Annotated in this window: 117 protein-coding genes, 1 tRNA gene and 1 pseudogene (2 of these 119 cut by a window edge); 88 read left to right on the top strand and 31 right to left on the bottom strand. The window is 59.8% G+C overall.

What is annotated here, in order from left to right:
- The 4 genes from KUA11_RS07070 to KUA11_RS07055 all read left to right on the top strand — a co-directional run.
- Window positions 1-380 carry the 3' portion of a Fur family transcriptional regulator gene (locus KUA11_RS07070; protein WP_217409739.1) on the top strand. 61 nt of this gene lie to the left of the window's left edge, so only the last 380 of its 441 coding nucleotides appear in the window; the start codon falls outside the window, past its left edge; the stop codon is at window positions 378-380.
- Window positions 377-1,225 carry a GNAT family N-acetyltransferase gene (locus KUA11_RS07065; protein WP_166313111.1) on the top strand — a complete coding sequence of 283 codons (849 nt, stop codon included), beginning with the start codon at window positions 377-379 and terminating at the stop codon, window positions 1,223-1,225. Before KUA11_RS07070 ends, KUA11_RS07065 begins: the two co-directional genes overlap by 4 nt.
- A 70-nt stretch (window positions 1,226-1,295) precedes the next feature.
- Complete coding sequence (lnt, locus tag KUA11_RS07060) at window positions 1,296-2,753, top strand: apolipoprotein N-acyltransferase (protein ID WP_368040963.1); 1,458 nt, start codon at window positions 1,296-1,298, stop codon at window positions 2,751-2,753.
- 89 nt (window positions 2,754-2,842) lie between these two features.
- Entirely contained in the window at window positions 2,843-4,306 is a 1,464-nt protein-coding gene (locus tag KUA11_RS07055; protein WP_217409626.1) for a glycosyltransferase family 2 protein, read from the top strand.
- 74 nt (window positions 4,307-4,380) lie between these two features.
- On the opposite strand, the pseudogene KUA11_RS17480 reads toward KUA11_RS07055, so the two are convergent.
- From KUA11_RS17480 to trxB, 4 genes and pseudogenes are all read right to left on the bottom strand, one after another.
- Window positions 4,381-4,660 (bottom strand): annotated as a pseudogene (locus tag KUA11_RS17480) (transposase); the annotation flags it as partial.
- Window positions 4,661-5,048: 388 nt separating this feature from the next.
- Window positions 5,049-6,272, bottom strand: coding sequence for a glycosyltransferase family 2 protein (locus KUA11_RS07045; RefSeq protein ID WP_217409625.1), 1,224 nt, complete (start codon window positions 6,270-6,272; stop codon window positions 5,049-5,051).
- A 91-nt stretch (window positions 6,273-6,363) separates the two neighbouring features.
- Window positions 6,364-7,248, bottom strand: a complete 885-nt coding sequence (locus KUA11_RS07040) for a LysR family transcriptional regulator (RefSeq protein WP_217409624.1) — start codon at window positions 7,246-7,248, stop codon at window positions 6,364-6,366.
- A gap of 105 nt (window positions 7,249-7,353) precedes the next feature.
- A complete protein-coding gene (gene trxB, locus KUA11_RS07035) occupies window positions 7,354-8,304 on the bottom strand; it encodes a thioredoxin-disulfide reductase (protein WP_217409623.1) in 951 nt (316 codons plus the stop codon).
- 172 nt (window positions 8,305-8,476) lie between these two features.
- Between trxB and KUA11_RS07030 the strand changes: the two genes are divergently transcribed.
- The 11 genes from KUA11_RS07030 (at window position 8,477) to KUA11_RS06980 (ending at window position 19,050) form a co-directional block, all read left to right on the top strand.
- Complete coding sequence (locus tag KUA11_RS07030) at window positions 8,477-8,962, top strand: Lrp/AsnC family transcriptional regulator (protein ID WP_264806554.1); 486 nt, start codon at window positions 8,477-8,479, stop codon at window positions 8,960-8,962.
- Complete coding sequence (locus KUA11_RS07025; RefSeq protein ID WP_217409622.1) at window positions 8,959-10,107, top strand: glycosyltransferase; 1,149 nt, start codon at window positions 8,959-8,961, stop codon at window positions 10,105-10,107. The genes KUA11_RS07030 and KUA11_RS07025 overlap by 4 nt, the downstream gene beginning before the upstream one ends.
- Window positions 10,108-10,126: 19 nt before the next feature.
- Window positions 10,127-11,617: a glycosyltransferase family 39 protein gene (locus tag KUA11_RS07020; RefSeq protein WP_217409621.1), complete on the top strand. Its 1,491-nt coding sequence runs from the start codon at window positions 10,127-10,129 to the stop codon at window positions 11,615-11,617.
- Window positions 11,618-11,696: 79 nt separating this feature from the next.
- Window positions 11,697-12,905, top strand: coding sequence for a flagellar motor protein MotB (locus tag KUA11_RS07015; protein WP_217409620.1), 1,209 nt, complete (start codon window positions 11,697-11,699; stop codon window positions 12,903-12,905).
- A complete protein-coding gene (gene motA / locus KUA11_RS07010) occupies window positions 12,906-13,772 on the top strand; it encodes a flagellar motor stator protein MotA (protein ID WP_217409619.1) in 867 nt (288 codons plus the stop codon).
- Window positions 13,773-13,798: 26 nt separating this feature from the next.
- Window positions 13,799-14,308: a transcription elongation factor GreB gene (gene greB, locus KUA11_RS07005; protein ID WP_217409618.1), complete on the top strand. Its 510-nt coding sequence runs from the start codon at window positions 13,799-13,801 to the stop codon at window positions 14,306-14,308.
- 66 nt (window positions 14,309-14,374) lie between these two features.
- Window positions 14,375-15,358: a glutathione synthase gene (gene gshB / locus KUA11_RS07000; RefSeq protein WP_217409617.1), complete on the top strand. Its 984-nt coding sequence runs from the start codon at window positions 14,375-14,377 to the stop codon at window positions 15,356-15,358.
- Between the two features lie 425 nt (window positions 15,359-15,783).
- Window positions 15,784-16,515, top strand: a complete 732-nt coding sequence (locus KUA11_RS06995; RefSeq protein ID WP_166313210.1) for a class I SAM-dependent methyltransferase — start codon at window positions 15,784-15,786, stop codon at window positions 16,513-16,515.
- A gap of 185 nt (window positions 16,516-16,700) precedes the next feature.
- Complete coding sequence (locus KUA11_RS06990) at window positions 16,701-17,960, top strand: cbb3-type cytochrome c oxidase subunit I (protein WP_217409616.1); 1,260 nt, start codon at window positions 16,701-16,703, stop codon at window positions 17,958-17,960.
- Complete coding sequence (locus tag KUA11_RS06985; protein ID WP_217409615.1) at window positions 17,957-18,913, top strand: heme o synthase; 957 nt, start codon at window positions 17,957-17,959, stop codon at window positions 18,911-18,913. The genes KUA11_RS06990 and KUA11_RS06985 overlap by 4 nt, the downstream gene beginning before the upstream one ends.
- Window positions 18,910-19,050, top strand: a complete 141-nt coding sequence (locus KUA11_RS06980) for a hypothetical protein (protein ID WP_217409751.1) — start codon at window positions 18,910-18,912, stop codon at window positions 19,048-19,050. Before KUA11_RS06985 ends, KUA11_RS06980 begins: the two co-directional genes overlap by 4 nt.
- A gap of 26 nt (window positions 19,051-19,076) precedes the next feature.
- On the opposite strand, the gene rlmB is transcribed toward KUA11_RS06980, so the two are convergent.
- A complete protein-coding gene (gene rlmB / locus KUA11_RS06975; protein WP_217409614.1) occupies window positions 19,077-19,877 on the bottom strand; it encodes a 23S rRNA (guanosine(2251)-2'-O)-methyltransferase RlmB in 801 nt (266 codons plus the stop codon).
- A gap of 110 nt (window positions 19,878-19,987) precedes the next feature.
- Here rlmB and KUA11_RS06970 point away from each other — a divergent pair.
- Window positions 19,988-20,073 (top strand) — tRNA-Tyr (locus KUA11_RS06970).
- 283 nt (window positions 20,074-20,356) lie between these two features.
- On the opposite strand, the gene KUA11_RS06965 is transcribed toward KUA11_RS06970, so the two are convergent.
- The gene (locus tag KUA11_RS06965) at window positions 20,357-20,890 is read right to left on the bottom strand and encodes a hypothetical protein (protein WP_166313127.1); all 534 of its coding nucleotides are present in this window, start codon (window positions 20,888-20,890) and stop codon (window positions 20,357-20,359) included.
- Between the two features lie 88 nt (window positions 20,891-20,978).
- Here KUA11_RS06965 and KUA11_RS06960 point away from each other — a divergent pair, with 88 nt between their 5' ends.
- Genes KUA11_RS06960 through KUA11_RS06950 form a run of 3 tightly spaced genes read left to right on the top strand, consistent with a single transcriptional unit; the run spans window position 20,979 to window position 22,714 of the window.
- Window positions 20,979-21,308: a cupredoxin domain-containing protein gene (locus KUA11_RS06960; protein WP_217409613.1), complete on the top strand. Its 330-nt coding sequence runs from the start codon at window positions 20,979-20,981 to the stop codon at window positions 21,306-21,308.
- Between the two features lie 3 nt (window positions 21,309-21,311).
- Window positions 21,312-22,154: an FTR1 family iron permease gene (locus tag KUA11_RS06955; protein WP_166313129.1), complete on the top strand. Its 843-nt coding sequence runs from the start codon at window positions 21,312-21,314 to the stop codon at window positions 22,152-22,154.
- Window positions 22,155-22,192: 38 nt separating this feature from the next.
- On the top strand, window positions 22,193-22,714 hold the full coding sequence (locus tag KUA11_RS06950) for an iron transporter (RefSeq protein ID WP_217409612.1): 522 nt from the start codon (window positions 22,193-22,195) through the stop codon (window positions 22,712-22,714).
- 63 nt (window positions 22,715-22,777) lie between these two features.
- On the opposite strand, the gene KUA11_RS06945 is transcribed toward KUA11_RS06950, so the two are convergent.
- On the bottom strand, window positions 22,778-23,476 hold the full coding sequence (locus KUA11_RS06945) for an NUDIX domain-containing protein (protein ID WP_217409611.1): 699 nt from the start codon (window positions 23,474-23,476) through the stop codon (window positions 22,778-22,780).
- 33 nt (window positions 23,477-23,509) lie between these two features.
- Here KUA11_RS06945 and KUA11_RS06940 point away from each other — a divergent pair, with 33 nt between their 5' ends.
- The 4 genes from KUA11_RS06940 (at window position 23,510) to KUA11_RS06925 (ending at window position 27,506) form a co-directional block, all read left to right on the top strand.
- On the top strand, window positions 23,510-23,680 hold the full coding sequence (locus KUA11_RS06940) for a hypothetical protein (RefSeq protein WP_217409610.1): 171 nt from the start codon (window positions 23,510-23,512) through the stop codon (window positions 23,678-23,680).
- Window positions 23,681-23,784: 104 nt separating this feature from the next.
- Entirely contained in the window at window positions 23,785-25,137 is a 1,353-nt protein-coding gene (locus tag KUA11_RS06935) for a PQQ-dependent sugar dehydrogenase (protein WP_408744164.1), read from the top strand.
- Between the two features lie 60 nt (window positions 25,138-25,197).
- Entirely contained in the window at window positions 25,198-26,631 is a 1,434-nt protein-coding gene (locus KUA11_RS06930) for a cryptochrome/photolyase family protein (RefSeq protein WP_217409609.1), read from the top strand.
- Between the two features lie 65 nt (window positions 26,632-26,696).
- Window positions 26,697-27,506 (top strand): creatininase family protein, encoded by an 810-nt coding sequence (locus KUA11_RS06925; protein ID WP_217409608.1) that lies wholly within the window; start codon window positions 26,697-26,699, stop codon window positions 27,504-27,506.
- Between the two features lie 13 nt (window positions 27,507-27,519).
- Here the strand turns inward: KUA11_RS06925 and KUA11_RS06920 are convergent, their stop codons facing one another.
- Window positions 27,520-29,688: an FUSC family protein gene (locus KUA11_RS06920; protein WP_408744168.1), complete on the bottom strand. Its 2,169-nt coding sequence runs from the start codon at window positions 29,686-29,688 to the stop codon at window positions 27,520-27,522.
- A gap of 293 nt (window positions 29,689-29,981) precedes the next feature.
- On the opposite strand from KUA11_RS06920, the gene KUA11_RS06915 reads away from it, so the two are divergent.
- Together KUA11_RS06915 and KUA11_RS06910 are read left to right on the top strand one after the other, a co-directional pair.
- Entirely contained in the window at window positions 29,982-30,281 is a 300-nt protein-coding gene (locus KUA11_RS06915) for a YidB family protein (RefSeq protein WP_217409735.1), read from the top strand.
- 12 nt (window positions 30,282-30,293) lie between these two features.
- On the top strand, window positions 30,294-30,806 hold the full coding sequence (locus KUA11_RS06910; RefSeq protein ID WP_217409606.1) for a hypothetical protein: 513 nt from the start codon (window positions 30,294-30,296) through the stop codon (window positions 30,804-30,806).
- An 18-nt stretch (window positions 30,807-30,824) separates the two neighbouring features.
- On the opposite strand, the gene KUA11_RS06905 is transcribed toward KUA11_RS06910, so the two are convergent.
- The 7 genes from KUA11_RS06905 to KUA11_RS06875 form a co-directional block, all read right to left on the bottom strand.
- On the bottom strand, window positions 30,825-31,766 hold the full coding sequence (locus KUA11_RS06905; RefSeq protein WP_217409605.1) for a bifunctional riboflavin kinase/FAD synthetase: 942 nt from the start codon (window positions 31,764-31,766) through the stop codon (window positions 30,825-30,827).
- Window positions 31,763-32,479 carry an acireductone synthase gene (gene mtnC, locus KUA11_RS06900; RefSeq protein ID WP_217409604.1) on the bottom strand — a complete coding sequence of 239 codons (717 nt, stop codon included), beginning with the start codon at window positions 32,477-32,479 and terminating at the stop codon, window positions 31,763-31,765. Before mtnC ends, KUA11_RS06905 begins: the two co-directional genes overlap by 4 nt.
- A complete protein-coding gene (locus tag KUA11_RS06895; RefSeq protein WP_217409603.1) occupies window positions 32,476-33,021 on the bottom strand; it encodes a 1,2-dihydroxy-3-keto-5-methylthiopentene dioxygenase in 546 nt (181 codons plus the stop codon). Before KUA11_RS06895 ends, mtnC begins: the two co-directional genes overlap by 4 nt.
- Window positions 33,018-33,686 (bottom strand): methylthioribulose 1-phosphate dehydratase, encoded by a 669-nt coding sequence (locus KUA11_RS06890; protein WP_217409602.1) that lies wholly within the window; start codon window positions 33,684-33,686, stop codon window positions 33,018-33,020. The genes KUA11_RS06895 and KUA11_RS06890 overlap by 4 nt, the downstream gene beginning before the upstream one ends.
- Window positions 33,687-33,715: 29 nt before the next feature.
- Window positions 33,716-33,976, bottom strand: coding sequence for a twin-arginine translocase TatA/TatE family subunit (locus KUA11_RS06885; RefSeq protein ID WP_217409601.1), 261 nt, complete (start codon window positions 33,974-33,976; stop codon window positions 33,716-33,718).
- A gap of 169 nt (window positions 33,977-34,145) precedes the next feature.
- On the bottom strand, window positions 34,146-34,628 hold the full coding sequence (locus tag KUA11_RS06880; protein WP_217409600.1) for a CHAP domain-containing protein: 483 nt from the start codon (window positions 34,626-34,628) through the stop codon (window positions 34,146-34,148).
- Between the two features lie 6 nt (window positions 34,629-34,634).
- Window positions 34,635-35,261 (bottom strand): regulatory protein RecX, encoded by a 627-nt coding sequence (locus tag KUA11_RS06875; protein WP_217409599.1) that lies wholly within the window; start codon window positions 35,259-35,261, stop codon window positions 34,635-34,637.
- A 202-nt stretch (window positions 35,262-35,463) separates the two neighbouring features.
- Between KUA11_RS06875 and rplK the strand changes: the two genes are divergently transcribed.
- The 44 genes from rplK to KUA11_RS06660 all read left to right on the top strand — a co-directional run bounded on the left by rplK (window position 35,464) and on the right by KUA11_RS06660 (window position 69,850).
- Window positions 35,464-35,898: a 50S ribosomal protein L11 gene (rplK, locus tag KUA11_RS06870; RefSeq protein WP_166313143.1), complete on the top strand. Its 435-nt coding sequence runs from the start codon at window positions 35,464-35,466 to the stop codon at window positions 35,896-35,898.
- Window positions 35,899-35,902: 4 nt separating this feature from the next.
- Window positions 35,903-36,595: a 50S ribosomal protein L1 gene (gene rplA, locus KUA11_RS06865; RefSeq protein ID WP_217409598.1), complete on the top strand. Its 693-nt coding sequence runs from the start codon at window positions 35,903-35,905 to the stop codon at window positions 36,593-36,595.
- Between the two features lie 283 nt (window positions 36,596-36,878).
- Window positions 36,879-37,403, top strand: coding sequence for a 50S ribosomal protein L10 (rplJ, locus tag KUA11_RS06860; RefSeq protein WP_166313145.1), 525 nt, complete (start codon window positions 36,879-36,881; stop codon window positions 37,401-37,403).
- Between the two features lie 108 nt (window positions 37,404-37,511).
- A complete protein-coding gene (gene rplL, locus KUA11_RS06855; RefSeq protein WP_166313146.1) occupies window positions 37,512-37,889 on the top strand; it encodes a 50S ribosomal protein L7/L12 in 378 nt (125 codons plus the stop codon).
- A gap of 262 nt (window positions 37,890-38,151) precedes the next feature.
- Window positions 38,152-42,324 carry a DNA-directed RNA polymerase subunit beta gene (rpoB, locus tag KUA11_RS06850; RefSeq protein ID WP_217409597.1) on the top strand — a complete coding sequence of 1,391 codons (4,173 nt, stop codon included), beginning with the start codon at window positions 38,152-38,154 and terminating at the stop codon, window positions 42,322-42,324.
- 135 nt (window positions 42,325-42,459) lie between these two features.
- A complete protein-coding gene (gene rpoC, locus KUA11_RS06845) occupies window positions 42,460-46,641 on the top strand; it encodes a DNA-directed RNA polymerase subunit beta' (protein ID WP_217409596.1) in 4,182 nt (1,393 codons plus the stop codon).
- Between the two features lie 430 nt (window positions 46,642-47,071).
- Entirely contained in the window at window positions 47,072-47,443 is a 372-nt protein-coding gene (gene rpsL / locus KUA11_RS06840) for a 30S ribosomal protein S12 (RefSeq protein WP_003621118.1), read from the top strand.
- A 12-nt stretch (window positions 47,444-47,455) separates the two neighbouring features.
- Window positions 47,456-47,935, top strand: a complete 480-nt coding sequence (rpsG, locus tag KUA11_RS06835; RefSeq protein ID WP_217409595.1) for a 30S ribosomal protein S7 — start codon at window positions 47,456-47,458, stop codon at window positions 47,933-47,935.
- 99 nt (window positions 47,936-48,034) lie between these two features.
- Entirely contained in the window at window positions 48,035-49,225 is a 1,191-nt protein-coding gene (gene tuf / locus KUA11_RS06830) for an elongation factor Tu (protein ID WP_166313150.1), read from the top strand.
- A 132-nt stretch (window positions 49,226-49,357) separates the two neighbouring features.
- Entirely contained in the window at window positions 49,358-49,666 is a 309-nt protein-coding gene (gene rpsJ, locus KUA11_RS06825) for a 30S ribosomal protein S10 (RefSeq protein WP_007282720.1), read from the top strand.
- Window positions 49,667-49,676: 10 nt separating this feature from the next.
- Window positions 49,677-50,360, top strand: a complete 684-nt coding sequence (rplC, locus tag KUA11_RS06820) for a 50S ribosomal protein L3 (protein WP_166313151.1) — start codon at window positions 49,677-49,679, stop codon at window positions 50,358-50,360.
- Window positions 50,361-50,365: 5 nt separating this feature from the next.
- Window positions 50,366-50,980 carry a 50S ribosomal protein L4 gene (gene rplD / locus KUA11_RS06815; RefSeq protein ID WP_217409594.1) on the top strand — a complete coding sequence of 205 codons (615 nt, stop codon included), beginning with the start codon at window positions 50,366-50,368 and terminating at the stop codon, window positions 50,978-50,980.
- The gene (locus KUA11_RS06810) at window positions 50,977-51,312 is read left to right on the top strand and encodes a 50S ribosomal protein L23 (RefSeq protein ID WP_166313153.1); all 336 of its coding nucleotides are present in this window, start codon (window positions 50,977-50,979) and stop codon (window positions 51,310-51,312) included. Before rplD ends, KUA11_RS06810 begins: the two co-directional genes overlap by 4 nt.
- Before the next feature lie 16 nt (window positions 51,313-51,328).
- Window positions 51,329-52,159 (top strand): 50S ribosomal protein L2, encoded by an 831-nt coding sequence (gene rplB, locus KUA11_RS06805; RefSeq protein WP_166313154.1) that lies wholly within the window; start codon window positions 51,329-51,331, stop codon window positions 52,157-52,159.
- A 12-nt stretch (window positions 52,160-52,171) separates the two neighbouring features.
- Window positions 52,172-52,450: a 30S ribosomal protein S19 gene (rpsS, locus tag KUA11_RS06800; protein WP_025860199.1), complete on the top strand. Its 279-nt coding sequence runs from the start codon at window positions 52,172-52,174 to the stop codon at window positions 52,448-52,450.
- 1 nt (window position 52,451) lies between these two features.
- Window positions 52,452-52,859: a 50S ribosomal protein L22 gene (gene rplV, locus KUA11_RS06795; protein WP_166313155.1), complete on the top strand. Its 408-nt coding sequence runs from the start codon at window positions 52,452-52,454 to the stop codon at window positions 52,857-52,859.
- Window position 52,860: 1 nt separating this feature from the next.
- Entirely contained in the window at window positions 52,861-53,538 is a 678-nt protein-coding gene (gene rpsC / locus KUA11_RS06790; RefSeq protein ID WP_166313156.1) for a 30S ribosomal protein S3, read from the top strand.
- Window positions 53,539-53,551: 13 nt separating this feature from the next.
- The gene (rplP, locus tag KUA11_RS06785) at window positions 53,552-53,968 is read left to right on the top strand and encodes a 50S ribosomal protein L16 (RefSeq protein ID WP_166313157.1); all 417 of its coding nucleotides are present in this window, start codon (window positions 53,552-53,554) and stop codon (window positions 53,966-53,968) included.
- A 1-nt stretch (window position 53,969) separates the two neighbouring features.
- Window positions 53,970-54,203: a 50S ribosomal protein L29 gene (gene rpmC, locus KUA11_RS06780; protein ID WP_166313158.1), complete on the top strand. Its 234-nt coding sequence runs from the start codon at window positions 53,970-53,972 to the stop codon at window positions 54,201-54,203.
- A gap of 13 nt (window positions 54,204-54,216) precedes the next feature.
- Window positions 54,217-54,489: a 30S ribosomal protein S17 gene (gene rpsQ, locus KUA11_RS06775; RefSeq protein ID WP_217409593.1), complete on the top strand. Its 273-nt coding sequence runs from the start codon at window positions 54,217-54,219 to the stop codon at window positions 54,487-54,489.
- Between the two features lie 16 nt (window positions 54,490-54,505).
- The gene (rplN, locus tag KUA11_RS06770) at window positions 54,506-54,874 is read left to right on the top strand and encodes a 50S ribosomal protein L14 (RefSeq protein ID WP_010666045.1); all 369 of its coding nucleotides are present in this window, start codon (window positions 54,506-54,508) and stop codon (window positions 54,872-54,874) included.
- Window positions 54,874-55,194, top strand: a complete 321-nt coding sequence (rplX, locus tag KUA11_RS06765) for a 50S ribosomal protein L24 (protein WP_166313160.1) — start codon at window positions 54,874-54,876, stop codon at window positions 55,192-55,194. Before rplN ends, rplX begins: the two co-directional genes overlap by 1 nt.
- Before the next feature lie 11 nt (window positions 55,195-55,205).
- Window positions 55,206-55,772 (top strand): 50S ribosomal protein L5, encoded by a 567-nt coding sequence (rplE, locus tag KUA11_RS06760; RefSeq protein ID WP_217409592.1) that lies wholly within the window; start codon window positions 55,206-55,208, stop codon window positions 55,770-55,772.
- A gap of 139 nt (window positions 55,773-55,911) precedes the next feature.
- Complete coding sequence (gene rpsN, locus KUA11_RS06755; RefSeq protein ID WP_166313162.1) at window positions 55,912-56,217, top strand: 30S ribosomal protein S14; 306 nt, start codon at window positions 55,912-55,914, stop codon at window positions 56,215-56,217.
- 10 nt (window positions 56,218-56,227) lie between these two features.
- Window positions 56,228-56,626: a 30S ribosomal protein S8 gene (gene rpsH, locus KUA11_RS06750; protein WP_166313163.1), complete on the top strand. Its 399-nt coding sequence runs from the start codon at window positions 56,228-56,230 to the stop codon at window positions 56,624-56,626.
- Window positions 56,627-56,636: 10 nt separating this feature from the next.
- Complete coding sequence (rplF, locus tag KUA11_RS06745; protein WP_166313164.1) at window positions 56,637-57,170, top strand: 50S ribosomal protein L6; 534 nt, start codon at window positions 56,637-56,639, stop codon at window positions 57,168-57,170.
- A complete protein-coding gene (gene rplR, locus KUA11_RS06740) occupies window positions 57,170-57,532 on the top strand; it encodes a 50S ribosomal protein L18 (RefSeq protein ID WP_166313165.1) in 363 nt (120 codons plus the stop codon). The genes rplF and rplR overlap by 1 nt, the downstream gene beginning before the upstream one ends.
- A gap of 14 nt (window positions 57,533-57,546) precedes the next feature.
- Window positions 57,547-58,125 (top strand): 30S ribosomal protein S5, encoded by a 579-nt coding sequence (gene rpsE, locus KUA11_RS06735; RefSeq protein WP_217409591.1) that lies wholly within the window; start codon window positions 57,547-57,549, stop codon window positions 58,123-58,125.
- Complete coding sequence (rpmD, locus tag KUA11_RS06730; RefSeq protein WP_217409590.1) at window positions 58,118-58,303, top strand: 50S ribosomal protein L30; 186 nt, start codon at window positions 58,118-58,120, stop codon at window positions 58,301-58,303. The genes rpsE and rpmD overlap by 8 nt, the downstream gene beginning before the upstream one ends.
- 1 nt (window position 58,304) lies before the next feature.
- Window positions 58,305-58,796, top strand: coding sequence for a 50S ribosomal protein L15 (rplO, locus tag KUA11_RS06725; protein WP_217409589.1), 492 nt, complete (start codon window positions 58,305-58,307; stop codon window positions 58,794-58,796).
- Window positions 58,797-58,925: 129 nt separating this feature from the next.
- On the top strand, window positions 58,926-60,287 hold the full coding sequence (gene secY / locus KUA11_RS06720; RefSeq protein ID WP_217409588.1) for a preprotein translocase subunit SecY: 1,362 nt from the start codon (window positions 58,926-58,928) through the stop codon (window positions 60,285-60,287).
- The gene (locus KUA11_RS06715) at window positions 60,284-60,952 is read left to right on the top strand and encodes an adenylate kinase (RefSeq protein ID WP_166313170.1); all 669 of its coding nucleotides are present in this window, start codon (window positions 60,284-60,286) and stop codon (window positions 60,950-60,952) included. Before secY ends, KUA11_RS06715 begins: the two co-directional genes overlap by 4 nt.
- Window positions 60,953-61,093: 141 nt before the next feature.
- Window positions 61,094-61,471 carry a 30S ribosomal protein S13 gene (rpsM, locus tag KUA11_RS06710; RefSeq protein ID WP_166313213.1) on the top strand — a complete coding sequence of 126 codons (378 nt, stop codon included), beginning with the start codon at window positions 61,094-61,096 and terminating at the stop codon, window positions 61,469-61,471.
- A gap of 110 nt (window positions 61,472-61,581) precedes the next feature.
- Window positions 61,582-61,974, top strand: coding sequence for a 30S ribosomal protein S11 (gene rpsK / locus KUA11_RS06705; RefSeq protein WP_010666031.1), 393 nt, complete (start codon window positions 61,582-61,584; stop codon window positions 61,972-61,974).
- Between the two features lie 119 nt (window positions 61,975-62,093).
- Window positions 62,094-63,113, top strand: coding sequence for a DNA-directed RNA polymerase subunit alpha (locus tag KUA11_RS06700; protein WP_166313171.1), 1,020 nt, complete (start codon window positions 62,094-62,096; stop codon window positions 63,111-63,113).
- A 24-nt stretch (window positions 63,114-63,137) separates the two neighbouring features.
- Window positions 63,138-63,563 (top strand): 50S ribosomal protein L17, encoded by a 426-nt coding sequence (gene rplQ, locus KUA11_RS06695; RefSeq protein WP_217409587.1) that lies wholly within the window; start codon window positions 63,138-63,140, stop codon window positions 63,561-63,563.
- A 207-nt stretch (window positions 63,564-63,770) separates the two neighbouring features.
- Window positions 63,771-64,817, top strand: a complete 1,047-nt coding sequence (locus tag KUA11_RS06690; protein WP_217409586.1) for an ABC transporter substrate-binding protein — start codon at window positions 63,771-63,773, stop codon at window positions 64,815-64,817.
- 20 nt (window positions 64,818-64,837) lie between these two features.
- The gene (locus tag KUA11_RS06685) at window positions 64,838-65,605 is read left to right on the top strand and encodes an ABC transporter permease (RefSeq protein ID WP_217409585.1); all 768 of its coding nucleotides are present in this window, start codon (window positions 64,838-64,840) and stop codon (window positions 65,603-65,605) included.
- A 5-nt stretch (window positions 65,606-65,610) separates the two neighbouring features.
- Window positions 65,611-66,390, top strand: coding sequence for an ABC transporter ATP-binding protein (locus KUA11_RS06680; protein WP_217409584.1), 780 nt, complete (start codon window positions 65,611-65,613; stop codon window positions 66,388-66,390).
- A 78-nt stretch (window positions 66,391-66,468) separates the two neighbouring features.
- Window positions 66,469-66,687 carry a hypothetical protein gene (locus KUA11_RS06675; RefSeq protein WP_217409583.1) on the top strand — a complete coding sequence of 73 codons (219 nt, stop codon included), beginning with the start codon at window positions 66,469-66,471 and terminating at the stop codon, window positions 66,685-66,687.
- 114 nt (window positions 66,688-66,801) lie between these two features.
- Entirely contained in the window at window positions 66,802-66,978 is a 177-nt protein-coding gene (locus tag KUA11_RS06670) for a DUF1328 domain-containing protein (RefSeq protein ID WP_166313177.1), read from the top strand.
- 393 nt (window positions 66,979-67,371) lie between these two features.
- A complete protein-coding gene (locus KUA11_RS06665; protein WP_217409582.1) occupies window positions 67,372-68,055 on the top strand; it encodes a ferric reductase-like transmembrane domain-containing protein in 684 nt (227 codons plus the stop codon).
- Window positions 68,052-68,441, top strand: a complete 390-nt coding sequence (locus tag KUA11_RS17840) for a cytochrome c3 family protein (protein WP_368040962.1) — start codon at window positions 68,052-68,054, stop codon at window positions 68,439-68,441. Before KUA11_RS06665 ends, KUA11_RS17840 begins: the two co-directional genes overlap by 4 nt.
- Before the next feature lie 149 nt (window positions 68,442-68,590).
- Window positions 68,591-69,850, top strand: a complete 1,260-nt coding sequence (locus KUA11_RS06660) for a polysaccharide polymerase (RefSeq protein WP_217409581.1) — start codon at window positions 68,591-68,593, stop codon at window positions 69,848-69,850.
- Between the two features lie 9 nt (window positions 69,851-69,859).
- Here the strand turns inward: KUA11_RS06660 and trpA are convergent, their stop codons facing one another.
- Entirely contained in the window at window positions 69,860-70,678 is an 819-nt protein-coding gene (gene trpA / locus KUA11_RS06655) for a tryptophan synthase subunit alpha (RefSeq protein WP_217409580.1), read from the bottom strand.
- A complete protein-coding gene (gene trpB, locus KUA11_RS06650; protein ID WP_217409734.1) occupies window positions 70,675-71,898 on the bottom strand; it encodes a tryptophan synthase subunit beta in 1,224 nt (407 codons plus the stop codon). The genes trpA and trpB overlap by 4 nt, the downstream gene beginning before the upstream one ends.
- A 176-nt stretch (window positions 71,899-72,074) precedes the next feature.
- Between trpB and cls the strand changes: the two genes are divergently transcribed.
- The 6 genes from cls (at window position 72,075) to KUA11_RS06620 (ending at window position 77,230) form a co-directional block, all read left to right on the top strand.
- On the top strand, window positions 72,075-73,646 hold the full coding sequence (gene cls / locus KUA11_RS06645) for a cardiolipin synthase (RefSeq protein WP_368040951.1): 1,572 nt from the start codon (window positions 72,075-72,077) through the stop codon (window positions 73,644-73,646).
- Window positions 73,647-73,762: 116 nt separating this feature from the next.
- The gene (locus tag KUA11_RS06640; protein ID WP_217409579.1) at window positions 73,763-74,011 is read left to right on the top strand and encodes a hypothetical protein; all 249 of its coding nucleotides are present in this window, start codon (window positions 73,763-73,765) and stop codon (window positions 74,009-74,011) included.
- A 24-nt stretch (window positions 74,012-74,035) separates the two neighbouring features.
- Complete coding sequence (locus tag KUA11_RS06635; RefSeq protein WP_166313182.1) at window positions 74,036-74,560, top strand: DUF1269 domain-containing protein; 525 nt, start codon at window positions 74,036-74,038, stop codon at window positions 74,558-74,560.
- 96 nt (window positions 74,561-74,656) lie between these two features.
- Window positions 74,657-74,845 carry a YqaE/Pmp3 family membrane protein gene (locus KUA11_RS06630; RefSeq protein ID WP_166313183.1) on the top strand — a complete coding sequence of 63 codons (189 nt, stop codon included), beginning with the start codon at window positions 74,657-74,659 and terminating at the stop codon, window positions 74,843-74,845.
- 81 nt (window positions 74,846-74,926) lie between these two features.
- Window positions 74,927-76,189 (top strand): lactonase family protein, encoded by a 1,263-nt coding sequence (locus KUA11_RS06625; RefSeq protein WP_217409732.1) that lies wholly within the window; start codon window positions 74,927-74,929, stop codon window positions 76,187-76,189.
- 81 nt (window positions 76,190-76,270) lie between these two features.
- Window positions 76,271-77,230: a phosphatase PAP2 family protein gene (locus tag KUA11_RS06620; RefSeq protein WP_217409578.1), complete on the top strand. Its 960-nt coding sequence runs from the start codon at window positions 76,271-76,273 to the stop codon at window positions 77,228-77,230.
- A 451-nt stretch (window positions 77,231-77,681) separates the two neighbouring features.
- Here the strand turns inward: KUA11_RS06620 and KUA11_RS06615 are convergent, their stop codons facing one another.
- The 3 genes from KUA11_RS06615 to gmk form a co-directional block, all read right to left on the bottom strand.
- On the bottom strand, window positions 77,682-78,497 hold the full coding sequence (locus KUA11_RS06615; protein WP_217409577.1) for a glycosyltransferase family 25 protein: 816 nt from the start codon (window positions 78,495-78,497) through the stop codon (window positions 77,682-77,684).
- 149 nt (window positions 78,498-78,646) lie between these two features.
- Window positions 78,647-80,080, bottom strand: coding sequence for a D-glycero-beta-D-manno-heptose-7-phosphate kinase (gene rfaE1 / locus KUA11_RS06610; protein ID WP_217409731.1), 1,434 nt, complete (start codon window positions 80,078-80,080; stop codon window positions 78,647-78,649).
- 7 nt (window positions 80,081-80,087) lie between these two features.
- Window positions 80,088-80,738 (bottom strand): guanylate kinase, encoded by a 651-nt coding sequence (gene gmk / locus KUA11_RS06605; protein WP_217409576.1) that lies wholly within the window; start codon window positions 80,736-80,738, stop codon window positions 80,088-80,090.
- Window positions 80,739-80,847: 109 nt separating this feature from the next.
- Between gmk and KUA11_RS06600 the strand changes: the two genes are divergently transcribed.
- The 4 genes from KUA11_RS06600 to KUA11_RS06585 all read left to right on the top strand — a co-directional run bounded on the left by KUA11_RS06600 (window position 80,848) and on the right by KUA11_RS06585 (window position 86,279).
- On the top strand, window positions 80,848-81,660 hold the full coding sequence (locus KUA11_RS06600) for an SDR family NAD(P)-dependent oxidoreductase (RefSeq protein WP_217409575.1): 813 nt from the start codon (window positions 80,848-80,850) through the stop codon (window positions 81,658-81,660).
- Between the two features lie 20 nt (window positions 81,661-81,680).
- Window positions 81,681-83,003, top strand: coding sequence for a purine-cytosine permease family protein (locus KUA11_RS06595; protein WP_217409730.1), 1,323 nt, complete (start codon window positions 81,681-81,683; stop codon window positions 83,001-83,003).
- Window positions 83,004-83,007: 4 nt separating this feature from the next.
- Window positions 83,008-84,168 carry an MFS transporter gene (locus KUA11_RS06590; protein WP_217409574.1) on the top strand — a complete coding sequence of 387 codons (1,161 nt, stop codon included), beginning with the start codon at window positions 83,008-83,010 and terminating at the stop codon, window positions 84,166-84,168.
- Between the two features lie 77 nt (window positions 84,169-84,245).
- The gene (locus tag KUA11_RS06585) at window positions 84,246-86,279 is read left to right on the top strand and encodes an FUSC family protein (protein WP_254454736.1); all 2,034 of its coding nucleotides are present in this window, start codon (window positions 84,246-84,248) and stop codon (window positions 86,277-86,279) included.
- A gap of 141 nt (window positions 86,280-86,420) precedes the next feature.
- On the opposite strand, the gene KUA11_RS06580 is transcribed toward KUA11_RS06585, so the two are convergent.
- Window positions 86,421-87,611 (bottom strand): SMP-30/gluconolactonase/LRE family protein, encoded by a 1,191-nt coding sequence (locus KUA11_RS06580; RefSeq protein WP_217409573.1) that lies wholly within the window; start codon window positions 87,609-87,611, stop codon window positions 86,421-86,423.
- 187 nt (window positions 87,612-87,798) lie between these two features.
- Here KUA11_RS06580 and KUA11_RS06575 point away from each other — a divergent pair, with 187 nt between their 5' ends.
- From KUA11_RS06575 to KUA11_RS06560, 4 genes are all read left to right on the top strand, one after another.
- On the top strand, window positions 87,799-89,211 hold the full coding sequence (locus KUA11_RS06575; protein ID WP_217409572.1) for an NAD(P)/FAD-dependent oxidoreductase: 1,413 nt from the start codon (window positions 87,799-87,801) through the stop codon (window positions 89,209-89,211).
- Entirely contained in the window at window positions 89,201-90,403 is a 1,203-nt protein-coding gene (locus KUA11_RS06570) for an NAD(P)/FAD-dependent oxidoreductase (RefSeq protein ID WP_254454735.1), read from the top strand. Before KUA11_RS06575 ends, KUA11_RS06570 begins: the two co-directional genes overlap by 11 nt.
- Window positions 90,403-91,842 (top strand): FGGY family carbohydrate kinase, encoded by a 1,440-nt coding sequence (locus KUA11_RS06565; protein WP_217409571.1) that lies wholly within the window; start codon window positions 90,403-90,405, stop codon window positions 91,840-91,842. Before KUA11_RS06570 ends, KUA11_RS06565 begins: the two co-directional genes overlap by 1 nt.
- A gap of 101 nt (window positions 91,843-91,943) precedes the next feature.
- Window positions 91,944-93,479 carry an amino acid permease gene (locus KUA11_RS06560; protein ID WP_217409570.1) on the top strand — a complete coding sequence of 512 codons (1,536 nt, stop codon included), beginning with the start codon at window positions 91,944-91,946 and terminating at the stop codon, window positions 93,477-93,479.
- Window positions 93,480-93,570: 91 nt separating this feature from the next.
- Here the strand turns inward: KUA11_RS06560 and KUA11_RS06555 are convergent, their stop codons facing one another.
- The 6 genes from KUA11_RS06555 to tpiA all read right to left on the bottom strand — a co-directional run bounded on the left by KUA11_RS06555 (window position 93,571) and on the right by tpiA (window position 99,384).
- Window positions 93,571-94,203, bottom strand: coding sequence for a hypothetical protein (locus tag KUA11_RS06555; RefSeq protein WP_217409569.1), 633 nt, complete (start codon window positions 94,201-94,203; stop codon window positions 93,571-93,573).
- A gap of 106 nt (window positions 94,204-94,309) precedes the next feature.
- Window positions 94,310-95,572 carry an AGE family epimerase/isomerase gene (locus tag KUA11_RS06550; RefSeq protein ID WP_217409568.1) on the bottom strand — a complete coding sequence of 421 codons (1,263 nt, stop codon included), beginning with the start codon at window positions 95,570-95,572 and terminating at the stop codon, window positions 94,310-94,312.
- Window positions 95,573-95,661: 89 nt separating this feature from the next.
- Window positions 95,662-96,498 (bottom strand): 3-deoxy-8-phosphooctulonate synthase, encoded by an 837-nt coding sequence (kdsA, locus tag KUA11_RS06545; RefSeq protein WP_217409567.1) that lies wholly within the window; start codon window positions 96,496-96,498, stop codon window positions 95,662-95,664.
- Window positions 96,488-98,125: a CTP synthase gene (locus KUA11_RS06540; RefSeq protein ID WP_217409566.1), complete on the bottom strand. Its 1,638-nt coding sequence runs from the start codon at window positions 98,123-98,125 to the stop codon at window positions 96,488-96,490. Before KUA11_RS06540 ends, kdsA begins: the two co-directional genes overlap by 11 nt.
- A 126-nt stretch (window positions 98,126-98,251) precedes the next feature.
- Window positions 98,252-98,584: a preprotein translocase subunit SecG gene (gene secG, locus KUA11_RS06535; protein ID WP_217409565.1), complete on the bottom strand. Its 333-nt coding sequence runs from the start codon at window positions 98,582-98,584 to the stop codon at window positions 98,252-98,254.
- Window positions 98,585-98,634: 50 nt separating this feature from the next.
- A complete protein-coding gene (gene tpiA, locus KUA11_RS06530) occupies window positions 98,635-99,384 on the bottom strand; it encodes a triose-phosphate isomerase (protein WP_217409564.1) in 750 nt (249 codons plus the stop codon).
- 226 nt (window positions 99,385-99,610) lie between these two features.
- On the opposite strand from tpiA, the gene KUA11_RS06525 reads away from it, so the two are divergent.
- From KUA11_RS06525 to ppk2, 5 genes are all read left to right on the top strand, one after another.
- Window positions 99,611-101,554 (top strand): peptidylprolyl isomerase, encoded by a 1,944-nt coding sequence (locus KUA11_RS06525; RefSeq protein WP_217409563.1) that lies wholly within the window; start codon window positions 99,611-99,613, stop codon window positions 101,552-101,554.
- Window positions 101,554-103,086 (top strand): anthranilate synthase component I, encoded by a 1,533-nt coding sequence (gene trpE / locus KUA11_RS06520; RefSeq protein ID WP_217409727.1) that lies wholly within the window; start codon window positions 101,554-101,556, stop codon window positions 103,084-103,086. Before KUA11_RS06525 ends, trpE begins: the two co-directional genes overlap by 1 nt.
- Window positions 103,087-103,111: 25 nt before the next feature.
- Window positions 103,112-104,059, top strand: coding sequence for a glycosyltransferase family 32 protein (locus tag KUA11_RS06515; RefSeq protein ID WP_217409562.1), 948 nt, complete (start codon window positions 103,112-103,114; stop codon window positions 104,057-104,059).
- A gap of 125 nt (window positions 104,060-104,184) precedes the next feature.
- The gene (locus KUA11_RS06510; RefSeq protein WP_217409561.1) at window positions 104,185-105,798 is read left to right on the top strand and encodes an inorganic phosphate transporter; all 1,614 of its coding nucleotides are present in this window, start codon (window positions 104,185-104,187) and stop codon (window positions 105,796-105,798) included.
- Between the two features lie 329 nt (window positions 105,799-106,127).
- The gene (gene ppk2 / locus KUA11_RS06505; protein WP_217409726.1) at window positions 106,128-107,003 is read left to right on the top strand and encodes a polyphosphate kinase 2; all 876 of its coding nucleotides are present in this window, start codon (window positions 106,128-106,130) and stop codon (window positions 107,001-107,003) included.
- A gap of 99 nt (window positions 107,004-107,102) precedes the next feature.
- On the opposite strand, the gene KUA11_RS06500 is transcribed toward ppk2, so the two are convergent.
- The 4 genes from KUA11_RS06500 to KUA11_RS06485 form a co-directional block, all read right to left on the bottom strand.
- A complete protein-coding gene (locus KUA11_RS06500) occupies window positions 107,103-108,755 on the bottom strand; it encodes a carbohydrate porin (RefSeq protein WP_217409560.1) in 1,653 nt (550 codons plus the stop codon).
- 191 nt (window positions 108,756-108,946) lie between these two features.
- Entirely contained in the window at window positions 108,947-109,420 is a 474-nt protein-coding gene (gene ybaK / locus KUA11_RS06495) for a Cys-tRNA(Pro) deacylase (RefSeq protein WP_217409559.1), read from the bottom strand.
- A gap of 69 nt (window positions 109,421-109,489) precedes the next feature.
- Window positions 109,490-112,015, bottom strand: coding sequence for an excinuclease ABC subunit UvrA (locus KUA11_RS06490; RefSeq protein ID WP_217409558.1), 2,526 nt, complete (start codon window positions 112,013-112,015; stop codon window positions 109,490-109,492).
- A gap of 21 nt (window positions 112,016-112,036) precedes the next feature.
- A protein-coding gene (locus KUA11_RS06485; protein WP_217409557.1) for a deaminated glutathione amidase crosses the window boundary here: on the bottom strand, window positions 112,037-112,394 show its 3' end. The gene runs 431 nt beyond the window's last position; only the last 358 of its 789 coding nucleotides appear in the window; its start codon lies beyond the right edge, outside the window; it ends in the stop codon at window positions 112,037-112,039.

The following is a 112,394-nucleotide window of genomic DNA, read 5'->3' as shown; positions in this document are numbered from 1 at the left end:
CGGATGCGGAAGATCACCCCGATGTGGAAGAGCTGTATCGGCGGGCGTCCGCGCTCGATCCCAAGATTTCCGTGGCGACGGTCTATCGGACTGTCCGTCTGCTGGAGGAGAAGGGCATTCTCGAGCGGCGGGACTTTGGGGGTGGCCGCGCCCGTTACGAAGCGACCGAGCATGGCCGACATTATCATCTGATCGATGTGGACAGTGGCAAGGTCATCGAGTTCGAGGATGAGGAGCACGAGGCGCTGATGCATCGCCTTGCCAAGCGTCTTGGCTTTGAACTGGTTTCGCTCCGACTGGAACTGTTTGGACGGCGTCTGCCGGAGGCGGGAACACCTGCCAAAAAAGGTAAAACCACGCGCAAGGATGAGACGCCATGAGCGTCGAGACACAGCGAAACGGTGGTCTGTCCACACTTGAACTCGAACGCAACGGGTTCAGGGAGTTGCGTGGTGGTAATCTCGGCGTGCGGATTGCTTCTACGCCTGAAGAGATCGACGCCGCGCAGGCGCTTCGCTATCGCGTGTTCGTCGAGGAAATGGGCGCGCAGCCGAGCGAAGAAGCGTTCCGTCTCAAGCGGGACGTGGATGAGTTCGACGCCTATGCCGATCATCTGCTGGTGATTGACCATGCCATTTCATCCGGGCCGGAAGGCGTGGTGGGCACGTATCGTCTGATGCAGGATGACGCCGCTGCGCGTCTGGGCCGGTTTTACAGTGAGAGTGAATTTGATCTCGCTCTGCTGCACAAGTTTTCCGGCAAGCTGCTTGAGGTCGGTCGTTCCTGCGTGGACGCGCGTTACCGTGGACGTGCCGCCATGCAGTTGTTGTGGCGCGGCATCGCATCCTACATCTTTCTGCATCGTATCGATGTGCTGTTTGGCTGTGCCAGTCTGGCCGGGACCAATCCGGACGAACTGTCGGAAGAACTGACCTATCTCTATCATAATCATCTCGCGCCTCCGGCCCTGCGGGTAAAGGCTCTGCCGGAGCGGCGTGTGGAGATGCTGCGCTGCGATCCGCTGACGATCGACCGACGCCGTGCGCTCGCGCGTCTGCCTCCTCTCGTCAAGGGCTATCTGCGACTTGGTGGTTATGTCGGTGACGGGGCTGTGGTGGATCATCAGTTCAACACCACCGATGTGGCGGTTCTGGTGAAGAGCGAGCTTATGGCCGACAAATATTACAGGCATTACGAGCGCCGTCTGCGCGACGCGCTCGACTGAGAGCGTGTTTCGGGGAGACGAGGCCCTTTTGGGCGGCGCACCGGATGGTGGCGCTCCGTCCCGCAAGGGCGTGTTACGTCGGACCGCACGTGGTTTGCGCCGGTTGCTCCGACCTTTGGTGGCCGGAGGAGTGGCGGCATTCGCTTTTCCTCCGCTGCATCTGGTGTTTCTTCTCCCCTTTGCGTTCGCTGTGCTCATGCGCGGCGTCGACCGTGCATCCGATTGGCGTCGTGCGGCGGCGCAAGGTTTCGCTTTTGGTTTCGGGCTGCATGCGGTCGGGCTGTACTGGCTGATTAACGCCATTCTGATTCGCGCGAGCGACTTCTGGTGGTTCGTGCCGTTTCCCTCTCTCGGTTGTGCTCTCATTCTTGCACCGTTTGCTGCCGTGCCCGCGGGCGTGTGTCGTCTGGCTCCCGCAGGCTGGCGGCGTGGCGTGCTGTTCGCGGTTCTGTGGACCGTCTGCGATATGGGACGGCTGTTTCTTTTCAGCGGTTTCACATGGAATCCAATCGGCAGCGACTGGGCGTTCCATGGTTTGGCGGGGGATGTGATGATTCAGCCCGCCGCGTGGATCGGTGTGGACGGATTAACGTTGTTGACCGTGCTTCTGGCTGTTCTTATGCCGCTTGGGCGACGATTCATCGTTGCTGGCGGGATGGTCCTGCTCGTATGGGCCGGGTTGGGGGCGTGGCGGTTCTACGCCTTGGCTGAAGCGGCGGCTCCCACGGCGTCTTCACCGGTTGTGGTGCTGGTGCAGGGGAATGTGCCGGAACAGGAGAAAATCACTCGTTCCGATGTTCGGGCTATTTTCGAGCGTTACCTGCGATTGACGCATGAAGGCGTGGCACAAGGGCTGGAAATGGCCGGGCAAACACAGGGAGCGGTGCGTCCGGTGGTTTATGTCTGGCCCGAGACGGCGTTTCCGGGGGAACTGGAAGAGGACGATGTTGCGCGGTCGATGATCGCACAGGCCGCTGAAGGGGCCGCTGCGGGTGTTATCGGAACCCTGCGGGTCGGACCTGATGAGCACTGGCGCAATTCCATCGTGGCCCTCAATGAAGCGGGACGTGTGGAGGGCGTGTACGATAAGGCGCGTCTGGTGCCGTTTGGTGAGTATCAGCCACGTTTTATTCCGCTGCAGGTTGTGCCGGGTGGTGGAATGACACCGGGGCCGGGACCGCTAAGCTGGCATCTGCCCGATCTTCCGCCTGTGGGGCCGTTGGTTTGCTACGAGGTGATCTTTTCGGGGCATGTGGTGGATCGGCACGATCGTCCGCAGTGGTTGGTAAACGTCACTAACGATGCTTGGTATGGCAACAGCGCTGGGCCGCGCCAGCATCTGGCTGCGGTGCGGTTGCGTGCTGTGGAAGAAGGGCTGCCTGTGGTGCGGGCTGCCAATACTGGCGTGTCGATTGTCTATGACGCACGTGGGCACGATATGGGGCGATTGGAGTGGGGTAAGGAAGGCGTGCTGGTGCGGGCGTTGCCGTCGGCGTTGCCGCCGACGGTATTTGGGGGGTGGAGATGATTGGTTGCAGTTTATAAACGAGATTGGGTTTGTTGTTACTGTTTTAATTTTTCTTGAATACTATGCCGGTATAAAAGAAAGGGTATGATGTGTCCGATTTTCCTTATGCACCAAAGGATCAGCCGTTAACATATTGCTTGGATTTGGAAAGCTATCGTTTCCAGCCGTTAGCGGTAGCGAAAAATAACGGAATATGGCCAAAGCCGAAGTATAGAAAATCTCTTGTTGCATGTGCAAGGTGGGAAAGTCAGTATATAATTGAATGGATTCTCTATCATCAATCTATAGGTTTTGATCATATATATCTTTATTGTAATGATGATGATCCTTCGGATTTATATGAAAATATTTTGCCTTTTGTGATTGGTGAAAATCCATTTGTGACTTTCCATCATTATAATTTTTTAGGTCTTCAGTTGCAGATGTATTTCCATTTTATGAGAAATTACATGCACGAAACAGAATGGATGATGTTTCTCGATATTGATGAGTTTGTATGTATTCGAGGATTAAATGATATAAATTTATTTATTTCATCATTTCCTGAAGATATGGATGCAATGTATTTTAATTGGTGTTCTTTTGGTAATAATGGACATAAAACACGTCCTAATGGTAGTGTTTTGTTGAATTATATACGAAGGGAAGATGGGGTAACGCCATTTACAAAAGTTTTAATAAAAAGCATTGTTGTCCCTTATGCGGGTATATTCGATAATCCTCTTGCTCCAATTGTTCATGATTATACAGGCACAAAGAAAGGCCTGAATGTTCGTAATGTATTAGGAGATAATATTTCAGATTATTACAGTAATTTTCCTCACTCTGCAGGGGAGTATTTGGGGAAAGAAGATCGTCGTCAACGTATTATTCAAAAGTCTTTTGTTGCTCATTATAATATTAAATCGGATGAAGATTTTGATATACGTGTTCGACGTAGTTTAGTTGGAACTTATGCTGGAGAAAAGATGTGGGGAGAAAAAACCAAGGAAGAAAGAGAAGTACACCATCAAGAAACCAACGCAGTTGTTGATACTTACTTGCATGATTATTGGAAGACTGTAATGTGTGGGGGGTGGAGAAAAGCAATTTTTCCCGTTTCAAATTGGCCAATAATTTCTCGCAATAAAGATTCTAGACAAAGCTCAACGGCACATGCTCGTAGTGTGTTTGAGGATGCTAAATCTCTGGTCTCGGGTGAAATATTTGGAAAGCCCCAAAGTCAAACGAATATAGAGGATAACCCTTGGTGGGAGATTGATTTGGGAGATATTTTCTTTGTTCATGAAATGAGGTTGTTTAACTCATTGGAGGGTGATTTTGGTGATGTTGCTTGGTTCGAATTGTCTAGTTCTACAGATGGTATTTGTTGGATAAATAGATTTAATAAAACGGATGGGAAGATATATGGTGGTGCTGATGGATACCCATTTATTTGGCAAGATGCCCAAGGGATTGAAGCCAGATATTTGCGAATAACTATTCCAGGAAAAGCACGAAGATTGCAATTTGATCAAATTGAGTTTTATGGAAAAACGTTAGGAGGTTGTTAGCCCTTGATTGAGGCTGCGATGTGAACGATAGTGATTATATTATTGCGGTTTCTCATATCTAGAGTGTTTTCTTCTCAATCTGGTTCATACCCAGCAGCGGTGAAGAAGTTTACATATTCTATGGGTGTGACCTGATCGATTAAAATAGGTCGATTCTGTCCTCACAGGACATCGCGTGTTCGTTCTGTGGCTTTGCGGAGATGGGCCTTGAGTTTGGAGAAGGCTGTTTCGATTGGATTGAAGTCAGGGCTGTGGGGTGGGAGATATCGCACAGTGGGGTGCCTGCCGCTTCATCGCGGCATGGACGTCCGGACCCTTGTGCGATCCGAGATTGTCCATGATGACGATGTCGCCGAGTGCCGGGTCGATTCTGCTCCCCCACATGAGCGGTCTTTTTTCCATGTGATCCGATGGCGTGCGAAGAAATGCCACAGCGTACCGATTGTGAAGTGATGCCCGTCATCAATCAGTTGGGCGCGAATTTTGGCCACGCGGCTGGCGCAGGCTGCCGCAAGAGCGCACCAGCGAACGGCACTCGCCGGGAGACTGACACCAAACCGTTCAGCTGCTTGACAGCGCGACAGATCATTCGAAATCGCAGCAATAACACGGACACGAGGATCCAAAGACAATGTGCGTGATGACATCTTGGATCGGCTTCCAATCCCGGTTGTCATCATGAATCAGATCATGCCGCTATTGGGATTCTTCACGATTCATTCAGCGCAGAAAACGCTCCAACTCAGAACTCAGAAATAACAAGATCTTTAAAAAGAAAGGTTTCCCAATCATTTAGTTCTGTTCTACAAAATGATATTATATTTTTATTTGTTAAGTCTTGGCACAAATAAAGTCCTCTGTATTTAAGTCCGAATCCATTTTCTTTCGCGTATGCAATGGAAAAATAACTCGCATTACATATATCATTGGTTGATGTAAAATGAATACCGTTTTCTGTTTTTAGAAAAAATCGTTCATTCTCTTTGATGAAGTAAATATAAAAGTATCCATCTTTAGTTCCAAGGAATACCTTAATTCCATGTGCCTCTTCTGTATTGGAAAATATATATGCTGTTTCTGGATTAAAAAATATATCCATATGATTGTATGTAGATATATTCCAAAAAAATTCAACGCATTTTGTGGTCATACTTGATGTGAAATTATTATTTTTAACGCATAACATTTCATATCGAAGGAAAGCTTCTTCTTCGTCCCCGCGCCATGCATGACGATAAACTTCTTCTTTTGTTAATTGGCTATAAATAGGAGAATTGATAGCAATGCCTGCATGATCCGGACCTTTATCAAGTCCTCTAACTTCCATATCTGAAGTTATCAGATATGGAAAAAATCGATGTTCTCCACCTTTTTCTCTTACACCTCCATATCCAGCTTTTATAAAACGATTAGTATGTTCAACATGCTCAAAACCGTATCGGCGAAAGCGTGTATCCATAAATCCTACGTCAGTAAAGGCGTTAAAACTGAAAGCTGAACATTGCCCAGTTAAATAGACTGATATAAAAGGATCCTCAACCGTACCATGTCCACCAAGATAATCATTTACCCAATGTGATGGTGCCAGATTTACGTGTCCATATAAATAAGCAGCTTTGACCCAGTCTTCTTCCCAGCCATGTGCTGTTGGCCGTGTGTCATCTTCCAGTAGAATAACAATATCACATCGATATTTCATAAATAAATAATACAAAATGCGATTTTTATTCCAAGCTATACCGCGATTTGGAGCTGATAAATAAGTTAAGTTAAGATTATTCAGGAGATCTTTTGTGTTGTCATGGGATCCGTCATCAGAAACGAACAGATGATAAGGATGACTTGTGAACTTTTGTATTGCTTCAATGGTTTCTTTTAATAATGAATGACGGTTATAGGTTGCGACGCCTATACCTAATTTTAGGTTTTGCCAAGAAAAACAAGTAATTTGATCATTTCCAACCATCTACGGCGCCCTATTGGTTTTTGAATATCACTTAGCATAATATTGGAGATTTAATAATAAATTGGGATGACCATAAAAGCATCGGGAGAATTCACCCCCGCAGCCCCAACTCACTCGTCAGGAAATCCCTGAACACTGCGACCCGCTTGGAACTCCGGAGTTCTTCCGGATACACGAAGAACGCCTCAACCTGCGGCGCCGGCACGTCCGCCAGAACCCGCACCAGCGTCGGATACTCCGTCACGGCGTAGCCCGGCACGGAACCGATCCCCAGACCGGAAGAAATGGCGTCAGCCATTGCCACCATGCTGTTGACTTCCAGACGGGCAGGACGACGCTGACCCTCCGGCATTCCGGCTTCCAGCAGCCAGTTCACATGCGGGACGGGAGGATGATAGCCTCCGAAGGCAACGAGCTGATGCGTGGCCAGATCGTCCAGAGAGGTGGGTTGTCCGAACTGCTCCAGATAACGCGGGGACGCGTACACATGCAGAGGAAAATCCGCCAGGTGACGCTGGATAAGATCCGGTTGGCGGGGAGCATGCATGCGCACGGCAACATCGGCTTCCCGCATCCCGAGGTCGAGATCGTTGTCTTCAAGGATAAGGGAAATGGAGATGTCCGGATTCTGCTCCATGAACTTGTGCAGACGCGGCATCAGCCAGCAGCTTCCAAAACCTGTCGTCGTGGTGACACGAAGACGACCGGCAGCCTTTTCTTTGCTCTCGGTCAGGAGCGTCTGGGTCATCTCGAGTTTGGAGAAGACCTCGCGCACCGTCTGATTGAGCGTCTCGCCCTGCTCGGTCAGGATGAGGCCTCGGGCATGGCGATGAAAGAGTGGAACCTGAAGAACATCCTCCAGGGCAGAAATCTGACGTGAAACCGCAGACTGGCTCAGATTCAGCACGTCACCTGCGTGCGTGAAGGAACCGGCTTCGGCAACAGCGTGGAAGATCCTGAGTTTGTCCCAGTCCACACCACTCTCCCTTACATAACTTTGAGCATGCGCCATCCGGGCTGCGGCGCATCCAATGGGTTTTCGTGACGGAAATACGAGGTCAGGTCAAGTATTCTGCCTCATTCAGGCAACAATTCCGGCAAGGTGACGTTCCGCGTCGAGAGCCGCCATGCAGCCTGTGCCAGCCGCCGTCACAGCCTGTCGATAAATCTTGTCCTGAACGTCTCCTGCGGCAAAGACGCCAGGCACGGATGTGCGGGTGGTGCCGCGTTCGGTGACGATATAGCCCTCTGTGTCGAGCATGAGCTGGTCATGGAAAAGGCCGGTGTTGGGGGAGTGCCCAATGGCGATGAACACCCCATCGACCGGCAATGTGCTCATCGTCTCGTTGAGCACATTGAGGAGCTTTACGCCCGTGACGGTCGGCGGTGTGCCCGAAGAAAGAATGTCGGCTACGACCGAGTTCCATACGACCGAGACTTTGGGATTGGCCAGCAGCCGATCCTGAAGAATCTTCTCGGCACGTAGGGAATCGCGGCGGTGGATCAGAGTCACATGGTCGGCATGATGGGTCAGATAAAGGGCTTCTTCGACCGCTGTGTTGCCGCCGCCCACGACCGCAACCTTCTTGCCCCGGAAGAAGAAGCCATCGCAGGTGGCGCAGGCCGACACGCCAGCCCCCTGAAGGGCTTTTTCACTGGGAAGACCAAGCCATTTCGCCTGTGCGCCCGTGGCGATGATAACGCTGCGTGCCAGAAAGACATCGCCACCATCGAGGGTGACGCGAAATGGCGAACCGTTACGAAAGTCCACCTTCGTGACAAGATCATGAACGATTCGGGTGCCGACATGCTCCGCCTGCGCAGCCATCTGCTCCATCAGCCACGGTCCTTGAATAGCGGTGGCGAAACCGGGATAGTTTTCCACGTCCGTGGTGATCATCAACTGGCCGCCCGGCTGCATGCCCGCCACCAGAACAGGCGCCAGATTGGCGCGCGCGGCGTAGATCGCGGCGGTGTAGCCAGCCGGGCCTGCGCCGATGATGAGAAGGTCGGTGGAGGTCGTCGTGCTCATGGCGTCCTTCGCTCTGTCCGTGACGGTAATGCGAAATCCAAAGTGCTGCGGATATGAGCCTGCGGGCGCTCAAGGGCAACCCGCGGCTTGTGTTTTCCGTTACGCAGGGGCTTTGGACAGGGGCTGGTACCTCCTGTATGCAGCGCGCAGAAGGGTGTGGAGAGACAAAGGCGTGACGGTAGCGGAACTCGATGCGGTGGATCGGCGGATCATTGCCGAGTTGCAGGTGGACGGCCGCATGACCAACGTGGAGCTTGCGCGGCGCGTCGGCATTTCAGCGCCGCCATGCCTGCGTCGTGTGCGCCGGCTGGAAGAACTGGGCGTTATCTCGGGCTATCACGCCGATGTGGATGCCGGTGCCTTGGGGTGGCCCATCTCGTTTTACGCCGTGATCGGTTTGGACAGTCAGAAAGAGGCGGTTCTCTCCCAGTTCGAGGCGTTGGTCGCGACATGGCCGGAAGCGCTCGAATGCCACATGATTCGCGGGGGTGACGATTTTCTCGTGCGGCTGGCGGCACGGGACACAACGCATGAAAACCAGCTCACCCGCCGCCTGACAGAAGCTCCGCATGTGATGCGTGTGCAGACGCTTCAGACCATCCGAACCACGCTTTCGCGCCCCCTTGTGGCCGTGGCGGGAGGAGAAGGTGAAACATGAGTGTCGTTGCGTCTCGTCCGACTGTCCGGACGCCGGTGCAGGCTTCGGTCACGCGGATCGGAACGCCGGATATCACTGTGGTTGTTCCCTGCTATCGGGAGGCGGCAAATGTACGGCCGCTTGTGGAGGCGCTGACACAGGCGCTCACCGGGCGGGACTGGGAAGTCGTTTTCGTCGATGACAACTCGCCCGATGGAACGATCGAAGTGGTGCGCCAGCTGGCGCAGACCAACTGGCGTGTGCGCGGCATTTCCCGCATCGGTCGGCGGGGCCTGTCCACGGCTGTGATCGAGGGCGCGCTGTCGTCCTCTGCTCCTTACATCGCGGTCATGGATGGCGATCTCCAGCATGACGAGTCCCGTCTGGGGGCGATGATCGACAAGCTGGCGGCTGGAGAATGCGATATCGTGGTAGGCAGCCGCCATGTCGAAGGGGGCGATAACAGCGGACTTGCCAATGCGTGGCGGCACGCTCTTTCGGATGGCGGCATCCGTCTGGCTCAGATGATGATGCCGGTGAAGCTGGGCGATCCGATGAGCGGCTTTTTCGCGTTGCGGCGGGATATGTTTGTGAAAACCGCTCCGCGTCTCTCGGGCGCGGGTTTCAAGATCCTGATGGACCTGATCCTTTCCGCGCCGGAGCCCGTGCGCGTCGAGGAGGTGCCGTGTGTGTTCCGGCCGCGCCTCGCGGGTGAGAGCAAGCTCGATTTTCTGGTGCTGCTCCAGTTCCTTGCCCTGATCCTCGACAAGCTGTTTCGCGGCTGGCTGCCCATCCGTTTCATTGCCTTCGCGTTGGTGGGCGCGGTCGGAGTGGTGGTGAACATTCTGGTCATGGAGGCGCTGCGACTGGGAGGAGCGGGTTTTGGAGGGGCGCAGTCGGTCGGCACGATTGTCGCCATGCTGACCAACTTCTGGCTCGATAACACCTTCACCTATCGGGATCGTCGATTGAAGGGTGCCCGGATGTGGGGGGGGCTGATCGTGTTCCTCCTTGTTTGCTCCATTGGCGCGTGGGCCAATATCGGCGTGGCAACGCTCTTTCTCGGGACGGGGGAGGACTGGAGCAGCGCCAGCGCAGCGGGTGCGGTGATCGGCGTGGTGTGGAACTACGCCGTGTCGTCCACTCTGATCTGGCGCTCGAAATGAACGAAACACCTCGCGGGTTGTGAACCGGCAGCAGTGGACACTGGCGCTCGCGCTTTTGCTCGCGGTCACGGCCCTGCGCGTCGTTGTGGCAGCCCTCCTGCCGATCACGCCCGATGAGGCTTATTACTGGACATGGTCGCGGGCGCTTCAGCCCGGTTATCTCGACCATCCCTTCATGGTGGCCGTATGGATCCGATTGGGCACATTCCTGCTGGGCGATAGCGCTCTGGGGATCCGACTGACCGGTCCATTTGCGGCGGGCGTGGGAACGCTTTTCGTCATGATGACGATGCGCGATCTGCTCGCTCTGCGTGATCGGTCGTCCTCTCCTTCATGCGCATGCGCGTCTCCCTTTATCGCTGGCGTTCTGTTGAACGCGACATTGGCGGTCGGTCTGGGCGCGATCGTGATGACGCCCGACACTCCCCTTCTGTTCTTTCAGTCGATTTTCCTATGGGCGGTCGTCCGCCTGCTTGTGAGCGGTGACAATCGTTGGTGGCTGGTGCTTGGACTGGTGGCGGGCGCTGGTTTCGACAGCAAATACACCATGATTCTGTCCGTTCTCGCACTGGGCGTGTGGGTGTGTTGGGACGCGCGCGCGCGCGTCATGTTGCGTACGGTCTGGCCGTGGGCGGGTCTGATTCTGGCGGTGATCGGGGCGTCGCCCGTGATCGGGTGGAACGCAGCGCATGGATGGGCCAGTTTCATCAAGCAGGGTGGGCGCACCGGGGACTGGAATCCGGCACGGGCGGCGCAGTTTCTGGGAGAGTTGGTGAGCGGCCAGATCGGGTTGCTCACGCCGGGAATATTTCTGCTGGCCGGTCTGGCGCTGTGGCATGCTGTGCGGGCGCGCGACCGTGTGGACCGGCTTCTGCTCTGCCTTATTGGAGTGCCCTCGCTGGTCTTTTTACAGCATGCGGCGGGGGATCGGGTGCAACCCAACTGGCCCGTCCTGCTGTATCCGGCCATTGTCCTTTTGGTGATATGGCAGGGCGCGCGGGGATGGAAGGCGGCCTCGGCACTCGGGTTTCTGCTCGGTGGTCTGGTGCTGACGCAAGCGTTGACGGGTGCTTTGCCATTGGGGCGGCATCTGGACGTCACGTTGCGGCAGGCCGGCGGTTGGTCTCAGTTGATGGATGAGGTGGCAGCCCGCTCACAGGGTGCGGCGTTTGTCGCATCCGACGATTACGGTCTGGCGTCTGAGCTGGCGCTGAGGTTGCCTGACCGGGTGGTGGGCGGCGTTGATCCTCGTTGGGCTTTCGCCGGACGCCCGGAACTGACGTGCCGGACGGGATGGGGTGTGTTGGTGCGGAATGCGCGGCGATCGTTTCCGGTTGACCATCCGTGGCAGAAGGAGTCGCAGCTTCTCGGGGAGGTGGTGCGTGCCCGAAAAGGACGGGAGGCCGAACGTTATGCGTTGTTTCGTGTCCGTTGCCCTCTGTCGGCACAGGCCGAGTCGATTCTTTATCGGCTTCCTGCCAGTCAGGGACAGGGTCATCATTCTCGATGAGGAGTCGTTCCCGGATGGTAAGGGATTAAGCGTGTTTTAAGCCCCTTCAACCAGCATGCACCGCAGGTTGGAGAGGTGTATGGCACGCAACGGGGACAACAAACCGAAGATCGTCGTGATTCGACGCGGTGGCGGTGGTGGCGATGGCCACCACGGCGGCGCGTGGAAGATCGCTTACGCGGACTTCGTGACGGCCATGATGGCGTTTTTCCTCGTGATGTGGCTCATCAACGCCACGACCGAGCAGCGTCGGCGCGGCATCGCCAACTTCTTCAATCCCATGGCGTCAACATCTGCGCCAGCCAGCCAGACCATGTCCGATCCGGGACTGACCCCACCCGCTGCACAGGACGACACGCAGCAGGCAACCCACAAGACCGGCAATCTGGATATGACCGAAAAGCCCGATAACGGTGCAGCCCATAAACCGGGGCCGACACCGCATGAAAATAAGGGCGCCATTGCGAAGGCTGGTGGGTTTGGGCCGGACGTTGCGGTCGTGGTGGGGCGCGATATTGCGGGAAGTGGCTCCGATACGCGCCAGCGGGGCATGTTGCGTACGCCCGATCCGTCTTTTCCCGACCGGAGTATCGGTCGCATTGTGTCGGTTCCACCCACACTGGCGAAGATCGTACCGATTGGAGGCAGCAAAACCGGCGCTACGACCGATGTGGGCGATAGCGGACAGGTCGATGCGGCGGCTCAGGAACAAAAAGACCTGGAGCATGATGCGCAGCAGATTCATGCTGCCATGGACAAGGACCCGGCGGCCAGTCAGTTGGCGCCTCAGGTAAAAGTGGAGCTGGTGCCGGAAGGTTTGCGGATCCAGTTGTCCGAAAGCGATCACAGGCCGATGTTCGACACAGGTTCGGCGCGGCTGAATGCCAACGCTACGCATCTGATGCAATTGATCGCGCCCTACCTCACGGCGATGCCCCAGAACCTTTCAATCTATGGCTATACCGATGCGGCAACGTATCGGCGCAAGGGTGAGTCCAACTGGGGATTGTCGGCCGCGCGGGCGGATTCGGCGCGGGAGATTCTTGAGCAGGCCGGTTTTCCGGAACAGAGATTGCTGGAAGTGTCGGGGCGTGCTGATCGTCAACTGGCGGACCCGGCGGATCCTGCTTCGGCCTCCAATCGCCGCGTCGTGCTCCTGCTGCACCGCGAACATGATGTTCCGCTGCCGGATGCAGCCTCCACACCACAGAACAACGCACCCACTGCATCCGCAGGCGCGGTGCTGCCTGCCGGAGAGATATCCGGTCAGAAGATAAGGACAGACTGAATGTTGGTAATCGGCGGCCTGGTTTTTATGCTGCTTTGCGTGTTCGGCTCCTTTGCGGCTTCAGGCGGTGCCATCGTGCCGCTGGTCAAGTCGATGCCGTTCGAACTGCTCACCATTATGGGAGCGGGCGTCGGCACGTTTGTCATGGCAAGCTCCATTGGAGATCTCAAACATGTGCCGGGTGCGCTGGGTAAGGCCGTCAAGGGACCGAAATTCGGACGGCAGGACTACCTTGAGCTTCTGTGCCTGCTGTTTTCGTTCACGCGTCTTGCTCAGAGCCACGGTGTGATGGCGCTGGAGCAGCATATCGAGACCCCCATGGAAAGCACGATTTTCGGAAAATATCCGAAAATCCGCGACAATCAGCGAGTTCGGCGTCTGATCTGCGATTATCTGCGCATGATCAGCATGAATATGGACGATCCGTTTCAGCTCGACGAGGTGATGTCGCGCGAACTTGCAAAAAATCTTAAGGAAGACTGCCACGTCGCGCACAGTCTGCAAACATTGGCGGATGCATTGCCGGCACTCGGAATCGTCGCCGCTGTGCTGGGTGTTATCAAGACCATGGGATCGATCAGCAAGCCGCCGGAAGTTCTTGGCGAGATGATCGCAGGCGCGCTGGTCGGCACGTTCCTGGGTGTTCTGCTGGCCTACGGTATTGTAGGCCCGCTTTCCTCCCGTATCCGTAGCGTTGTGGAAGAGGACGCGCACTATTATGACCTCATCCGTGCTGTCTTCGTCGCGTTCCTGCAGGGTAATGCGCCTCAGGTCAGTGTGGAGATCGGACGCAAGGATATTCCCGGTGAACTGATGCCGAGTTTCGAGGAGGTCGATACCGCACTCAACGAACTCGCCGTTGGCTAAGCCGCCAAGTGGAGTGCGGTTGAGATATGACAGGGGAAGTGAGCGGTAGCGAGGACCTGCGGCGTTACATCACGCCAGCGGGTCTGCGGATCATGCGCGCGGAACTGTCGCAACTGGTCCGTGAGGAGCGGCCATCCGTGGTGGAGGTCGTGTCATGGGCGGCGGGAAACGGGGATCGCTCTGAAAATGGCGATTACATCTACGGCAAGAAGCGTCTGCGCGAGATCGACCGGCGCATCCGGTTTCTGACCAAGCGTGTGGAAACGGCCATTTCCGTCGAACCTGCCGAGCAGACGCGGCGTGACCGTGTGTTCTTTGGGGCGACCGTCACTTATGCGGACGAAAGCGACCGCGAGACGACGGTAACGATTGTAGGTGTGGACGAAGCTGTGACCGAGCGGGGCGAGATCAGCCTGGTGTCGCCGGTTGCCCGCGCTCTTCTTGGGCGTGGCGTGGGTGACGAAATCACGCTTCATACGCCGCGTGGCCCGGAACTGATCGAGCTTCTTGCCATCTCTTATCCACCTCCAGCCTGACCTTCTTCTTTTGCTTGGGATGTGAATTGCCCTAAAGGAGTCGACAGCAGGAAAACGGAGCTTGTCATGACTTCAGGGCTTGATGTCGCGGTGCAGATGGATCCTCTGGAGGGGATCGACATCAATGGTGATTCGACCTTCGCCATGATGCTGGAAGCGCAGGCACGCGGACACCGCCTGTTTGTCTATGAAGTCAATACCATGGCTCTGCTGGAAGGTGGTCATGGCACTTCCACGCAACTGACGGCGCGGGTGCGTCCGGTTCAGGTCCGGCGTGAAAAGGGAAATCACGCGACTTTCGGAGATGCGGTGCGGAGCAACCTTGGCGATATGGACGTGATCCTGATGCGTCAGGATCCGCCCTTCGACATGGCCTACATCACCGCGACACACCTTCTTGAGCATGTGCACGGTGTGGGGCCGGGACGTGCGCTGGTGGTGAACGATCCGCGTTCAGTGCGTGATGCCCCTGAAAAGCTGCTGGTCACCCACTATCCGGAGCTGATGCCGCCGACACTGGTGACATGGGATACAGACGAAATCCGTGCGTTCCGCCATCGCTGGAAAGACATCATCGTCAAGCCGCTCTTCGGGAATGGCGGCAGCGGTGTGTTCCGTATTCGTGAGGACGATCAGAATCTTAACGCTCTTCTGGAGATGCACTTCGCCCGCTCACGCGAGCCGTTGATGATCCAGCGTTATGAAGCTGCCGTACGGCAGGGCGACAAGCGCATCATTCTGGCGGACGGTGTGCCCATCGGGGCGATCAATCGCGTGCCCGCGGAGGGTGAGGCGCGGTCGAACATGCATGTGGGCGGCGTGGCGACACCGGTGAAACTGACGCCGCGCGATCAGGAAATCTGTGAGGCCATCGGTCCGATGCTGCGTGATCGGGGGCTGATCTTCGTGGGAATCGATGTGATCGGGAACTGGTTGACGGAAATCAACGTGACATCCCCCACGGGTCTTCAGGAACTCGCGCGTTTCGACGGCACCAATCCGGCAGCGACTCTGTGGGACTGCATCGAGGCACGTCTGACGGCCGGATGAACGGATCAGCTGGTCGGAGGTTCTTCGGAAGAGGGTTTGACGCAGCAGGTCTTTTCCTCTTTTTTGCGGCGAAATCTCTGTAAATCCAGCTTGTTATCCAGCCATTTGTAGAGCGGCTCTCTCCAATAGAAACCAAACATGGAGGACCAGATCACGATGCAGAGAAGAATAAGGATTATCTGCACGGTGTGACTCCTCTCGTGCGTGGATGACGGCATCGTCTTCGTGGCGTGATGCCGGAGCGCATTTCCAGAGTGTAGGAGAATGACCCGCGTGAAAGAAGAGCGAGGCGTTGGAAGAGCGATGCAGGGTTGGTGGTTGTGCGCGGCTGTGGCAATGTGCGCGCCGAACTCTGAGCACGGCCGTCCTTTGCGTAATGCCCCGGTCTGTGTTTTCGGGTTTGAACTTGGGGCAAATGGGGCGTGATGAACGAAGTCTTGCAGAGGGTCCGCAGCGAGTCGGCGGAAGACGTGTCTCGTCAGGGAGAGGCGCATGGGCCGAAGGTTGCTCTGGACGCCGATGCCGTAAAGGCCGCGTACCGACGCTGGGCCGGTGTGTATGACACCGTCTTTGGCGGTATTTCCGCGTTCGGGCGCAAGCGCGCCGTGGCGGCCGTCAATCGCCTGCCGGGCAGCCGTGTCCTGGAAGTGGGCGTGGGGACGGGGCTTGCGCTGCCGCATTACACTGCCGCCAAACGGGTCACGGGAATCGATCTTTCGGGCGATATGCTGGCGCGCGCGCGTGAGCGCGTACGTCGCGATCACCTGACGAATGTCGATGCGTTGCTGGAAATGGACGCTGAGGACACGCGCTTTGCGGATAATTCATTCGACATCGCGGTGGCCATGTTCGTGGCGTCTGTCGTGCCGCATCCACGCCGTCTGCTGACCGAACTCAAGCGCGTTGTGAAACCCGACGGTTATATCCTGTTCGTCAATCATTTCCTGACACCCCACGGTGTGCGTGGAGCGATTGAGCGCGGCATGGCGCGGGCGTCCCATTCTTTGGGATGGCATCCCGACTTTGCGATGGAAGCGCTTCTGCCTCCGGAAGATATCGCACGGGCGCGGATCGAGCCTGTGCCTCCTGCCGGATTGTTCACTCTCGTCACGCTTCGGCAGGAAGACCTTTCTGCTGCGCAGGAAAAAGTCGCCTGATTCAACGTTCCGAGTTTGCCTGCGCGTCACGGACAGGGCTGGCTTGTGGCGGCATGAGGGGATGACGCTTTCTGGTTGCATGAATTTTCGGTAGGGTGCGATGTTTTCCACCCACCTGCCGGAGGTGTGCCGCGCCCTGTCAGGTGGAAGACGTGTTCCCGACTTGAAGAAAGATGCGCGTGACCATGGCTGTTTCGACGTCCTCTGCCGAGCGAACCTTCAGTCGTAACGGGGGTGTTCCTTCGCCCGTTGTGGCCGGGTATTTGCTGCTTGCTGCGGGGGTGAGTGGTCTGGCGGGTCTGTCGATGCTGTTGCAGCAGATCGGTCTTCTGCCCGATGATCTGGCACAGGCGATTGCCCGGTTTCACCCTACGGCCATGTTGCTGCTTGTCGGTGTGCCCGCTTTTCTCGGTGGTTTTGGGCGCCTGTTCCTGACGCAGGATCTGATAGGGGCCTCATCCAGCGCGAATCGTCTCGTAAAACCGTTTGATGTTGTGGCGTTAGGATTGATCGCTCTTTCCTTGCCCATCTTTCTTGCAGCGTCCGGGACCGTCGCGCCGTTCGGTGTGTTGGTCTGGTGTGCAGGTGCGGCACTTCTTGGGACGACCACGTTGGGTGTTGTTCTGGATTCGCATGCGGGTCCGGGTGTGGTGGCGCCTCGTGGCGACGATCATCCCGTCATGCTGGCGCCCTTTTCCATTTTTGTCTGGACGCAGCTTCTGGCCGCCTGCGGTCTGCTCTTCGTCGCGCCGGTTCTGGCAGCATCCGCCACGCACGCACTTATCAACGGGGGACAGACGATCATTTCGTTTGCACCGCCGTTGACGCTGATCGTGCTGGTGGCGGCCTTCGGTATGGCAGCACGTCTGTTCGAGGCACTTGCACCGACGACGGATCGCGCGCGCCATCTGGCGGTGGCAGTTTCCGCTATTGCCGCCGTAGGTGGTCCTGTGCTGTGGGCGCAAGCGAATCTCGCCCATGTCTCGCAGGCGGTCACTGTCACGGAGAGCAATGTGCTGGCCGCGATGGCCTCAATTGTGTTCACCTTTATCTGGGTGTCGGCTCTGTGGCGTCGGAAGGTGGCGCTGGGAGCACAGCCCGGTGTGCCCGTGCTCTGGGCTTCCGGCTTTTTCGTGCTGCTGGCGGCAGGCTGGGCAGGGCAGGGCGTGCATATGGCCGTTCTGAACGGTGCGGCTTTCGTGCTGTTCGGCGCGCTGTATGGCTGGATCGACGCGTGGACCGAAGGCCGCTATCCGGCCCGTCTGGCGCAGATTCAGTTCGCTCTCATGTTCTTTGGCGTGGTGTTGGCGGGCGGTAGTGACGTCATGAAAACGCTTGGTGGCGGTTTGATGGTGGCGTCTCTCATCATGTTGGCTGCCGTTCTTCTGGGAACGATGCGCAACGCTACGTCGGCCCGGATGACCTCTCAGGAGATCGGTCGGTGAGCGGCGCTGTTGCAGAGGGGCGTCCCGCACGGCCTCGTTTCGAGACGGCGCGCGTCGGCACCAAGGCGCACGACTGGGTGCAGCTTCTCAAGCCCCGCGTGATTTCGCTGGTGGTGTTCACCGGGGCGGCGGGTCTGTTCATGGCGCCGGGTCACATGAATCCGGTGATTGCGGCTGTCAGCATCCTATGCATCTGTCTGGCGTCAGGTGCGGCGGGCGCCATCAACATGTGGTATGACCGCGACATCGACATCGTCATGCAGCGCACCGCCACACGCCCCATTCCGGGCGGACGTATCCCCCCAGATGGAACACTGGCCTATGGGCTGGGCCTGTCGGTGTTCTCTGTGGCGCTGATGTGGCTGGCGACGAACGCTCTGGCGGCCGGTATTCTGGCGTTCTCGATCTTTTTCTATGCCGTGATCTATACGATGTGGCTCAAGCGCTCGACGCCGCAGAACATCGTGATCGGTGGTGCGGCCGGGGCGTTTCCGCCCATGATCGGTTGGGCGGCAGCGACCGGGTCAATGAGCGTGATGCCCATCGTCATGTTCGCCATCGTCTTTCTGTGGACGCCTCCCCATTTCTGGTCGCTCTCTCTGTATGCCTGCAAGGATTACGGGCGCGCCGGTATTCCGATGTTGCCGGTGGTCAAGGGAGCGCGTCATACGCGCTGGCAAATCCTGATTTATACGGTGCTGCTTCTGGCTGTGTCGCTCGTACCGTCTTTTCTGCATCTGAGCGGACCGCTTTATACAGTGACGGCGCTGGCGCTCGGGCTTGGCTTCATTGCCTGTGCCGTGCGCGTGCTGCGTGAAAAACAGGATGCAGGCGGTGTCAGTCTGAACGGGGACAAGGCGGCGCGCGTGTCATTCCGCTTTTCGCTGGCCTATCTGTTTCTGCTGTTCTGCGGCCTGCTTGCCGATCACGCCCTGATGGGATGGCTTTCATGACAACGACATCCATGGATCTGACCGCCGCTGAGCAGGCTGAGCTGATACGTCGTCAGAAAGGTCGTCTTTTCGGCCTGATTGGCTTCGTGCTTGCCATGGTTGTGATCGTCTACGTTCTGGCGCTGATCCGTCTCTGACGGATCAGCGCAACGGACGGTAGGACTCAGCGCGTCCGTACGAGTTCGTATAATCCAATGGCCGCGGCGACGGAGACGTTCAGGCTCTCCATTGTTCCCGGCATGTAAAGCCCTGCGATCTCATCGCAGTTCTCGCGGGTGAGACGGCGCAGACCGTCACCTTCCGAGCCGAGCACGAGCACGGTGCGGCGTCCCTGAAGGGACGCCCCGTCCAGCCGACCACCACCCGCATCCAGACCGATTGTCCAGAAATCGCGTTGACGAAGGGTCTCAAGGCAACGCGAGAGATTGACCACGCGCACCAGCGGCACAATCTCCAGTCCGCCCGAGGCGGCTTTGGCCAACGCAGAGCCTTCTTCTGGCGCGTGGCGGTCCTGCACCACGACGCAGGCGGCTCCAAAGGCGGCGGCCGAGCGCAGAATGGCGCCGACATTGCGTGGGTCCGTCACCTGATCGAGCACCAGCACGGGGCCGGGACGCTCAATGGCGTCTTCCAGCGCGATGCCCTCAAGCGGTTCGACGAGGGCCGCAACCCCCTGATGCACCGCCTCCGCGCCCAGAAGGGCGGTAAAACGGCTCTTATCGGCGCGTTCGACATGCGGTGGGAGCGGAACAGACAGACGCGCGACGAAATCGGCTTCCGCTTCGGGAGAAAGGAGGACGCGCTGGATCGTGCGGTGAGGATTCTCCAAAGCGGCCTGTGTCGCGTGGACACCGGAGATCCAGTAGGGGCCGCCCGACTTGCCGTGTCCACGTCCATGGCGGCGTGCAGGCTTACGGGAGGAGGAGGCCGCGTCGGGACGGGCGTGTGGGGGAGGTGTGCGCATGATCGGGTGCTATACGCTGGTCTTGCCGGCCCGTCATCACGTTCCGCAGTAGGGAAAACGTCAAAGCACATTGACAGACGCCCTGAAGCCCCTTAATCCGTCGCCCCAACGGAAGAGTGCCCGAGTGGCTAAAGGGGGCGGACTGTAAATCCGCTGGCGTACGCCTACGTTGGTTCGAATCCAACCTCTTCCACCATTTCCTCCACTAAAAAATATCGTATCCACTGGTTCCTGCGCGCATCCTTATGGATTTGACGTCGCAATGTTTGCGTCTGGTTGCGCCGCCAGTGTCTGCGACTGACTTTAATCCCCCTGTGCATTCTCGTGCTGAAGCGTTCGATCATCCGCAGAACGCATGGACCATTGCGGTTGTCATTCTGTCTGTGACGGGTCGGAAATGGTCTCATGCTGTGTCGTTGGGGCGGTTGGTAGAGCCGCCCTCAAATGCTGTCGATTGGCGCTGAGCTTTTCGCCATCGCTCAGAAATAGTGGCGCAGATAGACCTTGGGCACGCCCTCGGTGTTGAAGCACGAGAACACGAACACCGCGATCCAGAGCACGCAACTGGCGATGCAGAACACGCCTGACCATGAGGGAAGGACGGAGCGTTCGCTGGTCACGATGGGGCGGAAAATGGCGCGATGACCGAGACGCGCCGAGAGCAGGGCGAGTGCGATGGCCAGCAGTTTTGGCGTGAGATAGGCCCGACTGCCCACACGCACGGGGTCGTAGAAGAACAGCAGCACACCGGTGGCCATCACGACTGCAAAGCTCCAATGCAGTGGGCGCATCATGAAACGTGAGATGGATGTCAGTACATGACGATCGAGATTCTGCGCCACTGCCAGTACGAACAGAAGCTCGATTCCGAAAAACGCTGCTGACGACAGGATGTGCAGCATTCGGATGATGTAGTGAACCGGTTGAAGCCAGAAATGGTACATCCGGCTGTCGAGTGCGGTGAGCAGCGGATAGGGGAGCCGCATGAAGGCCAACGGATGGGTGGAAGACATGATGACGCTGGGTGCTCCCCGAACTGTACGTTGACTTTGATAATTATTCTTAATAGCGATGCACATCAAGACGACCGGAGACCCGCTTATGCGCCTCAGCCATCTGTTGCCTTTCTGCCTGATCTTCCTGTCCTGCACGGCGAATGCGCAGACCGTGGTGCAACTTACGCTCAAGGACCATCACTTCACGCCTGATCATGTCGAAGTGCCGGCGGGCGAGAGGTTTTTCATCGAGCTTGAAAATCAGGATGACACAACTGACGAGTTCGAGAGCTACGACATGAAATTTGAGAAAATCATTGTGTCGGGCGGGAAAATTCGGGTCCACGCAGGTCCTCTTCATCCGGGCGCCTACACCTTCTTCGACGACTATCACCCTGATCAGGCGCGCGGCACCGTAACGGCGGTGGGGAAATAAGTCATGCTCGGAAGTCTGATAATCGTTTTTCGTGAAGTGATGGAGGCCGGTCTGATCGTGGGGATCGTGCTGGCAGCCACGCGCGGCATTCCCGGACGCGGCTGGTGGGTCGCGGGCGGCATCGGCGCGGGCGTAGCGGGAGCGGCTCTGCTGGCCTGTTTCGCCGGTGCGCTCTCGCAGGCTTTCTCGGGTAACGGGCAGGACATTTTCTCCGCTTTCGTTCTGTGTCTCGCAGTGGCCATGCTGTCATGGCACATCATCTGGATGTCCCGGCACGGACGCGAGATGGCACAGAATGCCAAGAGCTTCGGCGCCGAGGTGTCTTCGGGCAGCAAATCCCTCTTCGCCATGGCGACGGTCGTGGCCGTGGCGGTGCTGCGCGAGGGTATGGAAATCGTGCTGTTTCTCTATGGCATCGCGGTATCGGCGCATGAGAGTGCGGCCAGCATGATTCTGGGTGGACTTCTTGGTGTGGCCTGTGGCGCGGCCCTCTCTTGGGCATTGTATCGCGGGCTTGTCATTATTCCGCTCAAACATCTGTTCAGCGTGACGAATACATTGGTGGCGTTGCTGGCGGCCGGAATGGCCAGTCAGGCCGCCGCCCTTCTTGCCAATGATGACTTGATCCCCGCTCTGGGTTTCGACCTGTGGGATTCCTCGTGGCTGCTGTCGGACGGCAGCATGATCGGACGGGCGGCCAAGGCACTGTTTGGCTACTCCGATCGCCCGATGGGGATTCAGGTTCTCGTGTGGGTGCTGACGCTGCTTGCTCTTCTTGTGGCCGAGCGCGTCGTACGTCGCCAGCTTCCCAAAGCCCCGATGCGGCGGCAATCCGTCGCAGGCTGAAGCGGTTTTTCTGTCTTCATTTTTAAAAGAGGTCGGTCATGAAAAAAGCTGTTCCCGTCCTGTCCGCGGCGGGGCTTGCCGCTGCGCTGCTCGCATCTCCGGCACTGGCTCGCGAATATCCAGTGGGCGGCCCGGTCCAGACCCACGATATGGAGATCGCTTCAAGCTATCTCGTGGGTATCGAGATGGCGCCCATGCCGGCGGACATGCCGATGGGAGACGATGTGATCCATCTGGAGACGGATGTGCACGCCACGGCTGATAACCAGTGGGGTTTCCCCGAGGGTGCGTGGGTTCCGTATCTCAAGATCGATTACACGCTGACCAAGAAGGGTACGTCCTGGACCGCGTCGGGCACCATGCGTTCCATGACCGCCAAGGATGGCCCGCACTACGCCAACAACGTGAAGATGGACGGCCCCGGCGATTACACCGTGGTGCTGACCTACAGTTCTCCTGAGGTGAGCGGTTTCCTGCATCATGTTGACAAGGAGACGGGCACGCCGGGCTTCTGGCAGCCGTTCAAGGAAACGTTCACCTTCAAATATCCGCAGAAGTAAAAGCGGAATTTTGGAAGGCAGGCCGGAAAGGGAGAGCAATGCTCTCCCTTTTTTATTGCAGATTCAGCAACCGGTTGCAGCACGCGCCCGGTAGAGAAACCAACTCAGAAGACAATGGGCGTTGGTTGTGTGACGGGGCATGTCGTCCAGCGGCACGACCAGAACGGCTGTGTGCTCGTGCTCGTTCACTAGTCCTTCTTTTCGTCCCATCATCTGGTTCATTTCAGCCCGTGTGAGCGTGATGTCCACGGCGTAGAGCGTCATTTCTTCATCGCTGCCGCCGGGCGAAATGAGAACCGGTTCCTCGCGCAACCGGTAAGGACGACGGCTTGTGCGCGTGAGATCGATGCCCGTTTCTTCGTGCAATTCCTGCAACGCCGCCACATCCACCGTATCATCATCGACCATCCCGGCTGGAAGTGCTGCGACCATGCGGCCTGCTGGCAGGCGCGCCTCATTGACGAGGACGACGTGCTTTTCTGTTGGAGCATCTTCGATGGTGATGACGGGCATGATGGAGACGGTCGGGCCGCGCAGAACGGCGTAGCAGGGCATCTTCGCCCCGTTGTGCCGGGCATCGGCTTCCACCACGATAAATCCCACCCGCGAACCGAACATCAGCACGTCGCGCACGAGAACGGCGCGAAGCTCGAAGTCGGTGGATGTCTTCTCCAGCCACATGCGGAAATGACGGGCCTCCAGTGTGCGCTGATGAAGTTCGGGCGGAACGGAGGTAGCGAACGTAATGGAGGACGTGGTCATGAGATCGTTCCTGTAAATATTGTGGATTTTGCAGTGAAAAATATCACCCTTGCGCTGGAGCGTATGGGAAAATGCGAGGTGTTCTGGCGACGTGCCGTGTTCGGCGGCTTTATCTTCCTTCCCGAAACGAAGGGCTGCTCGCTCAAAGAGATCGAGCTGAGGCTCGGCACGACCGTGCCGCCGCCAGTCGCCTTGCCACAGTAAGTAATGATGGGGCTTTAGGAAAACCCATGGCGGCGTCTGCGTTGAAAGTGGACGGATATATCGCGCGACAGTCACGGTAGCCCGAAACAGGCAGGAGCGAGCACATGGTCTGGAAACGGTGGGGAATGATCGCGGGCGCCGCGATGAGTGCGGTAGTGCTGGTCGTGGTGATGACGGGAGACCGGTTGCTCTATGCGGAGGAAGCCACGTTGCATGTCGACGATGGCACCGGCCCGCATCCTATCCTGCCTGCGCCCAATCAGACAGTGTTGCCCACCATCAGCATCGCAACACCTATAGGGTGGAAGAGCACCGAGCGTCCGGTGGCGGCAAGGGGCCTGACTGTACAGGCTTTCGCGCGGGGGCTGGATCATCCGCGCTGGCTCTATCGCCTGCCCAACGGCGACATTCTCGTGGCGGAAAGCACTTCACCCGACACGGATGTCAAATCGATCAAGAGCCGCATCGCGGGAGTGGTGATGGGAAAGGTCGGCGCGGGCGGTCCCAGCCCTGACCGCATCATTCTTCTGCGCGACACCAAGGGCACCGGAACCGCGGACATGCGCGAAGTGTTTCTTGATCATCTGCACTCGCCCTTCGGTATGGCGCTGGTGGGGGACACGCTCTACATCGCGAATGCGGATGCGATCGTGAGCGTGCCGTATCACGCAGGGGATACGCGCATTACCGCCACTCCGCGCAAGGTGGTGGATCTGCCTTCGGGCTATAACCATCACTGGACAAAGAACATTCTCGCCAGTCCCGATGGACACTCCTTGTTCGTAACAATCGGTTCCAACAGCAACGTGGCCGATAATGGGTTGGCGGCGGAAGAGGGGCGCGCGCGGATCGACCGGCTGGACCTCGCGACCGGGCAACTCACCCCCTATGCGACCGGCCTGCGCAATCCCAACGGTCTGGCGTGGGAGCCTCAGACTGGAGCGTTGTGGGTGGCCGTGAACGAGCGCGACGAGATCGGCAGTGATCTGGTGCCGGATTACATCACGGCGGTGAAGGAAGGGGCGTTCTATGGCTGGCCGTGGAGCTATTACGGTCAGCATGTGGACACTCGCGTGAAGCCGGAAAACTCCGACGCCGTCGCGAAAGCCATCGTTCCGGATTATGCACTTGGACCGCACACTGCGTCATTGGGCATCACGTTTGGCATGGAGGCGACGGCATTGCCGCCGGAATGGCGCGAGGGTCTGTTTGTGGCCCAGCATGGTTCGTGGAACCGCCGGCCCAAGAGCGGATATCGCGTGGTGTTCGTGCCGTTTGTGAATGGCCGCCCCGAAGGGTTGCCGAGGGAAGTGCTGACCGGCTTTCTCACACCGGATGAGACGCACACGCATGGTCGTCCCGTGGGGCTGACGGTGGATGGTAGTGGTGCGTTGCTGGTGGCCGATGACACGGGGGGCGTGATCTGGCGCGTGGCGGGAGCCTCTCCCACACTGTGAAAACAGTGGCAGTGCGGCGTCTGATCGACGCGGTTTCCAGAGCAGGCTAGAGCCTTGGGCATGACATCTGTATCGCCCGTGCTCCTCTGGTTTCGTGAGGATTTCCGCCTGACCGACAATGCCGCTCTGTGGGCGGCGGCACGGGAGGGGAGACCTCTTCTATGCGTGTTTGTGCTGGAGGAGGCAGCGCTTCCCGGCGGAGCCGCGCGGTGGTGGCTTGATGGAGCGATTCGCGCGCTCGATTCCGCGCTACGAAAGCGCGGTGGCGCGCTGCATGTGCTGCGTGGCGCCGCGAGGGAGATGATTCCTCGCCTTGCCCGAGTGGCCGCCGTGCAAGCGGTGCACTGGAACCGTCGTTACGATCCGGTGGGACGGGAGGTCGATACCGCCCTCAAGACGGCTCTGAAGGAAGAGGGAAGCGTTGTCCGCAGTTTTGCGGGTGCGTTGCTGAACGAGCCTTGGAGCGTCCGAACGAAAGGCGGCACGCCGTTTCAGGTGTTCACGCCGTACTGGCGCGCTGTGCAGGCCGGTGAGCCGCCACGCATGCCGGTTGCTGAGCCGTCCTCTCTCTCCTTTGCGGCATTGCCGGAGGAGATGAAGTCTCATCTCATCCCGCTCGACCGTCTGGGCCTGACGCCGACATCGCCCGACTGGGCGGATGGACTGCGCGATGCGTGGATTCCCGGCGAGGAGGAAGCGCACACGCATCTGACAGCGTTCCTCGATACGGATGTGGAAGCGTATGCGGAAGAACGCGACCGCCCCGCACAGGACGCCACGTCTCGGCTTTCGCCCTATCTGCGCTTCGGGCACATCACGCCCGCACAGATATGGCAGGCGGTCGAGCGATCCGGAAAGGCAGCCGACAAGTTCCTTGCCGAACTGGGCTGGCGCGAGTTTGCGTGGTCGCTGTTGTTCGAACGCCCTGATCTTGCGACACGCAATCTACGCTCGGAGTTTGACGCGCTACTGTGGCGTACGGACAGCAAGGGGCTGGCGGCGTGGAAGCAGGGCCGCACAGGTTATCCGCTGGTGGACGCCGGAATGCGCGAATTATGGCGCACCGGCTGGATGCACAACCGCGTGCGAATGGTGGTGGCGTCGTTTCTCGTGAAACATCTGCTGATCGACTGGCGAGAAGGGGAGCGCTGGTTCGCTGACACGCTGGTGGACCATGATCCGGCCAGCAATCCGGTGAACTGGCAGTGGAACGCGGGCACGGGCGTGGATGCGGCTCCCTTCTTCCGCATCATGAATCCTATCCTGCAATCGCGGAAATTCGACCCGGAGGGCGAGTATATCCGCCGCTGGGTGCCGGAACTGGCACGGGTACCAGCTTCTCTGATCCATGCTCCGTGGGAAGCGGATGCTGACACATTGCGGGCCTATGGCGTCGTGCTCGGGCGGGACTATCCGGGCCCGATCGTGGATCACAAGGGCGCACGAGCACGCGCGCTCGATGCATGGGGTGAATTCCGCAAGGGGATCGGCTGACCTCTTGCCGGGAGAAACGGAGCGCGATACCGGCAGAACCGTCTGGTGTCGAAAGAAAGTGCCTCATGCGTCGTTTCCGTTTCTTTCCGCTTGCTGCGGCCCTTTCCGTTCTTGCGCCCTGTGCGGCCCACGCCGCGCCGCAGGTTGAGTTCCAACGGCTGACATGGACGGAAATCCGCGATGCGCTTCATGCGGGTTACGACACGATCATCGTGCCGGTTGGTGGCACGGAGCAGAGCGGTCCCTATATCGCGGTGGGCAAGCACAATGTGCGGGCGCAGGCTCTGGGCGACCGGATCGCACAGGAACTGGGCAATGCGCTCGTGGCTCCGGTGATTGCCTATGTGCCGGAGGGCAGCACGTCGCCGCGCACGTCCCACATGCGGTTTCCCGGCACCATCTCCATTCCGGCTTCCGTTTTCACAGGGTTGCTCAAAGGGGCGGCGGAGAGTTTTCGTGTGCAAGGGTTCCGGCTGGTGGTCTTTATCGGGGACCATGGCGGCTATCGGCATGACATGTGCCGAACGGCTGCGGAACTGGACAAAGCGTGGGCGGCCAGCGGCGCCCATGCTGCCTGTAGCGACGGCTATTACACCGTGGTGGGCGGCGCTTACGCACAGGCGCTGCGGGCGAAGGGGCTGGGTGCGGATATCGGCACCCATGCGGATCTGAGCGACACGTCCCTGATGCTGGCGGTCGATCCCTCGATGGTGCGCAGCACTGCTCTGAAGGCGGCCGCCAAACCGGGTGTGTCGGAGGGCGTGTATGGAGGTGACCCGCGCTACGCAACGGCGGAGTTGGGGCGGATCGGCATCGACATGCAGGTGAAGGCGGCGGTGGCGGACATCCGCGCGCTTCAGGCACGCGGGCGATAATAGGCGCTTCGGCTCAGACCTTGAACGGTTTGGAAGCGTCGAGGAACACCGCGTTCGCGTCCAGTTCGTGCGAGACGACGATCAGATAGGCTATGGCGCGGGTGAGTTCGATGCGGGTGGAGATGTTCTCCTCGCGGGCCTCGATCTGGCGCAGGATGGCGGTGGCGCGACGGGCGACGCCGGAGGCGCGGTCATACTGGCCGGTAAAGCGACTCATGCGGTTCATCGTGGCCTGAAGCGCCAGCCGGGCCTGTGCCGGGATCTGATTGCGGGCCAGCACGTTGCGCAGGCGGATAATGTTCAGGCCGATGGTCATGGCCGCCAGTGTGCCCTGCAGATAGCCTTCGATGGTGGGGGATGGCGTTGGACCGGCGTGACGGATGACGCGGGCGAACCGGTCGATGTTGCGGCCGGTCCAGTCCTGCGCAAGCGGAATGGGGCGGGCGGCGGCGAGCGCGCGCAGATCCTGCAACATGGTGCGGCGCATGCGCCAGCGCTCGGCGGCGGCGTCGAACGGCAGCACGAGCTTGAAGATCGCCACGGCGAACGCCACGCCCATCACGACCGCGCCGGTGGAATTGAACCACTGGATTTCTTCCCAGCGCCCCTGATTCCATGTGTGGACGAAATTGGGCAGCAGCAGCGTGTAGGCGGCGGCGTGAAGGGCGGTGGCGGAATTGCGTGCGGCAAGGCCGCCTGCGATCATGGGCAGTGAGAGGGCCGCCACGAGGGTTTCGTATTCCGACAGGCGTGGAATGACGAGGAAGACGAGGAAGAATGAGACAAAGGCGGCCCAGAGCGCGCCCTTGAGGAAGTTGGAGGTCGCCAGCACCGGATTCTCACGGGTGGCGAATAGGCCGCAGATCAGGGCGACAAAGGTGATAAAGCCCAGCCCGGTCGGCCAGGCCGTGACTTCCCAGATCAGCCCGGCGACGATGACAGCGATGCCTGCGCGGATACCGTTATAGGCGGCTTCACGCAGGTCGCGGTGCGACTGGAGACGGAAGCGGAAATGATCGCCGCGGATGACCTGATGGCTGGCCTCGAACTCCGAAATGGCGATTTCCAGTTCGCCCAGAAGTTCATCGAGCGCATTGTGCAGGATGCGCTGATCGAGCAGCGGTGGAATACGGGGATCCTGTCCCGAACGATCGCCGATCGCGATTTCTTCTGTCAGCGCATCGACGATACGCTGCCGGCATTCCGCACGCAGAAGGGCGAGGTCATGACGGAGCGTTTCCACATCCTCGTCACGGTCGAGGCGCGTGGGCACGCTTTCGAAAAAGGTCCGGGTGAGGATGGCCGTCTTCTGAAAGACCGGCTGCGCCTGATCGAGCGACTGGAGACGTACGGCCATACCCAGTCCGCGTGAGAGAAGGACCGACACGGCCGCCAGAGCTGCGCGGGCATGATCGCCTTCATGAGCGTGCGGCCCCATTTCCACTTCGCTGAACTCGATCTGGTCGTTGATCGTGAGCAGGGGGCCGAATAGGGCGCGTGAGCGTACGAGCGCGGCCTGATTGCCTTCGAGAAGTCCTGAAAGAGCCTCGGAGACGCTGATGAGCGCGCTGCGAAGCTTCTGGCGAATGTTGCGTCGCGCCATCTCGGCCAGATTATGGGCAAAAATCCCGGCCAGCAGCGCTTCGCAGGTAATGCCGAGCACGATGTAGGTCGCGCGCGACATCGCCACCATGAACACGTTGTCCGGATTGGGCACGGCGCCGAGCGCAATGATGGCGGTGGTGTAGCCCGCCAGAACGAGAGCGTAGGAGCGGAAATTATGGACCAGCGTGGCCAGCATGCAGCACAGGCCCAGCCATATCCCCAACGCCGGGAAGAACAGCCACGACGCCTGTGGAAAGGCCGAGATGAGCGTGATCGACATGATCACGCCGATGGCCGTGCCCACCAGTCGCCATTTCGATTTTGACAGACTCTCGCCGCGCGAACCCTGCGCCACGATCCACACCGTCATGCCCGCCCATTGCGGATCGTCCAGTTCCATCCACATGGCGATGACCATGGCCATGAGGCAGGCGGCCGTAGTGCGTACGGCGAAGCCAAGTGCTGCCGGTGTGGGGGCGTAGAGCCACCGAAACGCGGTATTTCGTGATTCGCCCGGCCTGCTTATTGGCCGCAGATGGCTGAGGAACGAGAGGCGCTTGATCAGAAAAAGCGGAATTCCGGGAAGCGCTGGCACAAGGTCTGCCTGATCAGGAGGGCATGGAACGGATGACTATGGATACCTCGGTTGAGCAACGTGTCTTGTGGTCAAGACCGCATGACTGCCATTTCCATACCGAAGCCCGACAGTTCCAAGTGTCAGCGTATCGCGTGTGCGGCCTGTCGCCAATCCCTTGCGGATGCGCTACGAACACGGTGGAACCGCCCGCATGACGGGTATGGGCTCAGGGAATGTGAGGGAGGACGGCAGTGGGACTTTTCACCGATATCGTGGACCGTGTGGGCAACGCGATGGGTATGGATCTACACGCGAAGCTGAACGATCAGCTTCAGTCGTTGCTTCAGCCGGCCACCATTCAGGCACTGGTGGCCAAGGCCGATGATGCCGGACTGGGTGACAAGGTCCGCTCCTGGGTCGGTAACGGCGAAAATCTGCCCATCACACCCGATGAACTGCGTCAGGTGCTTGGCAATTCCGAGGTGCAGGCGCTGGTCGCAAAAACGGGTCTCCCCGCCGATTCGCTTCTGCCCGCACTCGCGCATTTCCTTCCGGGCGCCGTTGACAGCAAGACGCCGCAAGGCGAGGCCTGAGCGGAGCGCGGCATGACGGCGGGCGAGGGAATATCGAAGGTCGATCTGTGGATTCTCGATCGGGTCTTTCAACCTCTCGCTGACCGTCTGCCCGAACGCCTGCCCGCGTTCGAGCTGGGCATGAGTCTGCTGTTCGGTTCGCTCATGCTGTCAGCGGCCGCGACCGTGGCGATGGTCGTCTTCTTTCACATGGGCATGATGGACGTCCTGTTCGACGGCCTCATCTGGTTCATGTGGGTGTCGTTCTATATCGGCGTGAATCGACTGCGCGCGCTTATCCGCCCGGGATTCGTGAATCCGCTGCGGACCATGTTTCTCGGTCTGCGTCCGATCTCGCTGGTGTTTCTGGCCTATGTCGCGTGGCAGGGAACGGGTGTGCCGGGGCTATATGCGCTGGCGCCGTGGTTCAACACGCTGGCCAATTTCACGTTCGTGCTCGGGGTCTATCTGGTTTCGTGCAACACCAATCCGCCCGAACGCAAGGCAACGGTCTGGCAGAAGGACTTCGCGGGCGCGCCGGACTGACGCGGACCCGCTACAGCCTCAGACCGAGAGTTCCGCTTCCAGCAGCATGCGGGCTTCCTGCGCGTCGCGGGCGATCTGCTCCTTCAACGCGTCCAGCCCATCAAACTTGCGCTCGGGGCGGAGAAGAGCGTGCAGGGCGACAGAGAGGGTGGTGCCGTAGAGATCGCCCTCGAAATCGAACAGATTGACCTCCAGCCGGCTTTCCTGCCCGTCATTGATGGTCGGGCGTCGTCCGATATTGGCGACCCCGAACCGCGCACGCCCATTCGGCAATCGGGCGGTTACGGCATAAACGCCGCGTGCGGGTTCGAGGTGCCGTCCAAGGGGGATATTGGCGGTGGGGAAACCCAGAAGCCGCCCGCGCTTGTCCCCATGATGCACCTCACCACGAATGGACCACGGCCGCCCGAGTTCCTGCGCGGCCCGTTCCGGATAGCCATCCTGCAGCAGGCGGCGGATGCGGGTGGAGGAATAGGGGCCATTGGCGTCGGTCAGGGCGGGAACCTGCGTAAAGCCCATACCCAGTTCGGTGGCGCGTTCGGCCAGAAAGTCCGTGTTGCCGCCGCGTCTGTAGCCGAAGGCGAAATCGTGCCCACAGGCGACGTGACGCAGTCCGAGCGCATCATGCAAAACGTCGGAGACGAAGCGCTCGGCGGGCATCTTGGAGAAGGCCTCGTCAAAGCGGATCTGGAACACGTGTTTCACACCCAGCGCGGCCAGAGCGGCAAAACGCTCCTCACTCAGCGTCAGGCGGAAGGGTGGGTCCTGGGGGCGGAAAAGCTCGCGTGGATGCGGCTCGAACGTGACGACGGCCAGCGGCTCGTCCGGTCGCGCCATGTGGAGTGTATGGACCAGATGGGCATGGCCCAGATGGACCCCGTCGAAATTGCCAAGGGCCGCGACCGCGCCCCGCGCCTCCTCGGGGATGGCGCGCCAGTCGGTGTGAAGATGCGCCCTCATGTCCGGGAGGCCGGGTCCGGCAAATGAAAGAGTCGCGCCACGTCATCGAGGGAATGGGCGACGGGATGACGGTCTCCCGCGACGGTGCCGTCTTCGGGGCGCACCATCTGGCAGGTGCGCAGCCCGGCCTCGCGGGCAGCATCGAGTTCCGCCACTACGTCGGAGACGAACAGGACGTCTGTGGCCTGCCATCCTTCATGGGTGAGGATGGCGCGGTAGCTGGCGCTTTCCTTCTTGCCGCCCATTTCCAGATCGAGAAAGGCATCGAACAGGGGGGTGAGATCGCCATCGGTGGTGTGGCCGTAGATCAGCCGCTGCGCCGGGGCTGAGCCGGAGGAATAGACAGCCAGTGTCAGGCCCGCGTCTTTCCACGTTCGCAACGCGGCCGGAACATCAGCAAATAGCGTCGCCACGAGTTCGCCGGAAGCATAACCTTCGGCCCAGGCGAGACCTTGCAGAGCTTTGAGTGGGGCCACCTTGGCATCCGCATCCATCCAGGCCGTCAGTTGCTCCATCGGGTCACGTCCGGGAGCGGCGGCGCGGATCTCCTCAAGCGCCTGTGCGACGACCGGGTTGTCGGCCTGTGTGCGGATCAGGTCCGGCAACGTGCGACGGGCGTAAGGGAACAGCACCTTGTGGACGAAGGCCACGGGCAGAGTGGTGCCCTCGATGTCGAGAAGGACAACCGAAGGAGAAGAAGGCTGTATGCTCATGCGATCACGGCGGGAAAGCGGAGGGCGATGTCGTCGCCTGTATAATCCGCAATCCATCCGTCCTTGTGAGTGAAGATGCGCAGCGCCACGACATCGGGCGTCTCGCCCGCGTCGAACCAGTGCGGCGTGCCAGTGGGCACGGAGATGAGATCGCCCTGCGTGCAGCCGATGTCGTACACCCGCCCGTCCACATGCAGCACGAAATGGCCGCTGCCATGCACGAAGAACCGCACCTCGTCCTCGGAATGTATGTGCTCGGAGAGGAACTTCTCGCGCAGGGCGTCGCGGTTTGGGGTGTTCACATCGATGCGGACCACATCCGCCGAGCCTGCCCCGGTTTCACCCATCAGCCGGTCCAGCCATGGAGTGTAGCATGCCAGCACCGTTTCTGAATCTGCGTCGCGCGACGGTGGTGCCACATCGGTCCATCGCTCGAAGCGCACGTTGAGGGGGGCGAGTTCGGCGGCGATGACGACGGGATCGTGTGTGTTGACGACGGGTTCGCCGGGCTTTGTGTCGTTGAAGATGAGAAGGCTGCTCATGATGCGCCTCCTTTGAGTTTGCATCGTTCCAGTTCGCAGGCGAGCAGGAACTCCAGCCCTTCCAGACGGGCAAGAGCCGTGTCCATGTCCGGTCCCCAGACATACACGCCGTGGCCACGGATGATGTAGCCCGCCTTCATGTCGGCCAGATGTGGCTCCACCTCACGCGCAAGACGGGCGATGTCTTGATCGTTGGCAAAGAGCGGCACGGGCAAGCGCGTGTCGTGTGTGGTCTGCCCCTCGAACACCTTCAGTACCTCGTAATCGGCGAGATGCAGCGAGGATTCGCGCGTGAGCATCGACAGTACGGTGCTGGCGACCGAATGACCGTGCAGAACAGCGCCGATGCCGGGAAAGCGGCGATAGATCTGGCAATGCAGCAGCGTCTCGGCGCTTGGCCGGTCGCCCTCATGCAGAGCGCGCCCTTCTGGGTCCACCTCGATCACACCCTGCGGCGTGAGGAAGCCTTTGTGGCCACCCGAGCGTGTGACGGCGAGCCGCCCGTCCGCGAGACGAACGCTCAGGTTGCCGGCTGTGGCCGGAACCCATCCGCGCTGATCCATGCGCTGTCCGGCACGGATGATCTGCGCGACCGCTTCATTCCATGCGGCATCCTGAGGGCCGGTGCCGGCTGTCCGGTCGGCCGCTATGGCAACGGAGGCCATGTCACGGAGTCCTTACGACAACAGGGTATTTAGTGTGTGCTGCTGGAAACCGGCTTCGAGTCGCGCTGCTCGGTCGTGAAGCTGGCCGATCCCGGCTGCGGTGCGCCGATACGGTCGTCGGGCTTCGTTGCGCCGTGTTCCATGGACTCGTCATCCTCGAGATTTCTCTTGAAGGATTTGATGCCCTTGGCGAAATCGCCCATCAGCGTGCTGATCTTGCCGCTGCCGCCGAACACGATCAGCACAACGGCCAGAACGATCAGCCAGTGCCAGATACTGAAACTACCCATTGCCTCGACTCCTCGCGCTGTCCGTCACGCGGTGCGGAACGCGGACGGGTGCGGCGGTCATTACGGATTGACTGTCAATGGCGGGCAAAACCGCCAGAGAGGCGGGATTCACACGCTCTCTTATTGCATCATTACACGTCTGGCGCACCGAAAGCCAATGACTCCCGATTCACGAGATCCAACCGTTGGGCGGCATGGGGAGAATGAAGCCATAGGTGGGATAGACGCTGCGCCCCATCGTGCCGGTGGGAGACCACCACACACGCACGCGCGTCCAGTCATTGCGCGGCGACACATCTACAATAGGCACGGCGTGATCCACCCGCCCGGGATTCCAGTTCGCCTGATCCACCAGAATGGCCCGGGCATTGCGGACCTCCCGCACGACGGACACATGCCCGTCAGGCAAGCGGGAGGTGGAGCGGAACACCAGCACCGATCCGAGGCGTGGCTGGGGTGAGCGGGCGTAGTGCCCCTGCGCCTGCGTCCACCATGAGGCCGCGGATCCTCGCAGGGCGACGGCGGAATGTTCGCGAGCCCATGGCGCGCATTGGAGGCTGCCATGCCAGCTTCGTCCTGTGCCGCCACCACCGCATGCCGTGAGAGCAAGGAGGGAGAGTAGGCAAGCGAGGGAGGAGAGGCGTCCGGGCATGTGACTTCAGAGAGCTGTTTTCAGGGCAATGATGCGGTCTTCCGCTTCTTCCCGGTCCATGGAAAGGGCGGTTCGGACTGTGTCATGAGAGAAACCGGCGCGGGCAAAGATTCCGGCGATGCGCGCCATATCTTCCGGGCGGGGCGCGTCGCCGGAAAAAGGGCCTACGCGGCGTTTGCGGGCAAGAACGAGGGCTGCGCCGAGTTCCGTCTCGCGCGCCTGCTCGTCATCGCCCAGAGTTGTGCTGACGGCCTGTTCGATCGACTCGGGTGCGAGGCCCTTGGTGGCGAGACGCGCCTGCACGGCCCTACGGGACAGGCCGCTGCGTGCAAGACGCGCCGTGCGGGCTTTTGCGAAGGCTGCGTCATCGACGGCCCCGAGACGCACCATTTCGGCGGCAATGGTGGCGGCGAGTGGAAGACGGTCCCGAACGGCGGCTTCCACTTCAGCAACGTCCTGCCCGTCATCCGCGGCGCGGCGTCCCCAGCGCGTAATCCGGCGTTCGAGCACCTGAGCAAGACCCCGCTCGGTGCTGGCAAAGCGCGCCACATGCGCGAGGGCGGCGGCGCGAAGGGATGCGGCATCGGGGGGCGGCCCGACAGGGCGGGACGTGCGGGATGGGGAGCGGGACATGGCGGCTGGCAGAGTAACATGAAACGGCGGTTTCGTGTCATGTCCCAAGGCCGTAGGGGAGGGGCGAACGCTTGACTCTGTGCGAATCCCGGCGTATGGGCCGCCCTCTTACGGAACGCGGGAGAGTCGTCCGTGCGTCTTCGGGCGTGGGGTCGGTTTCGTCAGAACCGCGGTCCGGGTGCAACATCAAGGAGTCCCGGATATGGCCAAAAAGATTGTTGGCTACATCAAGCTGCAGATTCCCGCGGGTAAGGCGAATCCGTCTCCGCCGGTCGGTCCCGCTCTCGGTCAGCGCGGCCTGAACATCATGGAATTTTGCAAGGCGTTCAACGCGAAGACGCAGGGCCTTGAGCCCGGCATGCCGATCCCGGTGGTTATCACCGCCTATGCGGATCGCACGTTCAGCTTCATCACGAAGACGCCGCCGAACACCTACTTCCTGCTCAAGGCCGCCAAGATTTCCAAGGGCAGCCAGACGGTCGGCAAGGCTGCCGCTGTCGGCAAGGTGACGATGTCCCAGCTGCGCGAGATCGCCCAGCAGAAGACGCCGGACATGAACGCCAACGATATCGACGGCGCCGTGCGCATGCTGATCGGTTCCGCCCGCTCGATGGGCCTGCAGGTTGTGGAGGGCTGAGATCATGGCAAAGAACAAGCGTCTGACCGCCGCTCGCGCCTCTGTGGACAGCACGAAGGCCTATGGTCTCGATGAGGCCATCAATCTTGTGAAGACCAATGCCAAGGCAAAGTTCGACGAGACCGTCGAGATTGCCCTGAACCTCGGCATCGATCCGCGTCACGCTGACCAGATGGTCCGTGGTCTGCTGTCCCTGCCCAACGGCACGGGCAAGACCCTGCGCGTTGGCGTGTTTGCCCGTGGTCCGAAGGCTGAGGAAGCCAAGGCTGCCGGTGCCGACGTGATTGGCGCGGAAGACCTGATGGAGAAGGTGCAGGCAGGCGAGATCGACTTCGATCGCTGCATTGCCACGCCGGACATGATGGGTCTTGTCGGTCGTCTGGGTAAGGTGCTTGGTCCGCGTGGCCTGATGCCGAACCCGAAGCTCGGCACCGTGACGATGGACGTCAAGGGTGCGGTGCAGGCCGCGAAGTCCGGTCAGGTCGAATACCGTGCCGAGAAGGCCGGTATCATCCATGCTGGTATCGGCAAGGCCTCTTTCGGTGCCGACAAGCTGGCCGAGAACATCCGCGCGTTCGTTGACGCCGTGCAGAAGGCCCGTCCCACGGGAGCCAAGGGCACGTACCTCAAGAAGGTCGCCTTGTCCTCCACGATGGGTCCGGGTGTGCGCGTGGACGTGGCAGCCTTCGGCGGCTGAGAAACGATACCGGGCGGCTGAAAGGTCGTCCGGCTTCCAGGGGTTGTGCGCATGCGTGCGGCTCCGATCCTGTCCAAGACCGGGCGTGGCTTTTGCCTCAATGTCGGTTCCGGGTAACCGGAGCGGGCGCGACCGGGAGACGAGGGTGCTGGTTGTGCGGGTTCAGGCTCGTGGGCCATGCGTTCGTGACAAGGACAGGCGAACCGGATCGTCGGCTTTTGTCGGTGGTCCTTGGGTAACCGGCTCATCCGCTTCGGTGGATGGGTCATGATGGAGACGGGATGTGAACCGTACGGAGAAGCGCGAATTCGTCGCCTCCCTCGCGTCCGTGTTCGCCGAGACGTCCCTGGTTGTCGTCACCCGCAATGACGGGTTGACGGTTGCCGAGGTGACCGATCTGCGACGCAAGGTGCGTGCGGCGGGAGCGACATACAAAGTCGCGAAGAACCGGCTGGCCACTCTCGCCCTGCATGGCACCCAGTTCGACGGCATCGCGCCGCTGCTGAAGGGTCCGACCGCGCTTGCGTGGTCGGCTGACCCTGTTGCTGCGGCCAAGGTGGTCGTCGAGTTCGCCAAGACCAATGAAAAGCTGGTGCTGCTTGGTGGCTCCCTTGGTTCCCAGACGCTTGACGTCAATGGGGTCAAGGCGCTTGCCGAGCTGCCGTCGCTCGACGAACTCCGTGCGAAGCTGGTGGGGCTCATCTCCACCCCGGCTACGCGCATCGCGGGTGTTCTTCAGGCGCCGGCCGGCCAGCTGGCCCGGGTCTTTGGTGCTTATGCCAGCAAGGGCGAGGCGGACGCAGCCTGACACGTTCCCTGGTGCGGCGGAACGTCGTCCGGGGAGAGAAAATGCGCATGACCCGTGTGTTTCGGGTTGTGCAACCACAGCCGATATCTATATTGGGAAGACCATATCATGGCCGATCTGAACAAACTTGTTGACGAGCTGTCCGCTCTGACCGTCCTCGAGGCTGCTGAGCTGTCGAAGCTTCTCGAAGAGAAGTGGGGCGTTTCCGCTGCTGCTCCTGTGGCGGTTGCTGCGGCTCCGGGCGCTGCTGGTGGTGCGGCTCCGGCTGAAGAGAAGACCGAATTCGACGTGATCCTTGCCGCTGCCGGCGACAAGAAGATCAACGTGATTAAGGAAATCCGTGCGATCACGGGTCTGGGTCTGAAGGAAGCCAAGGATCTGGTCGAGGGTGCGCCCAAGACCGTCAAGGAAGGCGCCAGCAAGGACGAGGCCGAGAAGATCAAGAAGACTCTCGAAGACAACGGCGCAAAAGTCGAAATTAAATAAGTTTGCCGTTCTTTCCGGCGAGTTCCTCGAGCTTGCCGGTTTTCGATCTGGTTGTCAGGCGGAGGCTGTCTTTGGTCTCCGCCTGTTCGTCTGTGGTATATTTCCCTACAAGGAAGCTGCAGGCAGGTGCGGACAGATGGCGTGAGACGTCAGGATGTTCGTGGCGTGATGCATTCGGGCCGGACCGCCCGGCCACCTTTTCCCGGTGTGGGAGCTTGGGGTGGCCGGGTGGTCCGACGGCAGGGACGGGGCAGGATTAAAGATGAACGCAATCACCAAATCGTTCACGGGACGCAAGAGAATCCGCAAGAGTTTTGGACGGATTCCCGAGGTTGCGCCCATGCCCAACCTCATCGATGTGCAGAGAGCTTCTTATGAAGCGTTCCTGCAGGCCAACGTGGCGCCCGATGCGCGCACGCAGACGGGCCTTCAGGAAGTTTTTCGCTCCGTGTTCCCGATCAATGATTTCGCGGGACGTGGGCGTCTTGAGTTCGTGCAGTATGAATTCGAGGATCCGAAATACGATGTGGAAGAGTGCATCCAGCGTGGCCTGACCTATGCGGCGCCGCTCAAGGTGATTCTGCGCCTCATCGTCTGGGACGTTGATGAGGACACGGGTTCACGCTCGATCCGCGACATCAAGGAGCAGCCTGTCTACATGGGTGACATGCCCCTGATGACGGACAACGGCACCTTCATCATCAATGGCACCGAGCGCGTCATCGTCAGTCAGATGCACCGTTCGCCGGGTGTGTTCTTCGATCACGACAAGGGCAAGACGCACTCTTCGGGCAAGTATCTCTTCTCGGCGCGCGTGATTCCCTATCGCGGTTCGTGGCTCGATTTCGAGTTCGACGCGAAGGATCTGATCTACGTCCGTATCGACCGCAAGCGTAAGCTGCCCGCCACCACGCTGCTCTACGCTCTTGAGGGCATGCACTCCGAGGTGGCCCGCAAACAGAAGGCGGAAGAGGGCGGTGATGTCGAGTCGATGGAAATTCGCGGCATGGATGCCGACGAAATCCTCGGTTATTTCTACAACACGGTCATCTTCACCAAGACCGCCAAGGGATGGGCGCGTCCCTTCAACCCGGATGATTTCCGTGGCTTGAAGCTGCTGTCCGATCTGGTGGATGCCGACAGTGGCGAAGTCGTGGCCCCGGCCGATACGAAACTGACCGCTCGTCTCGTGCGCAAGATCGCCGAGAACACGAAGGAAGTGCTGGTCGGCGATATCGATCTTCTGGGTCGCTTCATTGCTCATGACATCGTCAACCCGAACACGGGCGAGATTTACGGCGAAGCCGGTGAGGAACTGACCGAAGCGCGTCTGGCTGAGCTTGAGGCTGCGGGCATCACCGAGCTGCCGATGCTGGCCGTGGATCAGTCCAATGGTCCGTGGATTCGCAATACGCTGACAGTGGACAAGAACAGCAGCCGAGACGAGGCGCTGATCGACATCTACCGCGTCATGCGTCCGGGTGAGCCGCCGACGGCCGAGACGGCTGAGGCGATGTTCCGCAGCCTGTTCTTTGACCCCGACCGTTACGACCTCTCGGCCGTTGGTCGCGTGAAGATGAACATGCGTCTTGGCCTTGACTGCCCGGACACGGTTCGCGTCCTGCGCAAGGAAGACATCCTGCGCACGATGAAGGTTATGTGCGACCTCAAGGATGGCCGTGGCCAGATCGACGACATCGACAATCTCGGCAACCGTCGCGTCCGCTCCGTGGGCGAACTGATGGAAAACCAGTATCGTGTCGGTCTGCTTCGCATGGAGCGTGCCATTCGCGAGCGTATGGGCTCCGTCGATATCGACACGGTCATGCCGCATGACCTTATCAACGCGAAGCCTGCGGCGGCTGCCGTGCGTGAGTTCTTCGGCTCATCCCAGCTTTCGCAGTTCATGGATCAGACGAATCCGCTATCGGAAGTTACGCATAAGCGTCGTCTTTCGGCGCTTGGCCCGGGCGGTTTGACGCGTGAGCGCGCGGGCTTCGAAGTCCGTGACGTTCATCCGACGCATTACGGTCGTATCTGCCCGATTGAGACGCCGGAAGGCCCGAACATCGGTCTGATCAACTCACTGGCGACCTACGCCAAGGTGAACAAGTACGGCTTCATCGAGACGCCGTATCGCCTCGTGAAGGACGGCAAGTTCCAGGACGGCTGGAAATATCTTTCCGCCATGGAGGAAGAGCGTCTGGTTGTGGCGCAGGCCGATGCGAAGCAAAGCGCCGATGGCACACTGACTGGTGAACTGGTGTCCGTGCGCCGTAACGGTGACTTCCGTCAGGTGCCTCCCACGGAAGTGACGGCGTGCGACGTTTCGCCCAAGCAGCTTGTGTCAGTCGCTGCGGCACTCATTCCGTTCCTTGAGAACGATGACGCCAACCGCGCACTCATGGGTTCGAACATGCAGCGTCAGGCTGTGCCGCTGGTGCGCTCGGATGCGCCGCTGGTGGGCACGGGCATGGAAGCGGCAGTGGCTCATGACTCGGGTGCGACCATTGTCGCGCGTCGCAACGGTGTCGTGGATCAGATCGATGGTGCGCGTATCGTGGTGCGCGCCACAGATGAAAGCGGTGCGACACAGGGTGTCGATACTTATCGTCTGCGCAAATACTCCCGTTCCAACCAGTCCACCTGCATCAACCAGCGGCCTCTGGTGCGCGTGGGGGATCGCGTGGCGGCGGGTGACATCATTGCCGATGGTCCGTCTACGGAACTGGGCGAGTTGGCTCTGGGTCGTAACGTGCTCGTCGCGTTCATGCCGTGGAATGGTTACAACTTCGAGGATTCTATCCTCATTTCCGAGCGCATTGCGCGTGATGACGTCTTCACCTCGATCCATATCGAGGAATTCGAAGTCATGGCCCGCGACACGAAGCTGGGTCAGGAAGAAATCACCCGCGACATTCCCAATGTCGGTGAGGAAGCCCTGCGCAACCTCGACGAAGCGGGCATTGTCTATGTCGGCGCCGAAGTGAATCCGGGCGATATTCTGATCGGCAAGGTCACGCCGAAGGGTGAAAGCCCGATGACGCCGGAAGAAAAGCTTCTGCGCGCCATTTTCGGTGAGAAAGCGTCCGACGTGCGTGACACCTCGCTGCGTCTGCCACCCGGCACGACTGGCACGATCGTTGACGTGCGCGTCTTCTCACGCCGTGGCGTGGACAAGGATGAGCGCGCCATGGCGATCGAACGCGCCGAGATCGAGCGTCTGGCCAAGGACCGTGACGATGAACGCGCCATTCAGGAGCGCTCGTTCTACAACCGTCTGCGTGAGCGCCTGCTCGGTCAGACGGCCGGTACGGGCTTCAAGGGTCTCAAATCCGGCACGCCGATCACGGAAGAAGTGCTGACCGAGGTTCCGCGTGGCGCGTGGCGCAACATTACGGTGTCGTCCGACGCCGTGACGGCCGAACTGGAGACGCTTCGTCGTGAATTCGATGCCGCTGTGCAGAAGATTCAGGCCCGTTTCGACAGCAAGGTCGAGAAGCTCCAGCGTGGTGATGAACTGCCGCCGGGCGTGATGAAGATGGTCAAGGTCTTCGTTGCCGTGAAGCGTAAGCTTCAGCCGGGCGACAAGATGGCCGGTCGTCATGGTAACAAGGGTGTCGTCTCGCGGGTGGTGCCGGTGGAAGACATGCCGTTCCTTGAGGATGGCACGTCGGTCGATCTGGTGCTGAACCCGCTGGGTGTGCCGTCACGTATGAACGTGGGGCAGATTCTCGAAACGCATCTGGGCTGGGCATGCGCCAATATCGGTCGTCGTATCGGCGGTCTGGTGGACGAGTATCAGCGCGATGGCGAGAAGAAGCAGGCGCTTCTGAATGAACTGAAGGATGTGTACGGCGATAAGGTCTTCGAGGCCGACATCGCCAACATGTCCCATGACGAACTCGTTGAGTTGGCGAATAACCTGCGCAAGGGCGTGCCCATCGCAACGCCGGTGTTCGACGGTGCGTCGATCCCCGATATCGAGAATATGCTTGAGAAGGCGGGTGTGGATCGCTCCGGTCAGTCCCAGCTTATCGATGGTCGCACGGGTGAGCCGTTCGAGCGCAAGACGACGGTCGGTTACATCTATATGCTCAAGCTGCATCACCTTGTCGATGACAAGATCCATGCGCGTTCGATCGGTCCGTACTCGCTGGTCACACAGCAGCCGCTGGGTGGTAAGGCGCAGTTCGGTGGTCAGCGCTTTGGTGAGATGGAAGTCTGGGCACTTGAGGCGTATGGCGCGGCCTATACGTTGCAGGAAATGCTGACGGTGAAGTCCGATGACGTGTCTGGCCGTACCAAGGTTTATGAATCCATCGTCCGCGAGCAGGACGATTTCGAAGCGGGTATTCCCGAGAGCTTCAACGTTCTGATCAAGGAACTGAAGTCGCTGGGTCTCAATGTCGATCTGGAAAACGGCAGTGAGTGAGAATCCCGTCTGTTTTGTCGGGGAAGGGCGCTTCCCCGACGCCGACCTGATGTCAATGAAACGGAGTGCCGGGCAGAATGACCGGCGCCGCGCGGAAAGCGGCCGCGTGATCCCCGTCCTGGAGGTTTTCGGCGCATGAATGAACTCATGAAAATCCTTGGCCAGACCGGTCAGGCGGCGACCTTCGACCAGATCAAGATCCAGCTTGCGTCGAGCGAGCAGATCCGGTCGTGGTCGTTTGGCGAGATCAAGAAGCCCGAGACGATCAACTATCGTACGTTCAAACCTGAGCGCGATGGTCTGTTCTGTGCCCGTATCTTTGGGCCGATCAAGGATTACGAGTGCCTGTGCGGCAAGTACAAGCGGATGAAGTTCCGCGGTATTGTCTGCGAGAAGTGCGGCGTCGAGGTGACGCTGGCAAAGGTGCGTCGCGAGCGGATGGGGCACATCCAGCTCGCAAGCCCGGTCGCGCATATCTGGTTCCTCAAGTCACTTCCCAGCCGCATCGGCCTGATGGTCGATATGACATTGAAGGATCTGGAGAAGATCCTTTATTTCGAGAGCTATGTCGTTCTTGAGCCGGGCACGTCACCGCTCAAGCAGTTCAGTCTGCTGACGGAAGATCAGTATCTCGACGTGCTCGACGAGCATGCGGAAGATGGCATTGAGATCGGCATTGGTGCCGAGGCCATCAAGAAGGTGCTGGAGCGCATCGACTGCGATGCCGAGAAGGTGGTTCTCCGTCAGGAACTGAAGGAGACGACGTCTGAGGCCAAGCGCAAGAAACTCGTCAAGCGCCTGAAGCTGATTGAGGCGTTTTCCGAGAGCGGCTGTAAGCCCGAGTGGATGATTCTCGACATCGTTCCGGTCATTCCGCCGGAACTGCGTCCGCTGGTGCCGCTCGATGGCGGCCGCTTTGCGACATCCGATCTGAACGACCTGTATCGTCGCGTCATCAACCGTAATAACCGTCTCAAGCGGCTCATGGAGCTTCGCGCGCCGGACATCATCGTCCGTAACGAGAAGCGCATGCTGCAGGAGGCGGTGGACGCCCTGTTCGACAACGGTCGTCGCGGCCGTGCGATCACGGGGGCGAACAAGCGCCCGCTGAAGTCGCTGTCCGACATGCTCAAGGGCAAGCAAGGTCGGTTCCGTCAGAACCTGCTCGGCAAGCGCGTGGACTACTCGGGTCGTTCGGTCATCGTGGTCGGTCCCGAGCTGAAGCTGCACCAATGCGGCCTGCCGAAGAAGATGGCGCTGGAACTGTTCAAGCCGTTCATCTATTCGAAGCTTGAGAAATACGGTCACGCCACCACCATCAAGGCCGCAAAGCGGATGGTGGAAAAGGAGCGTCCGGAAGTCTGGGATATCCTCGAAGAGGTGATCCGCGAGCATCCGGTCATGCTCAACCGCGCGCCGACGCTTCACCGTCTGGGCATACAGGCGTTCGAGCCGATCCTTGTCGAGGGCAAGGCGATTCAGCTTCATCCGCTGGTCTGCACCGCTTTCAACGCAGACTTCGACGGTGACCAGATGGCCGTTCACGTGCCGCTGTCGCTCGAAGCGCAGCTTGAAGCGCGGGTGCTGATGATGTCCACCAACAACATCCTCAGCCCCGCCAACGGCAAGCCGATCATCGTGCCGTCGCAGGATATCGTTCTCGGGTTGTACTATCTCAGCCTTGAGACGCCCGAGTTCGGAGCTACTCCGGATCGCAATGAGTACGACGACAAGACCGGCGAGTTGACGAAGAAGGGCGCTCCGGCGTTCGGTTCGATCGATGAGGTCGAATACGCCATCGCGGCTGGTGGATTGAAGCTGCACGACAAGATCCGGATGCGTCTGGACACGATCGCAGCGGACGGCACGGCCGCACGTGAGACATTCATCACGACGGCGGGCCGTGTGCTGATCGCACAGATTCTGCCTAAGAGCAGCGCCATTCCGTTCTCGCTGATCAACAAGCAGCTAACGAAGAAGAACGTGTCGGATGTGATCGACGCGGTCTATCGTCACTGCGGTCAGAAGGAAGCGGTGATCTTCTGTGACCGGATGATGGGGCTCGGTTTCCGTCATGCGGCCAAGGCGGGCATCTCCTTCGGCAAGGATGACATGATCATCCCCAAGGAGAAGAAGGAACTGGTTGAGCACACGACCACCGAGGTCAAGGAGTTCGAGCAGCAGTATCAGGATGGTCTGATCACGGCGGGCGAGCGCTACAACAAGGTGGTCGATGCCTGGTCGCGTTGCACGGACGAAGTGCAGGCCGCGATGACCAAGGAACTGTCGAAGGCCGAGATTGGCAAGCCCATCAACTCCGTGTGGATGATGAGCCATTCCGGTGCCCGTGGGTCGCCGGCACAGATGAAGCAGCTTGCCGGTATGCGTGGTCTGATGGCCAAGCCGTCGGGTGAGATCATCGAGCAGCCCATCATCGCCAACTTTAAAGAAGGCCTGTCGGTTCTCGATTACTTCACCTCCACCCACGGTGCCCGTAAGGGTCTCGCGGACACCGCGCTGAAGACGGCCAACTCGGGTTATCTGACCCGTCGTCTGGTCGATGTGGCGCAGGACTGCATCATCGTGGAAGAGGATTGCGGAACCGAGCGTGGCCTGACGGTTCGTGCCGTCATGGATGGTGGCGAAGTCATCGCCGCTCTGTCCGAACGGATCCTTGGTCGTACGCTGGCAACGGACGTGCTGCATCCGGCAACGGGTGAACTGCTGTTCCCGCGCAATCAGCTGATCGAGGAAGCCGAGGCTGAAATCATCGAGAAGGCGGGCGTGGAGAGTGTTCTCATCCGCTCCGTGCTGACCTGTGACAGCCGCGTCGGTGTCTGTGGTCACTGCTATGGCCGTGATCTTGCTCGCGGCACGCCGGTGAATATCGGTGAGGCTGTGGGTGTTATCGCCGCGCAGTCCATTGGTGAGCCAGGCACACAGCTGACCATGCGTACCTTCCATATCGGTGGTGCGGCGCAGCGTGGTGCCGAGCAGTCGATGGTCGAAGCGTCACGTGACGGCAAGATCACGATCCGCAACCGCAACGTGGTCCAGAACAGCCAGAACGTTCCGATCGTGATGTCGCGTAACTGCGAAATCCTGCTGACGGACGAGAATGGCGTGGAGCGCGCGAAATATCGTGTGCCTTACGGTGCGCGCCTGTTGGTCGAGGATGGTCAGGCTGTCGAGCGTAACCAGAAGATGGCCGAGTGGGATCCGTACACCCTGCCGATCATCACCGAGAAGGCGGGCACGGTGGAATATCTCGACCTCATCGACTCCATCACGCTTGTGGAGCGGATGGATGAGGTGACGGGTCTGACCTCCAAGGTGGTTGTTGACTACAAGCAGGCCGCCAAGGGTGTGGACCTGCGTCCGCGTCTGCAGCTCAAGGACTCCAACGGGAACGTCATCAAGCTCGATAACGGCAATGACGCGCGTTACTTCCTCTCCCCCGATTCACTGCTGTCGGTCGAGAACGGTGCACAGGTTCATGCGGGTGACGTGCTGGCGCGTATCCCGCGTGAAGGGTCTAAGACACGCGACATTACCGGTGGTCTGCCGCGTGTGGCGGAACTCTTCGAGGCACGGCGTCCGAAAGATCATGCGATCATCGCGGAGAACGACGGTCGCGTTGAATTCGGCAAGGATTACAAGTCGAAGCGCCGTGTCATCGTAAAGAACGACGAAACGGGCGAAGAGACCGAATATCTGGTGCCGAAGGGCAAGCACGTGTCCGTGCAGGAAGGCGATTTCGTCCAGAAGGGCGATCCGCTGGTGGACGGTCCGCGCGTGCCGCATGACATTCTGAAGGTCATGGGGGTTGAGGCGCTGTCCGATTACCTCGTGAACGAGATTCAGGACGTCTATCGACTGCAGGGCGTGAAGATCAACGACAAGCACATTGAGGTGATCGTTCGCCAGATGCTGCAGAAGGTCGAGATCCTCGAACCGGGTGACACGACCTACCTTGTGGGCGAGACGGTGGATCGCATCGAGTTCGAGACGGAGAACACTAAGCGTCTCAACGCTGGCGACCGTCCGGCCGTGGCCATGCCTGTGCTTCAGGGCATCACGAAGGCCTCTCTGCAGACACAGTCCTTCATCTCGGCCGCGTCCTTCCAGGAGACCACGCGTGTCCTCACCGAGGCGGCGACAGCCGGCAAGGTCGATACGCTCAACGGTCTCAAGGAGAACGTCATTGTGGGTCGTCTGATTCCGGCAGGAACGGGCAGTGTGATGAACAGACTGCGCGCTGTGGCCGCCCGTCAGGACCGTCAGCGTCTGGCGCGAAGCAGCGAACCGGCGGAGTAATCTTTCGGATCGTCAGAATAAAGGAGCCGGTCCTTCGGGATCGGCTTTTTTTATGGGTTTTCCGCGAATCCTCTGGTCATCGAGGCGATTGCGCGTTAAGAGCGGCTCAATTCGTTGCGTCGCGGCGCCGCAGAGTTCCAAGCGGGTGCCTGTCCGGAATACATGACGTGGAAATCCCTGTGGCGAATCGGTTGGGTCGCTTGACTCCGCCGCTTCTCGCTCGTAGTTTCCGCGCCCTCGGTTACCCCCATTCCGGACGGCCGTTCAGCGGTCCCGAAAGCAGCAGGGTAAACATGCGGTTTCCCTCAAGGTGCCGGATGTAAAGATAGCCTCTCTGGGTGCATGTGCGTCCGGGGAGTGGTTTTGGATGACAGTCGGCAACCGAAGTGAGGGTTCGCCGGCCGAACTGTGTAAGGATCGGGAAAGGCGCATGCCGACCATCAACCAGCTGATCGCCAAGGGGCGCGAGCCTGCGGCCAAGCGCAATAAGGTGCCGGCCCTTCAGGGCTGCCCGCAGAAGCGCGGCGTTTGCACACGCGTGTATACGACCACTCCGAAGAAGCCGAACTCGGCGCTGCGTAAGGTCGCCAAGGTGCGTCTGACGAACGGCTACGAGGTGGTGAGCTACATTCCGGGTGAGGGACATAACCTCCAGGAACATAGCGTCGTCCTGATTCGCGGCGGTCGCGTCAAGGATCTTCCTGGTGTTCGCTATCACATCCTGCGCGGCGTGCTCGACACGCAGGGTATCGCGAAGCGTCGCCAGCGTCGTTCGCTCTATGGCGCGAAGCGTCCGAAGTAAGGGAAAACAGGCATGAGTCGCCGTCACCGCGCTGTAAAGCGCGAGATCCTTCCGGATCCGAAGTTTGGAGATATCGTCATCACGCGTTTCATGAACGCCCTGATGTACGATGGCAAGAAATCGACTGCCGAGGGTATTGTCTACGGTGCTCTCGATGCGCTGCAGCGTCGCGGTGGCACGTCCGCAGCGGATCCTGTTGCGATGTTCCATGCAGCCCTCGACAACGTGAAGCCGGCGGTGGAAGTCCGTTCGCGGCGCGTTGGCGGTGCGACCTATCAGGTGCCCGTCGAGGTTCGTGCGGATCGTCGTCAGGCACTGGCAATCCGCTGGCTCATCGACGCTTCCCGTAAGCGCGGTGAGAACACGATGCGTGATCGGCTGTCGAACGAACTGCTCGATGCGATGAATAATCGCGGCGCGGCGGTGAAGAAGCGCGAAGACACACACCGGATGGCGGAAGCCAACAAGGCGTTCAGCCACTACCGCTGGTAAGCGACGCTGTTATGTAGATCGGCCCGCGCCGTTGCGTGCGGGCCGGACAAAAAGACCAACAACCGCATCCCGCATCAGTGTGGGTAACGGAGAGAGACGATGGCAAAGGCTAAATTTGAGCGGAACAAGCCGCACTGCAACATCGGCACCATCGGTCACGTTGACCATGGCAAGACGTCGCTGACCGCTGCGATCACCAAGACGCTGGCGAAGGCTGGTGGTGCGGAGTTCAAGGCGTACGACATGATCGACGCTGCACCGGAAGAGCGCGCTCGTGGCATCACCATCTCGACGGCGCACGTCGAGTACGAGACGGCGAAGCGTCACTACGCTCACGTCGACTGCCCGGGTCATGCCGACTACGTGAAGAACATGATCACGGGTGCTGCCCAGATGGACGGTGCGATTCTGGTTGTGTCCGCTGCTGATGGCCCGATGCCCCAGACTCGTGAGCACATCCTGCTTGCCCGTCAGGTTGGCGTTCCGGCTCTGGTCGTGTTCCTGAACAAGGTCGATCAGGTTGACGATCCGGAGCTGCTTGAGCTGGTTGAGATGGAAGTGCGTGAGCTTCTTTCTTCCTACCAGTTCCCGGGCGACGAGATCCCCATCATCAAGGGTTCGGCTCTCGTGACCCTTGAGGACGGTGATCCGGAAGTTGGCGAAAAGCGCGTCATGGATCTGATGGACGCGGTTGACAGCTACATCCCGCAGCCGGAGCGTCCGGTTGACCGTCCGTTCCTGATGCCGATCGAAGACGTGTTCTCGATCTCCGGCCGTGGCACGGTTGTGACGGGTCGCGTTGAGCGTGGCGTTGTCAACACGGGTGACGAAGTCGAAATCGTTGGTATCCGTCCGACGACTAAGACGACCGTGACCGGCGTTGAGATGTTTCGCAAGCTGCTTGATCGTGGTGAGGCGGGCGATAACATCGGCGCGCTGCTGCGTGGCACGAAGCGTGAAGACGTTGAGCGTGGTCAGGTTCTGGCCAAGCCGGGCTCCATCACGCCGCACAAGAAGTTCAAGGCTGAGGCTTACATCCTCACAAAGGAAGAGGGCGGCCGTCACACGCCGTTCTTCACGAACTATCGTCCGCAGTTCTACTTCCGCACGACGGATGTCACCGGTGTCGTTCACCTGCCGGAAGGCACGGAAATGGTCATGCCGGGCGATAACGTTGCCATGGATGTCGAGCTGATCGCTCCGATCGCCATGGACGAAGGTCTGCGCTTCGCTATTCGTGAAGGTGGCCGCACCGTCGGTGCCGGTGTCGTGGCGAAGATCACCGACTAATACGGGGCAGGTGCCCATCAGGGCCCTGAACTGGGTGGCCCCGGCTGGAGTGATCCAGCCGGGGTCTTACTTGGCGGCGGGACTTCCCGGGCAGACCCTGACCGGATCAGAAAGTTGGACTGAAACAGAACGATGGACAACCAGAACATCCGCATTCGCCTGAAGGCGTACGATCATCGCGTGCTCGACAACAGCACGAAGGAAATCGTCAACACGGCGAAGCGTACGGGTGCGCGGGTTCGGGGTCCTATCCCGCTGCCGACGCATATCGAACGGTTCACAGTGAACCGCTCACCCCACGTGGACAAGAAAAGCCGCGAGCAGTTCGAGATTCGGACTCATCGCCGGCTGCTCGACATTGTCGAGCCGACCCCGCAGACCGTGGACGCCCTCATGAAGCTCGACCTCGCCGCTGGCGTTGACGTCGAGATCAAACTCTAAGGTCCAGACGATGCGTACCGGATTGATCGCAAGGAAGCTGGGTATGACCCGGCTGTTCAAGGAAGATGGCACTCATGTGCCTGTCACTGTCCTGCATCTCGACGATGTGCAGGTGGTTGATGCCCGTTCCGAGGAACGTGATGGCTATACGGCTGTCCAGCTCGGTCTTGGCAAGGCCAAGGTGAAGAACGTCACGAAGCCGAACCGCGGACATTTCGCCCGCGTGAAGGTTGAGCCGAAGAAGGTGTTGCGCGAATTCCGCGTGGCGGCCGACGCTGTGCTCGAGCCTGGCACCCGCATTCTCGCTTCTCACTTCATCGTGGGGCAGAAGGTGGATGTGACCGGCACGAGCAAGGGCAAGGGCTTTGCCGGCGCGATGAAGCGCTGGAACTTCTCCGGTCTCGAAGCCACGCACGGCGTCTCCATCTCTCACCGTTCTCATGGTTCTACCGGCAACCGTCAGGATCCCGGCAAGACCTTCAAGAACAAGAAGATGGCCGGTCACCTCGGTGACGAGCGCGTGACGACACTGAATCTGGAAGTGGCAGCGGTCGATCCGGAAAAGAACCTGATCATGATTCGTGGTTCCATCCCGGGTGCGAAGAACGGACTGGTAATGGTCCGTGACGCAGTCAAGAAGGCCCGTCATGCAGAGGCGCCGTATCCGGCAGCCGTCGCGACGGCGGAGGGTTGAGGACCATGGAACTCGATATCAAGACCCTCGATAACGGTAGTGCTGGTCAGGCCACGCTTCCGGACGAGATTTTTGCGACGGAACCGCGTGCCGACATCATGGCGCGTGTGGTTCATTGGCAGCTTGCGAAGCGTCGTGCCGGCACCCACAAGGTGAAGGGCATGGCCGAAGTCTCTGGCACGACCAAGAAGCCCTATCGTCAGAAGGGTACGGGTTCGGCACGTCAGGGTTCGCTCCGTGCGCCGCAGTACCGCACCGGTGGTGTTGTGCATGGCCCGGTCGTTCGTGATCATGGCTATGACCTTCCCAAGAAGGTGCGTCGGCTGGGGCTCATTTCGGCTCTGTCGCAGAAGGCCAAAGAAGGCAAGCTGATCGTTCTCGATGCCGCCAATGGCGTGACGAAAACGGCCGAGCTCGCCACCAAGCTGAAGGCGCTGGGTTGGTCTTCCGCCCTGATCGTTGACGGTGTGGTGGATGAAGGGTTCGTTCGCGCGGCCCGCAACCTGCCCAAGATCGACGTGCTGCCGACGATCGGCGCAAACGTCTACGATATTCTGAACCACGACGTGCTTGCGATTACACGCGCTGGCGTCGAAGGACTGAAGGAGCGCCTGGCATGACGAATGTTCTTGCGATCCGCCGGAAGGCCGAGAAGCTTTCGCGTGAGGCGCTGTTCGACATCGTCCGCGCTCCGCTGATCACGGAAAAGGCGACGGCGCTGTCCGAGAAGAACCAGGTGGTCTTCAAGGTTGCGTCCACGGCTTCCAAACCGGAGATCAAGGTGGCTGTCGAGACGCTGTTCGGCGTCAAGGTGGTTGGCGTCAATACGCTGGTCCAGAAGGGCAAGACGAAGCGCTTCAAGGGTCGTCCCGGCCAGCGCTCCGACATCAAGAAGGCGTTCGTGCAGTTGGCAGAAGGTCAGTCAATCGACCTGACCGCGAAGCTGGCCTGACGCGGGGTACTGATACATGGCACTGAAGCACTTTAATCCCGTCACGCCGAGCCTTCGTGGCACGGTGCTGGTGGACCGGTCTGACCTTTGGAAGGGCAAGCCGGTCAAGCAGCTCACCGAAGGCAAGAACAAGAGTGGTGGTCGCAACAACCACGGCCGGACGACGTCGCGTTTCCGTGGCGGTGGACACAAGCAGTCCTACCGTTACGTGGATTTCAAGCGTCGCAAGCTGGATGTTGTCGGCACGATCGAGCGTCTGGAATACGACCCTAACCGCACGGCCTTCATCGCTCTGGTGAAGTACGAAGACGGCGAGCTGGCGTACATCCTTGCTCCTCAGCGTCTGAAAGCTGGCGATCAGGTCATCGCGGGTCATCGCGTGGACATCAAGCCGGGGAACGCGATGCCGCTGGCGTCCATTCCTGTGGGCACGATCATCCATAATATCGAGCTCAAGCAGGGCGCAGGTGGTAAGCTGGCACGCTCGGCTGGCACTTACGCTCAGCTGGTGGGTAAGGATTCGGGTTATGCCCAGATCCGCCTGCAGTCCGGTGAACTGCGCGTCGTGCGTGGTGAATGCTTCGCCACCGTTGGCGCAGTGTCCAACCCGGACAACATGAACCAGCACATGGGCAAGGCGGGTCGCAGCCGCTGGCTGGGTCGTCGTCCGCATAACCGCGGTGTCGTGATGAACCCGGTCGATCACCCGCATGGTGGTGGTGAGGGTCGCACGTCGGGCGGTCGTCATCCGGTTACGCCGTGGGGCAAGCCGACAAAGGGTTACAAGACCAGGGTCAACAAGCGTACGGACAGTCTGATTATCCGTCGCCGGAAGACCGGCAAGTAAGGGGCAAAAGAGATGGCACGTTCCGTCTGGAAAGGCCCGTTCGTGGACGGGTATCTGCTGAACAAGGCCGAAGCGTCACGCGCTTCGGGTCGCAACGAGGTGATCAAGATCTGGTCACGTCGTTCGACAATCCTTCCGCAGTTCGTTGGTCTCACGTTCGGTGTCTACAATGGGCAGAAATTCCTGCCCGTTCAGGTCACTGAGAACATGGTTGGCCATAAATTCGGCGAGTTCTCACCCACCCGCACCTTCCACGGGCACGGTGCGGACAAGAAGTCGAAGCGAGGCTGAGATGAGCAAACCCAAGCATCCTCGCGTGCTGGCCGAGACTGAGGCGCAGGCGATTGCACGGAATATCCGTGTGAGCCCGCGCAAACTCAACCTCGTTGCTGGCCTGATCCGCAACAAGCCGGCTTCGCAGGCTGTCGCAACGCTGACGTTCTCGAAGCGTCGCATTGCGCAGCAGGTGAAGAAGACGCTCGAAAGCGCGATTGCGAATGCCGAGAACAACCACCAGCTCGATGTCGATCAGCTGGTCGTCAAGACGGCTGACGTTGGCAAGGCGATTGTCATGCGCCGCTTCCACGCACGTGGACGTGGTCGTTCGGCTCGCGTCGAGAAGTTCTTCAGTCATCTGAAGATCGTCGTGGCCGAGCGCGCGCCCGAGCCCGAGGCGAAGACGGAAGAGAAGGCGGCCTGAGATGGGACATAAAGTCAATCCGATCGGGCTTCGGCTCGGTATCAACCGCACTTGGGACAGTCGCTGGTACGCCGATGCGGACTATTCCAAGCTGCTGCACGAAGACCTCAAGCTGCGCGCTTTCCTGCGCCGCAAGCTTGCCGGTGCTGGCGTTTCGCGTGTGGTCATCGAGCGTCCGGCGAAAAAGCCGCGCGTGACGATTTACGCGGCGCGTCCGGGTGTTGTGATCGGCAAGAAGGGGCAGGACATCGATGCACTCCGTAAGGCGCTTGCAAAGATGGTTGGCACCGATGTGGCGCTGAATATCGTCGAAATCCGCAAGCCGGAAATTGACGCGACGCTGGTGGCCGAAAACATTGCGCAGCAGCTTGAGCGTCGTGTGGCGTTCCGTCGTGCGATGAAGCGTGCCGTGCAGTCGGCCATGCGTCTCGGCGCACAGGGAATCCGGATCAACTGTTCCGGTCGTCTCGGTGGTGCCGAAATCGCCCGTATCGAGTGGTATCGTGAAGGCCGGGTGCCGCTGCACACGCTTCGTGCCGACATTGATTATGGAACGGCCACTGCGAAGACGACCTACGGCACCTGTGGCGTGAAGGTCTGGATCTTCAAAGGTGAGATCCTGGCTCATGACCCGCTGGCCCAGGACCGTCGCGCCGCCGAGCAGGCGCCGCAGCGCTGAGGGATAGGAAACCATGCTTTCTCCGAAGCGGACAAAATTCCGCAAGGCCCATAAGGGCCGCATTCATGGTCTTGCAAAAAGCGGTACGCAGCTGAATTTCGGTGCGTATGGCCTCAAGGCTCTCCAGCCGGAGCGGATCACGGCTCGTCAGATCGAAGCATCGCGTCGTGCTATCACGCGCGCGATGAAGCGTGCTGGACGCGTCTGGATTCGTATTTTTCCGGATCTTCCGGTCTCGACAAAGCCCGCCGAAGTGCGTATGGGCTCGGGCAAGGGATCTCCGGAGTACTGGGTGGCCCGTGTGAAACCGGGTCGTATCCTGTTCGAGATCGAGGGGGTTCCGCCAGAAGTTGCGCGTGAAGCGTTGGCTCTTGGCGCTGCGAAGCTTCCGATCAAGACGAAGTTCGTGACCCGAATCGGAGAGGCATAAGATGAGCAAGGCAACAAAGCCGGCTGATCTGCGTGCGAAATCCGTTGATGAGTTGCAGGCGCTTCTTCTCGATCTGAAGCGCGAGCAGTTCAATCTTCGGTTCCAGCAGGCGACCGGCCAGAATGAAGGTGCGAGCCGCGTGCGCGTGGTGCGTCGCGATATCGCTCGCATCAAGACGATCGTGGCCGAGACTGCGAAGAAGACTGCCGCGGCTGGTGCTGCGGCGAATTCCTGAGGAGCCGCTAATAATGCCGAAGCGCATTCTCAGCGGGCGCGTGACGAGTGACAAGATGGACAAGACGGTTACCGTTCTTGTCGCGCGTCGCGTGATGCATCCGCTGTACAAGAAGTTCATTCGTCGCTCCAAGAAGTATGCGGCGCATGATGAACTCAACACTTGCAAGATTGGGGATACGGTACGCATCGAAGAATGCACACCGATTTCCAAGCGCAAGACCTGGACCGTCATTTCGCGCAACGGTGAGACCGTGGGCGACGCGGCGTCCGGGAACGCTGCGTAACAGGGGTATAAGGTAAATGATCCATCCCGAGACCAACCTCGAGGTCGCCGATAATTCCGGCGCACGTCAGGTGCAGTGCATCAAGGTGCTGGGCGGTTCCAAGCGGAAGTCCGCCTCGGTCGGCGACGTGATCGTCGTTTCCGTCAAGGAAGCGATTCCCCGTGGAAAGGTGAAGAAAGGTGACGTCCATCAGGCCGTCATCGTTCGGACGTCCTACCCGGTGCGTCGTGCCGACGGCAGCGCGATTCGTTTCGATCGCAATGCGGCTGTGTTGATCAACAAGCAGCAGGAGCCGATCGGTACGCGTATCTTTGGCCCGGTGGTCCGTGAGTTGCGTGCGCGCAAATTCATGAAGATTATCTCGCTGGCGCCGGAGGTGCTGTAATGGCTGCACGCATCAGGAAGGGTGACACTGTCGTTGTGACGACGGGTTCTTCCAAAGGGACGCAGGGCGAAGTGCTTGCGGTCCTGACGACCGAGAACAAGGCTGTTGTGCGCGGCGTGGCGATTGCCAAGCGCCACAAGCGTGCAACGCGCATGGGTGAGGAAGGTGGCATCATCGAGCGCGAAGCGCCGGTGCATCTGTCCAATCTGGCTCTTGTCGATCCGAAAAGTGGTAAGGCGACGAAGGTCGGCTTCCGTATTCTGGATGGTGGTCGCAAGGTTCGTGTCGCCAAGGCGACCGGCGAAGTGATCGAAGGCTGAGGGGGCGAGAGATGGCTACCGAAAATACGCACGCCGTCCCGCGTCTGCAGCAGCGGTACCGGGCCGAGTTGGCTGGCAAGCTGCGCGAGCAGTTTGGTTACAATAACGTCATGCAGATCCCGCGCCTTGAGAAAATCGTTCTCAATATGGGTGTAGGTGAGGCCGCTGGCGACCAGAAGAAGCTGGACGCCGCGCTCAACGAGATGATGCTCATCGCCGGACAGCGTCCCGTGAAAACGATTGCGAAGAAGGCGATTGCCGGCTTCAAGATTCGTGAAGGTCTGCCGATCGGCTGCAAGGTCACGCTGCGTCGTGCTCGTATGTATGAATTTCTGGATCGTCTGGTCACGATCGCGATGCCGCGCATTCGCGATTTTCGTGGTCTTCCGGCGACGAAGGGATTTGACGGACGTGGCAACTTCGCCATGGGTCTCAAAGAGCAGATCATCTTTCCCGAGATCGAGTACGACAAGATCGACGAGATCCGCGGGATGGATATCATCTTCGTGACCAGCGCGAAGACGGATGCCGAGGCCAAGGCGCTGTTGAAAGCGTTCGATCTTCCCTTTATGGGTTGACGCCTCACGGCATGATCGTGTTCTGCGGAATCCAGTTCCGCAGAATTGCTTTCCCTGCGCGAGTCCGCTCAGGCAGGGATCAAGAAGGTTTTGGAAAACCGCTGGAATGGTCCGGCAGGTTCCGGAGGGTAAATCAGGCATGGCCAAGGTTTCCGCCGTCACTCGCAATGCCAAGCGCGCGCACATGGCGCAGCGCGACAAGGCGAAGCGACAGGCACTCAAGAATATCGTCATGGACCGTACGCTTCCTATGGAAGACCGTTTCGATGCGTCTCTGAAGCTCGCTGAGCTTCCGCGCAATGGTTCGCGCGTCCGCGTGCGTCTTCGCTGCAAGTTGACGGGGCGTTCGCGTGGTAATTACCGCAAGTTCGAACTCTGCCGTATAGCGCTTCGTGATCTGGCCTCGAACGGGCAGATTCCGGGCGTCGTTAAGGCAAGCTGGTAAGAGGCGGACGATGTCACTTTCTGATCCTTTGGGTGATATGCTCACCCGTATCCGCAACGCCCAGCGTGCCCGTCACGCAGCGTGTGTTGCGCCGGCTTCCAAGCTGCGGGCGAATGTGCTCGAGGCTCTGCGTCGTGAAGGTTATATCCGCGGTTTTTCTGTCGAAGAAGTTCGCGCCGGTATTTCCCAGATTCGCATCGAGCTGAAATATGCTGAAGGCGAGCCGGTGATTAAGGAAATCCACCGCGTGTCCCGTCCGGGACGTCGCGTGTATTCCAAGATCAAGGAACTGCCGCGGGTCTATGCCGGTCTCGGCGTTTCGATCCTGTCGACGCCGCGTGGCGTTCTGTCCGACGCAGAGGCTCGCGCCGCCAATGTTGGCGGCGAAGTTCTCTGCCGCGTATTCTGAGGAGGGATATATGTCGCGCGTTGGCAAATATCCCGTCGAGATTCCGTCGGGTGTCACTGTCACCATCAACTCCGGTGTTCTGACCGCTAAAGGCAAGTTGGGGGAGCTTAAGATGCCTCTCTCGCCGCTGGTCGAGACGAGCGTTGATGATGGCAAGGTTGTGGTCAAGCCGCTGGGCTCACTGGCGCAGGCACGGATGATGTGGGGTACGACCCGCTCACTTGTGGCGTCGATGATCAAGGGCGTTTCTGACGGATATTCCAAGGGACTGGAGATCACGGGCACAGGTTTTCGTGCCGCGGTGCAGGGTTCCAATCTGGTCATGAACCTCGGTTATTCGCATGATGTCGTGTATCCGATTCCTCAGGGAATCAAGATCACGACGCCGCGTCCGACGGCCGTGCTCGTTGAGGGTATCGACAAGCAGCGTGTTGGTCAGGTTGCGCTTGATATTCGTAATTTCCGCAAGCCGGAGCCTTACAAGGGTAAGGGTGTGCGTTACGAGACCGAGACCATTCGTCGCAAGGAAGGCAAGAAGAAGTAATGAGCACTCTTCAGGAATTGCGGGAGCGTCGGCGCAAGCGTCTTCGGTTCCAGCTCCGCCGCAAGGCCGGCGGGCGTCCGCGCCTGTCGGTGTTCCGTGCGGGCAAGAACATCTACGCTCAGGTGATCGACGACAGTGTCGGTCGTACTGTTGCGGCGGCGTCTTCTCTGGACAAGGACTTCAAGTCCGGCGGCACGACCGGTGGAAACCGGGATGCGGCAGCGGCGGTTGGCAAGCTTGTGGCCGAGCGCGCTGTTGCGGCGGGTGTGAAGCAGGTCGTGTTCGACCGTGGCGCCTATCTGTATCATGGGCGCGTCAAGGCGCTCGCGGAGGCTGCCCGCGAGGGCGGTCTCTCCTTCTAAGGGAGGTCACGTAAATGGCACGTGAACCGAGAGAAGGCGGTCGCGGTCGCGATCGCGACCAGCGCGCTGACCGCGATGGTGACGATCTGATCGACAAGCTGGTCACAATCAATCGCGTTGCGAAGGTTGTGAAGGGCGGGCGTCGTTTTGCTTTTGCCGCTCTTGTGGTGGTTGGTGACCAGAAGGGTCGTGTTGGCTTTGGTGCCGGCAAGGCTCGCGAGGTTCCCGAGGCGATCCGTAAGGCAACGGAGAAGGCCAAGCGCGGCATGATCCGTGTTCCGATGAAGGAAGGCCGCACGCTGCACCACGACGCTACCGGACACTTCGGTGCTGGTAAGGTTGTGCTGCGTTCGGCTGATGCCGGCACAGGTATCATCGCGGGCGGCCCAATGCGCGCGGTCTTTGAGAGCCTGGGCATTAACGACGTGGTGGCCAAGTCGCTTGGTACCCGGAATCCGCACAACATGGTCAAGGCGACATTCGACGCCTTGGAGCGTTGTGCTAGCCCGCGTGCGGTGGCGAACCGTCGCGGCAAGAAGGTTTCGGATATTCTCGGCAAGCGCGAGCAGGTTGCGGAGGGTGCTGATGTCTGAGGGCAAGACTGTTCGCGTCCAGCAGATCGCATCGGGCAATGGCCGCAAGCCGGGTCAGCAGGCAACGCTGATCGGGCTGGGGCTTAACAAGATCGGTCGCATTCGTGAGCTGCAGGACACGCCGTCCGTGCGGGGCATGCTGCGCAAGGTCGCCCACCTGATCAAGGTGGAGGATTGAGATGAATCTGAACGAACTGCGCGATAATGAGGGTTCCCGTTATCGCAAGAAGCGGCTTGGCCGTGGCATCGGTTCCGGTAAGGGCAAAACCTCCGGTCGCGGTGTGAAGGGTCAGAAAGCACGTGAAGGCGTTTCGCTGAACGGGTTTGAAGGTGGTCAGCTCCCGCTGTATCGTCGTATGCCCAAGCGCGGCTTCAAAAATATCTTCCGCAAGGTCTATGCGCCGATCAATCTTGGTGCACTGGACAAGGCGATTGAGGATGGCAAGCTGGAAGCTGGCTCTGTTGTCACCGAAGAGGTTCTGCGCAAGGCGGGACTTATCGGTGCGGGCAAAGTGGATGGCGTGCGTCTGCTGGCGCAGGGCGAGATTTCTCGTCCGGTGAATGTTGAGGTGTCCGGTGCTTCTGCCGCTGCTGTTGCGGCGGTGGAAAAGGCCGGCGGTTCGGTCAAGACGCTGGTGGCTTCGAAGAAAGCGGCGAGCTCAGCCTCGTGAAAAGGGGTGTGGAGGGTTCGCAAGTGAGGCCTCCACACAACCTGGCATGTTTGGGTTTGCAGGCGTTGGTGTCTGCCTCGACAGCGCCCCGCTTCGCGGAGGCGCTGTTTTTTGTGAAAGGACGGGGTGATGGCCTCGGCGGCTGAACAACTCGCGGCCAATTTCAATCTTGGAGCTTTCGGCAAGGCGACCGAACTCAAGAAACGCATCTGGTTTACGCTTGGGGCGCTGATTGTCTATCGGCTGGGAACCTATATCCCTGTGCCGGGTATCGACGCGGCCGTAATGGGGCAGTTACTGGCACAGCATCAGGGCGGCATTCTGGGCATGTTTGACATGTTCACGGGTGGTGCGCTTGGACGCATGACGGTGTTTGCCCTGAACATCATGCCGTACATCTCGGCGTCGATCATTATCCAGCTCATGTCGACGGCTCTTCCCTCCATGGAAGCTCTCAAGAAGGAGGGCGAGCAGGGCCGCAAGAAGCTCAATCAGTACACCCGCTATCTGACAGTCCTGATCGCATTTTTTCAGGCCTACGGAATCGCCGTGGGGCTTGAACGGATGAGCACGTCCGGTGGATCGGCGGTGGTGGATCCGGGGCCATTTTTTGTGATGTCATGCGTATTCACGCTGGTGGGCGGTACGATGTTCCTGATGTGGCTGGGAGAGCAGATTACGTCCCGCGGGGTGGGGAACGGAATCTCACTCATCATTTTTGCAGGCATCGTCGCGAACCTGCCTCATGCGATGGCCACGCTGTTTCAGCTTGGATATACAGGCGCGCTATCGCCGTTCTTCGTGCTGGTTTTTCTGGTGCTGGCGGCGGCTACGATCATGTTCATCGTCTTCATGGAACAGGCCCAGCGCCGTGTGGTGATCCAGTATCCCAAACGGCAGATGGGGAATCGCGTGTTCGGCGGTGAAGCAACGCATATGCCGCTGAAAGTGAATACGGCTGGTGTCATTCCGCCTATTTTTGCTTCTTCAGTGCTTCTTATCCCGGTAACGATCTCGGGCTTCATGAACGCCAAGGGGATGCCTGGCTGGCTCTCATTCCTCGGGCAGTCACTTGGGCAGGGGCAACCGCTCTACATGGCGCTGTACGCGCTCATGATCGTGTTCTTCTCGTATTTCTATGCGGCTGTGACCTTCAATCCCGAAGAGACGGCGGACAATTTGCGCAAGCAGGGGGGCTTCATTCCTGGAATCCGTCCGGGTGGAGCCACTGCGGCGTATTTTGATCGGATCCTGACGCGACTTACTTCGATCGGTGCGTTGTATCTGGTGCTTGTCTGTCTGCTGCCGCAGATTCTGATCAGCCGTTACAATGTGCCGTTCTATTTTGGCGGAACGAGTCTGATCATTATCGTCTCAGTCACGATCGATACGGTGACCCAGATACAGTCTCATCTTGTCGCGCATCAGTATCAGGGTCTCATCCAGCGGAGCCGGCGGAGCAGTCCCAATCGAAGGAGCATCCGTAAATGAACATCATTTTTCTGGGCCCTCCCGGAGCAGGCAAAGGGACGCAGTCCAAGCGTCTGGAGGCCCGCTACGGCATCAGTCAGATTTCCACGGGCGACATGCTGCGTGCGGAGGTGAAGGCTGGCTCCGATATTGGACGTGAAGCCAAGACGCTGATGGATGCGGGCAAGCTGGTGCCGGATTCGATCATTGTCAGCATGCTTGAGAAGCGCATTCAGCAGCCGGATTGCGCCAAGGGATTCATTCTGGATGGTTTCCCCCGGAATGTTGCGCAGGCTGAAGCTCTGGATGTGATGCTGAAGCGGCTTGGGCGACAGATCGACGTTGTTCTGATGCTTGAAGTGGACGAGAACGCTCTCGCCGACCGAATCGCAGGGCGCTTTTCCTGTGCAAAATGTGGCGCGAGCTACAATGACGTTTCCAAGCCGACAAAAGTGCCGGACACGTGTGATCTGTGCGGATCTCATGAATTCGTGAGGCGTGCGGACGACAACCGTGAGACGGTGGCATCGCGTCTGACCGCCTATCGCAAGGAAACGTTGCCGTTGCTCCCTTATTACGAAGATAAGGTGACGGTAGCCTTCATCGACGGGATGGCTCCTATCGATGAAGTGAGCAAACAGATCGACGACACGATGAGTGAGGTCGAGAAGATCACGCAAAAGTGATCGGTTTAGATTGACTCAGGAGCGCGCCTCGGTCTATTGCGCGCGTTCTGGACCCCGCTCGCCATGGATGTGGCGAAGGCTGGCGGCAACGATATAGAAATCAACGCTCGGGCGCAGCCGGGCGGATCAGGAGTGTGCAGCGTGGCGCGTATTGCCGGCGTTAATATCCCGACGAACAAGCGGGTCGTGATTGGTCTCCAGTACATTTATGGAATCGGTCAGACCAAGGCTCAGCAGATCTGCAAGACAGTCGGCCTGCCCGACGCGAAGCGGGTAAATGAGCTGAGTGACGATGAGATCATGAAGCTTCGTGAGGTCATCGACAACAATTACCGGGTCGAGGGTGATCTCCGTCGTGAGACGGCGATGAACATCAAGCGTCTGATGGATCTGGGCTGCTACCGCGGTCTGCGTCATCGTCGCGGCCTGCCGGTGCATGGTCAGCGGACCCACACCAACGCCCGTACCCGCAAGGGTAAGGCTGTGGCCATCGCAGGCAAGAAGAAGGTAACGCGCTAAGCGTTCCGCCTCCGGGCAATCAGGGAAATCCATGGCGCTGTGCGGCATAATCCGCGCGGTGCCCGGGCGGGCAACGGTCCGCCAGGCAGAGAAAGACAGGGCGTACAGATATGGCTAAGGCCGCTGCTCCGCGTATCCGCAAAAAAGAGCGCAAGAACATTATCTCGGGCGTGGCGCATGTGCTCTCCACGTTCAACAACACGATGATCACGATCTCCGATGCCCAGGGTAACGCGATCGCGTGGTCGTCTGCTGGTGCGCAGGGCTTCAAGGGGTCTCGCAAGTCCACGCCGTACGCTGCTCAGGTGGCGGCTGAGGACGCGGGCCGCAAGGCGCGTGAGCATGGTATGGAGACGCTGGACATCGAGGTCTCCGGTCCGGGGTCGGGGCGTGAGAGCGCGCTGCGTGCGCTTCAGGCTGTCGGGTTCCAGATTGCGTCCATTCGTGATCTGACGCCGGTTCCGCACAATGGCTGCCGCCCGCGCAAGCGTCGCCGCGTCTGATTGTTCTGTGGGTGCGCATTTTGCGCGTCCGTAGCGGAATTTCCTGAAGACGTTGCCCCGGCCTTGCGTCGGGGTTTCTGCCGCTCTGTCGCGGTATCCCTATCTGAAAGGCCGAGACCTTGGTGCTCCAGAAAAACTGGCAATCCCTGATCAAGCCGGAGAAGCTGGAAGTCGAACCCGGCTCCGTACCGTCTCGCGTTGCGACCATCGTGGCGGAGCCGCTTGAGCGCGGCTTCGGCATGACACTCGGCAACGCCCTGCGCCGTGTCCTTCTGTCATCGCTTCAGGGCGCGGCCATCACCGCGATCCAGATTGACGGTGTGCTTCACGAGTTTTCGTCTGTTCCCGGTGTGCGTGAGGATGTCACTGACATCGTCCTGAACATCAAGCAGCTTGCTCTCAACATGCATGGTGAGGGTCCGAAGCGGATGATGCTCACCGCGACCGGTCCGGGTGAGGTCAAGGCTGGCCAGATCCAGACGGGTCACGGTATCGAGATCATGAATCCGGACCTTGTCATCTGCACGCTCGATGAGGGCGAGAAGCTTGGCATGGAATTTACGGTCAATGTTGGCAAGGGCTATGTTCCGGCGGCAGCGAACCGTCCGGAAGATGCGCCGATCGGGCTTATTCCCATCGATGCGATCTACTCCCCGGTGAAGCGCGTGTCCTACAAGGTCGAGCCGACCCGCGTGGGACAGGTGACCGACTATGATCGTTTGCTGCTGACGGTCGAGACGAACGGCGCGGTGACTCCGGAAGATGCGGTGGCTCTTGCCGCGCGTATCCTTCAGGATCAGCTCCAGCTGTTCATCAACTTCGATGAGCCGCGCCCGGTTGTCACGACGGAGCCGCAGGATGATCTACCATTCAACCGCAACCTTCTGCGTAAGGTTGACGAGCTTGAGCTGTCGGTGCGTTCGGCAAACTGCCTGAAGAACGACAACATCATCTATATTGGTGATCTGGTTCAGAAGACGGAGCAGGAAATGCTCCGCACGCCGAACTTCGGCCGCAAGTCGCTGAACGAGATCAAGGAAGTCCTCACCACAATGGGGCTTTCCCTTGGTATGAACGTTCCGGCCTGGCCGCCGGAGAACATTGAGGATCTGGCGAAGCGGCTCGACGAGCCCTTCTGATCCGCGACAACAGGAGACTTCAACATGCGTCATGGTGTTGCCGGTCGGAAGCTCGGCGTTACCTCCACCCATCGCGCGGCCATGTTCCGCAACATGGCCGTTGCCCTGATCAAGCATGAGCAGATTACGACAACGCTGCCGAAGGCGAAGGAACTTCGTCCGGTCGTCGAAAAGCTGATCACGCTGGGCAAGCGCGGCGATCTGCATGCTCGCCGTCAGGCTTATGCTCAGCTGCGTGATGACACGATTGTCAGCAAGCTGTTCTCGGCGGTTGCCGAGCGCTACAAAGGCCGCACGGGTGGTTACACTCGCGTCCTGAAGGCTGGCGTGCGTTACGGTGATGCGGCCGATATGGCTGTTATCGAACTGATCGATCGTGATGTCGAAGCGAAGGGCAAGGACAGTGGTCCGCGTCCGGTTGCTGAGACAGAGCACGATCTGGCAGCCTGATTCCTCCTACAGGAGCAGGATGCAAGGCCGACCCTTGGGGTCGGCCTTTTTTTATGGTGAATGCGAAGGTGTTGGCATCATTTTCAGGCTTTATTGCAACGATATGAAGTTTGAATATGGATTTTACAAATCCATTCTGTAAGGATGTCGCGTCGAATAGCGAAAACAACGGTTTCGCGCTGTGAATATAACGGGAAAGAGCGCGGTATGCGTTTTCAAGGCACTCTTAGAAAACTGTCGGTCGTGGTCGCGACATTTGTTGGCGTGCTGCTGACTGGCTGTCAGTTTGCCGCCGCTGCGCCCATTCGTGTGGGATATATCCCGGTATTGGGTTCATCCGCTCTGTTCGTGGTCGATGGCAAGGGTTGGGGTAAAGACGCGGGGCTTGATTTGCAGCTTGTGCGGTTCACATCCGGTCCACAGGCGATTCAGGCGCTCGTTTCCGGACGTATCGACGCTTATGTTGCGGGTGTTTTGCCGCTTCTTCAGGTGCGTGCTCGTGGTGTCGATGTAAAGGTTCTGGCATCCGGCGCGATTGAGGAACTCTCTGTCGCGGCGCGTGGAAAGCTGGCCGAAGGGCTGGAGGCTGGCGATGCCGGAAATCAGTCGCCCACAGCCTTGGCGCAGAGGATTACGGATTTCACGACGGCCACCGGGCATAAACCAAGATTTGCCGCCCAGCCGCAGGGGTCCGTGCCGGATACGGTACTGCGCTACTGGCTCAAGCAGCAGGAAAAGCTGGATCTGAAGACAGTCGATATTGTCGGTATCGATATCGATGCGGCCCAGCAGGCGTTTCTTGCGGGTGCGGTGGATGCGGCAGTGCTGCGTGAGCCCGCTCTGACGGTGATCCGCCGCCGTCTGCCTGATGCCCGTATTCTGGCGAACGGCCACGAGATGCTTCCCGATCAGCCGGGTTCGGTGCTGGCTGTCGTGAACCCGAATGCGCCAGACCGTGCTGCGTGGAAAAACAAGCTGACGGCGCTGTTTGTAAAAGGCACCACCCTTCTGGCCGAACATCCCGAGGAGGCTGCCCCCTATGTGACGAAGGCGCTCGGTGGGGGATTGCTGCGTGAGGATGTGATCGCACAGGCGCTCAAGGCGTCGGCGCATGACTTCGTCGCAGATCCGGCCCGGATTGTTCCCGGTGTGAAGGCGCTTCAGGATTTCGAAGTGGCGGAAGGACTGCTGCGTTCCGCAACGCCAGTGGAAGACCTGTTCGATCTGACGACATGGCGTCAGGCCACGCCGTGATTCGCTGAACCGGGGACGTCATGAAGGATTTGCGTTTGGGCGGACGGGAGCGGCTGCTTCTGGGATCCGTTGGGCTGGTGCTGTTGTTTGCCATCTGGCAGGCCGTTGTCAGATTTCAGCTTGTACCACCCGGTCTCCTGCCTGCTCCGTCCGAACTCTGGCCCGCGTGGATGTCCGAGATTTCAGGCGGGTTCTGGCAGCAATCCATTCTCGACAGTCTCTCACATTATGTGTTCGGTCTGTTGATCGGCTCCATTCTGGGCAACGGGGCGGGGTTGATTTGTGGGTCCGTGCCGCTGGTTGACGCCGCCACCGGGGGCATTGTCCGTCTTCTGCGCCCCATTCCCGGTCTGGCATGGGTGCCGTTCGCCATTCTTTGGTTTGGTCTGAACAATGCAGGCGCGACTTTCGTGATCGCCATCTCGGTTTTCTGGATCAATTTCTATGCCGCCTATGGCGCAGTGAAATCGGTGGATCGCGAACTCTACGAAGTGGCGGCGGCCTTTGGGCATGGGAGTTTTCTGGCGCGTCTGCTTCATGTGACGCTGCCGGCAGCTTCTCCCGGTCTTCTGGCAGGGCTGCGCACCGGGTTGGGACAGGGCTGGATGTCGGTTGTGGCGGCCGAACTGTTCGGCGTGCCGGGAATTGGCGCGCGTATGATGCAGGCGTCGAGCCTGCTCGCGACGGATGTGGTCGTGGTCTACATGGTCACGATGGCGGGGCTGTATGCTTTGACGGATTTTCTGTTCGGTCTGGTGCGCGACCGGCTGCTGCGCTGGCAGGGGTGAAGGGCATGTCGCTGGTTCGTATTGAGGATGCCGGTCTGTCGCATGACGGTGGCAAGAGCTTTGTGTTTCGTCATGTCGATCTGTCCATAGAGCGTGGTGAATTTGTGGCCGTGCTGGGGCCATCGGGCGTGGGCAAGTCCACTCTGCTTCGGGTGGTCATGGGGCTGATTGCACCCACTGAAGGGACGGTGAAGCTGGACACATCGCCCCGACAGGTTGGAACGCGCAGCACGGCACTTGTGTTTCAGGATGCTCGGCTGATGCCGTGGCGGAGTGTGCGCCAGAACGTGGCATTCGGGTTGGAAGGCCTTGGCCTTTCGGCCTCCGAGCGACGTGAGCGGGCGGAGCAGGCCCTGCGTCTGGTGGGGCTGGCAGCGGAAGGAGGGCGTTGGCCCCGGCAACTTTCGGGTGGTCAGAGGCAGCGTGTCGGTGTGGCGCGGGCGCTGGTGGTCAATCCTGATCTGTTGCTGATGGACGAGCCGTTTGGTGCGCTCGACGCGATTACCCGGACGTCGCTTCAGGAAGAGCTTCTGGGCATCTGGGAGAAGACCCGCAAAACGGTGATGTTCGTGACGCATGACATCGACGAGGCGATCCTTCTGGCGGACCGAATCGTCGTTCTTGCGGGCTCTCCGGCCTGTGTGCGTGGCGATCTGACTGTGGGGCCACGCCCGCGCGATCTTTCCTCTTCTTCCCGGCGCGTTCTGGCGGCTCGACTGCGCAGTCTGATTGCGGGTGAGGACGATCCGGGTAGTGAGGCATGGCTGCGTTCGGTCGATATCTGAACTTTGGAACGAGTGTTGACCCTTGGTCACTGTGCCCACACAGTGTGAGTCGTGTTTGGGCAATGACAGGGTGATGAAATGGCACAGGGTTCGGACGATACCGAGGATTTTACGCTGGAGAGCGGTATCGGGCGTCTGCAGGACAACTCGCCCCAGCGCCGGGTGACAGCGGGCGAACATGTGGAAGACACGCTCGATCTGATGCGCGACATCGTGGTGGACATGCCGCTGGTTGCGGCTGGCACGGTTGCGGTCTTGGGATTGGTGTTGGGTGGCTGGCTGGCACGCCGTCGCTAACACGCGGGGTGTGTTGCTTTTTCTGAGGTGATGAAAAGGTCGTTGTGCAACTCGTGCGCATCCTAATTGTTAACGCCTCATTGAGGGCTCACCGCTCATGAGGAGAAGAAGACCGTGCTGAAGCTTGCCCTGTTTTTTCTGATTGTCTCGATTGTTGCCGGGCTTTTTGGTTTCGGCGGTATTTCCAGCGCGGCGGCTGGCATGGCGAAGATTTTGTTCTTCATTGCCCTGATTATCTGTGTGGTGCTGTTTGCGCTGGTGCTGATTGGCGTTGGTGCGGCTTCGAGGTGAGGTCGTACCGCTTCTGAAGGGCACTATTTGGAAGAGCGTCTGGAGATAAAGTTCTCCAGACGCTTTTTTGTTTGCAGGCTTTGGTGGCTCGCCATAGCTCAACATCTTGCGACATGGCGCCTTGTGAACAGATGACGTGTGTGCACGTACATCTCCAGACTTGCAGGTCATTGACCTGAAAAGACGGGGTGATCTGATAGTTGCTGTTGGCTGAAAGACGAACAGGGGACTGGCGGCTGCGTCCAGACAGCACAACAGCATGCCTGTGGTTATCGTCATTGGTGGCACTGCAAGGCTAAGAGCATATTCAGTGATTATGTGGTATGAAACGCTATCGTAACGCTATTGGATGATGCGGCGGTGGGCTGGCGACTTCTGAGCGTGATGCTGTGTGTGTCTGCCCTCATCCTTGTGTTGGGGACGGTTGCGGTTGCTGGGATGCCTGGCCTTGGGCGAGGTTGGGATTTCGCCACACTCAGCGGTTTTTTCGCGCTGGCGACGATTATCCAGATGTTTGTATTGACGGGAAAACCGCTGTCGTGGCCCCGCTATGACGGACGGTTCTTCATGCGGCTGCATGTTGGGCTGGGTGGATTGGTCATGTTGTTCATGATCTTGCACGTTGGAGGCGTGCTGCTGGCGGAACCATTGGTTTGGAAGGATATCTGGCCACCGGTTTCGCGAGCCATGCAGGCGGGTGTGCTTGCATGGCTCTTGCTGCTTTTTCTGTTGCTGACATCTGGCAAGCGCATACGTGGACGGATGTTCGGTACGATTGCGTTGTTTCGATCATGGCATCAAGCGGCGGCTATCTTCCTGTTGTGCAGCGCAGGTTTACATGGATGGTGGAGCGGTTATCGCATTCACGACACTCACGTTTTGGTTGGATGGATTTTCATGCTCTGTCTGGCAACGTTTTTCCCTATGTTGCGAAAAGCAATTCATAGAAGCGAAGTCCAGCGACATGCACTCCGAAGAGTGCGGGGCATGTCTTGGGCCGCTACGCCCGTGATAATGGGGGCTGGCGCGGGCAGCGTGGTAGCGCTGTGGTTGTATGTGTTGTGGTTGAACGGATGAGGTGCAGGCGCCGTCTCATATGGGGAGGTGTGATAGCGGTTAGCATTTTAGGGAGTGTCGGCTGTTGGTGGATAGATAACTGGGCGCAAAAGAGGGCATCCCATCGGCCATTGATGCCACTTAGTTTTGCTCATGTGGATCATGGTGCGTTCAATTGCGTGACGTGTCATCACGACCATAGGGAGCCAAGGCTGGCGTTAGACTCATCTTCACATACGTGTCTTGCATGCCATAAGTACACACAGTCTTTAGCGCCATTGATGGAAGCGCAGTTTCATGAATTGTGTGAAGGATGCCATCTGACGTTTCGTGAGCAACATCGTCCAAGCGGCCCTGTGCGGGCGTGTCATGTGTGTCACATGAAGGAAGAGCCTGCTCGTTTTTAAGGTGAAAATGTGTGAGATGCAGGGTTTTCTGTCTTCGTCAAAGCGGGCAGAAAGGCAGATGTCTTCGGTTTTCCATCGATATTTTATGGTTTTTCCCATGGGGTATCATTTATGAAATATCCGACACTCTGCCTGTGGAATAAATTCAGATGACAACATCGGTGATCCAAACGGGATTTTTGCCGGGAGCAGCACAACGTGTCCGTGCTCGCGCAGGTGTGGGGGTGTGGCTGGTCGTCTTGTCAGCAATGTTCAACCTCATCATGTGTTTTATTAACACGCATGGTTGGTTGCGGGTGAATGCAACACAACTGGCTGTTATTGAACTTTTGATTATGATGGTCGGTATGCTGGCTGTGCGGCACGCGGTAAATGCGCGAATGGTCATCATTACGGCATTGGTGATTGGTTACATGGTTGGGGCCAAACTGATTAATCCAGGTTTGAGTTTTAAATTTGTACATGATTTAGCTATTATTTGGATATTCTTTGAGTTGGGCAAGATGGGAGGAATGGAGCAAGCCCAGATTGCCTTGCGCTACATGGTGTTTCTGATACTTGCATGCGCATTGGTTGAATTTCTTTTTCCAGTACAATACGGGCAGCAGTTTAATATCTGGCAATACTATGTTCAAAAGGGTGGATTAAGCGCAGACACAGTGAATTACTCTAATACTACGTCCTTTGTCTCAGGAAGCAGAAGCGGTTCCAATGCCCGGACGTATTTTCCTTCAATATTTGGAGGGCGACGGATCGCTTCCATTTTTTTGGAACCTGTGTCGATTGGAAATGTTGCAGGGATTATATTCTGTTGGTGTTTGGCAACATCGCGCAATTATAAAAAAGAGCGAGAGATCGGTCTTTATTTGGCCGTCGCGGCATTTATTGTGTTGGGAGATTCGCGTTTTGCGACAATGTTTTGTTTGGTGGTGACGCTGGTGCGGTTTTCCCCGTTTCGTGAGTCTGCCGTCATAACGTTTTTGATGCCTTTTTTCGTTACGATTGCTTTGACGCTGGCAGGGTCATTGCATGAGATCCCGGGATGGTTGCCTAGAATTACTCATGATGATTTTTCTGGTCGTTTGTTGTTTTCTGGCCAGTTGCTTGATTACTGGGATTTATCGCACTGGTTTGCTCTTTCTTCCTCGCCTGTTTATACTGCGGACACTGGATATGCTTATGTTTCAAATAGTGTTGGTTTGATATTTGCATCAGTTTTGTGGTTTTTGTTTTCATTTTCACGGTCTCATTCAGACGCGCAGCGCCTCATGAGAACCTGTTTGGCGGTTTATTTTGTAACGTCGCTAAGTATTGGTGCCGGTATCTTTACAATTAAGACGGCTTCTTTGCTGTGGTTCCTTTATGGAGCCACAGCTTCCGAAACGGAAAACAGGGAAGTGAAAATCTAGAGCGGCTTCTTAGTCCTGCCGCACCGCCATCCCCAGTTCCCGCAACTGCGCCAGTACGTCCGGCAACGTCCGCTCTGTAGCACGTCCTTCACTGTCCAGCGTCTCAGCCAGCGTCGCCAGAAGGGCAGACGCCACCACCGCACCATCCGCGATGCGCGAGGCCGAGGTTGCCTGCTGCGGCGTGCGGATGCCGAACCCGATAGCGATCGGCAAATCCGTCGCCGCGCGTAGGCGCGGAAGGGCTGCCCGCAGATCTTCGTCACTGGCCGAGCGTGTGCCGGTGATGCCTGTGATGCTCACATAATAGACGAAGCCCGAGGCATGGTTCAGCACCAGCTTGAGGCGCGCATCGTCCGTTGTTGGCGCGATCAGACGGATGATGTCCAGACCGGCGGCCCGCGCCGGAGACTGCATCGGTCCGGCTTCCTCAGGCGGCATATCCACGATGATGAGGCCGTCGATCCCCGCAGCCGCGGCATCCACGCAGAAACGGTCGATGCCGTAGGCCTCGATGGGGTTGAGATAGCCCATCAGAATGATCGGCGTGTCGGCGTCCTGATCACGAAAGCTGCGTACCATCTCAAACAGGCGTGGCAGTGTCGCACCTGCCTTCAGGCCACGACGGGCTGCAAGCTGGATGATCGGCCCATCGGCGGAAGGATCGGAAAACGGCATGCCGATCTCGATCAGATCCGCGCCGGCTTCCGGCATGGCTTTCAGAAGCGCAAGCGAGGTGTCGAAATCCGGGTCGCAGGCTTCGAGATAGGGAATGAGCGCACCACGGCCTTCGGCTTTCAGCGCGGCGAAACGACGGGCAATGCGGCTCACAGTTTCACTCCCAGATGCTCGGCAACGGTGAAGATGTCCTTGTCTCCACGGCCAGAGATGTTGATGACCAGCAGCGTCTCGGGTGAGAGCGTAGGCGCGATTTTGACGGCATGGGCGATGGCGTGGGCGGATTCCAGCGCGGGGATGATGCCCTCGGTGCGAGTGCAGGTCTGGAACGCTGCCAGCGCCTCGTCATCTGTCACACCGACATATTCGGCGCGCCCGATTTCGTGCAGCCATGAGTGTTCTGGGCCGACCCCCGGATAGTCCAGACCGGCGCTGATGGAGTGCGCCTCAATGATCTGGCCGTTTTTGTCCTGAAGCAGATAGGTGCGGTTGCCGTGCAACACGCCACGTGAACCGCGCTCGATGGAAGCGGCGGTCTTGCCGCTGTCCAGTCCATGGCCTGCGGCTTCGACGCCGATCAGTTTCACGGATGGGTCATCGAGGAACGGATGGAAGATGCCCATGGCGTTCGAGCCGCCACCGATGGCCGCCACGATCACGTCGGGCAGGCGTCCTTCGGCCTCGTGCATCTGGACCTTCACCTCATCACCGATCACGCTCTGGAAATCGCGGACCATGGCAGGATACGGGTGTGGACCAGCGACGGTGCCGACAAGGAAATAGGTGTTGTGGACGTTGGCCACCCAGTCACGCATAGCCTCGTTCATGGCGTCTTTGAGCGTGCCGGCGCCAGCCGTGACGGGCACAACCTCCGCGCCGAGAAGCTTCATGCGGAAGACATTGGGCGCCTGACGTGCCACATCGGTTGCGCCCATATAGATGACGCACTGCATGCCGAACAGCGCGCAGACGGTGGCGGTGGCGACACCATGCTGTCCCGCACCTGTTTCGGCCACGATGCGCGTGCGGCCCATGCGACGGGCGAGCAGGATCTGCCCCATCACATTGTTGAGCTTATGAGAACCGGTATGGTTCAGTTCCTCGCGCTTCATATAGATCTTGGCGCCACCACATTCCGCAGTCAGGCGCTTTGCCAGCCAGAGTGGGGAAGGGCGGCCCACATAATCCTTGAGATAGTAGGCCAGCTCCTTGTGGAAAGCAGGGTCGGCCTTGGCGGTTTTGTAAGCTGCGTCCAGTTCAAGGAGCAGCGGCATAAGCGTCTCGGCTACGAAGCGACCGCCAAGGCCGTCTCCGAAATGCCCGGACGCATCCGGTCCGGATCGGAGGCTGTTCACTCTTGCGCCATCGGTCATAGCTGCCATCCCCGCCTGCGTGTTGAGCCCGCCGGATGCGGCGGATGTATCAGGTCTGGCGGTATAACAATGCTTATCAAGGGCGTCCATGCGGGGAAGGAGCCGGTTGACCCGCATCATTGCTCCTTGGGCGTGCGGGCGATAGCGTGCCGTCAGTTCGGGAAGCTGGCGGGAGCGTGCTGGCAAGAAAAAAGGATGGGTGTGTGCCGGGACGGTGGCTGTCAGTGTTGGGTGGAAGCGCGAAGGGCGCGAAAATAGAGCGTAATCTGACCGAACGTCTGCCGACGCCCTCTCCAAAAGTGATGGCGTGGAGCTTCAACGCGGCCGTTCTCACGGCGTCCCTTCAGGCGGCCTTCGTGGTGCGGGCGGTTTTGCGACGGCACCGGCAACCTGCCTCGCGCGTGGCGTGGGTCGCGATCATCGCAGCGCTGCCGATCGGCGGTATTCTCGCCTATATCTTTCTCGGTGAGACCAAGCTGAACCCCATCCGCGTCCAGCGGATCCGCCGTGCGATGCGCACTCTGCCCATTCCGGGCAAGACGGCGGAAGCGCTGATCGACGCGGAGAAAAAGTTTGGGCTGCCACCGCGGTTGGCTCCTCTGTTTCGGGTTGGGCAGTCCATCAGCGGCTACCCGCCGATGGGCGGTAATCGCGGGCGGTTGATGGAGGATTCGAACAAGGCTATCGACGCGATGGTGGCCGACATCGACGCGGCCCGCGATCACGTTCACGTCAGCTTCTATATCTGGCTGGCCGATCACAACGGTCTGAAGGTCGCACAGGCGTTGATGCGGGCGGCAAAGCGCGGTGTGATTTGCCGGGTGATGGCCGATGATCTCGGTTCGCGGCGGTTGATCCATAGTCCGCATTGGCTGGAAATGGAGCGCGCGGGCGTACGACTGGTGCGCGCTCTGCCGTTGGGGAATCCGCTGCTACGGCCGTTCCGTGGGCGGTTTGACATGCGCAATCACCGCAAGATCGTGGTGATAGACAATCACGTGACCTATTGCGGTAGCCAGAACTGCTCGGACCCTGAGTTCCGGGTGAAAAAGAAATATGCGCCGTGGGTGGACATGGTAGCGCGGTTCGAGGGGCCGGTTGTGCTTCAGAACCAGCATCTTTTCGCCACGGACTGGATTGCTCACACCAATGAGGATCTGACAGCTTTGCTGGCGTCCGCCACCGTGGAAGAAACGGGTGGTTTCGTTGCGCAGGTGATCGGTACGAGTGCGGCCGTGCGGTATGCCGCGATGCCGGAAACATTTGTGTCGCTGATGAATGCGGCAGCCGAAGAACTGACCATCACCACGCCGTATTATGTGCCGGATGAGCCGATCCAGATGGCGCTCTGCGCGGCGGCGCGGCGCGGTGTGCGGACAACGCTGACACTGCCGATGCGTAACGATTCGTGGATCGTGGCGGGGGCCAGTCGCAGCTATTACCGCGACCTTCTCGATGCGGGTGTGGAGGTGCGGGAATATCCATTCGGCTTGCTGCACACCAAGGCGCTGACGGTGGACGGACAGATGACACTGATCGGCTCGGCCAATCTGGACCGGCGCAGCTTCGATCTGAATTTTGAGAACAATATCCTGCTTGTGGATGAAGCGTTTACGCAGTCGGTACGGGCGCGACAGCAACTCTATATGGAGGCGTCGCGCCAGATCATGCTGGAGGAGGTCGTCCACTGGCCCAAGACGCGCGTGCTCTGGCACAACGTGTTGGCCATGGTCGGCCCTGTGCTGTGAAAGACCCAGCCATCTTCTGGCAAGGCTTGAAACCCTGATGGTGTGGGCCAATATTTTCAGGGCTACATCCCGTGCCAGTCGGTCGGGGTCAGGAATATTTCAGGAGTGAGATGGTCATGAGCGCAAAGGAAACCCTTCGCAAACTGGCACCCGAAGACGTGCAGGAACTGGCGGCACATATTGAGAAGTCGGTGCGCAAGCATGGTGAAGAACTGCACGAGAAGCTGCGTGAGCATCTGGCGGAAGCCAAGGGTGAAGTGACGGTCCACGAAAAAGTGGTTCCCACGAAGTGCAAGGTTGTTGGATTTCTGATTCTCGCGGCTGCGTCCGCTGTCAGCTATTTCCTCGGCCGCAAGGCCGCCTGAGGCAGACCGCAAGGATATCCGATCATGAGTACACTCGTCGTTGTCGGCTTCGACAGCATTGATGGCGCCAAGAGCGCGCTGGGCGAATGCCGCGAGCTTGAGAAGGAATACTTGCTGGATCTGGAGGATGCGGTTGTCGTTCGCCGGACGCAGGACGGCAAGGTGCATCTCGACCAGAGCATCAATCTGGAAAAGGTGGGTGCTTCATGGGGACTGCTTTCGGGCGGTTTCTGGGGCGCGCTGGTGGGGCTTTTGTTCCTCAACCCGCTGGCCGGATTCATTGTCGGTTCGTTGGCCGGTGCAGGAATTGGCGCGCTGGACGGCAAGTTCAGCGACTATGGTATTGATGACGGGTTCATCAAGCAGCTTGGCGACACCCTGACGCCGAACACGTCCGCGCTGTTCATCCTGATCCGCAAGGCGGAGCCGGAAAAGGTGATCGCGCATCTGTCCGAACTGAAGGGGCATGCGAAGATTCTCCAGACTTCGCTGTCGCCGGAAGCCGAAGACAAGCTGCGCAAGGCGCTGGGTCAGGCCGCGCAGGCCTGAGCCGTCTGCACGCTGGACACAGCCGGTCACCCGTGGCCACACTTGGAAAGCCCCGTCTTGTGCGGGGCTTTTTCCTTGTCGGGAGTGAGGGTTTCCATGCGTCTTCTTATTTCTCTTTTTCTGCCATGGCTGACGTTCTTCACCATTGGACGGCCGATTGCCGGTTTCGTTTGTCTTTTTCTTCAGATCACTGTGCTTGGCTGGATTCCTGCCACGATCTGGGCCGTATATGCGCTCAGCCAGTACAAAACGGATGAGAAACTGAGGCGTGCCGGTCTGACCTGAGCCTCAGGCGGAGAAAGGGAGAGAGGTGTGAGAAACAGGCAGGGTGGAGCGATTATCGGTCGGCGGCTGTTCGGGCTTTCGATGTTGGGCACGGGCCTGACAGGTGTTTTTCGCTCGGCGTTCGCAACAGATCCGGCGACACCTCCTCCTGCCCCCATTCCCAAGGCCGCTCTCCCCAAAAGTTCGCCTGAGAAAGCCGCACGTCGTGCCGATGGGCAGCGGGTGCTGTGCTATGTCGGCGGGTACACCAAGCATGGTCCGGCCGACACGAACGCGCAGGGCATCACACTGTTCGAGATGAACACGCAGACGGGCGTGCTCACGCAACTGGGCAAGCCCACTCCTACGGACAATCCATCTTTTCTCGCCCTGTCGCCCGACGGACGGTTTCTCTACTGCGTGAATGAAGTGAACGATTTCGGCGGTCAGCAAAGCGGGGGCGCCACAGCGTTTTCCATCGATCCGCATACGGGTGTGCTCACGCAACTGAACGCCGTCGCCACCGGTGGAGCGGATCCCGCGCATCTGAGCGTACATCCGTCGGGGCATTATCTTCTGGTGGCCAACTACACCGGAGGTAGTGCGGCCGTCATCCGTATCCAGCCCGATGGCAGTCTGGGCGAACTGACTGACGTGGTGCACAACACGGGACCGAAACGGCCGGAGCGTGCGCAGGATAATCCTCCCGGGAATTATGCCGTCAGCGATCATTCCGGCTCGCATGTGCATATGATTCAGGCGGATATGGCAGGTAATTTCATTGTCGCGTGCGACGCTGGACTGGACCGCGTCTATGTCTGGAAGCTCGATGAGGACGAGGGCCTTCTTGTTCCGGCCGAAACGCCGTTTTTCGATATGGAGCCGGGTTCTGCGCCCCGTCATTTCTGTTTCAGCCTGGACGGAAAGGTTATCTACATTCTGGGCGAACAGGATTCGCGCGTGGTGGTGGCCGATTACGATCCTGAGACCGGCAGCATATCCATGCGGCAGACCGTGGCGACGGTTACGGCCCGTTTCCGGGGCAGTACGCTGGCCGCTGAGATCATGCTGCATCCCGATGGGAAGTTTCTCTACGTGACCAATCGTCTGGGCGATTCCGTCGCCTGTTTCAAGGTGATGAAGGACGGGTCTCTGGAACTGTTCGACGAGGTCTGGGAGCGGGGAGATTACGGACGGGCGCTGGCCTTCGATCCCACGCGGCAGTTCATGTTTATTGCCAATCAGCGCAGCGATTCGATCACCTCATGGAAGGTGAATCGGGAGACGGGCGCTCTTGAGTTTACGTGGAACTTCACACCCATTGGTACACCAAGCGCGTTTGCATTTCTGACGCTGGAGGGGTGAGAGCGGGTGGCGGCTGTTCACTTTCTGGAAAGTGAACAGCCGTAAAACCGCAAGGTGTCTGCTTTTTTAAAATTTTCCGGAATGAATGGGCTGAAGGTCAATGTCGTTTTGCACATTGCCCTGCTGGTGTTGACCGGGTTGGTATTCTGGTTGACGGGGACCGGATTAAAGCTGACGAACGAATTCTTTATTATTTATGGGCTGGTCTTTTCATTTGCCTGTTTTATAGCGCTGATGCCGCGTTACAGGCGAGATCCTTGGCTGACGTTGTCTATTCAGGGTGTATTTTTCTTCTCTGTGGGCGCCGGGTGCGCAGGGGTAACGAGTTTGGCGGCATTGCGTGCTCAAGCGCCTTTGCAGGATGCGTTGCTGGCTCGGCTGGATCATGATTTAGGATTTTCCGTTCCCGCGTTTCTGTATTTCTGTTCTAGCCATCAGAACCTGAACCGAGTTCTTTATGTTTTATACGAAAACACGGGACTGGCGATTATTCTGCTTCTCTTCACTCTGTCTTTGTCCAGAGACAGGATTGGATTGCAAAGATTGGTATTCGTCTTTTCATCGACGTCGATGATCTGTGCATTGTGTAATATGTTCACGCCGGCTGTAGGAGCCGTTGCTTACTACCATATCCCCAATAGCGTCATGAGGGCCTTTCCATCGGGGGCAGGAGTGTATTTCCTGAATACATTTCACAGGTTTCATTCCGGCGCGGCGAATAGTGTCGCATTGGACGATCTGAACGGAGTGGTGACATTCCCCTCTTTTCATGCCGCAATGGCTGTCATGGTGGCATGGGGTCTGCATCGTGTGCCTTATGTGCGGGTATGTGCGGTTCTTTTCGCGTTATTGATATTTCCCGCCTCTCTTCTTCGAGGGGGACATTATGTGATCGACCTTGTCGGAGGTGCGACGGTATGTCTGGCGGCTATTTTGCTTTCTGGGAAGCTGATTGGTGGGAGCGTTCCGACGTCTGCTGGAGAGACGCGTGCGTCCGTTACCGCAACGCCGCAGGAGTTGCAGGAGCGGTCCTCCTGTTAGGTAGGATTGGTTCCATTGTGGCCTATAGCTGCTCTCTGTCTTGAAGAGTGACAGTTGTCTGCTGCAATCACAATGGTTGTTCCCACTGCATTTTTTGCCAGAACGTCAGGCACGGGTGCGTCGATCATTTTCAGTGGAATGTTTTCGGTAAAAGATACTGCTGCTGAAAGATCTGACGGTTGCACGTGAATAACGGGGCGCACCGCTCATTTAAGGCAGCGGAGATTGTCGTACAGCGCCACGATCAACTGATCTCTCCTGCTCTTAGAGGGCTGTTTTAGGAGTCAGCAGTAGAAGGTCGAAGAAAAATTTTGTGTCTGAATACGGCGGATTTTTATTCCGATGCTCTCGTATCGGACTTTCGAATTCGCCGTATTCAGACACAAAGAGTCCATCAGGCGGACCTGATGGACTTTTGAAATGGCCTCTAAGACAATATGTGATGGCGATCTCAGGGATGCTCTGTAATGGTTGATACGCTCTTGTCATTTTTGCTGATACAGAGGGGAGGGAGGCTGGAATAGGCCATCATATCCTTGTAATAGTGAGACATGATGTGATCCAGCGCCCCATTGGTGATCACGCGGTTGAGACCAAACTGAAAATAACTGCATTCGCGAATTGGAATACAGGTGTTTATGAGTGTCTGAGCCCCCTTCGGTGAAATGGAATAGCCACAGATTCCAAATGTCTGGAAAAGCCGAAACGGACGACTGGACATATCCATTTCAGTGAAATGTTCCGCGTTCTTTTTTAAACTGGTTTCATTGAAACTGATCACGCATGGAGAAATGCCGGGGATAAGGTCAATAGTAAGTGTGGTATCGTAATTATTCCCCCACAATATGATGTCCCAATCCGGCGCCAAAGACTGAAGAACACGGTCGGATTCAGCGACGAAATTATGACATGTAATGGCATCATCTTCGAAAATCGTGGTGCTTGTCGCGTGTTCGGCCACGGCATTCCACAGGAGAAGATGAGACAGGGCGCTTCCAACGGCACCAGGAGTATAATCGGGCGTGCCTTCCAGAATACCCTGCGTCTTTAATTCGTCCATATTCAATGTTTTGCCGTCAATGGCACTAAAGCGTTGAAGGTGAGGAATATGAGCGTTATTGCGAAGGAACTCTTCACGGCGGCCCGTGTCACAATCCCTGTTGATATAAATGTATTTCATAAACAGCTCTTCGTAATCGGTGAGTGATGTTCCGAAAATAGATGCGTGTTGGTTAAGATGATGTGTCGAGAGCCTGAAGATAATCATTTTGGATCGTCAAAATGCGAAATAATCGTTTTGGGTAATGATGTGTGAGATATGGCTTTCTCGACTGTGCACGCAATTCGTTCTCTAAACATGAGGGTTGGAACGCGACGAGCCAGAAGACGTGCTGCCCTGAAAGCAGGTGGCGGAACTTAGTCCGTGCGAATGCGCCCGATCATTGCCGTCGTTGAATGGCCGTCTTGAAGATCGGCCAGAAACAGACGTCCGCCTGTGGCAATCACGTCGGCCGCTCCCACCACGTCTTCCGGCGCATAATCCGCGCCCTTTATCAGAACATCGGGCGTGAGCGCGCGGATCGTTTCCAGTGGTGTATCTTCGGCAAAGGATACCAGCGCATCGACATGCCGGATGGCTGCCATGACGGTGGCGCGTGATGTCAGCGTGTTCACGGGGCGTGTCGGGCCCTTGAGACGTCGGATACTGTCGTCGTCGTTCAGCGCCACGATCAGCCGGTCGCATTCCGCGCGTGCTGCGGCTAGCAGACTCACATGGCCGGGATGAAGGATATCGAAGCAACCATTGGTGAAACCAACCTTAAGCCCCTGTGATTTCCAGGCTTCGACCTGTTGGCGTGCGGCATCGCGGGTGAGCAGATGGGGCGAGACTGCGGGCGCGTCGTCGGCGGCCAGTTCCCGCATCACCTCGCGAATATCGGCGGTCGCCGTGCCCAGCTTGGCCACGACAACGCCCGCAGCGGCGTTGGCGACACGCATGGCTTCCGGCCATGGCATGCCTGACGCCACGCCAAGGGCCATGGTGGCGATCACCGTGTCGCCCGCGCCGGATACATCGAACACCTCCCGCGCGCGCGCGGGGATGGCGACGGCCTCTCCACTGGCGGGAATGAGCATCATGCCTTTTTCCGAACGGGTGGCGAGGATCACGTCCGCTTCGGCTTCTTTCATCACCTTACGGGCCGCGCCCTCGACCTCCGCATCGGTGCCGACGGGCAGGGCGGCCGCAGTGGCCAGTTCGCGGGCATTGGGGGTGATGCAGGTTGCTCCCCGGTAGTGCCGGAAATGCGGCGTCTTGGGATCAACAAAAATGGGAATACCCCGCAGGCGCGCTTCTCCGATCAGATGATGGACGACCATGGCGTCACACACACCTTTGCCGTAGTCCGAAAGGATGACGACATCTGCTTCATCCAGTCGTGCGTCGATGGCACGGCAGAGAAGCTCCGCTTCCTCTGGTTGGAGCTTGAGGCGGCTCTCTTCGTCGGCGCGGACCACCTGCTGATGGGAGGCGATGTAGCGCGTCTTGCAAATGGTTGGGCGGCGGCGGCTCGTCACCAGCATGTCGGTCACGCCGACGCGCTGACGCAGTGTTTCGCGCAGGGTGAGGGCCGCGTCGTCTTCTCCCACAAGACCGATCAGGATGGCGCGAGCGCCGAGGGAGAGGATGTTGCTCGCGACGTTTCCTGCCCCACCGGGCATTTCCCGCCGGTCACGCAGGAGCAGCACCGGAACGGGGGCTTCGGGCGAAATGCGCTCCATTTCGCCATAGAGGAATCGGTCCAGCATGACGTCACCGACGCACAGGACCGTGAGAGTCGAGAAATCCATTCCCCGATTAGGCATCGAAACCGGTTACGAAATCGGCAAGACCGGTCTGACGCACGGTACGCAGGCGCGCTGCGGTGAGCACGGCGCGCGCTTCCTGAATGGCGCGGTCGAGATCCGAGTTAACGATCACATGGTCGAATTCATGCCAGTGGGAAATCTCGGCGCGGGCGGCGTCCATGCGGCGCGCGATCTCTTCGGGGGCGTCGGAGGCGCGGCTGGTCAGGCGGCGCTCCAGTTCGGGCAGGGACGGGGGCAGCACGAACAGGCTCACCACATCTGTGGGCAGAGCTTCGCGGAACTGGCGGTGCCCCTGCCAGTCGATGTCGAACACCATGTCATGACCGGAGGCGAGCGCTTCTTCCACAGGGGCGCGGGGCGTGCCGTAGCCGCGTCCGAACACCGTGGCCCACTCAAGCAATTCGCCGCGCTCGGCCATCTCGCGGAACTGCTCCATGGTGCGGAAATGGTAATGCACGCCTTCGGTCTCGCCCGGACGGGGAGAGCGCGTGGTGATGGAGACGGAATGCTTCAGCCGTGGTTCGGCGGCGCGAAGGGCGTTGGCAATGGTGGATTTTCCGGCCCCCGAGGGCGCGGAGATGATGAAACACACGCCGCGGCGTGCGATGGACGGGGGAGTGGTCGCGGCTGTGCGGGTCATGGCGGTGCGGTCGGTCTCCGTGCCGGGTCTGCTGGATGTGCTGTTTTGTCCAAGGTTGGACGGTTCATCGGTTGCGACGTTCTAGCAGGCAGGCTTTGATAGGGCGACCATGAAAGCCAATACTCTCCTTATCACCGGCGCCGCCTCCGGCCTCGGTCGGGCTCTTGCCCTTCGCCACGCCCGTCCCGGCGTGACTCTCACTCTCATAGATTGCAATGCCGCCGGTCTGGCGGACACCGCAGTACTCGCGGTCGAGGCCGGGGCAAAGGCCGTCACGCATGTTCTGGATGTGAGCGAGGCGGCCCCTATGGAGGCCGCCGTGCGTGGGGCGGGGCCGCTCGATCTGGTGATAGCCTGCGCGGGCATTACGGGTGGCACCCATCGGCGCGGTTCGGAGGTGGCGGCGACGGAATCCGCCTTTCAGGTCCGGCGGATGGTGGCGGTGAATCTCGACGGAGTGCTCAACACCGTCCTTCCGGCCATTGATGTCATGCGGGCACAGGCTCCGGATGCAGAGGGTGTGCGGGGACGAATCGCGGCCATTGCCTCCGTGGCGGGTGTGGTGTCCTTTCCCGGCACGCCTTCTTATTGCGCGACCAAGGCGGCTGTGGACCGCTTCATGGTGGCAACCGGCGGTAACCTGAAACAGGAAGGCGTGCTGCTGTCGTCCGTGGTGTGCAGCTTCATCGACACGCCCATGGTGGCGGGCAACACGTTTCACATGCCGGGGCTGACGCGCACGGAAAAGGCTGTGGACCGGATCGTGACCGGGCTTGCGCGCAACGAGCGTCGCATCGTCTTTCCCCGTTGGATCGTGGCGGGATCGCGTTTCATGGATCTGTTGCCGCCCGCGTTGGCGGAGTTGTATTATCTGCGCCAGTCAGCCGGTCAGGCCGGGACGATGCCGGAAGTCACTCCGTGACGACTGGCCGTCATGGCCTGATGGAGGATCTCTCGGCGGCCTCCGTGTGCGAGCCGGTCCCGGCCGCGCGCAAGACGATGAAGATGGACCGGGTGTTCTGGAGCCATTTCGCGCCCAATCTCGGTCCGGGCGGCTGGGTGACGGGTGCGCTGCTCGTCAGTCTCGGTCTTGATTTCCGTACCGGTGTTCTGGCGATCCTGATCGGCAATCTGGTGGGCGCGCTGCCTGTCGCGCTGGCGGCGGCCATCGGGCCGTTCACAGGGCTGACGCAGATGGAGGCGTCTCGCATGGCGCTGGGCACGCTGGGCGTGCGGCCACCGGCCTTTCTCAACTGGATCTATTGCGTGGGTTGGGACGCGGTGAACAACGTGCCGGCCGCCGCCGCTCTGGTGGCGTTTCTGGCGCTCATGGGAGCGCCGCTTCCCTTCTGGTTGGCGCTTGGAGTCCTTGTTTCCATTCAGATGGTGGCGTCGATTTATGGGCACCATGTCGTGCAGGCGCTCCAGAAATATCTTGGCGCTCTACTGCTGGTGGTTTTCGCGCTGATCGGTGTGACGTTTGCCTTGCGTGGAGGAAGCGTCATCCACACCGCTCATCCAGTGGGCGTGTCCACCTTTCTGCTCGCAGTGGGGATTCTTGTAAGCTTCAATTTGTCCTGGGCCACCTATTCCTCGGACTACACGCGCTATCTTCCAGCGCGCTCGGACCCGAAAGCGGTGGTGCTTTTGGCACTGGCCGGATTGTTGCTGTCCGCCGTGCCGTTTCAGATTCTTGGATTGCTTACGGCGTCGAGCATTGCCGAGCCGTCCCCCATGGCGGTGATCGCCAGTCTTCAGCACGCGATGGGCGCGCTCGGGCCGCTGGCGCTGGCAGCGATTGCGCTGTCCTCCATCACCGGTAACTCCTTTAACGACAACACGGCGAGCTACAGCCTGATTTCAGCGGGCATTCATGTTCCGCGCGTGGCGGCGGCGATTCTCACGGCCACGTTGGGCTATGTCCTCGCGGTCGTCGGGGCGGGGCGGTATGCCACGCTGTACACGGACTATCTTCTCGTGACGATGTACTGGATCGCGCCGTGGTGTGGGATCGTGCTGGCCGACTGGTATCTGACGGGTGGCCATTCGGCGGTGCGTGCGGATGAAGGCCATGTACTGCGCCCGCCTGTCGGGTGGACGCGCGGGGCCACGATCTTCGTGGTGACGTCCGTGCTGACGGTTGTGCTGTTCTCCACGAGTTCACTCTACACCGGGCCGGTCGCGCGGTGGCTGGGCGGCGCGGATGTTGGTTATTATGTCGGCTTTGTCGTGGCGGCGCTGTGGTATGCTGCGGGTCGCCGGTAAAACCATGTCACCGACAGAAACTGTTCCCAGCGTGCTGACTTCCGCCTCTCTGGCGACACGACTGTCCTTTTTCACAAGTGGTTTTGCCTTTGCCTGTTGGGCGCCTCTCGTGCCGTTTGCCCGGGCGCGACTGGGTGTGGATACCGGCGCAATGGGGCTGTTGCTGCTGTGTCTGGGACTGGGGTCGGTTCTGGCCATGCTGCTGGCAGGGTGGTTGTGTGCCCGGCATGGCGCGCGGCCCGTCATTGTGGCGGGCGGTCTGTCTCTGATGCTCATTCTTCCGCTTCTGGCCGTTGCCTCGACACCGCTGACGCTGGGGGCATCTCTGCTTCTGTTTGGCGGGGCGTTGGGCAGCATGGATGTGGCCATGAACATTCATGGGGTGGAGGTCGAGCGTGGGTTGAGCCGACCCTTGATGTCGGGATTTCATGCCCAGTTCAGTCTGGGAGGCTGCATCGGGGCCGGATTGATGACCTTTCTGCTGTCGCTGTGGCCTCATCCTTTCGCGGACACGCTCCTTTGCGCGGGTGTCATCCTGGTCGCGATGGGGGTGACCGCCCCTCGCCTGCTGCGGACCGCAGCGGGAGAGGTGGGAGCCGCGTTCGCATGGCCGCGCGGGATTGTTCTTCTGCTCGCGGGTCTCGCGGGTCTTCTTTTTCTCGTGGAAGGTGCAGTGCTCGACTGGGGAGCGTTGCTGATTACGAGTTCCGGACTCGTTCCGGTGGCGCGCGGCGGTCTGGCTTACATGCTTTTCGCTGTCGCCATGACGGTGGGGCGTCTAGGTGGAGACGCGCTGACGGCACGCATCGGGGATGTGGCGGTGCTTGCAGGGGGTGGCCTGCTGTCTGTGGCAGGTTTTGTCGTGCTCCTTACCGTGCCGGTCCCTGCAGTGACACTGGCGGGCTTCGGTCTGATCGGCCTTGGCGCGTCCAATATCGTGCCGCTGCTCTACCGTCAGGCCGGCCTCCAAACCGTGATGCCAATCGGGGCCGCCGTTACCGCTCTCACGCTGGTGGGGTATGCTGGTATTCTGCTCGGACCCGCAGTGATCGGGTTCGTGGCCCAGTTCGTCGGGTTGCGGACGGCATTTTGGGGTTTGGGAGCTTTGATGGGGCTGCTTCCTTTCTGTGCCCGCTTTGCGACGATACCAAAACGCGTCCTCTGACCCGAGAAGTGCGGCACTTTCACAACAGCGTGAAGACAAAGTGTTTCGCCCCCTGAAGCGGGGCACAGCAGTGGGCTATGGTGGCAAGTCTTATGAATCCCGCTGCACCTGTCCCCTTCCGTCATGTTGTGCGTCTGCTTCTGTCTTTCAGAAGCAGCGTGATGCCGTCCACCCTCACACACTGGCTGGGCGCGCGCGCCATTCCGCTGGCCCCCGAGCAGATTGCGGTGCGGGAGGGGTTACGTGCTGGTGTGGCGGTCGGAGTGGTGATGGTTGTGGCCATGTGGTTGCACGCGCCTCTGATGGCCTGGTCCGCATTTGCCGCGTTCTGGACCTGTCTGGTCGATCCGGGCGGATTGCTGGCGGCACGATTGCGGGCGATGCTGACCTTCGGTGCGGCGGGTACCGTCATCACGGGTCTTGTGGCCATGCTGGCCGGGTGGGGGCTATGGCCCTCGCTCGTGGGGTTGGGAGCGATCAGCTTTTTGTGCGGGCTTGCGCGTGTGCGGGGGGCTGTGGCCACACAGATCAGCGTTCTTGCCGCCATCGTGGGCGTGGTGGCGGTGTGTTATCCGCAAACACCCATGGGTGCTCTGGATCTTTCCGGTCTGTTCGTTCTGGGGACTGTGTGGGCGACCGTGGTGTGCGTGCTAGCGTGGCCGGTCGATCCCTATGCCCCGCAACGACAGGCCTGTGCGGCCATCTTCCGTGAACAGGCGCGGATGCTGGAACGGCTTTTGCACATAGGCGATGAGGAAATCGGGACGCCGACCACGATCAGTGCGTGGCGACGCGACATCCGTCTGCGTATCGAACAGACGCGCGGGCGGGTGGAGGCGCTGGGGATTGGCCCCGCTCCCACGACCAGCCGCACGTGGGCTACCCTCCTGCCCGCCGTGGAGGCAAGCGATCGCATTTTCGTGGCGGCGATGGCGTTCGAGCATGCCGCTTTCACCTGCGCATCTTCGCCCGTGGCGTCCCGCACGATCCGTCTGGTGGTCGCGACCCTGCAACGGGTCGCGCGCGAATTGCAACGTGTCGAACCGCGTGCGGAAAGCCTTGATCAATCCATCAGATTTCTTCGCACGGCTGGGGAGCGGGATACGGATCTGTTCACTCGTGGAGCTCATCTGTGCGCGGACGCGCTGACGGACCTGCAAACAGCATGGCGCAAGGCGGATGTCTCGCCGGTCCGTGGTTCTTCTGCTGGCACTCCTCCTGTTGTAAAGTCATGGACGCATCCGGTTTTTCTTCGACACGCCGCGCGGCTTTCGCTTGGAGTCATGGTGGCCTATCTGCTCGCGCTGTGGCTGGCGTTGCCATACGCCTACTGGGCCATGATGGCGGTTGTGGTGGTGACGCAGCCCTCGCGTGACACGACGCTTCTTCGCACCATCGAACGTGTGGCGGGCAGCATTGCCGGTGGTGTTCTGGCGGCGCTGATGGGTGTGCTGTTGCCGATCTGGGCCATTCTTGCGCTTGTTTTTCCGCTGGCGGCCCTGACGATCGCTCTGCGCAGTGTGAACTACACGTTGTGCGTAATGTTCATGACCCAGCTTTTCGTGCTGGTGACCGATCTCGTCAGCCCGGCGCATGGATGGGATGTGGGGCTGGCGCGTGCGCTCAACAACATCATGGGCAGCTTTGTCGGGCTTGGCGCCTGCCTGCTGCTGTGGCCGGCGCGGTCTGCCGCGCCGCTTGCGGTGCGGGTAATGGAGGCTTGTCGGGCCAATCTGCATTATGCCGTGTTGGCAAGCGATGTTCGGAAAGTGGGATGGCCCCAGATCGAGCGGGCGCGGAGAGAGGCGGGAGTGTTTTCCACACGCGCGGAAATCCTATGCCAGCAGGGCAGAATGGAAGGCTTGCGCCGTTCGGAGCAGCTTGCGCTTTGCGCAGATGTTTTGTTCCAGCTTCGGCAACTGGCCGGAGCGGCTACTATCTGGTGGATGGAACACACGGAACCGCCGACGGAGGTGGCCCGCATACGCGCGATGAACTGTGCTGTTCTGGAAAAAGACGTTATAGAATCAGAGGAGAATGAAAACGTTTCAATGGAAAGGTTGGGTGCCCTGCATGGGCGATTGGAGAGCCTTATGCAGGGCGCGCAATGACAGAGAGAGTGGAAAGAATAAGTCGCAGATATGGGGGAGGCCGGTATGGTATCGCACATCGAGAGCGCGTGTTCGATACGGTTTTATAATTTTGTAGAAAACCGTGATCCCTGCATGATGTTTCACTTTGTGAGTAGGGCGTCAGGATAATCCCGCGCCCTGTGTTTCCAGAAGCAGCCGATACAATTCATGGCCGCAGCACATATAGAGTTCGTTGCGCTTCACTCCGCCGAATGTCAGGTTCGAGCAGCCATAGGGCAGGCGGATATGTCCGATCAACTCGCCTGCCGGATTGAAGCAGAACACGCCTGCCAGTCCGAATGGACCGGATGCTCCGCACCAGAGGTTGCCGAAGACATCCGCCCGCATTCCGTCTGGCATCATCTGGTGGTTTTCGAATTTCATGTCAGTGAAGATGCGTCCGTTGCGCGGGCGTCCGTCCACCATGTCGAAAGCGTGGATCATGGGTGAGCCTTTTGTGCCGGTCTGGCCGGGGTCGGGCATGGTCGAAATCACATAAAAGGTTTTCAGATCAGGGGAAAAGCACAGGCCGTTCGGGCTTAGCACCTGATCCTGCGTCAGAACCGCTTCGATTTTTCCGCTGTCTCCATCGACACGAAAGACATGATCGTCCTGTCGCGTGTGACCGGCGAATTGAACGGGCAGTTCGGAGCCGATCTGCCAGCGCAGCTTACCGTCCCGGTTGGCGCGTCCCCCCGGTGCATCGGGGTGTCCTTCGATCAGCGTGTCGCCATAGGCCGGATCGGTAAACCAGATGCTGCCGTCTTGCGGATGCACGATCACATCGTTGGGGGAGTTGAGTGGTTTTCCTTCGAAAGCGTCTGCGACGACGTGACAGCTTCCATCGTGTTCCCATCGGATGACACGGCGCATGTCGTGCTCGCAGGTGATGATGCGGTCTTGTGTGTCCAGTGTGTTGCCGTTGCTGTGGTAGCTTTCGGCGCGATAGAGCGACAGACTGCCCTCTTCACCCATGCGTTCGGGGGGAATGAAGCGATACTGTTCGCTGTGGATCGTGTCGCTGAGCAGCAGAAGACGGGCCTCGCTCAACCAGGTCGGTCCTTCCAGCCAGCCGCCGCCGGTCAGCACCCGTTCGAGGCTGGCGCCGGAGAAAAGAAGATTCTTGAAGGAGGGATCAAGCGCGATGACGTCCGGATCCGGCAGGTAGCCGGTGGGCGCGTGGTTGTCCCATTGGCGGGGCGGATGCGTGGTGACATCCGGTGGAGCTGGGACGGCCGCTCGTGCGTGGGTGCACAGGAGTGCGCCAAGGGTGCCTCCCAAAAATGCGCGCCGGCCTGATGTCGGTGTCATCCTCATCCTCCCTGATACATGATCCGTAACATGAAATAACGTCGATTGGCCGTGTGTGACACGTGGCATCTCGTTTTTCTCATGAGAGGGGCGGATGCTTGATCTTGTTCTGATATAGCAACATGATCGGGTGTGATGAGGATGTCTGCGCGGGTGGCGGGCAGTCCGGCTTTATCAGGATAGGTGCATGACGGGGACAACGGCCGAAGGCCGGATTTACGATGTTGCGATCATCGGCGCAGGCGTGGTGGGCTGCGCTGTCTTTCGGGCCTGCGTGCTCGCGGGCGCGCGGACGGTGTTGCTGGAGAAGGGCGGAGACTTGCTGGAAGGTGCCAGCAAAGCCAACAGCGCCATTTTGCACACGGGTTTTGACGCGACCCCCGACACATTGGAGGCGGCCTGCGTGCAGCGAGGTTATGCCCTGTATCGCGAGATCTGCGAGAGCATGAACCTGTCCGTCCTGAAGACGGGCGCCATGGTCGTGGCGTGGACGGACGAAGATCTCGCGCGCTTTCCGGCCATCATGGACAAGGCGTCCCGCAACGGTGTGCCGGTCCGGGTGCTGGACGCACAGCAGGCGCGGCAGCGTGAACCGGCGCTTTCGGATGACGTGCGCGGTGCGGTGTTGGTGGAGGGGGAGGATCTCATCGACCCCTGGACGGCACCCATGGCCTATGCCCGTCAGGCAATCGCCAACGGTGGGGAGTTGATGCGCAAGGCCCATGTGGAAGGCGGCACGCGGCAGGGGGATGTGTGGCGGCTGGATGTGGCGGGAGAGCCGGCCGTTTCCGCTCGTGTTGTTATCAACTGCGCTGGTAATTACGGGGATCTGGTCGAAGCGATCGCACGGCCCTCTCCGTTCACGATCACGCCACGCAAGGGGCAGTTCGTGGTCTTCGACAAGACCGCTTACGAGTTGTTCCGTACCATCATTCTGCCGGTGCCGACGGCTCTCACCAAAGGTGTGGTGGTGACGCGCACCGTCTTTGGCAATGTGCTGGTGGGGCCGACCGCCGAACCGCAGGACGCACGGGAGTTTCCCACGGTCGATCATGACCATCTGACAAAGCTGCGTGAAGCGGCGTTTCGCATCATCCCTGCTCTGAGCGAGCACGATGTAACGACCACCTATGCCGGTCTGCGGCCCGCCACACAGTTCAGCGATTATCAGATCGAAGCGCTGGATGGGCAGGGATGGATCACGGTGGGAGGCATCCGCTCCACGGGTCTGACGGGAGCGCTGGGCATTGCCGAGCATGTGGTGGGGCTGTACCGCGCGCATTTCGCCGATCCCGCGCCGCTTACGGATGTTGTGGTGCCGCATATGCCCAATCTGGTGGAGGATCTGCCGCGTCCGTGGATGCAGGAGGGACGCGGGCCGATTGCCTGCCATTGCGAACGGGTGACGGAGCGCGAAATCGAGGCGGCGCTGACGGATGCGGTGCTGCCCGCAGGCACACTTGGGGGCTTGCGGCGTCGGACGCGGTGTATGATGGGGCGCTGTCAGGGATTTTACTGCACACGGCGCGTCATAGAACTGGCGCGGACGCATCTGCCGGGGCTTGTGAGTCCGATCGGGGAGGGCCGCCATGATGCATGATGTGCTGATCGTCGGCGCCGGTCCGGCGGGGGTGAATGCCGCGCGCGTGTTGCGCAAAGCAGGTGTGCGCAACATTGCGGTGCTGGAGCGCACGCGCGAGGTGGGTGGCCTGCCGCGGTATTGCGGACATACCGGCTTCGGGATGATGGATTTCGGGCGCGTGTGGCGCGGTCCGCGCTACGCACGCGCTCTGGCGGCCTCCGTGGCGGATGTGCCGGTTCTGATCGACACCACCGTAACGACCATTGAGCCGGGGGGCGTGGTGCATGTCGCCACAGAGCGCGGGCTGGAGACATGGCGGGCGCGGACGATCCTGCTTGCGACCGGTACCCGTGAGACACCGCGTGGACCGCGTCTCGTATCGGGCACGCGGCCGTGGGGCGTGACCACGACGGGCGCGTTTCAGGAAATGGTGATGAAGGGACTGCGTCCGTTCGAGCGTCCTGTGATCGTTGGCACCGAACTGGTGGCGTTTTCCGCTTTGATGACGGCGCGTCATGGTGGCGTGCGACCTGTGGCGATGATCGAGGAAAACGCCCGCATCACCGCCCAGCGACCGGCGGACGTTCTGGCGCGGCTGGTCTATGGCACGCCTGTTCATCTGGAAACGCAGCTGGTGTCCATCCTCGGCGGCGAGAAGGTCGAGGGCGTGGAGATCGAACATGCGGGTGTGCGCCGTGTGCTGCCCTGCGATGGCGTGGTGTTTACCGGCCGGTTCGTGCCGGACGCGATTCTGGCGCGTCTCTCGGGTATTGCGCTGGACAGTGGAACGCATGGGCCCTTGGTGGATTCGACCTTCCGCACGCTGGACCCGCAGGTGTTTGCGGCGGGAAACGTGCTGCGCGCGGTAGAACATTCCGGCATGGCGGCACGGGAAGGGCAGCGTGCCGCCCGGATGATGCTGCGCGCGCTCTTGGGCCGTCTGCCGGATGTGCGTCAGGCGGTGCCGGTCGAGCGTGGAGAGGGAGTGGCGAGTGTGTGGCCCCAGCGTCTGTATCCGGCGCCAAAAGGGCATGTGACGCTGCATGCTCGTGTGACGCAGGTGCGAAAGGGGATGCTGCGTCTGGTCGATGAGCGTGGGCGCGTACTGGTGGAGCGGCGCGTGAATGCCTTGCCGGAGCGCAGGGTGGAACTGCCTCTGCCCGCTTCTCTGCTGGAGGGTGTGGCCGCTCTTCGGGTGGAGGTGGTCTGATGAAAACCTGTCTCGCCATCGATCAGGGCACGACCGGCACCAAGGCGTATCGCATCGGTGCCGACGGCCGCATGGAACTGGTGGGGCGGCGTACGCATCGCCAGATATTGCCTGCGCCCGGCTGGGTGGAACATGACGCGGAGGAGATCCTTCGTCACATCGAGGAACTCATCGCTGACGCCGGACCTGTGGACGCCGTGACGCTGGCCAATCAGGGAGAGACGGTGGTGGCGTGGGACGCGCGGACAGGCGCGCCTATCGGGCCGGCCATCGTGTGGCAGGACACGCGCACGCGCGACGTGGTGACGCGAATGAAAGACGAGGGGCTGGAGCCGGAGGTCATGGTGCGCTCCGGTCTGCCCTTGGACTGTTATTTTTCCGCGTCCCGCCTGCGCTGGTATTTCGATCATCTTCCGCAGGCCCGCGATCTGCACGCGCAGGGACGGCTGCGTCTGGGAACGAGCGACGCTTTCTTTCTCGACCGGCTGTGCGGTGTGTTCGCTACCGACATTACGACCGCCTCGCGGACGTCGCTGATGAATCTGCACACGGGGCAGTGGGATGAGACATTGTGTCGTCTCTTCGGCGTTCCCGTGGATTGCCTGCCCACCATTCGGCCCACGGTGGGGGATTTCGGACGGCTTCGTGCCTCCGGCGTGCCGGTGCGGGTCAGCGTCGTGGATCAGCAGGCGGCGCTGTATGGCCACGGATTGCAAAAGCCCGGCGATGTAAAGATCACTTTCGGCACGGGGGCATTCGCGCTGGCATTGGCGGGCGCGGAGGCGTGTCTGGAGGCGGGCGCTGGAATCCTTCCCACGGTGGCGTGGCAGTTTGCCGGACAACCGGCGATTTACGCACTGGAAGGCGGGGTGCTGACGGCGGGGGCGGCGGTCAACTGGGTGGAGGGGCTTGGTCCCGCGTTCTCCTGTGCCGATCCTGCTTTGCTGGCTGCGTCCTCGGCTGCGGAGAAGGGGGTGTTTTTCCTGCCGGCCTTGCAGGGGCTTGGGTGTCCGTGGTGGGAGCGGGAAGCGCGCGGCAGTTGGGCGGGACTGGGGCTGGATACGCGACCGCAGGATATGGCGCGGGCCGTTTTGGAGGGGATCGCGCTTCGTTCGGTTCAGCTTGTCCAAGCTTTTGCCAGTGCCACGGGGCAGGCGGCGTCACGGGTGTCGGTGGACGGCGGACTGGCGAACAATGCGTGGTTCACCCAGTTTCTTGCGAATTGTCTGAACGTGCCGGTGCATGTGCCGGCGCAGGTGGACGTCACGGCGGCGGGGCTCGGCCGATTCTGGCGGGAGAGCGAAGGGCTCATGCAGGCCGACACTGGGGACGCCGGGTGGAGCGTGATTTCACCCCGTCCGGTGGGGAGAGAAGCCTGCTGGCAGGGGCGATTCGATCATCTCACACGGCAGGCTGTGGAGTGGGCTGCAAAAAGCTGATTGCAACGTTGCGGTTTCGTCATGATAATGACGCCCATCAGGGTCATCATGCCCCGACGACGGCGCATGCAGCCGGGACATGAACAGTAGAGGATCTCTCGATGGAGACCAAAAACCATAACGACGAGGACGCCGGCGTCCTCGCCTCCATGGGTTATGCCCAGGAACTTTCGCGAAGCATGAAGGGCTTCTCGAACTTTGCCATTTCCTTCTCCATCATCTGCATTCTGGCGGGTGGCATCACCTCGTTCCAGCTTGGCTTTTCGTCTCTGGGCGGCTTCGGCGTGGCGGTCGGTTGGATCGTGGGAACGATCTTCGCGGCCATCGTGGCCTGTTCCATGGGACAGATCGCTTCCGCCTATCCCACGGCGGGTGGTCTGTATCACTGGTCGTCCATTCTTGGCGGTCGCGGCTGGGGCTGGGCTACGGCGTGGGTGAACCTGCTGGGCTTGGTCTTCGTGCTCGCCTCGGTGAACGTGGGTGCCTACACGCTGTTCGTGCAGCTCATTCTGGGCAAGATCTTCGGGATGGACGTGTCCGGCTGGGGCTATGGCCATCAGTTGATCGGTGTGGCGATCATCGCGGCCTCACAGGCGCTGTTCAATCATGTGGGCATCAAGATCACCAAGGTTCTGACGGACTTTTCCGGTTACCTGATCCTGTTTGCCGCCATTCTGCTGACGATCATGATGCTGTATTGCGCCCCCGGATTTCATTGGGAGCGGCTGGTCACCATCGTGAACAACACGGGCGCGCCCGGTGGCGATGTGTTCCCGCATTCCGACAGTCTGATCTATGCTTTTTGCCTGTCCCTCATTCTGCCAGCCTATACCATCACTGGTTTCGATGCCTCCGCGCACGTGGCGGAAGAGACCATCGATGCCCGCAATGTCGTGCCGCGCGGCATGATCAACGCCGTGCTGATCTCCGGTATTTTCGGCTTCATCATGGTGTGTTCCTTCGTGCTGGCCATGCCGGATCCGAAGGCCGCTGCCGCTCAGGGTGGAGATGTGTTTTTCAACCTGCTGGGTGAACTCCCTGTGCCGAGCTGGCTGCGCAGTTGCATGTATGTGATGATCGTCGTGGCCAACTACTTGTGCGCACTGGCGGGCATGACTTCCACCTCGCGTATGGTGTTCGCTTTCGGACGTGACGGCGGACTGCCCGGCTCCAAGCTGTGGCGTTATGTCAGCCCCACCTACCGCACGCCGGTTCCGGCCATCTGGCTGGTGGCGTTCCTGTCCTGCGCCGTGACGCTCTATTCCTCCGCTTTTGCGGCACTGGCGGCGGGTTGCGCCATTTTCCTCTATGTCTCCTACGCCATGCCGATCGGTGCGGGGATTCTGGCGGAGCGCAAGCGCGACGTGATGACGGGACCGTTCCGTCTGGGTGCGCTGTCTACGCCGTTTGCGGTCATCACCGTTCTGGGTTCGCTGGGACTGGTGTGGATTGGTGTGCAGCCGCCCAACGATATTCTCATCAGCTACGTGGTGGGGATTGTCGTGGTGCTGTTGGCGGGTTGGTTCCTTGTCGAGAAGAAGCGTTTCAAGGGACCGCCGCTGGGTGGTATGGCGCCGATCGCGACCGACAAGATGCTCGATGAGGAAATCGCTGAAGAGACCGCTGCAAAGGCCTGACGTTTCAAAACTCCGATGCGCGGAAGCGCATCGGAGGACAGGCCCGGTCTGACCTGACGCCCTGTGTCGCTCTCTGCGCCACAGGGCGTTTTCATGTCTGGGGAGAGATCTGCCGGATTGTGTTTTCCACCACCGCATACCACGCTTTGGAGAACTGGTCGGACTTTGCGTAATCGGCGAGTGTGTCGAGATAGCCGACAAGATATCCCTCCGCAGGCTCAACCGTGCCGATGTGGGAAGGGTCGTCCGTTGTGCGAATGACCAGAAGGTGCGCCGGGCCGAGCTGACGCAGCGCGTGGAGAATGTCGCGTTCTGTCTGCGGTGTCAGCCCGGCGTTGTGTTTATAGACGAAAACATTGGCGGGATCGGCGGCTCTGCGCAGCAGTTTGTCCACCAGATAACGGATTTTTCCGAGTTCCTCGCGGTAGAGTTCCTGCCGTTCGGGAAGGTCGTTCACCCATACTTTCTCGCGCGACTTCATGGAGGTGTGGAAGCTGAAGCCATAGGCGCTATCGGTCAGCATGTCATCCCATGAGGGCGTCAGGTTTTCGAAACGGTACAGCGACTGAAAACGGTCGGTCATGGCGGCGATGAGAGTGCGGGGTGGGGAGACAGTCCAGCGAAGCAGGCCGCCGTCTTCGTTGCCGAGAGCGCGCTTTACGAACCCGAACTCGCAATTATCGCCGATGTTCTCGAAACGGGCGATATCTTTCTCGATCGTCATGACGGATCCAACTGTGTGGTGATGCCCATTCTGTCCAGACAGGGATGAGCTTTTATCCGCGCGATGACACCTCAAACCGGTGTCTTCCGCAATGGGACAGGCGGACTTACCCGTGAAGATCGCTCACAGCGGAAGAAAATGCCGGTGAAAGCGGCAGCAGCGGCGTCAGCGTCGCCTGCCACGCGTGGTAAAGATCGGCTTTGCCAGCATAGACGCGCGCGGAAGAGTGGTTGGCCGCGTCCAGTTCCTGTATCCATCCGCCCCGGCGACGGTCAATCATGTGCAAATCGATGAAATCCCAAATCCGGCGATACCATGTCTCGTAACGTGTGTGGCCGGTGCGTTTGAGCAGGGCTGCGGCCGCGGTAAGGGCTTCAGCCTGACACCAGTGCGGTTTGTTCTCCACAATGGGCGTGAGTGTGTCGTCCACGGTGTAGAGCAGACCACCGGTTCCATTGCGTGACCATCCGGCATGGATGCCAGCTTCGAACAGGCCGATGGAATCTTCGAGCAGCCAGTTGGGAGCATGGCCTTCGGTGCGCAGAAGAGCGGCTTCGAGCTTGAGCAGGAGATGCGCCCATTCCACGAAATGTCCTGGTGTCAGGCCGCAGGGACGCAATTCATCCGTGGGGCGGTTTCGGTTGAAGTCGGGCAGATAGGCCCACTCACGGTCGAAATGCTCGCGGACAGCATAGGCGTTCGTGCGGGCAAGTTGATGAATGAAGCGTTCCGTGATGCGAAGTGCCCGATTGCGCCATTCGGGCGCGTCGAGCGCATCCGCGACTGCCATGCAGGTTTCAACCGCGTGCATGTTGGAGTTCGCGCCACGATAATTTTCTTCATCGGTCCAGTTGGGAGCAAAGCTTTCACGAAAAACACCCTCGTCCTCGCTCCAGAAACGGCCCTCCCATATGGCAATGGCATCTGTCAGCAGGTCTGTAGCGCCCCGGACATTGGCAATTTTTGCAGACGAGGCCGCCAGCACGACGAATGTGTGGAGATAGTTCTGTTTGCGTGGGCTCATGTCCGAAGAAGAGGGTTCTGTTTCAAACCAGCCGCCATACTGCGCATCATGAAAGCCCTCCCGCAGAGCCGTTACGCCATGTTCAGCCAGAGGAAGACATCCCGGCAGCCCACGCATGGAAGCAATGGCGTAAACATGGGTGTGACGAGCCGTCAGCATGGCGTCAGGCTGCGCGCCTTCCGACAGGTCTCCGTCATCGTCAAGCGGTCCGAAACCGAGTTTCATGCGCGAGGGCTTGGCGAAGTCCAGCAGTCTCAACCCCTGATGATCGAGCCAGCGACGATGAGTCGTGCTGCGCAACCAGCTTGCGGTCGGCACCATCAGGGAGGGCAGCGGTTCGGTCATGTGGCTCATGCTTTCCGTTTGGGAAGAACATGAGGGAAACGGGAGCTTTTCCCGAAGGTTGCTTCCCCCTTCTTTTCGTGAAGAAGGGGTTAGACTGTCTTTGCCAGCGCGTCGAAGCGTTGCAGGTTGCGGATGAGCGCGGGCATTTCGCGCAGGGGAATCATGTTCGGCCCGTCGCTGGGCGCGCGATCCGGTTCCTCATGCGTCTCGATGAAGACGGCCGCCACGCCAATGGACACCGCCGCACGGGCGAGAATGGGCGCGAACTCGCGCTGTCCGCCCGATGACGTGCCGTGTCCGCCCGGCTGCTGCACGGAATGGGTGGCGTCATAAACCACCGGATAGCCGGTGCTGCCCATGATCGGCAGGGCACGCATGTCGTTGACGAGCGTATTGTAGCCAAAGCTGGTGCCACGCTCGCACAGCAAGATGCGGTCATTGCCGGTGGAGGCAATCTTGGCCGCAACGTGCTGCATGTCCCATGGGGCGAGGAACTGCCCCTTTTTCACATTGATGACGGCTCCTGTTTTTCCCGCCGCCAAAAGAAGGTCGGTCTGGCGGCACAGGAACGCCGGAATCTGGAGCACATCCACAGCTTGTGCGGCAGCGGCGCACTGGTCCGGGGCATGGACGTCCGTTAATACGGGAACACAAAGCTGCTCGCGGATGTCGGAGAGGATCTGAAGACCCTTATCCATGCCGATGCCGCGCTGCGAGCCGATGCTGCTGCGGTTCGCCTTGTCATAGGAGCTTTTGTAGATCAGCCCGATCCCGGCCTCTCCGCAGATTTCGGCCAGAGCCGAGGCCGTGTCCATCGCGTGAGCGGCGGACTCGATCTGGCACGGACCGGCAATCAGGACGAGAGGCAGAGTGTTGCCGATCTCCAGATCGCCCAGCAGGACCGTGCGGGGCGGTTCATTCGCCATGTTCGGCTGCTCTTTTTACTGCGGCGCCGATGAAGCCGGCGAACAGCGGATGCGGCGCGAAGGGGCGCGAGATCAGCTCGGGATGATACTGCACGGCCACGAACCATGGATGGTCGGGATATTCCACGACCTCGGGCAGGATGCCGTCGGGCGACATGCCGGAGAACTTCAGGCCCGCTGCCTCGATCTTTTCACGGTAATGCACGTTCACCTCATAGCGGTGGCGATGCCGCTCGCGGATGGTCGTGGTGCCGTAAATCTCGGCGGCACGAGAGCCTTCCGCCAGCTTGGCGGGGTAACCGCCCAGACGCATGGTGCCGCCCAGTTCGCCGCCTTCACGGCGACGCAGCATCTCGCTGCCGCGCGCCCATTCCGTCATCAGGCCGACCAGCGGCTCGCTGGTGGGACCGAATTCGGTGGAGGAGGCGTCAGGAAGACCGGCCAGATTGCGGGCGCATTCGATGACGGCCATTTGCATGCCGAAACAGATGCCAAGGAACGGAATGCCGTTTTCGCGGGCATAGCGCACGGCTTCGATCTTGCCGCCCGAACCGCGCTCACCGAAGCCGCCGGGTACGAGAATACCGTCCACGTTTTTGAGGCGCTCCAGAGAGGCAGGATTCTTCTCGAAGGCTTCGGCCTCCACCCATTCCAGCTTCACGCGCACATGATTGGCGATGCCGCCGTGCAACAACGCCTCGATCAGCGATTTGTAGCTGTCGAGCATGGCCGTGTATTTGCCGACCACGGCGATGCGTACTTCGCTGTCGGGCTCCCGGATGCCGCGCACGATGGCTTTCCACGCGGAGAGATCCGGCTCCTTGTCGTGGGGAAGGCCGAAATAGTGTAGCACTTCCGTGTCCATGCCCTCGGCATGATAGGACAGCGGACATTCATAGATCGTGTCCACGTCACGCGCGGCAATGACCGCCTGCGGGCGCACGTTGCAGAAATTGGCGATCTTGCGTCGCTCGTTTTCCGGGATCGGACGGTCGCAACGACATAGCAGGATCTGCGGCTGGAGGCCGACGTTCTGGAGTTCCTTGACGGAATGCTGCGTCGGCTTGGTTTTCAGCTCTCCCGCAGAGGGAATCCACGGCAGCAGCGTGAGATGCACCACCATGGTGTTCTCGAAGCCGAGATCGTTGCGGAGCTGGCGGATGGATTCGAGGAAAGGCAGGCTTTCGATATCGCCCACCGTGCCGCCGATCTCCACGAGGCAGAAATCCAGCCCCTCGGTGTCGGCTACCACACGTTCCTTGATGGCATCCGTGATGTGCGGAATGACCTGCACGGTTCCGCCCAGATAGTCGCCACGACGTTCGCGGGCGAGAACCTCGGAATAGACGCGCCCTGTGGTGGTGTTATCCGCGCGCGTGGCGTTGACGCCGGTGAAACGCTCGTAATGGCCGAGGTCGAGATCGGTCTCGGCACCGTCATCGGTGACGAACACTTCACCGTGCTGATACGGGCTCATCGTGCCCGGATCGACGTTGAGATACGGGTCGAGCTTGCGCAGCCTGACCTTGTATCCACGTGCTTGAAGGAGGGCAGCAAGAGCCGCGGATGCGATTCCCTTGCCAAGTGAGGACACCACGCCACCGGTGATGAAAACGAACCGCGTCATGGAAGGGCTACCTACACCGAGGGTAAGGGAAGAGGGAAGGCCAAAATCCCGCAAGAGGAATTTTCACCTGCTGAGTCAGGAGCGCTATGAAAAACCCCGGCGCGGGGGCCGGGGTTGGAGGAGTGTTCAGGGCTGCGATGTTGGCGCGGGAGCGGCAGGTGGTGCCGTGGGCGCCGGTGCCGTCGCAGCCGGAGGAGGTGCCGCCAGAATGTCGTGGTTGGCGCCGCTCACAGCACCCTTGTTGAGCATGGCCAGCGCCAGAGACAGCAGCATGAACGCGGTCGCCAGCACGGCCGTGGTGCGGGTGAGGAGATTGGCCGTGCCACGCCCGGACATGAACGCGCCCATGCCCTGCGACGAGCCGATTCCGAGGCCACCGCCTTCGCTGCGCTGGATCAGCACGACTCCGATCAGGGCCATGGTCACGAGAAGATGGAGGATCAGCAGGACGGTGGTCATGGACTATCCGGTCAAAGGTCGATCAGACCCACATCCGAACCCGGAAGGGCTCAGGCGGCGGGAACGGCGTGAATGATGGAGAGGAACGCATCCGGCTTGAGGCTCGCGCCACCGACCAGAGCGCCACCCACATTCTCGATATCGAGAATGGAGGCAGCGTTGTTCGCATCCACGGAGCCACCATACAGGATGCGCAGCGATTTGCCAGCATCCCCGAACTGGCGCTCCAGTTCAGCGCGAATGAAGGCCACAGTGGTGCGGATGTCCTCAGCGGTTGCGGCAAGGCCGGTGCCGATGGCCCAGACCGGCTCATAGGCCACAACACCCGTGAAGCCATCGGGCAGGGAGCCCTTGATCTGCCAGCCCAGCGTGTCTTCGGTCTCGCCACTCTGGCGCTGGTCTTCCGTCTCGCCAATGCACACGATGGGCGTGAGGCCGGCTTGCGTTGCGGCAAGCACCTTCTCGCGCACCGTCTCGTCCACTTCATTGTAGTCGCGGCGACGCTCGGAATGACCGAGGATGACGTGCGTGGCTCCAACATCGGCCAGCATGGCAGCCGAGATATCGCCCGTGTGTGCGCCCTTGTCGTCCTTGTGGCAATCCTGCGCGCCGAGAGCGATGGGTGTGCCTTTGAGAGCAGGAGCCAGCAGCGCAAGCTGCGTGAAGGGCGGGCAGACCACCACTTCCACGCCGGGCGCGGGGCTGGTGGTCAGGCCCGCGAGAAGCTGCTTCACGCGGTCTGCGGAATCGGCGGTCAGGCCGTTCATCTTCCAGTTGCCGACGATGATGGGCTTGCTCATGGCGTCCGTCTCTCTCCTCGTGATGCGGCCTCATGACCGGGGCCGGTCAGGGCGCGGTCCCCGAATGTCGGAAACACCGCTACTCCATGCAGGCGAGCGGGCGCAAGCACCGCAACGCGCGCCTTCTGGTCAAGCGGGTGCATCGGGAATATGGTGCCGCGCCCGGAACATGGCCCTGCGCGCGTGCTCCGGCTGTCCTTTTTTCTGCTCGCGGACCCGTGCCTGCATGATCTCCTTCCTGCGTCATTTCGTCGTCGATTCCTGGGTGGGACGCATCCTTGCTTTCGTCATCTTCCTCGCATTCGTGGGGTGGGGCGTGGGCGACGTCATCACCAACATGGCCGATGACCCTGCGACTGTGGCGACGGTAGGCACGCAAAAGGTCAGCACGCGCGACTTCGCGGCCGCTCTCCAGCGCGAGATGCCGGCCATGGCGCAGCAGATGGGTGCGCCGGATGTGGCCCATATTCCCGCTATCCTGCGTCAGCAGATGGGCCGCGAGGTGCTTCAGCGGCTGATCGGGCAGGCCGAAGTGCTGGAGGCCGCCAAGACCTACGGTATCGACGTGTCGGATGAGGCCGTGCGCGATGAGGTGTTTTCCATGTCCTACTTCAAGGGCAAGGACGGCAATTTCGACCGCCAGAAGCTCAACGCTATCCTGTCGGCCAACGGTATGACCGAGAAGCGCTTTCTTGGGCTGGTGCATGACGACATCGCCGGGCGCGCCATTCTCGAGCCGCTCGCCATGGGTGTACACACGCCGGATTTTCTGGTGCGTCGGACCTATGCGCATGAGACCGAGACTCGCGTGATCGATCTGCTGCGTGTGCCGTTTGCCGAACAGACCGATCCGGGTACACCTGATGACGCTACGCTGCAGCGCTATTACGCCAACCATCCATGGCTGTTCCAAAGCCCGGAATACCGTCATGCCCGCATCGTGGTGCTTTCGCCCGATACGGTGGCGAAGATGGTGCCCGCGAGCGATGAGGAACTGCACCGGCTCTATGACAGCCAGCGCGAGCGTTTTCATCAGCCGGAACTGCGGAGTGTGGAAGTTGTGACCGCGTCCGATGACATGGCGGCCAATGCCATTGCCACATTGTGGAAGGGCGGCGCGAACTGGAAGCAGGTGCAGGCTGCGGCCAAGGATGCGGCAGCCGTGGCGTTCGATGACGCCCGTCCCAGTTCTTTCCCGTCCGATGCGTTGCGCAAGGCCGTGTTCGACGCCGCGCCCGATGTCGTGTCCGGCCCTGTGAAGACGGAAATGGGTGTGGCCGTCTTCCGGGTGACGAAGGTGACGCCGCCGCGTGAAATCAGCTTCGAGGCGGCGCAACCGACCCTGCGTGACGAAATCACACAGGTGCGTGGACCGTCCATGGTCAGCGCCAATGTGCCAAAACTGCAGGACGCGCTGGCGGGCGGGGGACTGGACTCCATTCCCACCGACCTTGGTGCTGCTGCCGCGGCCGGCTTCCTCGACGCACAAGGGATGACAAAGGAGGGCGAGCCCGCCCCGTTGCCAGCCATGGGTGAACTGCGCGACGCCATCGTCAAGCGCGTGTTCGCGCAGGACAAGGGCGCGCCACCTCAGTTGATGGAAGCGAAAGGGCCAGGTCCGAAGGGCCAGCCGCCTGTGTCCCTCGGCTGGTATGCCGTGTCGGTGGACGAGATCGCGCCTGCGCAGCCGATGTCGTTCGAGACGGCGCATGGGAAAGTGCTGGCAGCGTGGCAGAACGAGATGCGCCATCAGGCGGCGAACCAGCACGCGACACAGTTCTATGTCGCCGCGCAAAACAAAGGTGGGCTGGCGGCTGTCGTGCCTGAGGGCGCTCCTCTGCAGAAAGGTCTGATGGTTTCGCGGGCGCGTCCGCTCGACGCGCTGCCGCGCGATCTGGGCGCGGTGGTGATGCACATGCCGGTCGGGCGGAGCGTGATGGGCGAGGATGACAAGGGGTTCGTGGTGCTCACCGTGACTGCCATCGAACATCCGGACCCGAAGTCGGACAGTCTGGGCATGGCCCGGGTGCGTGACGGTCTGTCGGAGTCCATGGCGTCCGATGTGACGTCTGCCTACATCCATGGGCTGGGCAAGCGCTTCAAGGTGAAGATTCTGCCCGGTGGTGTGAAGGCCGCCATGCAGGACGCTGGCTATGGAGACGATTCATGATGCGGCTCGATACGCTCGATTCTCCATCGCGTGAGGAGTGCGCGGCACTCTGGGAACGAGGTGAAGGGGCGGTTGTCTTCGCTGTGGAGGCGGCCGATCTGCTGACACCGGTTGCGGCCTATATGCGGCTGGCGGCGATGGAAGGCCGGGACGGACGCGACACGCTTTTGCTGGAATCGGTGGAAGGCGGCGCGAGCCGGGGACGTTATTCCGTCATTGCGCTGTGTCCCGATCTCGTGTGGCGCTGTCATGACGGCAAGGCTTCGATCAACCGCCATGCCGCCACGCAGGAGGATGCGTTCGAACCGGTGACGGAGACGCCGCTGGAGAGTCTGCGCAGCCTGATCCGAGCAAGCCGCCTGGCACTTCCCGATGGTCTCCCACCCATGACCGCAGGTGTGTTCGGTTATCTGGGCTATGACATGGTGCGGCAGATGGAGCGTCTGCCAAACGCGCCGACGGACGATCTGGGGCTGCCGGAATCCATTCTCATGCGTCCCGGCCTGTTCGCCATCTTCGATACGGTGACGGATGAGCTGATCCTTGCCACCCCACTTCGTCCCCGTGCGGATCAGACGGCGAATGCAGCGTTCGATGCGGCGCAGGCGCTGATCGCGCGGGCGCGGGCCTGTCTCGCGGCTCCTCTGCATGTCGCTCCGGAGCCGCATGTCGGCGCGCTGGCCGCGCCACGCTCCACCTACACCGAAGCGGAGTTCGAGGATGTGGTGCGCCGCATTCAGGACTACATCGCGGCGGGCGATGCTTTTCAAGTGGTGCCGAGCCAGCGTTTCTCCACGCCATTCGGGCTTTCATCCCTTGCGCTTTACCGTTCCCTGCGCCGGATCAATCCGGCGCCCTTCCTGTTTCATCTGAACTTCGGTGGATTTTCGCTCGTAGGATCGTCGCCCGAGATTCTCGTGCGTTTGCGTGAAGGGATGATGACGGTGCGCCCGCTGGCCGGAACGCGCCCTCGGGGTGCGGATGCGGAAGAAGACCGGCGGCTGGAAGAGGAACTTCTGGCCGACGAGAAAGAGCGGGCCGAGCATCTGATGCTCATCGACCTTGGCCGCAACGATGTCGGGCGCGTGTGCGTGACGGGTTCGGTGAAGGTAACGGAGCGTTTCGTCATCGAGCGGTTCAGTCACGTGATGCACATTTCCTCCAATGTGGAAGGCGTGCTCAAGCCCGAATTGGAGGCACTGGACGCCTTGGTGGCAGCCTTTCCCGCCGGCACATTGACGGGAGCGCCCAAGATCCGCGCGATGGAGATCATCGACGAGGTGGAGCGCACCCGTCGCGCCACCTATGCCGGATGCATCGGTTATTTTGGCGCGGGCGGAGACATGGACACCTGCATCGGGCTGCGCATGGCCGTGGTGAAGGATGGCATGATGCATGTGCAGGCCGGCTGTGGCGTGGTGTCGGACAGCGTGCCCGCGCTGGAATGCGCCGAGACGCGGCACAAGGCGCGCGCGCTGTTTCGGGCGGCGGAAGATGCCGTGCAGCGGGCAGCACGCACCGCCGAAGGTTGAGTTGAGGGGCTGAGGAGAAGCAGCGATGCTATCGAAAAGCGATCTTCGTTTGTGGAAAGACGCGGCGAAGAGCCTGTTTTATGGCATTGCCTCCAAGGAGCGCACAGCGCCTTCCTTCATGGGCTGGACAGACACTCTCGCGACGGGAACGCAGACGCACAGTGAAAGCGCCATTCCGCGTATCGTGTGGATGTATTGGGACGGCGACACGAAGCCGCCGCTGGTCGAGGCGACGATTGCGCGTGTGCGGGCACTTAACCCCGATCACGATGTCCGGCTGCTCGACAACCGCAATGTGCGTGAGCATATCGACGCGCCCTTTCTGGAGCGTCCCGATCTTGCCGCAGCCCTCAAGAGCGATCTGATCCGTCTGGAACTGCTGGCGCAGTATGGCGGTATCTGGGTCGATGCAACCTGCATCTTTCATGAGAGCCTGCAATGGGTGCATGACGCCAGTTGCAGCAATTCCGCCGATCTGGTGGCCTATTACCGGGCGCAGGACACGCAGGATCGACGGTTTCCCATTATTGAGAGCTGGTTTCTCGCCTGCCCGCCGCAGACGACGTTGGTTCAGGTCTGGCGCGACGAATTGCGCAAGGTGCTTACGCTGGGGCGCGATGCGTATTTCCGCTCGCTTGTGGCGCGGCCGGATTATGACACGATCCGTCAGGGGATTGAGCGTCCGGAGTATCTGCTGGTCTATCTGGCCGAGCAGATCGCGCTACGGGAAGCCGGGGCCTCCGCTCTGTTCCTGCGCAAGGCGGAAGATGGCCCCTTTCTCTACCAGATGGCCGTGCGCTGGGACCGTGAACGTATCGCTACACTGCTGTGCCGGCTGGATGCGCCAGTCACGCCGCCGCCCGTTATTAAGCTGACGCACAGCAACCGTTATCTCTTGCCTCTGCTGATCCGTCTGCGTCTTGTGCGCGGCTCCAGCGTTCTGGGACGATTTCTGGAATCGTTGGCGCGATAATTCGTAACAAACAGGGATATGGCGGTGGTTCCCTGATTTCAGCGTCTGTCATAAAACCGTCACTGTGGATTTGCCCGGGCAGGTGCCTAGAAGAGCGCCGGTTTTCATTGCTGGGTGGTTAATCCATGTCAGACACTACAGCGGACAGCGCACCCATCGGGCGTCCGGACATGCGCGGTGGCGAACATCCTGCTTTCAGGCTGTTCTTCTTCGGCGTCATCATGGCGGCTCTTGCGTTCGTGGGTTACAGCGTCATCTCCGACGTCCGCGCCGCGGGCGGTCAGGATGTAGCGATTGGGGCATTCGTTCTTCTCGGACTGGCGTTGCTGATCGCGCTGGGCTTCGAATTCGTCAACGGCTTTCATGACACGGCCAACGCCGTGGCGACGGTCATCTACACCAACAGTCTGCCGCCGCTGGTCGCTGTCGTGTGGTCGGGTATGTGGAATCTGGCTGGCGTGCTCATCTCTTCCGGAGCGGTGGCTTACAGCATCGTCACGCTGCTGCCGGTGGAACTGATCCTTCAGGTGGGAAGCGGCGCGGGACATGCGATGATCTTCGCGTTACTTCTGGCGGCCATCATCTGGAATCTTGCTACCTGGGCGCTGGGTATTCCCAATTCATCGTCTCATGCGCTGGTCGGTTCGATCATGGGCGTGGGTCTGGCCAACCAACTTCTCGCGCCGCATGGCGTGGCGACGCAGGGCGTGGACTGGACACAGGTGACGAAGGTGTTCGAGTCTCTGCTGTTCAGCCCGATCTGCGGCTTTGCACTTTCGGCGGCTCTGCTGGTGCTGATGAAGCTCTTCATCCGCAATCGCAAGCTCTACGAAGCGCCCAAAGGTGATCAGCCGCCCCCGTGGTGGATTCGTGGTCTGCTGATCACCACCTGCACCGGTGTGTCGTTCTTCCATGGTGGCAACGACGGCCAGAAGGGCATGGGTCTGATCATGCTTATCCTTATCGGCGCGGCGCCGACGGCGTATGCGCTGAACCGCGCCATGCCTGAAGACATGACGCCGGGCTTTGTGCAGGCCGCCGATCAGGCCACATCGATCTTTCAGTCTCATGCGGGAACACACGGGACGGTCCCGGATCTGGTCACGGCACGGCAGATCGTTGGTGATGCCCTGCGCACACGCAGTGTGACAGGTCCGGAAGTCTATAGTGCTCTGGCTGTTATTTCCGATGCCGTATCGCGTGACGTGAAGGATTACGGCTCCATCCATTCCGTGCCGTCCGCTGTCGTTCCCAACGTTCGTACCGATATGTATCTTGCCTCCGATGCTATCCGCACCATGAAGTCGGATCCTTCCTTCTCCGCTCAGGATGTGGCCGGTTTGAAGACCTTCATGAAGGATCTCAACGAGGGCACCCGCTTCATCCCGACCTGGGTGAAGGTTGCGGTCGCCGTGGCGCTGGGTCTGGGCACGATGGTGGGCTGGAAGCGCATCGTCATTACCGTGGGCGAGAAGATTGGCAAGACACATCTGACCTACGCTCAGGGTGCTGCGGCCGAGATCGTCGCCATGGGCACGATCGGTCTGGCGGAAGGTTATGGCATGCCGGTCTCCACCACTCACATCCTTTCAGGCGGTGTGGCTGGAACGATGGCAGCCAATGGTTCTGGGCTGCAATGGTCCACCCTGCGCACCATGGGGCTGGCATGGGTCATCACGCTGCCGGCTGCCATGATGATCAGCGGCGTGCTCTACGTTCTGCTGCGTCAGGTGTTCTGACGCCCTCTTTTATAATTGTTCCCGATGACAGCATCATCGGGAACGAGAACGCAAAGGCGTGACAGCTGTCATTGGGCATCCGTCACGCTTTTTTGTGCCATCATCGTGGTTTCATGTCGGTTTTGTGAAACATGAAGACAAAATCGCTTTGTCTCGTGACGATGTCCTGGACGTTCTGGCAGAAAGTGGAGGGCGCATGGCCTCCTGTGGCCGTTTCGCAGAACGGTGCACGGGGTGCCGTGCGTCTTGCGTGTTTCCTGGCGTCGTCGTGATGCCGGGCGGATCGGGAGAGCGCCGTGAACGACCAGTCGTTGCAAAGCCGTGCGGAAATGGACCGTCAGAGTGTGCGCGAGGAAATCCTCGACGATATCGATGAGGAATTTGAACTCGAACTCGACGACCGTCGTCTTGAAGGAGAAAGTACGGGAGAGGCTTCGTTCCGTCGCACCTATTTCCGTGAACTTCTTCGTCTTCAGGGCGAACTTGTGAAGCTGCAGGACTGGGTACAGGACACGGGTGAGAAGGTTGTCATCCTGTTCGAGGGACGCGACGCGGCAGGTAAGGGCGGCGTCATCAAACGCATCACCCAACGCCTCAATCCGCGCACCTGCCGGGTGGCGGCACTTCCGGCTCCGAGCGAGCGCGAGCGCACGCAGTGGTATTTCCAGCGCTATGTCAGCCATCTTCCGGCAGCGGGCGAGATCGTGCTGTTTGATCGAAGCTGGTATAACCGCGCCGGCGTCGAGCGCGTGATGGGTTTCTGCACGGACGATCAGTACGAAGAGTTCTTCCGCTCCGTGCCGGAATTTGAGCGCATGCTGGTGCGCAGTGGCATCCGTCTTGTGAAATACTGGTTCTCCATCACGGATGATGAGCAGGAGCGTCGTTTTCGCGCCCGTATCGAGGATCCGCTGAAGCAGTGGAAACTCAGTCCGATGGATCTCCAGAGCCGTATTCGCTGGGAAGACTACACCAAGGCCAAGGAAGTCATGCTGGAGCGTTCCAGCATCCCCGAAGCGCCGTGGTGGGTCGTGCAGGCCGTGGACAAGAAAAAGGCGCGCCTGAACTGCATTGCGCATCTTCTCTCGCAAATGCCGTATCAGGCGGTGGAGAAGCCGTTGGTGGAACTGCCGCCGCGTGTCTATCACCCGGAATATGAGCGTCAGCCGACGCCGCAGGATATGATCGTTCCTGAAATCTGGTAAAACAAAGCTCTCCGATAATGTGTATCGGAGAGCTTTTCTTTTTCGTCGGAAAGTAGAACCGCTTCCCAACTGTTCGTGGGAAGCGGTTTTCTTATTTCCTCAGAAATTGATGGAAGAATGGAGTCCGAAGATGGCTTCGTCGCGGACGCGGCGGAGATGCGAGGAACCGTAATCCTGCACGCCGCCACCGGGACGCCAGACATACTGGAAGTCCGGCTGGATGACCCACCAGGGCATGACCTGCGCCTGATAGGTCAGTTCGATATGGTTCTCGTTGCGCTGGACGATAGAGCCGGAATTGCGGTCATATTGGCGCTGTCCGTAAGTCGGTCGGCCGATGCCCCAGCCCAGACCCAGCGTGTCGTTGTCACGTCCCTTGAACGGTGCCTTGAGGTTAACGCCGGCATCGACCGCGAAACTGATCAGGTTGCGGTCACCGCCATTGCCCGTGACGCGTGCGAATACGCCCAGAGATTGCGGTGAATCGGCCGAAGGTCGCCAGACCATCTGATCGATGATTCCGTAAACCATCCAGTTGCCACGCTTCCATTTCGGAATGCCTGTCGTGTCGGAGGAACTGCCAAGCGGCTGGCCCATGTTGTTGCGTAGATAGCTGGGGAAGCGTGCGGTGTCGTAATAGCCGCCGAGCTTGTAGACGCCGGGCAGTCCTTCGGTCTTGTGGCCGTGCCCGTCATCGGAGCCACCGATGGAGGTGGCGTATTGCAGTTCAGTGATGAGCAGCGCGCCAGTGCCCATGTTGAAGTTGGCGCCGTTCTCGTTGTTCGTATTCTGATTGGTGGGATCGGCCGAGTTGCCGCCGTTCTGGATGCCGAACGAGTTGTTCTTGTTGCCCGGCGGGTTGTCGTCGGCGGCGGCGAACATGAAGGTGAAGTCGTCGGTGGGACGATAGCGAATGCGCACGGCGGGCGAGGCGAGGGGCCAGGACGGACCGCCTGCGTAGAGATTGACGGACGGCGCCATCGGCCAGCCGAAATTGGAGTTGAGATACAGCGCGCCGTAATCGGAGATCAGGAATTCAGTGTCGAGATCCTGCTGACCGATTTTGATATCGAGTTTATCGTGCAGGAAGGATTGCTGGTACCACAACTCAAACAGGCGCGTGGAACGGTCGGCTTCGAAGCCCGAAGCGGGGTTGAACACACCCAGATGATCCTGCGACATCGAGCGTCCGCGGATCTGCAGCGCGCTGACATTGAACAGACCGCCATGCAGCCCGAACAGCTTCTCGGTGTCGATTTGCAGGGTGGGCATGGTCACGCCGTCATAGGCCGCGCCCGTGCCTGAACCGTGGCCGTCGCCGCCCCAGGCCGCATTGCCGTCCGCCTGTGAAGGTGTGCCGCCGGTAGCGTTGCCCCACAGTTCGTCCACTTCCTGAATGTCGATGGTGATGCCGTGCTTTGCCAGCCATGAACGTGCCCCCCACGGGTCGCCCAGCAGCTTGTCGGAGGCGTCGAAATCATCCTTGTTATCAGCGCTATCGGCCTTGGGTGGTTCGGCAGCGGCCATGGACTCCCGCACCGTGGCCGGGTCGGTTTGGTTGATCAGCGGCGTCGAGTTTCCAAGGCGGGCCCGGTCCTGTGCGATCTGCGACTGTGGAAGACCGTCCGCGCGCGCCGCACTGCTCCACCCCAGAAACAGGGCCGACGTGCATAGGCCTGTGAGGAGGCCACTTCTCCAGTTCGTCGTAAGATGGCGACGCTTGGAGGCAGGAGCCGGGAAGGGAGACGCCATGAAGCAAGAGCCTTGTATCGAGTTGTTGCGAGTGAGTGTCAGTTGCGCAATGTGATGGAAACAATCTCTTTGTGCTATGAAAAATTTGCATTTGTGTCATGCGATTGAGTGAATCGATAAATGACAAGAGCCGCACCCTTCAGAAAAGGGGCGGCCCGGATAGAGTGTACGTAAGGAAAAACAAAGACTATTTAGCCTGCAGAGATGAGGCCGACCTTGGCGTCCACGGCGCGCTGGGCATCTGCGGGTGCGATTTTCACCACCAGACCCCGGTCGCCTGCGTTCACATAGATATGGTCCAGCTTCATGGCCTGCTCGGCAATGACAACCGGAGCCTGTTCCGTCTGACCGAAGGGGCTGATGCCGCCGACCTGAAAGCCCGTCATGGTCTGTGCCTCTTCGGGGGCAATCATACGGGCGTTCCGACCGCCGAAAAGCGCTGCCAGCGCCTTGAGATCGAGCTTGTGGTTGGAAGGGATAATGACGCACACAGGCTGTTTGCGATCGACCTTGACCATCAGGGTCTTGAGCACGGCTTCCGGGTTCTCTCCGATGGCCTGAGCCGCCTGCAGGCCGATCTTTCCTCCATCCGGTGCGTATTCATAAGCATGCACCGAAAATGGAATGCCTTTCCGGGTGAGAAACTCGGTTGCTTTCGTGGTCATGGCGATATCCTTTCGGAGCGCATCCTATGTGCGGTGCATTTTCGCGCAATACTAAAGCGGCACTGAATGTCATTTTGTTCTGAAATACTGCGCAAGGAATGGAGCGGTGGCGCTGTTGGGTGCCTGTGCCACCTCTTCTGGGGTGCCCTGTGCCACGATCTGTCCGCCATGGCTTCCCGCGCCGGGGCCAAGATCGATGACCCAGTCTCCCCGTGCCACCAGTCGCATGTCATGTTCGGCGACGATCACGGTGTTGCCGTTGTTCACCAGTTCCTGAAGATGGCCCATCAGACGATCTGCGTCCGAGGGATGCAGCCCGGTTGTGGGTTCGTCGAGTATGTAGAGCGTGTGTCCGCGTCGTTGTTTTTGAAGTTCGGTTGCCAGTTTGATGCGTTGGGCTTCGCCTCCTGAAAGTTCGGTGGCGGACTGGCCGAGTGTGAGGTGGCCGAGACCGCTCCGTTTCAGGGTGGTGAGGCACTGTGCCGGTCCGGCATCGTCGGCGAAAAAATCGCAGGCTTCATCGACGTTCATGTTGAGGATATCGGAAATGGACTTTCCACGCCATGTGACTTCGAGAATCTCGGCCTTATAGCGTGTGCCATGACAGGCGGTGCAGGGCGCGTACACGCTGGGCAGGAACAGAAGCTCCACCATTGTCGATCCGGCGCCTTCGCAGACGGGGCAACGTCCTTTGGGCAGGTTGAAGGAAAAATATCCTGCATCGAGGTGACGTTTTTTCGCCAGATCGGTTGAGGCATACAGTTTGCGGATGGTGTCGAAAAGCCCTGTATAGGTCGCAAGATTTGAGCGTGGTGTGCGGCCGATGGGCTTCTGGTCAATGACCACCAGACGGCGAATGGATTCCAGTCCTTCGGTTACGTGTCCTTGCGGTTCGGCGGTCGGATCGGCCGCCATCAGGGCCGTTTCCTCTTCCTCCTGTTCCGGAAGCGCCTGCCCGAGAGCGCGGGCTACCACTGTTGTGAGAATCTGGCTGACAAGCGAAGATTTTCCAGAACCGGAGACACCTGTGACGGAGGTGAAGGTGCCCAGCGGAAAGGATGCCGACAGACCGTCGATATTGTTCCAGCGCAGATCGCTCAGACGCAGCCAGCCCGATGGCGCGCGGGGGGAGGGGGTTGGATGTGTATTGTTGCTTCCAAATACATAGTCCCGTGTGCGGGAGGCCGAAATGTCCTTCAGTCCGTCCAACGGCCCGGAATAGAGCACCTCACCGCCTCGGACACCGGCTTGCGGGCCGACATCCACCACCCATTGAGCGTTGCGGATGATATCGAGATTATGCTCGACCAGAAAAAGCGAATTGCCCGCATCGCGCAGGCTGTGAAGCGCCCGCAGAAGCGCCTGTGTGTCGGCGGGATGCAGCCCGGAAGATGGCTCATCCAACACATAGACCACGCCGAAGAGATTTGAATAAATCTGTGTGCCCAGCCGCAGGCGTTGATATTCGCCAGGAGAAAGGGTCTGCACGGCGCGGTCCATTTGGAGATAGCCCAGACCCAGTTCCTGCAAGACGCCGATACGCGCGATCATGTCGTCCACGATGCGGCGTGCCGCAATGGCCGTGGCTGTCTGGGGAGCGGTTGTGCTAACAGTGTCGGTCAGAGCCCGGGCAATGTCTTCCAGCGGCAGCGCTGTCATGGCCGCGATGTTGCGGCCCCCGAACGTGACCCGTAATGCGTCCGCGTTAAGGCGCTGACCGTGACATTCCGGACAGTCCGTTACGGTCATGAACGCCTCGACCCGTCGCCGCATCATAGCGCTTTTCGAGTTTGCGAAGGTGTGGAGGATGTAGCGTCGCGCGCCGGTGAAGGTGCCTTGATAGGACGGCTCCAGCCCCTGCGCGATGGCGCGTTTTACCTGCGCGTGGGTGAGGCCTGGATAGACAGGGTAGGTCGGTGTTTCATCCGTGAAGAGAATCCAGTCGCGTGTCTTTTTTGGAAGATCGCGCCACGGACAATCCACATTCACCCCCATGGTGATGAGGATATCGCGCAGGTTCTGTCCCTGCCACGCCGTGGGCCATGAGGCGACGGCGCGTTCGCGGATGGACAGGTTGGGGTCCGGCACCATGCTGGCTTCCGTCACCTCATGGATCCGGCCAAGGCCATGACAGCGCGAGCAGGCGCCCATCGGCGTGTTGGGGGAGAAGGATTCGGCTTCCAGCCGTGCCAGACCGGTGGGATAGGTACCAGCGCGGGAGTAGAGCATCCGCAAAAGGTTCGACAAGGTGGTGATGCTGCCCACCGAGGAGCGGCCCGAACTGCCGCCGCGCTGCTGCTGGAGGGCGATGGCGGGCGGAAGACCGTCCACAATGTCCACTTCCGGCACTGGCATCTGCTGGAACAGGCGGCGCGCATAGGGCGAGACGGATTCGAGATAGCGCCTCTGGGCCTCGGCATAGAGCGTGCCGAAGGCGAGCGAGGATTTGCCGGAGCCGGACACGCCGGTAAAGACCACCAACTGGTCCCGAGGGACGTCCACCGCCACATCTTTGAGATTGTGCTCCCGTGCTCCGCGCACATGAACGAAGCCATCGTCACGGGTGGAGGCGTCAGATGTCGGCAAGTGGTCCATCAGGGACTCCGTAGGGGAAAATCAGGAGAGTTCGGGATCGCGAAAGCGGCGGTTGGCCAGCACGGGAAGAACCTTGCGCGTGGCGCGGATGCGCTCGGGATCGACTTCGGCAAAGAGGAGGTCCGGCTCGCTGCCCGTCCGGGCAACGGCCACGCCAAGCGGATCGACCAGCATGCTGCACCCGATATTGCGCGGTCCGCATTCACCTACGGCCGCGACATAACAGGTGTTTTCCAGAGCGCGGGCGGTGACCATCACCTGCCAGTGCCATTCCTTGCCGGGGCCGCGCACCCAGGCGGCGGGACAGGTGAGCAAGTCCGCGCCGCGTACGGCGAGCGCACGGGCAAGTTCGGGAAAACGCACATCGTAGCAGGTCATG

Origin of the sequence: Acetobacter estunensis (assembly GCF_019083805.1) — a bacterium.
GTDB lineage: Bacteria > Pseudomonadota > Alphaproteobacteria > Acetobacterales > Acetobacteraceae > Acetobacter > Acetobacter estunensis_A.
This window is presented reverse-complemented; position numbering and strand designations above follow the sequence as displayed.

Coding starts and splice junctions, on each gene's coding strand:
- rplK (WP_166313143.1), top strand. CDS start 35,464: ATGGCCAAAAAGATTGTTGGCTACATCAAGCTGCAGATTCCCGCGGGT.
- rplA (WP_217409598.1), top strand. CDS start 35,903: ATGGCAAAGAACAAGCGTCTGACCGCCGCTCGCGCCTCTGTGGACAGC.
- gmk (WP_217409576.1), bottom strand. CDS start 80,738: ATGACCCGCACAGCCGCGACCACTCCCCCGTCCATCGCACGCCGCGGC.
- greB (WP_217409618.1), top strand. CDS start 13,799: ATGACAGGGGAAGTGAGCGGTAGCGAGGACCTGCGGCGTTACATCACG.
- KUA11_RS06580 (WP_217409573.1), bottom strand. CDS start 87,611: ATGACACCGACATCAGGCCGGCGCGCATTTTTGGGAGGCACCCTTGGC.
- KUA11_RS06945 (WP_217409611.1), bottom strand. CDS start 23,476: ATGACCACGTCCTCCATTACGTTCGCTACCTCCGTTCCGCCCGAACTT.
- KUA11_RS06810 (WP_166313153.1), top strand. CDS start 50,977: ATGACGAATGTTCTTGCGATCCGCCGGAAGGCCGAGAAGCTTTCGCGT.
- rplB (WP_166313154.1), top strand. CDS start 51,329: ATGGCACTGAAGCACTTTAATCCCGTCACGCCGAGCCTTCGTGGCACG.
- KUA11_RS06990 (WP_217409616.1), top strand. CDS start 16,701: ATGGCTGTTTCGACGTCCTCTGCCGAGCGAACCTTCAGTCGTAACGGG.
- KUA11_RS06875 (WP_217409599.1), bottom strand. CDS start 35,261: ATGTCCCGCTCCCCATCCCGCACGTCCCGCCCTGTCGGGCCGCCCCCC.
- KUA11_RS06680 (WP_217409584.1), top strand. CDS start 65,611: ATGTCGCTGGTTCGTATTGAGGATGCCGGTCTGTCGCATGACGGTGGC.
- KUA11_RS06635 (WP_166313182.1), top strand. CDS start 74,036: ATGAGTACACTCGTCGTTGTCGGCTTCGACAGCATTGATGGCGCCAAG.
- rpsL (WP_003621118.1), top strand. CDS start 47,072: ATGCCGACCATCAACCAGCTGATCGCCAAGGGGCGCGAGCCTGCGGCC.
- rplC (WP_166313151.1), top strand. CDS start 49,677: ATGCGTACCGGATTGATCGCAAGGAAGCTGGGTATGACCCGGCTGTTC.
- rplD (WP_217409594.1), top strand. CDS start 50,366: ATGGAACTCGATATCAAGACCCTCGATAACGGTAGTGCTGGTCAGGCC.
- rplP (WP_166313157.1), top strand. CDS start 53,552: ATGCTTTCTCCGAAGCGGACAAAATTCCGCAAGGCCCATAAGGGCCGC.
- rplL (WP_166313146.1), top strand. CDS start 37,512: ATGGCCGATCTGAACAAACTTGTTGACGAGCTGTCCGCTCTGACCGTC.
- rpsE (WP_217409591.1), top strand. CDS start 57,547: ATGGCACGTGAACCGAGAGAAGGCGGTCGCGGTCGCGATCGCGACCAG.
- KUA11_RS06560 (WP_217409570.1), top strand. CDS start 91,944: ATGGAGACCAAAAACCATAACGACGAGGACGCCGGCGTCCTCGCCTCC.
- KUA11_RS07015 (WP_217409620.1), top strand. CDS start 11,697: ATGGCACGCAACGGGGACAACAAACCGAAGATCGTCGTGATTCGACGC.
- rpsH (WP_166313163.1), top strand. CDS start 56,228: ATGTCACTTTCTGATCCTTTGGGTGATATGCTCACCCGTATCCGCAAC.
- KUA11_RS07065 (WP_166313111.1), top strand. CDS start 377: ATGAGCGTCGAGACACAGCGAAACGGTGGTCTGTCCACACTTGAACTC.
- rpmC (WP_166313158.1), top strand. CDS start 53,970: ATGAGCAAGGCAACAAAGCCGGCTGATCTGCGTGCGAAATCCGTTGAT.
- gshB (WP_217409617.1), top strand. CDS start 14,375: ATGACTTCAGGGCTTGATGTCGCGGTGCAGATGGATCCTCTGGAGGGG.
- KUA11_RS06550 (WP_217409568.1), bottom strand. CDS start 95,572: ATGACCGAACCGCTGCCCTCCCTGATGGTGCCGACCGCAAGCTGGTTG.
- rplR (WP_166313165.1), top strand. CDS start 57,170: ATGAGCACTCTTCAGGAATTGCGGGAGCGTCGGCGCAAGCGTCTTCGG.
- rplQ (WP_217409587.1), top strand. CDS start 63,138: ATGCGTCATGGTGTTGCCGGTCGGAAGCTCGGCGTTACCTCCACCCAT.
- secY (WP_217409588.1), top strand. CDS start 58,926: ATGGCCTCGGCGGCTGAACAACTCGCGGCCAATTTCAATCTTGGAGCT.
- KUA11_RS06690 (WP_217409586.1), top strand. CDS start 63,771: ATGCGTTTTCAAGGCACTCTTAGAAAACTGTCGGTCGTGGTCGCGACA.
- ybaK (WP_217409559.1), bottom strand. CDS start 109,420: ATGACCACGAAAGCAACCGAGTTTCTCACCCGGAAAGGCATTCCATTT.
- KUA11_RS06955 (WP_166313129.1), top strand. CDS start 21,312: ATGCTCGGAAGTCTGATAATCGTTTTTCGTGAAGTGATGGAGGCCGGT.
- trpB (WP_217409734.1), bottom strand. CDS start 71,898: ATGACCGATGGCGCAAGAGTGAACAGCCTCCGATCCGGACCGGATGCG.
- rlmB (WP_217409614.1), bottom strand. CDS start 19,877: ATGCGCACACCTCCCCCACACGCCCGTCCCGACGCGGCCTCCTCCTCC.
- KUA11_RS06885 (WP_217409601.1), bottom strand. CDS start 33,976: ATGGGTAGTTTCAGTATCTGGCACTGGCTGATCGTTCTGGCCGTTGTG.
- rpsK (WP_010666031.1), top strand. CDS start 61,582: ATGGCTAAGGCCGCTGCTCCGCGTATCCGCAAAAAAGAGCGCAAGAAC.
- KUA11_RS06715 (WP_166313170.1), top strand. CDS start 60,284: ATGAACATCATTTTTCTGGGCCCTCCCGGAGCAGGCAAAGGGACGCAG.
- KUA11_RS06915 (WP_217409735.1), top strand. CDS start 29,982: ATGGGTATGGATCTACACGCGAAGCTGAACGATCAGCTTCAGTCGTTG.
- rplO (WP_217409589.1), top strand. CDS start 58,305: ATGAATCTGAACGAACTGCGCGATAATGAGGGTTCCCGTTATCGCAAG.
- rplX (WP_166313160.1), top strand. CDS start 54,874: ATGGCTGCACGCATCAGGAAGGGTGACACTGTCGTTGTGACGACGGGT.
- KUA11_RS06585 (WP_254454736.1), top strand. CDS start 84,246: ATGGTGGCAAGTCTTATGAATCCCGCTGCACCTGTCCCCTTCCGTCAT.
- rpsC (WP_166313156.1), top strand. CDS start 52,861: ATGGGACATAAAGTCAATCCGATCGGGCTTCGGCTCGGTATCAACCGC.
- KUA11_RS06590 (WP_217409574.1), top strand. CDS start 83,008: ATGTCACCGACAGAAACTGTTCCCAGCGTGCTGACTTCCGCCTCTCTG.
- secG (WP_217409565.1), bottom strand. CDS start 98,584: ATGACCACCGTCCTGCTGATCCTCCATCTTCTCGTGACCATGGCCCTG.
- KUA11_RS06950 (WP_217409612.1), top strand. CDS start 22,193: ATGAAAAAAGCTGTTCCCGTCCTGTCCGCGGCGGGGCTTGCCGCTGCG.
- rpmD (WP_217409590.1), top strand. CDS start 58,118: ATGTCTGAGGGCAAGACTGTTCGCGTCCAGCAGATCGCATCGGGCAAT.
- KUA11_RS06615 (WP_217409577.1), bottom strand. CDS start 78,497: ATGATTATCTTCAGGCTCTCGACACATCATCTTAACCAACACGCATCT.
- rplN (WP_010666045.1), top strand. CDS start 54,506: ATGATCCATCCCGAGACCAACCTCGAGGTCGCCGATAATTCCGGCGCA.
- KUA11_RS06500 (WP_217409560.1), bottom strand. CDS start 108,755: ATGGCGTCTCCCTTCCCGGCTCCTGCCTCCAAGCGTCGCCATCTTACG.
- rpsQ (WP_217409593.1), top strand. CDS start 54,217: ATGCCGAAGCGCATTCTCAGCGGGCGCGTGACGAGTGACAAGATGGAC.
- KUA11_RS06640 (WP_217409579.1), top strand. CDS start 73,763: ATGAGCGCAAAGGAAACCCTTCGCAAACTGGCACCCGAAGACGTGCAG.
- KUA11_RS07045 (WP_217409625.1), bottom strand. CDS start 6,272: ATGGTTGGAAATGATCAAATTACTTGTTTTTCTTGGCAAAACCTAAAA.
- rpsN (WP_166313162.1), top strand. CDS start 55,912: ATGGCCAAGGTTTCCGCCGTCACTCGCAATGCCAAGCGCGCGCACATG.
- rpsJ (WP_007282720.1), top strand. CDS start 49,358: ATGGACAACCAGAACATCCGCATTCGCCTGAAGGCGTACGATCATCGC.
- rplV (WP_166313155.1), top strand. CDS start 52,452: ATGAGCAAACCCAAGCATCCTCGCGTGCTGGCCGAGACTGAGGCGCAG.
- KUA11_RS06625 (WP_217409732.1), top strand. CDS start 74,927: ATGTTGGGCACGGGCCTGACAGGTGTTTTTCGCTCGGCGTTCGCAACA.
- KUA11_RS06935 (WP_408744164.1), top strand. CDS start 23,785: ATGGTCTGGAAACGGTGGGGAATGATCGCGGGCGCCGCGATGAGTGCG.
- KUA11_RS06995 (WP_166313210.1), top strand. CDS start 15,784: ATGAACGAAGTCTTGCAGAGGGTCCGCAGCGAGTCGGCGGAAGACGTG.
- rpoB (WP_217409597.1), top strand. CDS start 38,152: ATGAACGCAATCACCAAATCGTTCACGGGACGCAAGAGAATCCGCAAG.
- KUA11_RS06575 (WP_217409572.1), top strand. CDS start 87,799: ATGACGGGGACAACGGCCGAAGGCCGGATTTACGATGTTGCGATCATC.
- tpiA (WP_217409564.1), bottom strand. CDS start 99,384: ATGAGCAAGCCCATCATCGTCGGCAACTGGAAGATGAACGGCCTGACC.
- KUA11_RS06890 (WP_217409602.1), bottom strand. CDS start 33,686: ATGGCCTCCGTTGCCATAGCGGCCGACCGGACAGCCGGCACCGGCCCT.
- KUA11_RS06630 (WP_166313183.1), top strand. CDS start 74,657: ATGCGTCTTCTTATTTCTCTTTTTCTGCCATGGCTGACGTTCTTCACC.
- kdsA (WP_217409567.1), bottom strand. CDS start 96,498: ATGGCGAATGAACCGCCCCGCACGGTCCTGCTGGGCGATCTGGAGATC.
- KUA11_RS06510 (WP_217409561.1), top strand. CDS start 104,185: ATGTCAGACACTACAGCGGACAGCGCACCCATCGGGCGTCCGGACATG.
- KUA11_RS06595 (WP_217409730.1), top strand. CDS start 81,681: ATGGAGGATCTCTCGGCGGCCTCCGTGTGCGAGCCGGTCCCGGCCGCG.
- rpsG (WP_217409595.1), top strand. CDS start 47,456: ATGAGTCGCCGTCACCGCGCTGTAAAGCGCGAGATCCTTCCGGATCCG.
- KUA11_RS06880 (WP_217409600.1), bottom strand. CDS start 34,628: ATGCCCGGACGCCTCTCCTCCCTCGCTTGCCTACTCTCCCTCCTTGCT.
- KUA11_RS06660 (WP_217409581.1), top strand. CDS start 68,591: ATGACAACATCGGTGATCCAAACGGGATTTTTGCCGGGAGCAGCACAA.
- rpoC (WP_217409596.1), top strand. CDS start 42,460: ATGAATGAACTCATGAAAATCCTTGGCCAGACCGGTCAGGCGGCGACC.
- ppk2 (WP_217409726.1), top strand. CDS start 106,128: ATGGACCGTCAGAGTGTGCGCGAGGAAATCCTCGACGATATCGATGAG.
- KUA11_RS06570 (WP_254454735.1), top strand. CDS start 89,201: ATGATGCATGATGTGCTGATCGTCGGCGCCGGTCCGGCGGGGGTGAAT.
- KUA11_RS06910 (WP_217409606.1), top strand. CDS start 30,294: ATGACGGCGGGCGAGGGAATATCGAAGGTCGATCTGTGGATTCTCGAT.
- KUA11_RS06960 (WP_217409613.1), top strand. CDS start 20,979: ATGCGCCTCAGCCATCTGTTGCCTTTCTGCCTGATCTTCCTGTCCTGC.
- KUA11_RS06525 (WP_217409563.1), top strand. CDS start 99,611: ATGATCTCCTTCCTGCGTCATTTCGTCGTCGATTCCTGGGTGGGACGC.
- KUA11_RS07025 (WP_217409622.1), top strand. CDS start 8,959: ATGAGTGTCGTTGCGTCTCGTCCGACTGTCCGGACGCCGGTGCAGGCT.
- rpsS (WP_025860199.1), top strand. CDS start 52,172: ATGGCACGTTCCGTCTGGAAAGGCCCGTTCGTGGACGGGTATCTGCTG.
- tuf (WP_166313150.1), top strand. CDS start 48,035: ATGGCAAAGGCTAAATTTGAGCGGAACAAGCCGCACTGCAACATCGGC.
- trxB (WP_217409623.1), bottom strand. CDS start 8,304: ATGAGCACGACGACCTCCACCGACCTTCTCATCATCGGCGCAGGCCCG.
- KUA11_RS06965 (WP_166313127.1), bottom strand. CDS start 20,890: ATGTCTTCCACCCATCCGTTGGCCTTCATGCGGCTCCCCTATCCGCTG.
- KUA11_RS06895 (WP_217409603.1), bottom strand. CDS start 33,021: ATGAGCAGCCTTCTCATCTTCAACGACACAAAGCCCGGCGAACCCGTC.
- mtnC (WP_217409604.1), bottom strand. CDS start 32,479: ATGAGCATACAGCCTTCTTCTCCTTCGGTTGTCCTTCTCGACATCGAG.
- trpE (WP_217409727.1), top strand. CDS start 101,554: ATGCGGCTCGATACGCTCGATTCTCCATCGCGTGAGGAGTGCGCGGCA.
- KUA11_RS06555 (WP_217409569.1), bottom strand. CDS start 94,203: ATGACGATCGAGAAAGATATCGCCCGTTTCGAGAACATCGGCGATAAT.
- KUA11_RS17840 (WP_368040962.1), top strand. CDS start 68,052: ATGAGGTGCAGGCGCCGTCTCATATGGGGAGGTGTGATAGCGGTTAGC.
- KUA11_RS06930 (WP_217409609.1), top strand. CDS start 25,198: ATGACATCTGTATCGCCCGTGCTCCTCTGGTTTCGTGAGGATTTCCGC.
- KUA11_RS06980 (WP_217409751.1), top strand. CDS start 18,910: ATGACAACGACATCCATGGATCTGACCGCCGCTGAGCAGGCTGAGCTG.
- KUA11_RS06905 (WP_217409605.1), bottom strand. CDS start 31,766: ATGAGGGCGCATCTTCACACCGACTGGCGCGCCATCCCCGAGGAGGCG.
- KUA11_RS06565 (WP_217409571.1), top strand. CDS start 90,403: ATGAAAACCTGTCTCGCCATCGATCAGGGCACGACCGGCACCAAGGCG.
- rfaE1 (WP_217409731.1), bottom strand. CDS start 80,080: ATGGATTTCTCGACTCTCACGGTCCTGTGCGTCGGTGACGTCATGCTG.
- rplF (WP_166313164.1), top strand. CDS start 56,637: ATGTCGCGCGTTGGCAAATATCCCGTCGAGATTCCGTCGGGTGTCACT.
- KUA11_RS06675 (WP_217409583.1), top strand. CDS start 66,469: ATGGCACAGGGTTCGGACGATACCGAGGATTTTACGCTGGAGAGCGGT.
- KUA11_RS06515 (WP_217409562.1), top strand. CDS start 103,112: ATGCTATCGAAAAGCGATCTTCGTTTGTGGAAAGACGCGGCGAAGAGC.
- rplE (WP_217409592.1), top strand. CDS start 55,206: ATGGCTACCGAAAATACGCACGCCGTCCCGCGTCTGCAGCAGCGGTAC.
- KUA11_RS06685 (WP_217409585.1), top strand. CDS start 64,838: ATGAAGGATTTGCGTTTGGGCGGACGGGAGCGGCTGCTTCTGGGATCC.
- KUA11_RS06540 (WP_217409566.1), bottom strand. CDS start 98,125: ATGACGCGGTTCGTTTTCATCACCGGTGGCGTGGTGTCCTCACTTGGC.
- KUA11_RS06490 (WP_217409558.1), bottom strand. CDS start 112,015: ATGGACCACTTGCCGACATCTGACGCCTCCACCCGTGACGATGGCTTC.
- KUA11_RS06925 (WP_217409608.1), top strand. CDS start 26,697: ATGCGTCGTTTCCGTTTCTTTCCGCTTGCTGCGGCCCTTTCCGTTCTT.
- motA (WP_217409619.1), top strand. CDS start 12,906: ATGTTGGTAATCGGCGGCCTGGTTTTTATGCTGCTTTGCGTGTTCGGC.
- KUA11_RS06600 (WP_217409575.1), top strand. CDS start 80,848: ATGAAAGCCAATACTCTCCTTATCACCGGCGCCGCCTCCGGCCTCGGT.
- KUA11_RS06620 (WP_217409578.1), top strand. CDS start 76,271: ATGAATGGGCTGAAGGTCAATGTCGTTTTGCACATTGCCCTGCTGGTG.